A 113,604-nucleotide genomic window follows, 5' to 3' on the forward strand; every position below is an offset into this window, starting at 1 on the left:
CGGCTGGTACTGAGCCACCACACCCACCCCGCACCACGCATGACAACGGCGGCCCCGCACACCGGGCCCGCCGTTTCGGCGTTTCCGGACCACAGAGGCAGCGATCAGGCAAGGTGGACGGATGCCTGAGTCGTCCTTGCCTGGAGGTTTCGTCAATGCGGTCGTTCGTGTCGGAGACACGGTGCGCCGTCCGGCCTCGGCGAAGTTCGTCGGTGATCTACTGAGGTCGTTCGAAGCCAGTGGCTGGGGTGGTGCTCCGCGGTATCTCGGCGTGGACGACGAAGGCCGTGATGTCCTCGGCTACCTCGACGGCCACGTGGCATGGGAGCCGCGGCAACCCGCTGCTGTGTCGTCGGACGAGAGTTTGGTGGCGGTCGCCCGGCTCGTGCGTGAGTTCCATGACTTGACGGCCGACACTCGGCTGGCCGGAGATCAGGAGGTCGTATGTCACAACGACCTGTCGCCCAAGAACACCGTCTATCAGCTGTGCGGTGGCGAGCTTCGGCCAGTGGCATTCATCGACTGGGACCTCGCGGCACCGGGCGCGCGCATCCACGACATCGCTCATGTCTGCTGGCAGTACCTCGGCCTGGGCCCTTCGGTCACCGATGTCGAGAAGGTGGCCCGACGCATGAGGCTGATCGTCGACAGCTACGAGCTGTCCGACCGGGAACGTCTCGTGTCTACGATCTTGTGGTGGCAGGACCGGTGCTGGCGGGGGATCGAGACCCAGGCCGATGCGGGTGACGTCGCCATGGCCCGGCTCCGTGACGCAGGGGCGGTGAGGCAGGTCCAGTCGGCCTGTCGGTGGGTTTCCGATCACCAGGGTGCATTGGAAGACTCACTGCGGTAAGCGCGTGGGCGACAGCCGCAGTCGGTTCACCGGTTCCGGTTCCCACCCGTGGCGTCGGACGGAGCAGTGGTGCTGATTCCGCACCGTGCAGCGGACGTGGCTCATGCGGTCGCGCACCCCATGCGCCGCGCGTTGTCCCGTTGCGGGTCGTCAATCGGCCCGGGTGCGGAGGCTCCACGCCAGGGTGGGGATCATCACCGCCGCAGGGACGAGGTGCAGCCCGAGGAGAGCGGCGGTGGTAGTGGTATCTGCCCCGGAAAGGAGGGGCGGGACCAGCGAGATCGCGGTCAGCGACACCGCCGTCCACACGAACCGCTCGGCGGGGCGGGCGCTCCAACGAAGCAGAGCGACGGCGATGACGGTGCCCACGGCCGAGAAGAAGCCGGTCACCACGGCGAACCCGGACAACGGGATCGACTCGCCCCCATCGGGGACCTCGAAGTCGACGCCAACGGCCCGGGCGAGCGCCGCTGCGAGGGTGGTGGCCGCCATGGCCGCGAGCGTGGCGATGGAGCCGGTGCGGGCGAGCCCGCGATATCGGTGGGTGCGGCTGGTCCGGCCCGACGCCGGGCTTGCGGCGACCCCTGTGTCATTCGTGCCGTCCATGTCGTACCTCCGTCATTCGGTAGCTGGCGTGCCGGGAGTCGACCGGCATGCGACGGCGGCCTCGGCCTGGGAGTGACGATGCGCACCCTCGCCGTGCCACGGCCGGGGTTCCGCAGGGCGCGGACGCCGGTGCCGCGGAGCCAGAACCCGGCGTCACGTCCCAGGACCGGCCCGGGCTCACCGTCGCGCAGCTCCAGCTGCACCCGCCCGCGGGTGACGACGCCGAACGCGTCGCACCACTCCGCCGCGACCACCGCGACACGCGCGCCACCGCGCAGCGTGAGCGTGAGCGTCCGCACCGGGACTACGCCGTGCCGTCCGCCGGCAGGCGCTCCGGCAGCCCGAGCCGCGGGAACCGGTCGGCGTGGAACGTGACGATCTCGGCGATCGCCCCGCCGGTGACACGCAGGACGTCGACCGTCAGGGGCAGGTACGCGCCGTCCCGCTCCCGCCAGAGGTAGAAGGCGACGGCGGGCTGCCGGTTCACGGAGGTGAGGACGGCGCGCAAGCCCTTCATGCCCTCGAAGCCGCTCTCGACCCAGTCGTTCACCACGGCGTCGCGGCCCACGTACAGACCCGGGGTGGGCGGCATCGAGCAGCGGACGTCGTCGCGCAGCAGTGCGGCGAGCGTGCCGACATCCGTGGCCACGCTGGCTTCGGTGTAGCGGCGCACGAGCTCGCGCGTCCCGGCGTCCTGTTCGCCGCCGGTCCAGTCCTGCCGCTCGGCGGGCAGGTGCTCCCGCATGCCGGCGCGGGCCCGTTGCAGCGCGCTGTTCACGGAATTGACCGAGTCCCCGAGGAGCTCCGCGACGTCCTTCGCCGGCCAGCCGAGCACGTCCCGCAGGATCAGCACGGCCCGCGGGCGCGGCGCGAGGTGCTGGACCGCGACCAGGTACGCCAGCTCGATCGTCTCCCGCGCCACGGCGACGGTCTCCGGCTCGTCCGCGTCGCCCGCGGGCAGCTCGTCGAGCAGCCGGTCAGGGTAGGGCTGCAACCACAGCACCTCGCCGCCGGTCGCAGGCTCCGGGCGGCACTTGGCGAGCAGGTCCAGGCAGGCGTTGGTGGCGATCCGGTACAGCCAGGCCCGGAACGTCGACCGCCCCTCGAAGGTCTCCCGTCGCCGCCAGGCACGGAGGAACGTCTCCTGCACGGTGTCCTCGGCGTCCTCGAACGATCCGAGCATCCGGTAGCAGTGCACGTGCAGTTCCCGCCGGTGCCGCTCCGCCAACCCCGAGAACGCCGACTCGTCGACCTCGCCCAGACCGCTCACGCCCTGCTCCTCCAGCCGCGTGTCCGCACTCATCACGTCATCCTTCCGCCTCGTCGCGTCCCGTCGTAGGTGTGACGGGCGCGTGCGCGAAAACTCATCACTATGAGGCGTGCTTCCACCGACGGTGGCCGCGCTCAGGTCTGCACGCCCTGCTGCCCCCGCTCGCCCCGGTCGTCCTCCTCGACGCCGTCCGTGTCGTCGTCGCGGCCGCCCGGGGGTGCCGTCAGGACTGTCCGGCTGCGGCTCACGCGGCCTGTGCCTCATTCCGGGTCCGGGCCAGCTCGCGCAGTCGCATACGCGCGGCCGGCACCGAGTGGGCAGTGCTCCAGTACGGGTGCCACCACAGCCGTACCGACAGGCGAAGCAGCCGGCGGCGCAGGGCCGTGGTGTTCCGGGGGCCGGGCGCGGCGAGGGCCCGGTAGGTGGCGTTCCATGCCTGCTGTGTCCGCACCAGGTCGTCAGGGAAGTCGGAGGGGTCCATATCGATATTAGATCGCGTGTTCGAATTATTTGTCATGCCGTACCCGCACCGGCGCGCCGCTCAGCGACAGCCGGCCTCCGTCATGAGGGCGTGCGGGGGTCGTGGTCCGAGGACAGGAGGAGGCCGTGCTATCCGCGCTGCTCGTACCGTCGCCAGTCGCGTCCGCCGTCGCGGGAGATCCACAGCCCTTCGCCCTTGACCAGGTCGTACGTCGCCGTCGTCGCGTCGGCGATGCCGTAGAGCGTCGTGCCGTCGACGGTGAACGACGTGAAGGACGCCGGCGTGTTCAGCTCGTGGAAGGCGGTGTTGGTGCGGTCGTCGGCGAGCCAGTAGTGGCCGTCCTCCTCGCCGACGAGGAGCCGTCCGTCCGTGAGCAGTTCCAGGACCAGCGACTCCGGGCCCCGCGTGAGGTCCTTCCAGGGGATGCCGCCGTCGAGGACCGTCTGCCAGTGCCCGCCGTCGTCCGTCGTCACCAACAGTCCGCGCACGCCTTCGCCCCGGGTGAGGGACAGCGCCGCGCCGCCGCCCCGTGCGGTGAGGATGCCGCCCGTGTACGGCTTCGGGACGGCCGTGGAGCCAAGGGTGCGACCGTCGCGCTGCCGTACGACGCTGTAGGAGTCGTCGGTCAGGGGCTGGACCAGGCTCCAGGCCGTGCCCCGCTCGTCGACGGCGAGGCGGACGGCGTCGTCCGGCGCTCCGGCCGGGGGCGCCGCGGTATGCGTGGCGGGGCGGTAGATGAGGGTCGGCTCCAGATCGGCGAGCAGGACGTCGCCGGGGCGGGTGCGCAACGGGGTCTCCGCGAGGATGACCTCGTGGCGCTTGCCGCGTACGTCGAGGGCGTACGTTCCCTCGGCCCCCTCCCCCGGCGGCACCCGCACGAATCCACCGGGCACCCCCTTGAACGCGGCCGGCGTCGCCTCCGCGTCCGTGTGTTCCGCGTGCTCGGCGACCGTACGGCCGACGGGGCCGACGATGCGCCAGGCGGTGGCGGCCGGCCCCTCGTCGTCCTCGACGTTCTCGGCGTCGTACGTCAGGAGCAGCGAGCCGTCGTCCGCGCGGGCCACACCGGAGGGCGCGCCGGCCGCCTCGATGACGTCCGCGGGACGCGGGTGAGGGTCCTCGATGACGCGCTTGTACGTCGCCTCGCGGTCACCGGAGCCTCCGTCGTCGAAGCCGCCCGGGCCGCAGGCCGTCAGCGCCAGCGCGGCCGCACTCGCCGCGGTCGCGAGCCCGACGGTCCGCCTCCTGCATCTCCTCAGCCACGCCGCCATTGCCACATCCTCACACGAGGAGACGGCGGCCTCGGCCGGCGACCGGGGAGTCCGCCCGTTGTCAGTGGCCGCCGGTAGCTTGACAAGACTGGCCGTACGAAATCCTGAGGAGGGCTGTCGATTCCGCGCCGGCCGTTCGACAGAAGGATGTCAGGCAACGACGACCACTTGGGAGGACAACCATCATGGCCCAGTACGCGATTCTCATCTACGCGAAGTCCGACGTCGACGAGACCGAGGTCGTTCCCGGAGCCCGGGAGGCCCATGACCGCCACTTCGAGGACATGGTGAACTCCGGCGCCCTGGTCGCGGCGTTCGCGCTGCGGCCCGCCGCCGACACCGCGACCTCGATCCGAGGCGATGCGGTCACGGACGGGCCGTTCGTCGACGCCAAGGAGGTCATCGCCGGTTTCGCCATCGTCGAAGCACCCGACCTGGACGCCGCTTTGAAGCTCGCTCGGGACAATCCCGCCGTCCAGCAGGGCGGTGGTGTCGAGGTGCGGCCCGTCGAGGGCGGTTTCCTCAGGGATCGGCCCGCAGGGGCATGACGCGATCGGCGGAGGTCGAAAGGGCGGTCGAGGGTGCGTACCGTCGCGGCTGGGCCTTGGTGCTCGCCGCGACCGCGCGCGTCGCCCGCGACCTGGACCTGGCCGAGGAGTGTGTGCAGGAGGCGTACGCCGCGGCCCTGACCGGCTGGACGCGCGACGGGATCCCGGACAACCCGGCGGCCTGGCTCACCACCGCGGCCAAGCGCCGCGCGATGGACGCGGTGCGGCGCGAGCGGACGTTCCGCTCGAAACTCCCGCTGTTGGTGGAACCCGAGGGGACGACGGAGCACGAGGTGGCGATCGACGAACCGGCTGCCGTCGAACCGGAGGAGGTGGTGCCGGACGAGCGGTTGCGACTCGTCTTCATCTGCTGCCATCCGGCGTTGGCGCAGGAGGCACAGTTGGCGCTCACGCTACGGCTGGTGTGCGGGGTGACGACCGCCGACATCGCCCGGACGCTTCTGGTGTCGGAGACGACGATGGCCGCCCGGATGACCCGGGCGAAGAAGAAGATCTCGCTCGCGCGGATCCCCTACCGGCTGCCGGAAGCGGCTGAGCTGCCGGACCGGCTGCGCGCGGTGCTCGGCGTGATCCATCTGCTGTTCACCACCGGGCACACAGCGCCGTCCGGCGCCTCGCTGGTGCGTACGGACCTGGTGGACCAGTCTCTGCGGCTGGCCCGGATGCTGCGGGAACTGATGCCGGACGAGCCGGAGGTGCGCGGGCTGCTCGCCTTGCTGCTCGTCACCGACGCCCGGCGCGCGAGTCGGGTCGACGTCGAGGGACGCCTGCTGCGCTTGCGGGACCAGGACCGGTCGCTCTGGGACCGCTCGGCCATGGCCGAGGCGCACGACCTGATCGTGGACGGGCTGCGCGGCGGGCGACCCGGCCGCTATGTCCTACAGGCGGCGATCGCCTCGCTCTACGCCGAGGCGCCGTCCTACGACCGGACGGACTGGCCCCAGATCGTGACCCTGTACGACGAGTTGCTGTCGGTGTGGCCCTCGCCGGTGGTGGCGTTGAACCGCACGGTGGCGGTGTCGATGGTCTCCGGTCCTGCGCGGGCGCTTGCGGAGGTCGCGGAGTTGGAGAAGGACGGCCGCCTCGCGAGATACCAGTACCTACCGGCGGTCAAGGCGGATCTGCTGCGGCGGCTGGGGTGCTCGCAGGAGGCCTCGATCGCCTACCGCCAGGCGCTGGAGTTGACCAGGAACGACGCCGAGCGCGAGTTCCTCACCGAACGCCTCACCGGTCGGCATCGGGCGTGAGCGCCAGGGACTTCGGCGGCCTCGAAGTGGTCCTCGGCCGAGGCCAGGGCGGAGGTGGCGGCCGCGGCGACCAGGACTCCGGGGGCGAGCGAACGGCCGGCACCTATCCTCGGCGGATGGTTTCTGTGCGGCATACGAAGGTGATCACACGCCACCGCGACGGACGGATCCGTGCCTACGTGGTGGACTCCGGTGTTTTCGGGGTGCTGGAGCCGGCCGCGGTGTTCCGGCCGCGGCCCGGGGACGAGGTCGTGGACTCGGTGGTCCGGCCCGATCTGGAGCGAGTCGTGTACACGACGTTGAACAGCGTCGTCTGCCTCACGCGCGCCGGTGACCTGGTGTGGACATCGGACTTCGAGCCGCACTCCGACCGGCCTCACGGCCACCGGCCCGGCTGTGCGTTGTCCGCGGACGGCCGGACCGTATGGGTCTACCGGCCGGACGCGATGGCGGGACGCGGGGGCGCGGACCAGTGGGTCGTGCACGACGCCGACAGCGGGGCTGTCCTCGCCCGCCGGAAGCTGGAGACGGTCGGGCACGGTGCCGGCCACCACACGCACCCCGTGGACGGCAGCATCTACCTCGACATCGGTGAGGGCCAGGACGGCTCCGTCATTCTCAGGGGAACGGCCGGAGCCGACGGCGAGGTGGAGTTCATGACGTACCCGTGGTCGGACCGCTGCCTGATCGACCTGGCGCCGGACGGGCAGCAGTTCATGACCGTCGACCACGGGACGGCGGATGTCTCCTTCCACCGCCACCCCGGCGGGGAGGTGCTCTTCACGCTCCCCGTCGAGGCCTTCGGGTACGACCCGGAGGAGACGTTCATGGAATGGAACGGCGGCTATCTGACCTCGGACCTGGCCGTTGTCACTCTGGGCGGTGAGGGCGAGGAAGGGGAGGAGGAGTGGTTCCGTCACCACCTGATCGACCTGCGCACGGGCACGCCCAGCGGCGAGTTCGCCGTCGAGGTGACCCACCCGTACGAACTGGATCCCCTGGGCGACGGCTCCTGGCTCACCGACGGCCCCGACGGCGGACCCGTCCGCTGGTCGCGCGCTCCTCTGCCGTCCTCAGGCCCCCAGCCGGAGAGTTGACGGGCGGTCATCGGCCTGGATGGGGATGGGTGGCCCTCGCGAGTTCGGCGGGTTCGGTGATCCGCCCGGTCATTCTCCGGTTTCGGGTTCGGCCGAGCCGATGTCCGAGCGATCTGGACGGACCGAGGCGAAGGCTGTGGCGAGTTGGTCGAGGAGGGCTGCCGCGCAGGGGTGGGGGTGGTGACGTGGTGTGATCGTGTAGATGTCACGGGTCGGGGGATCGACGAGAGTCACGGTGGTGACGTCGGTCCGCAGCGCGTGCGACAGCACGCCGGGTATCAGCGCGATGGCATGACCGGTCGCGACCAGGGCCAGCTTGCCGGGCAGATCGGCCGCGTCGAGGTCGATACGGGCGTGCACCCCGGCGCGGGCGGCGTGTTGGCGCAGGAGTGCCGCCGAGCCGTCGTTGTCCTCGGCCCAGGTCTCGTCGGCCAGCGTCCGGATGTGCACCGGGCCGCGCCCCGCCTGCGGATGGCCGACGGGCAGGAGGACGACCATGTCGTCCACCCCGAGGAACCGCCGTTCGACCCGGGGGTCATGGGGCAGCCCTGGCGGTGCGTCGGTGACGACCGCGATGTCGAGATCGCCGGCGACCACGCGGTGGTGGAGTTGCGCGCTCAGGCCCGGCAGCAGGCTCCACCGGATGGATCCGGTTCGCTCCAGCAGGCCCCGGATCGCCTCGGGGACGATCCCTGCGGCAAGAGAGGGCGTGGCTCCGACGGCCAACGGCCGGTCGAACGCCCCGTCATGAGCGTCTCGTACGGCGCGAACGGCGCGGTCGGCCTCGTTGAGCGTGGCCAGGGCGTGGCGCCGGAACACCTCGCCGGCGGGCGTGGGACGCACACCGCGCGCATGGCGCTCCATCAGAGGCACGCCGAGCTGCCGCTCCAGGCCGGCGATCTGCCGGGAGACGGCTGACTGCGTGTGGTTCAGTTCGGCGGCCGCCGCCGACAGTGATCCGAGTCGGCACACCGTCACGAAGGTCCGCCACACCGTCAGTTCCATGGCGCCAGTATGGCGGCAGATATGCGCGTCACGCAGAGATGCTCTGCGATATCTGCGCTTGTCGCAGACTTCACGGTGCATCACGCTGGCGGACATGACCACACCGCACACGATCGCCGTCCTCGGCCTGGGGCGCATGGGCCGCGCGCTCGCGACGCGCCTCGCCGCCCAGAACCGGGACGTCGTCGGCTGGACACGCTCCGGGCGCGCATCAGGCGCCGTCAGGACGACCAGCGATCCCGGCGAGGCCGTCGCGAAGGCCGACCTCGTACTCCTGGCGTTGTTCGACGGCCCGGCCTGCCGGCAGGTCCTCGACGACATCCGCGGCGCGCTGCGAGCGGACGCGATCGTGGTGAACACCAGCACCGTCTCCCCCGCTGAAGCGTCGGCGCTGGCCCGGCGACTCGGCCCGTCCTACGTCCACGCGCCCCTGCTCGGCTCTGTCCCGGCTGCCGCCACCGGCGCCCTGCAGATTCTCGCCGCCGCCCGCCAGGACGCACTCGACCGAGTCCGGCCGGTGCTGGAAACCCTCGGCACCGTGCGACCCGTCGACGACGCCTCCACCGCCGCTGCGCTCAAGCTGGTCGCCAACAGCAGCCTCGCCGGCGCCGTCCTCAGCCTGCGCGACTCGCTGCGGCAGGCCGACGCCCTCGGCCTGCCGCGTGCCCAGGTGCTGGACGTCCTCGAACTCGGCCGGCTCGGCGGGCTCGTGGCCCACAAGCGAACCTTCCTCACCGGCCGACCGGTCGCGGCCACGGCCGAATTCACGATCGGTGCGCTGGCCAAGGACATGGCTCTGCTGGCCGCCGCATCCGACACTCCCCTGGGCAGCGCGGCCAGGCTGGCCGACACGCCTGCCGGCCCCGAGGCCGACATCGCCCTTGCCGCCACGGTCCCCGCGGTGGAGGACGCCGTACTCGAACCGCTCCGCGCCTACATCCGCGGACACGCCACCGGCGACCCCGGTCACTTCCGCGACGCGTTCCTGCCCACCGCCCACGTCGAAGGGATCCGGGACGGCGCGTTCGTCTCGTGGCCCCTGGACGAGTACTGTGCCCTCTTCTCCGGCAGGCCGGCCCCGGATGAACCGATCCGCTCCCGCCGTATCGACACCGTCGACGTCCACGGCACCGTCGCGACCGCCACCATGACGCTCGCGCACGGCGCGGACCATTTCACCGACACGTTCCTCCTGGTCCGGGTCGGCGACAGCTGGCGCATCGCCAACAAGGCCTATCACCGACACTCCTGAGACCGTGGGAGCCCATCCTTGTGATCCCTTTCGTGGTCACGCGTCTTGGGTGGCTGGCAGAACGGTGGTCTTCGCGCGAGGACGGGTATGTGCCGGCACGCCGAGGCCGCAGCGTGCCAGGCTCTGCCCATGAGTCCCCAGACCGATGGCGTGTCCAGCACCTCCTGGCTCGGCGCCCCGATCGATGCCCGCCCCCTGTTCGGGCCCGAACTGGCCTCGCTCCTGGACCTGTTGCGTGCGCTGCGGCCCGCTGACTGGCAGGCGACCGCGGTCCCGGGCTGGAGCGTGCAGGACCTCGCCACCCACATCCTCGGCGACTTCCATGGCCGCCTCGGCTGGAGCACCGACGGATTCCGGCCCGCCTTCGCACCTGGCGAGACCCTGGAGTCGTTCATCCACCGCGTCAACCAGGAGTGGATCGACCTCCACACCGGCCACAGCCCGGCCATGCTCATCGACGCCATCGAGACGGCGGGCGCCCAGGTCGGCCGACAGTTCGCGGTCACCGACCTGGGTACGGCGGGACTGGGAGTGTCCTGGGCTGGAGCGGACCCGGCACCCGCATGGCTGGACATCGCACGGGAGTTCACCGAGTACTGGACGCACCGCCAGCAGATCCGCCACGCCACCGGCCGCGCCACGGATCCGGGGCAACGGGCCCTGGCGACCGTCCTGGACGCCTTCATGCGGGCCCTGCCTCACACGCTGCGCGGCACGTCCGCGGCCATCGGGACGCAGGTCCGGATGGTCATCACCGGTCCGGCCGGCGGCACCTGGACCGTGACAGCGGTCGAAGGCCGATGGTCACTGGCCGCAGCGCCCGGCGGACAGCCCAGGGCATCGGTGACACTGGACTCGGAGACCGCTTGGCGCTTGTGCACACGTGGCATCGAGCCCAGCACGGCCCTCGCACACGCCCGCGTCCTTGGAGAACGTCGGCTCGCCGAAGCCGTCTGCCAGATCGTGTCCATCGTCCACTGAGGATGCCGAGTTGCCTGCCTGAGCTTGTCTTTCAACCTCAAGCTGGAGCGTTGTCACCGAAGAGTGACGGCCCGTGGTTCGTGCCCGAAGTTCGACCAGCCGTGATGTGGTGGTCAGAGCGACGACGGAATATCGCGCGGTACTCCCTCGGCCGCTGGCCCGTATGTCTGGCGAAGATGCCGCTGAACGCCCCAGGGTCGCCGTACCCGACGTCGGCGGCGATGCTCGCGACGGTCCTGTCGGTCGTCTCCAGCAGGTGTCTGGCTCGACGCACCCGGGCCGTCTGCAGGTACGCGAGTGGCGTCTGGCCGGCTTCGTCGCCGAAGCGGCGGAGCAAGGTTCTCGTGCTGACGTGGAACTCCTGGGCGAGAGTGGGCAGGTGATAGCGAGCACCGAGGTTCTGGTCGAGCCACCGCTTGACGCTGAGCGAGAACTCCCTGCCCACAGTGGGTATGAGCCCCGGGTCGACATAGGGAGCCTGCGTGGAACGCGCATCGTCGACAAGCGCGATACGCGCGGTGCTACGGGCCACGCGGGGGCCGTCGTGCTCGCGGATGAACTGCAGGGCGAAGTCGTACATGGCACTGAAGGCGGCTGTGGTCGTCACCCCCCGGTCGGTCACGACCAGGCTCTCCGGGCGGAGGCGCACGTCGGGGTACCGGCGGGCGAAGCGATCCGCGAACAACCAGGACGTGGTCGCTCGGCGCCTGTCGAGCAGCCCGGCTTCAGCGACCAGGAAGGCGCCCACGCAGATCGATACGACGGCGGTCCCCGAGGCCGCCTGCGATCGAATCGACGCTGTTTCCTGTCCCAGGTCTGCGAGTGTCGCGTCGAGATCGAGCGTGGGCGAAAGCTCGAATCCCGGCACGATCAGGACGTCCACCGGGCGAACCGCCGAGACATCGAGGACCGAGCCGCCGGCCGCGATCACACGGCGCCGGGGCGAGATGACCGACGCCTCGTAGGCCGGCTGAACCGACCCTTGCGCCGCGGCGACGTGAGTTGCCATCGCCAGGAGGTCGGGGACGCCGAACACCTCCGACGCGAAGCAGCCGGGGTAGGCCAGCACACCGACGCGCAGCGGACTCATACGGCCCCTCCGGCACCCTCGAACGGGTGGCGATATTACCGTGATACGTGGCGATGCCGCCGCTTCTCAGAAGGGCGGCCGCTCGTCATCATCTCGGTCATGACCATCATGCGAGGACAGAGCGACCCCTTGGACGACTTCTCACGGAGAGCCGTCGGCGTCGATGACGTCGTCAAGACCGTGTACGTCGCCGGGTCGGGACCGGCAGTCGTCCTCATGCCCGAGATGCCGGGTATCAGCCCCGACGTCGCGCGGTTCGCGCGGTGGGTGCGCGATGCCGGCTTCTCCGTGTACCTGCCCTCTCTTTTCGGCGTCGACGGTGCCCATCCGCTCGCAGAGGCACGCGAGACTGTCGTTCGACGCGCCTGCGTCAGCGCCGAGTTCCGAGCCTTCGCCGGTGGCGGCACCAGCCCCGTCGTCGCATGGCTGCGCGGCCTCGCCCGCCTGGCGCACGCCGAACGTGGCGGGCCCGGCGTCGGCGCCGTCGGTCTGTGCTTTACCGGCAACTTCGCCTTGACCATGGCGCTCGAACCGGCTGTCATCGCACCAGTGGTCAACCATCCGTCGCTTCCGCTCGACGATCCCGGCGGTCTGGAGATCAGCGACGAAGACGCTGCTGCCGTGGCTGAACGCGTAGCGCGAGAGGGATTGAAGGTTCTCGCGTACCGCTTCGACAACGACAGGTGGTGCACCGGTCAGCGGTTCGCGGCTTACCGAGCGCTGCTCGGGGACGCATTCGACGGCCGTGTACTCAAAGCCGAGACGGCGAACCCCAACCCCCCGCCCTTCTTCCGTGACGTCGTCGGTTGCGCCCACAGCGTCGTCACGGCACACCTCGTCGACCAGGACGGCCACCCCACCATGCAGGCCCGGGACGAGATCATCGCCTTCCTGGCCGAGCGGCTCGGGACGTGGGCCGAATGACGGTCGGCACGGTCTCGTTGCCGTCGTTGGCTGCTCTCACCGCTGCGGCTGCGCCGGGGCTCCTCTTGAAGATCAGCCCGGTCGCGACGGCTGAGCCGCTGAGCACCAGCAGCATCGGCAGGATCCATGCGCGCATCATGGTGACGCAGGCTATCGATGAGTCGAATTGCTTCTCGAACCGGGTTGTTCACCTCAGTACAACTGGGCTGATTCGCCCGGGATTTCACACGGCCTGCGATCACTCCAAGATCAGCGCAAGGCTATGGGGGCCGGGATACACTGCTCCGCTCCCCCCTGACTGGAGGTCACCTAAGTGTTCCCCGCACGGGTACTTGCCGGTGTCCCGTTGGCTCTGGTGATGCTCGCGCTGTCGGGCTGCTCTTCCCTCTGGTCCTGCACCGACACGACTGCGGAGCGCGGTGAGGCTGCTGTCAGGGTCCAGGTCGTCGACACGTCCGGGCGGCCTCAGGGCGTCACCGCCGAGGTCGTCGACTGGCGTCTCGAGCCCCACCCGCAGGTGCCCGCCGAAGGCGACCGGATCCACTTCCACTACCGCTTCGACGGCACCGACGAGGTGTCCGGCCCCGCAGTGGACGCCTGTGCGGTCGACAAGGAGCGCGTGGCGTTGGGGTGTCAGACGGTCTATTCGTCGCAGGCGTTCGGGCCGGACGGTGACCTGACGGGCGACGACTGGCTCGCCGTCGAGCACCCTGAGCAGGTTGCCGGAGTGCTGTTGATCCCCAATGACCAGTCCTACGACGGACGAACGTGCGAGCAGGACGTCAAGGACGGTGGCGGGCCGCATCCTCCGGAACCAGCCGCCGTAGGGGACCAGCTGTAAGCCGTCACTCGGTTGGTGAGCGGAATCCCGCGCCCATGAACGCCCGTTGGCTCACGACGACGATCCTGCCGTGAGCCAACCGCGTGCCCGCACAGTCCACGGCAACGGGTCGGCGCCTGTCAGCGCTCGGCCACGAAGAAGTGCGCGGCGGTCTGCGTCGGGAGTTCTGCGGCCTCCCCTCTGCTGCCGACCGTCACGCCTCCGGGGACCGACGTCACGCGCACGACCGCGCCGGGACGTACCCCGGCGTGCCGCAGGGTGAGCATCAGGTGGGGGTCGTTCTGGAGGGGCTCTCCGATGCGCCGTACGACCACGCTCGCGCCGTACGGTCCGGGCTTCAGGTCGTTGAGACTGACCGTGTTCTCGGCGGGGAACGGATCCATGGTGCTCCTCTCCCCGAGTTCCTCCAGGCCCGGGATCGGGTTGCCGTAGGGCGACATGGTCGGGTGGCGCAGCAGCTTGAGGAGGCGCCGTTCGACGGCCTCGCTCATCACGTGTTCCCAGCGGCACGCTTCGGCGTGGGCCTGCTCCCATTCCAGCCCGATCACGTCGACGAGCAGGCATTCCGCGAGCCGATGCCTGCGCATCACGCGCGTGGCGATCCGCAGGCCTGCCTCGGTCAGCTCCAGGTGCCGGTCGTCGGCGATGTGCAGCAGGCCGTCGCGCTCGATGCGGGCGGTGGTCTGGCTGACGGTGGGGCCGCTCTGGTTCAGGCGCTCGGCGATGCGGGCGCGCAGGGGGATCACTCCTTCCTCCTCGAGTTCCAGGATGGTGCGGAGATACACCTCGGTGGTGTCGATGAGTCGGGACATGGTGTTCGTCAGGCGGGGGTCTCGGCGGTGGCGGTCAGGACCGCGCGGCCGAGGATGTGGCCGGCCATGGTGAAGCCGAGGACGGCAGGGGTGGCGTCGGCCGCGACGCCCATGGACTCGACGCCGAGGGCGTGCACCACGACGAAGTAGCGGTGCGGGCCGTGTCCGGCCGGCGGGGTGGCGCCGACGAAGCGGGCTGCGCGGGCGTCGTTGGGCAGCTGGAAGGCGCCTTCGGGCAGGCCCGAGCCGGTGTCGTCGCCGGCCCCCGCCGGTAGTTCGGTGACGGCGGCGGGGATGTCGGCGACCGCCCAGTGCCAGAACCCGGACCCGGTGGGGGCGTCGGGGTCGTAGACGGTGACGGCGTAGCTCCTGGTGCCTTTCGGGGCGCCGCTCCATGACAGCTGCGGGGAGACGTCCTTCCCACCGGGGACGCCGAAGATGCCGGAGAACTGCTCGGGCGAGAAGGCGGCGCCGTCGGTGACGGTGGTGCTGGTGACGGTGAAGACGGCCGCCTCGGGGAGGCGGGCGAAGGGGTCGTTGGCGCTCACTGCGTCGTTCCTTTCAGGCATGGCTGCGGGGTGGTGGCGATGCGGCCGGCGAAGGACCGCACGGTCGCGGACAGGCGCCGCGAGCGCCCTTCCACCGCGATACATCGACGATAACAGAGATAATCGATTATTCGCTGGATCGTCTATGCTGGCGACATGACCCAGACGGCTCCCACCTCGGCCTCGCCGGGGAAGCAGATGCTTTCCGAGCAGATCTACGCGCACCTGCGGGACGCGATCATGCGCGGCACTTACGCCCCCGGTGACGCCCTCAAACCGCAGGACCTCGCCAGGGAACAGGGCGTGAGCCTGGCCGTCGTGCGCGAGGCGCTCGTGCGGGTGGTCGGCGAGGGCCTCGCCGACCGGCTGCCCAACCGCGGCTTCGCCGTCCCGGCCTTCTCCGACCGCCGCTGGCAGGAGATCGCGGAGGCCCGCCGGACGATCGAACCGGTCGTGCTGCGCATGTCCGTCGAGCGCGGCGACGTCGAATGGGAGGCCCGCGTACGAGCCGCCCACCACCGTCTGGCCCGCACCCCGGCGTACGTGCCGGAGGAGGGCGAGCACTACAGCGGCACTTGGTCCGAAGCGCACCGGGTGTTCCACCGCACCCTGTTGGAGGGATGCGGCAACCCCGTCCTGCTGGCGACGTTCGACCGGATGTGGACCGCGAGCGAGCTGGCCCGCCGCTGGTCGGCGCAACGCGTCCCCGACCGGGACCACGTCGGCGAGCACCGTCAGCTGGAGGAAGCGGCGCTGGCCCGCGACGCCGACACCGCGGCCGAGGTACTGACCCGGCACCTCACCATGACCGCGGCCGGACTGACCGACTGCACCCACCACGAAGCGACGAGAGAATCCTGATGCGCGTGCGCGGCATCCCGGTGAACGCCGCATGCCGCGCACGCGACGACACAGGCGTAGGGCAGGAGTTCGTCGAGAGTGCCATGGCCCAGCCCAGGTCGTCGAGACTGTTCGCTGCCACTGATGCTGACGATGCGCCGATGTCCGTCCGCTTCGTCCTCGTGTCTCTCCAAGGTGCGCTTGCGGCTCAGCTCGCCGACCATGGGGCTCACGGTCGTCGGTGCGACTTCCAGCCGGCCGGCCCGGAGGCGTTCATCAACGCGGTCAGCTGGACTTCTTGGCGAGTTCGGCGAGGAACTGCGGCACTCGGCCGGCACCGAAGTCGTAGAACCGTGCCCACTGCGGCTCGACCGCGATACGCGCCATCTGGTCGTACATGGCCCGGCAGTTCCGCTCGAACTCGGCCGCGTACTCGGCGTCGAAGTTCTTCCGCGCGGCCGCGAGGTACTCCGGAACCACCCCGTCGACGATGGTCAGGTGCACGACGCCGCGCACCGACAGTGTCTTGGCCGAGCCGGGGCTGTCGCCGGCGTCGATGGTCAGGGCGACCTCGGGGCGGACGGACAGCGCTCGTACCTTGGGCGCCGTGGCCGCGGTGGACATGACGATCTCGTCGCCGGTCCAGAAGATCCCGATCGGGATGACACGCGGCCGCCCGTCGAGCCCGTTGTAGGCCAGCCGCGCCATCGACGCCTGGCTCAACAGCTCGTGGGCGTCGGCCAGCTCCTGTGCGATCTGCTTGGCGTCCATGACTCGTCGTCCTCCGCTGTCGCGCGGCCGCCCGTGGCCGCTGTGTCCCTGGGACGGAGACGCCGCCACGTTCTCGACATTCGCGGCCGAATCACCGTCCACTCGCCCACGGTAACCGTGCCGCGCTCGCCGGCTTGTACACCTCCTCGGTCCCGTGGCCGGCAAGCACCGGACACTGAGACCCCGCTCACGCGCGGCCCGGACGCGGTATGAGGCAGACGGCCGACCGCCTGGAGGAGGCCGGCGCCCCCGGTCAGGGCCTGCACCCCTTCCGGGCCTGCTCCCCTTCCGGGCCCGGACCCCGTCGAGGACACCAAGGACGAGCACCGGCACGCACCGGCTCCCGGCACTGTTCGTGAGGCACGAAAGGACCCGCGCACGATGCCCGGAGGCAGCTCACCCGAGCTCATTCACGAGAAGCCAGAAAAAAATCGGGCGACGATGTCGAGAACCCGTGGCCGGCTCCGTCCCCGCACTGAAAGCGACCACAATGGGCCGCACCAGTACCGAGGAGAACCACCATGGCAAAGTACCTGCTGCTGAAGCACTACCGCGGCGCCCCGGCCGCGGTCAACGACGTGCCGATGGAGAAGTGGACGCCGGAGGAGATCTCGGCCCACGTGCAGTACATGCGAGACTTCGCCACTCGGCTCGAAGGGACCGGCGAGTTCGTCGACGGCCAGGCGCTCGCCCCCGGCGGCACGTTCGTCCGGTACGACGGCGAGGGTCGCCCGCCGGTCACCGACGGCCCGTTCGCCGAGACCAAGGACCTCATCGCCGGGTGGATGGTGATCGACGTCGACACCTACGAGCGCGCCGTCGAACTCGCCGGAGAGCTGTCGGCCGCCCCGGGGGCAGGCGGGGAACCGATCCACGAGTGGCTGGAGCTGCGCCCGTTCCTGACCGAGCCGCCCACCGTCACGGAGTGACCCTGCCCATGGACGAGGCGCTGCTGCGCAGCCTCACCCCCGGTGTGCTCGCGATCCTCGTCCGCCGCGGAGCCGACTTCGCGGCGGCCGAGGACGCCGTGCAGGACGCCCTGCTCCAGGCGGTCCGCGTCTGGCCGGCCGACCCTCCGCGGGATGCGAAGGGCTGGCTGGTCACCGTGGCCTGGCACCGGTTCCTCGACGCGACCCGGGCGGACACCGCCCGCCGCCGCCGTGAGGACCTCGTCGACGAGGAACGGGCACCCGGGCCCGCGCCGTCGGTGGACGACACGCTCCAGCTCTACTTCCTGTGCGCCCACCCCTCGCTGACCCCGGCGTCCGCCGTCGCGCTCACCCTGCGCGCCGTCGGCGGGCTCACCACCCGCCAGATCGCCCAGGCCTACCTGGTGCCCGAGGCGACCATGGCGCAGCGCATCAGCCGGGCCAAGCGCACCGTCTCCGACGTGCGCTTCGACCAGCCCGGCGATGTCGCCACCGTGCTGCGCGTCCTCTACCTGGTCTTCAACGAGGGCTACTCCGGCGACATCGACCTCGCCGCCGAGGCCATCCGGCTCACCCGGCAGCTCGCGGCCGCCGTCGACCACCCCGAGGCGGCGGGGCTGCTCGCCCTGATGCTGCTCCACCACGCCCGGCGCGCCGCCCGGACCGCGCCCGACGGCAGCCTGGTGCCGCTCGCCGAGCAGGACCGCGGCCGGTGGGACACCGTGACGATCGCCGAGGGCGTACGGATCCTCCAGGCGGCCCTCGCCCGCGACCGGCTGGGCGAGTTCCAGGCCCAGGCCGCCATCGCGGCACTCCACGCCGACGCGCCCACCGCCGAGGAGACCGACTGGGTGCAGATCCTGGAGTGGTACGACGAGCTCACGCGTCTGACCGACAGCCCGGTCGTCCGGCTCAACCGCGCGGTCGCCGTCGGGGAGGCGGACGGACCGCGCGCCGGCCTGGCGGCGCTCGCGGTGCTGGACCCCTCGCTGCCCCGCCACACCGCGGTGGCGGCGTACCTCCACGAGCGCGACGGCGACCTGGCCACGGCGGCACGGCTGTACGCCGAGGCGGCCCACAAGGCACCCAACCTCCCCGAGCGCGACCACCTGATGCGCCAGGCCGCCCGGCTCAACGCCCGCCGGCATCGCTGAAGGGTCGCGCCCGGTTTCTCCCCGCGATATCAGGCGCGCCCGCACGGTCACGTCACGGTGGGTTCGGGATCGTGGCGGGTACGAGTGTGCCGCGCCGGCCGTGCCGAGACCGCTGCCGCCTCCCGATGCCGGTGCCGGTGCCGGGAGGCGGTGCCGATACAGGTCGGGCGCGGTGCCGATGCCGGTACAGGTCGCGGGCTGTGCAAGTCGGCAGATCCGCATGCTCGACGGCGTGCCATGACCGTCGAGGAGACAACGCGGGCACAGCGGGCTCCAGAACACCGTGAGCTGGGGTCCGCATACCGACGGCGACGGCCGCCCGCTCACCGCCGCTCGCTGTCGAGTGCCGTCGACGCTACGGAAACGGTGTGCGCATGCGAGGCCGCCGCCGACCCGTACGCCCCGGGTCCGACCCGGCGGCGGCGGGCACGGACCGCCAGGGCGGACAGGAGCATGCCCGCCCCGGACGCCACCGCGAGCAGCAGGCATGCGGCGGACAGGCCCGCCGCCAGCGCGTCCGCCGTTCCGTCCCCTTCCGAGCGCCGCGACTCCCCCACCGTCGCGTTCACCGTCGCCACGGCCGCCGTGAACGCGGCCGCACCGATGTATCGCGCCATGTTCGAGATGCCCGACGCCGCTCCGACGTCGTCGGCGGAGACCGCCGAGGTGGACGCCGAACTCGCCGGACCGTTGACGAGTCCCAGGCCGGCGGCCAGGAGCACGAGCGGGAGGACGAACGCCGCGTACCGCCAGTCGCCCTGGACGAACACCAGCAGCACGCAACCGGCCGTCGCCGCCGCGAAGCCGGCGGCGATCACGGGTCCGATGCCCAGGCGCTGGACCATCCGGGGCACGAGCGGTGTGACCGCGATCAGGCCCACCGTCGCGGGCAGCGTGGCCAGGCCCGCCTCGAACGGGCTCAGGGCGAGCGTGGCGGGGTTCTGGAAGTAGAGGCTGACCAGATACATCAGACCGTTGATCACACCCGCGCTCAGCAGGATCCCGACCGTCGCTCCGATCAGCACGCGATCCTTCAGCAGCCGCAGGTCCACCAGGGGCGCCGCGACCCGCCGCTCCACCACGACGAACGCCACGCCCGCCACCAACGCCACCGCGAAGCAGCCCAGCACCCCGGCCGACACCCAACCCCACTGCGCCCCCTCGCTCAGCGCGAGCAGCGCCGGGGCGAGCACGGCGGCGATCAGCAGGGTCCCCGCGAAGTCGATCGAGCGACTGCGTTCGGGATCGCGGGATTCGGCGACGCCCCTCAAGGTGACCGGGACACAGGCCAGCGCGATCGCCGCGTCGATCCAGAACAGGCCCTGCCATCCCGTGCCGTCCACCAGCACACCGCCGACCAGCGGCCCGGCCGCGGCGCCGACGGCCGACGCACCGCCCCACAGCGTCACCGCCCGTACCTGCCCGGCCCCCGACGTGGAAACGGACAGGAGGCTCATTCCGCACGCCAGGATCGTCGCCCCCGCAGCCCCCTGGATCGCCCGGCCCGCGATCACACCCGCTCCGCTGCCGGACAGGGCGATCAGCACGCACGAGACGATGAACAGCGCCAGGCCGCCCAGGAAGACCAGCCGCCGTCCGAACACGTCGCCCAGGGCCCCGGAGGTGACGATCACCGCCGCGCCCACCAGCGAATACCCGGTGACGGCCCACTGAAGAGTGTCCAACGACGTGCCGGTGTCCTCGCTGATCGCCGGAAGCAGGATGCTCACCGCCGAGGTGTTCGCGTTGACCACCAGGGTCGAGACACAGGTCGCGATCAGCACAGCCATCGGCGCCGACCGGCCGGCGTCTGCGGGTACCGCGTCACCTGTCCGGACATCCACACAGGCAGGTTCACACGCACCGCACCACCCCGCAGCCCCACGACGGCAACCGGGTGGGCGACCACGGCGACCCCGGCGACCTCGTGCCGCACAGCCCCGTCATCGCCCTACGCCCGACTCCCGAACTCCCGACTCCCGACTCCCTGCTCCCTGCTCCCTGCTCCCTGCTCCCTGCTCCCTGCTCCCTGCTCCCTGCTCCCTGCGACCGATCGCCTCAACGCCCAGTGGCGCATCGCCCGGCCGAACACGACGGTGACGCCACCCCTCGGCGGACCATGTTCCACGAAGCCTTGACAACGATGTCGGACGAGTGATCTAGTCCGCCACGGCTCCCCCCGCCCCACCGTCAACCGAGCCTGCGCGACTGGGCTGTTGCAGGAGATTCGACGACATGCAGGTGCCACCCGAAGCGCATCGCAGGCACGGAACAAGGAGACCCATGAAACGCCTCGTCACAGGCGGTCTCACCCTCGCCATGGTCGGCACGCTGGTCGGCGCCCTTCCGGCCGCGGCAGAGACGACACCGGCCAAGGTGACCGACCCCGTCAGCTACGTCGACCCGCTGATCGGCTCGTCCGGGGGTGGCAACACCTACCCCGGAGCCGTCCGCCCCTTCGGCATGATCTCGTGGAGTCCGACGAACACCGCCGGCGACCAGACCAACGCCGCCAGCGCCAACGGCTACTCGTACAACACCACGCGCGTCCGCGGTTTCGGACTCACCCACGTCAACGGCGCGGGCTGTCACCCCGGCGCCGCCGGCGACATCCCGATCATGCCCTTCGTCGGCGCCGTGACGTCCTCCCCCACCGCCGACGTCAAGGACGAGATCTACGCCGCCGGCTTCAGCCACGACAACGAGAAGGCCGAGCCGGGCCGGTACGCCGTGAAGCTCGACTCGGGAGCCGCGGCGGACCTCTCGGTCACCACCCGGGCGGGCGTGGGCGACTTCACCTTCCCCAAGGGCTCCGACGCCAACCTGCTGTTCCGCGTATCCAACTCGCTCAACGGCAGCGAGGACGCGGAGATCCACATCGACCCCGCCCACCGCACGGTGACGGGTTCCGTGCTCACCGGCGCGTTCTGCGGTCGCCGCGCCAACGGCGGCACGAACAACCGCAAGAGCTACTACCGGCTGCACTTCGTGGCCGCCTTCGACCGGGCCTTCGACGGCAACGGCACCTGGGTCAACAGCGATCTGCGGCCCGGAAGCACCTCCGCCGAGGGCGGCGAGGGCTACGCCACCGGAGCCGACCGCGCCGGCCGGGGATCCGGCGGCTACGTCAGCTTCGACACCTCCTCGGACGCCGACGTGCGTATGAAGGTCGGCATCTCCTACACCAGCCTCGACGCCGCGCGGGAGAACCTCGCCCGCGAGGTGAGCAAGCGCGACGACGTCGACTCCGTCGCCGCGGACGCCCGTCGCGACTGGAACCGTGAGCTGCGCTCGATCGTGGTGTCCGGCGGCACCGACGACAACCGCACGGCCTTCTACACGGCGCTGTACCACGTGTTCCTCCAGCCCAACGTCACCAACGACGTGGGCGGCACCTACCCGGGCGCCGACCTGAAGGTCCACCGGCTCACACGCGGCCAGCGCGCCCAGTACGGGAACTTCTCCGGCTGGGACGAGTACCGTGCGCGCACCCAACTGCTCGCACTGCTCAAGCCGAAGGTCGCCGGCGACTTCGCCCAGTCGCTGTACAACCTCGCCGGGCAGAACGGCGGCGTGTGGGACCGCTGGGTGCACGTCAACGGTCCCACCCATGTGATGACGGGTGACCCGTCGGCCCCCGTCCTGGCGGGCTTCCACGCCCTCGGTGTCCGCAACTTCGACGTACGCGGCGCCTTCGACTCCCTCGTGCACCAGGCCACCGTCCCGCACCCCGACGGACTGTCGGACAAGGGCTGCCCCGGGCAGTGCGAGGGGCAGCGCCCGAACCTCGCCGAATACCTGCGGCTGGGGTATGCGCCCCAGGACGTCTGCCACTGCTGGGGCGGCGCGGCGGAGACCCTCGAGGACTCCACCGCCGACTTCGCCCTCGCGGACTGGGCGAAGCGGCTCGGCCGTACTTCGGAGTACAAGTCCCTCATCCCCCGGGCAAGTTGGTGGCGCAACACGTTCAACCCGTCGGCCGGCGCCGAGGGCGGGTACCAGCAGGCACGCAAGGCCGACGGTACCTGGCAGTGGCCGTTCTCACCGACCTCGGACACCGGGTTCGCCCAGGGGTCGAGCGCCACGTACACCTGGATGGTCCAGCACGACGTCTCCGGCCTGGCCGAGGCGATGGGCGGCAAGGAGCGGGCGGCCGAGCGGCTGGAGGCGTTCTTCCACCGCGCGGACGGCTCCTGGGCGACCGGCGGTGACGCGTTCCGCTACGACCCGACGAACGAGCCCGGCATCCACACCCCGTGGCTCTTCAACGCCCTCGGCAAACCGTGGAAGACGCAGGAGACGGTCCGGGCGATGGCCTCGCTGGTCTACGGAACGGGCCCGGGCGGCCTTCCGGGCAACGACGACCTCGGCACCATGTCGGCCTGGTACGTCTTCGCCTCGCTGGGCATGTACCCGCAGACCCCGAGCCGTGCCGAGATGCTGTTGTCGAGCCCGGTGTTCCCGAAGGCGAAGATCAAGCGGGACGGCGGCGCCACCATCACCGTCACCGCTCCGCAGGCCTCCGCCGAGAACGTCTACGTGCGGAGCGTCCGGGTCGACGGCCGGCCGCAGACCCGGTCCTGGCTGTCCGAGTCGGTGCTCAACCACGGCGGCCGCGTCGAGGTGAACGTGGGACCGGCCCCCGACACCGCGTGGGGCACCGGCGAGGGGGACCTCCCCGTGGATCGCGTGCCCGCCGCGGAGACCCCCGTGCCCAACCTGCCCGGCCCCTGCACCAGGTCCGGCTCGTACTGCGCTCAGGACCTGAGCGGCCAGTACGACATCGACGGTGTGTCCACAGCGGACGCCAAGCAGCAGGGCAACCTGGACGGAAAGGGGTGGAGCTTCCCGGCGGAACAGCTGCCGGCCCCCGGAGTCACCACGATCGCCGGGCGGGACTACCGCATCCCCGCGACCTCGGGCACGGCCGGGAACTTCCTGAGCCTGCGCGGCCGGCGGACGTATCTGACCCCCGGCCGCTACTTTGCGCTCGACCTGCTCGTCACCGCCGTGAACGGCGACCAGCGGGCGGACGTCACCATCCGCTACACCGACGGCACCACGTCCACGGTGCCGCTCCCGGTCACCGACTGGGCGAGCGCCGCTCCCCGCTTCGGTGAGGAGCCGGCACTGTCGGCGACCACCCGCCACAACGTGAACGGAACCGCGGACGGACGGACCGTACGGATCTGGCACGTGGCCCTGACCACCGATCCACAACGCACGGTCGACTCGCTCACCAGCAACACCGTCGCCAACCTGAAGCTGTTCGCCCTCAGCGGGCGCACCGCCTGACCTGAGACGACCGTCAGGGAACCAGGGGGCTCGCACCGCGGCCCCCGCTCATCCACCACGGCTCCGCCGCTTCCGGGCCCGGGAGCGGCGGAGCACCGTCGGCGACGGTAATTGTGTGGACCGACCTGTCGGCGATCAAGTACCGTCTGCTCTCGGACCACGCCGCGAGACGAACGGAAGGAGGCGAGTGCCATGCAGTCCATCACCATCCAGCGCTCCCTCCCCGTCATGCCGGTGTGGCAGGTCTGATCCGACCGGGAGCGCTCCACGCAGTACGCACCCACGCAGGACGCATCCCGGAGGATTCCATGACCGATCCGGTCATCCGCGCGCTCGACGAGAGCGACGCCCACCTGTTCGACGCACACCCCGACCCGCTCAACGCCGCTGCCGCGCACCGGCGGACCCTGCACCGCCCCGACTGGAAGCGGGTGGCCCTGCGCGACGGCACCGTCGTCGCCCGCGGCGCATGGTGGGGCGGCCCCGACGACAAAGAGCCCGTCAACATCAACTGGTTCGACGTCACCGAGGGCGAGGAGGAGGCGGGGGCCGAACTCCTGCGCTCCGCCCCGTGGCAGGTCGAACTCGAGATCAACCTGCCCGGCGACTGGCGCGACCACCCCGACCTGGCCGCCGCCGCCGAGACGCGCTTCGCCGCCGCCCGGGCGGCCGGCTACGAACTCCTGGTGGAACGCTTCCTGTACCGCTGGACCCCGGACCTCGGACTGCCCGAGCGGCCCGGACGCCTTGTCTACAGCGCCGAACCCGACGACGCGGTCTTCTTCGACGCGCTGCGCCGCATCCACTCGGCCACCTTGGACGCCCATTCGCTGAAGGCTGTCGAGGAGGACGGCCTCGACCGGGCCGCGCAGGAGGAACTCGACTTCTTCCACTGGTGCCCGTCCCCACGGGAGTGGTGGCAGCTCGCGCGCACGCCGGAGGGTGACCTGGCCGGCATCCACATACCGGCGCACAATCCGTCCGGGCCGACCATCGGTTTCATCGGCGTCCTGCCGGAACACCGCGGCCGCGGCTACGCCTACGACCTGCTCGCGGAGTGCACCAACTTCCTGGTGGAGCACGGCGCCGAGGCCGTCACCGGAGCCACGGACCGGGGCAACTTCCCCATGGCCGCGAACTTCGCCAAGGCCGGCTTCCCCGTGGTGCGCGAGCGCATCAACTTCCACCCCGCCGCCCAGGCGTAACGGGACCGGGCAACGACCAGGCGGTCCGGCCCGACGCCGGGACCGGGCCGCCTGGCACGACGCTGCGCGGCCGGCGCGATCCGCGCCCAGGTCGGACCGGAGCGAATCCGGGCCGTCGGGACCGGTTCGGCCGCTGCGCGCCCGCGTCCTCATGCCGTGACGAGTTCGGGGTCGAGGTAGGGAGTCACGTTGCGCATGGCCCGCGCGACGTACTCCTCCTTCTCTCCCACCGGAGCGACGTAGTGCACCGCGCTCTCGGCTGCTTCGAGGCCTTCCAGCCGGGCGATGATCCAGGCTGCGAGGTAGTGCGACGAGAGGCATCCACCGGCGGTCGCGAGGTTGCCGCTCGCGTAGAAGGGCTGGTTCAGCACCTCGATCCCGGCCGCCACCACCCACGGCTTCGTGGTGAGGTCGGTGCACGCGGGGACGCCCTGAAGGAGGCCCAGCTTGGCGAGGACCAGGGCCCCGGAGCACTGCGCGGCCACGAGCTGCCGCGACGGGTCCAGCTGTCGCAGCCGGGCCATGATGGCGGGGTCCTCCACCACCTCTCGTGTCTGCATCCCGCTCCCGACGATGACGGCGTCCGCACGGCAGGCGTCTTCGAGATCGGACGTGGCTTCGATCACGACGCCGTTCATCGACCGGACCGAGCGCGTGGGGCTGCAGATCGACACGCGCCAGTCGGGCTTCTTGACGCGGTGGAGAACTCCGAGGGCGATGAGCGAGTCGAGCTCGTTGTATCCCTCGAAGGTGAGGATCGCGATGTGCATCGTTGCCCCTTTCGGCGGTGAGTCCCGAATGCTAGGCACCTGATGCATGACGGTCCAAAAATTGTCATGCATACAATGGCGCGTATGAGAGTTCCGCGCTACAAGGTCGTCCTGGACCGGCTTGCGCGCGAGATCCGCTCCGGTGTGTGGCCCCCGGGTGCGCGACTGCCCACCCATCGCGAGCTCGCCGCGCAGGAGGGCATCGCGTTGGTGACCGCTTCGCGGGTGTACGCCGAGCTGGAGGCGATGGGGCTCGTGAGCGGCGAGCAGGGCAGAGGCACGTATGTGCGCGACACCGCGCTGTTCGCCGGTCACGGGGTCGAGCAGGCGGCGATCGCCGACGACGTGGCCGATCTGAACTTCAACTACCCATCGGTTCCCGGTCAGGCCGAGTTGCTCCGTCGAGCACTGCGTGAGCTCTCCACCTCGGGCGACATCGCGGCACTGCTTCGCTACCAGCCCCACGGCGGTCGGGCACAGGACCGAGCCTCGGTGGCCCGCCACCTACGCCGGCGGGGGCTCGACATCGACGGGGAGCGGATCATGCTCGTCAACGGTGCACAGCACGGGCTCGCCGTCACGGTCATGGCCGCCCTGCGGGCAGGTGACGTGGTCGCCGTCGATGCCCTGACCTATCCCGGGTTCAAGGTCCTGGCGCAGTCCCTCGGGCTCGAACTGGCGCCGGTTCCCGGGAGCGAGCACGGGCCGGACCTCGACCACTTCGAGCAGCTCTGCGCTCGGCGACGCGTGCGGGCGGCCTATCTGATGCCCACGATGCACAACCCCTTGGGCTGGGTGATGGATGCGCCCAGCCGTATGAGGCTCGTCGAGACAGCGCGTCGGCACGGAGTCCTGATCATCGAGGACGCTTCGTACGCCTTCCTCGCCAAGGACCCCCCGCCCCCTGTCGCCGCGCTGGCACCTGACGTGACGGTGTATGTCTCCGGGCTCTCGAAGAGTGTGGCGACCGGGCTGCGTTTCGGCTTTGTGGCAGCCCCCTCCGAGCCGGCCCCCTCCCGTCTCGCCCTCTCCGATCTCGCCTCCTCCGATCTCGCCCCCGCCATCGAGCGGGCGATCCGTGCCACCACGTGGAACACGCCGGCCGTCATCACGGCCATGGCCTCCCGGTGGCTCGATGACGGCACCGTCGATCGGCTGGAGGCCGAGAAGCGAGAAGACGCCGGCGCACGGCAGCGCATCGCCGCGGAAGTCCTGGAGGGCTGCCGCTACGTCAGCCATCCGTCGTCCTACTTCATATGGCTCCCGCTGCCCGAGGACGCTCGCGCCGACCGGATCGCGGCATCGCTCATCCGCAAGAGGATCTCGGTGGCCACGGCCGAGCCCTTCGCGACCACCACTCATGTGCCCCAGGCGCTACGACTGGCTCTCGGCTCGACAGGCATCGCCGAACTCGGCGAGACCTTGCAGCGAGTCCGGGAGGCCGTGATCGAGGATGCACGTATGTGAGGGGATCTCCCTTGCCGGCCCGTCACGGGAGAGGAGTGTGCGTACGGGTTCCGACAGCCGCCGCGTGTGGCCCGTTCACCAGCCGCTGACACGCTCCCAGACGCTCTGGATGGCCGGTGCGTGCTGCGGCCGTGCGGGCCGGGAGCTGTCGATGACGTGGTAGCCACGGTGCTGGGCCGCTGTCGCGCACGCGTGGTTGGGCAGGATGCGCAGGCGGGTTCCCACGGGCAGCTCGGGCAGTACGGCGCCGTCGCGGGCGGTCAGGGTCCCGTGTTCCTGGCTCGCGGCACTCATCACCAGGCCCTGGACCAGGTTGCCGTGGAGGTCGGTGACCAGGCCGTATCCCTGGTCGAGGGGCTGGCCGGCGGTGCCGCGGTCGCGGGACATGGCCATCCAGCCGCCGTCGGTGACGATCCAGCCGTACTCCGGCCGGTGTCCGATGACGGTGACGACGACCGACAGCGCGAGGTCGTCGATCTGGCAGACGCCCAGTCCGGCCATGACCAGGTCGAAGAAGACGTAGTTGCCGGCGCGCAGTTCGGTGATGCCGCTGAGGTCGTCGGCCGCGTGGGCGGTGGGGGTGGAGCCGACGCTGACGGTGTGCACCGGCAGGCCGGCCGCGCGCAGTCGCTCGGCGGCCGTGACGGCGGTGTCGCGTTCGTTCTTCGCCGCCAGGCGCTGTTCCTCGGCGGAGTGGGCGAAGTACGACTCGCCCGCGTGGACGAGTACGCCGTCGAGGCAGCCGGCCTCGTGCAGGGTCCTGCCGATGCCGACGAGTGCGGGGGCGTCGGTCCTCAGGCCGCCGCGATGGCCGTCGCAGTCGATCTCGATCTGGGTGGGGATGCGGATGCCCGCCTCGCGGGCGGCCCCGGTGACGAATTCGGCCTGCTCGGTGCTGTCCAGCAGGATGCGCAGGGTGACCCCGCGGTCGAGGAGGGCGATGACGCGGGGCAGTTTGTGGGGGTCGATGCCGACGGCGTAGGTGATGTCGGTGTAGCCGCCGTCGGCGAACGCCTCGGCTTCGGCGAGGGTGGAGACGGTGACGGGACAGGGGCCTGTGCCGCTGTGCATGAGGGCGGCGACGTCGAGGCTCTTGGCCGTCTTGACGTGCGGGCGCAGGGTGACGCCGAGGCGGTCGGCCCTGGTCGCGAGGCGCTCGATGTTGCGCAGGGACTTGTGCACGTCGACGACCGCGAACGGGGTGTCGGGATCGGCCAGGGTCGGGCTCGACGCGGGCTGGGGGGTGTTCACAGGCGGATGTCCGTTTTCGTGAGGAGGATCAGGCCGAGGAGCACCTCGCCGAGCGGGCCGTGCCCCGGGCGGGCGTCAGTCGAGGGCGGCAATGGCGTGCACCTCCACGGCCGATCCGTAGTGCAGTTCCTTCACGCCCGCCACCGCGCGCTGCGGGCGGTGGGAGCCCAGCCACTGGGCGTAGAGGCGGTCGAACTCGGGCCAGTCGCCGATGTCGGTCACGTACACGGTGACCGACAGGAGCCGGTCACGGCCGACGCCGACGGCGGTCAGGCAGGCGTCGACATTGCGCAGAACCTGCCCGGCCTGGACGCCGAACCGCTCGCCGGCCAGCGTGCCGCCCTCGGGTGTGACGGGCAGTTGGCCGGAGATGTAGGCGAGGCCGCGGTGCACGGCCACGTGGGAGTAGTGGCCCGCCGGCGTCATCAGCTCCGGGCTGTCGGTCAGCGACACCGGTGCGGGCCGGGCACCGGGGGACGATCCGGACGCGGACATGAGGCGCCTTTCACTTGGTGTAGTTGTAGACCGTGGCCCGGGACACGCCGAGCAGGTCCGCGATGGTCTGCGCGGCGTCGCGGGAGTCGAAGTAGCCGTCGCTGTGCAGCCGGCGCACGAGCGCCTTCTTGTCCGGCCGGCTCAGCGACCGCGGAGTGCCGGCGCGCTCCGCGGACAGCGCCTCGACCGCCTGGCGCAGTTCCCGCGCGTTGCGGTCGCGGAGCGTTTCCAGGGGCTGGTCACGGTGCTCGGTGTCGGTGGCGACCAGGTTGGTCAGGGCGAGCGTCACCGGGGAGAGCACGGACACGTCGAGGTTCAGGCACAGGGCCGCGATGTACTCGCCGGCCGCGTTCTTGATGCCGATGGACGTGCTCTTCGCGGGGCGGCCGTCAGGGAACCGGTTGGGGTAGTTCTGGATGACGCTCGGGTACTGCGGGTCGGCGATGCGTGCCAGACCCAACTCGGTCGCCGAGTCGCCGACCTGACGGCCGGAGATGTTGTTCTCGATCCGCCGGATGGCGTGCTGCGGATCGCGCAGGTCGTGCAGCACCACCTCGCACAGGCCCGGGAACATCCGGCCCAGGGCGACCGCGATCTTCTCGGCCTCCCGGATGAAGTGCTCATCCGGCCCGGCGGGCCCACCGGGCTCCGCGACCGTGGGCCGGTCCGCTTCCCCGGGGACTGCGACGTGATCCATGGATCCTCTCCTGACGGCTTCCGCTGCCGTGGGCGCTCCGGACGACAAGCGAACGACCGCGCCGACGGGGCCCGAGGACCCCGACCCCGCCCGCGAAGCGGTGACCGGCCCGTGAGGGCGTGCAGGCGTCCCGGGTGGCTTTACAGGCAGAGACGCTACTCGCCTCTGGCTTTATTGTCTAACTTTGAACTCCAAGTCTAGAAGGTGGCAAGTGGGCAAGTGGGCCACGACCGCCGAGGACCAGGCCGTGGGCCGCGGCCTGGTCCTCCCCCGACGTCCGGCCGTCCGCGTCCGCTGTTACGTCGTCTGCTCGCCGTCGAGTTCCCGCCGGGCGGCGAGAGCCCTCGCCAGCACCTTGTCCCGGTAGGGATTCGCGGTGTCGAGGGCCGCGGCCACCGCGATCGCCTCCTCCAGCAACGCCCGCCGCCGAACGGGCAGTTCACGCACCAACGGCGAGGCACTGGCCTCCACCAGAACGTACGCCAGCTTCGACCCGTACACCTCCGGCGCGACCTGCACCAGCAGGCGGTAGATCTGCAGCCCCTCCACACCACGCACCACCCGCCGGTTCGCGCTGAGCAGCTTCACCCTCGCCCGCAGCACCATGTCCTGATCCATCGCTCCCCCTTCGTCCCCACACCCCCCCGGCCCGCACCCGTCACACGACGACGCAGCACGACGAACGCGCCGGCAGCCCGCAACGGATGGCGACACGAACGCCGGAGAGTGGATGACGACGAGTCTGCGGGCCGACCACCACCACCATCAAGCCCGAACGCACGTGCGCTCCGTCCTACCGCAAACCACCCCCGAACAGGCATGATGGATCTGACACTCACCGAAGCCCGAAGCCACGCCCCCCGGAAGCGCGAGCAGCGGAATCCGCACACCGCGGTGCGACACCGAAGAGGCGGACGCCGACCGGTAGGGAGTGCACTCGCCGACCGAGCCGTGCACGGTGAGATGTCGATTCGCCGCGCGAGGCGGCCGAGGGGCACCCGGCGTTCGGCGCGGGCCGTCGGCGGCGCGGGCCGTCGGTCTGGGCCGTGTGGAGAAAGGCTGCGCAGCGGGCGGCACCCGCCCGCGGGCCGCGGCTTCAGCGGCCGGACGACTCGCCAGGGCTCCCGGCGCTCGGTCCCCCGCCGCGCTCCCCGGCAGCCCGGACCCGCCGTCCCGAACCGGAAGAGGGAACACCTGTACGGAGTATTCCAGCGCGCCGATGCCGACCCTGTCGCCGATAAATAGTAGAGACAGGCCGTGCGGCAGCATTTATGTCCGGCCCGACCGGAGGCCTTGGCGCCTTTTCCGGAGCGATATCCTGTGCCGGAACCCCGGCCCGATTACGGCGGGCCGGGGTTCTGATACGACAGGCGGAGAATTCTGCTCAGTGCTGCCAGCCCGAGTCGTTCGAGTCGACGACGCGGAAGCTGCCCACGATGAGTCCCGGGAGCCCGTTGACCGGGGTCGTCGTCAGCCCGGGCAGCGAGTTGGTGGAGCTGGCGGGGCCGACCGTCGCGGCGGGAGCTCCGTTGTCACAGGTGATCCCGTTGAAGAACTCGACGATCCGCCTGGAGTCGTTGCGGATGTTGAAGGTGACGGCGCCCAGCCCGCTGTTGAGCACGTTGACGACGGCGATGCAGGTGCCCGGGTCGGCCGAGTACGAGCGCTCGTTGACCTGGATCCGTCCGCCGTCCTGCTGCCGTGAGCCGTCCTGCCGGGAGTCGCCCTTCCTGTAACTGTCGCTGTCGTTCGAGCCACTCTCGCCGCCGAACAAAGCGCCGACGGGCGCGACGTCCTGGACGGCCGGGACGGACTGGGGCGCGGATTTAGAGGCAGAATTCGGGACGGAATTCGCGTAGGTGACACCCGTGGCGGCCGTGACCGCCGCACCCACGGAGGCGGCGACCACCGCGATGGTACGAGTACGCAATGCACTGCTCCTTCACTCCACGAAACCGGCAGGAAATGCCGATCGAGAATGAACGTAATGACGCCTCTTTCCGCTGTCATATCGGCAGCGTCCGGAACGCGAGGAAAATACGGCTGACTGGTCGTATGCGTATTCACCCCACCGAGGGACACCAGATTCTTTGACGCGCCGTCAGTACACGCCGGAGAGCAGGTACTTTGAATGAAACATCCGCCCACTCGGGGCAGACCTGATACTTCGTCACTCTGTCGGATGCGCCGCCACGCCTCCCACAGGGGGTAGATCTGACGCTCCATCACCCTCCCGGGGATCTGCCACCGGCGGGCCTCCACCCACGCCCACCCGGGACGAATCTGATCCTCCGTCACTCTCCCGGATGTGCCGCTGACGGGCTTGCGACGTGACCCAGGGCCCAGCGGGCGGCGAATCGGCGGCTGAACCGAGGCGCGGCCCAGTAGGTGACGACTGGTCAGGACTGGCGGGTGGCCCTGACGGATGCCGAATCGGCGGCCGACGTCGGCCGGCAGCACGGCGGTGCGCGCGATGACCCCGTTGCGCGAACTCGACGTCCGCACCGACACTCACCTGGTCCTCGTCCACGTTCGGCGCCACAACATGGACGGCTATGAGGACCGCTTCGCTCGGTGGCCGGCAGAGCAGATCGGACAGAAGGTCATCGGCCCTCCGCAACACCCGTGAAGTACCGGACCGAGACCGACAGACTGCGGGGGCAGAGGCTGCCGGTCCGGGGCTGCGGGGTCAGAGGCTGCGGGCGGTGATGTCGCCCTGGGACGTGGTCGCACGGATGTCGAGCTGGGCGGTGCCGTCGTTCTTCAGGGTGTTGCTGATCCGGCCGTAAGAGGTACCGGCGTCCAGGCTGGCCGAGACGCCGACGGCGGCACCCACCGAGATGTCACCCGACTCGGTGCGGAGCACGACCGTGCCGCGCACGGCCTCGGCGATCCGGATGTCACCCCTGGTGGTGCTGATCTGCGCGGGACCGCGCAGCCGGCCGACCTCGACATCGCCGTCGACCGCGGTGAGACGGAGACTCGCGGCCTCATCGATCTTGATCTGCCGGTACGCGCCGTCGAAGACCACGTCACCGACGCGGCCGACGGCCCGGAACTCGGCACTGGCGGTCCTGGCCTGGACGCTGGAGCCGACGGGCAGCCGGACGGTGACCTCGAGGGATCCGGAGGGGCCGAGGTAGGCGTTCTTCGCCGTCGGCGCCTCGATCCGCAGGACGCCGTCGGCGTACTCGATCCTGGTCTGCTCCGCCGCCTTCACATCGCGGCTCTTCGAGGCGTTCGCGGGCAGGACCTCCACCACGGTGTCGGCCCGCTCCGCGGCGATGATCTGGACGCGCCCGGCGGGGATGTCCAGGACGGCGGAGACCGGGGCGGTGGTGTCGAACTTCTGCATGGTGCTCTCCTCGTGAAATCGTCGTTTCGAACAAGGGAAAAGCTACGTTGCGTTCAAAAGTCTGACAACAGACTCGTTGCGCAAGATTGACATCAATGCAGTTCAGAGCCGATAAATCGTTGCATCAGACTTGAACGTAACGCAACAATCACCCCTACATGCATTGCAATGAATTGAAGGTGAACGCTACGCCGCACACCCTCGGGCCGCCGGGACGCCGGGCCGCCTCAGCCGGCGCGGGCGCCGCAGCGCGATGCGGTGTATCCAGAACATATGGTTCGTGGACGTCTCAGAGAGCTTCGTCTGTCGCGGGAGCCGCGTCATGCGCTGCTCGCGGTGCCGATCGCGCTCATCGTGATTGTCACGGTGATCGACGTTCTAGCTCCGCCCAATGTCCACCTCGGACCGTTTCTGGTCGCCGCACCCGCTGTCACAGCGTCGTTCGCCGGGCCCCGGACGACCGCGGGCGTCGGCGCGCTCGCCGTCCTGGCCCAGGCCGTCGTCGCGGCGGCGCGCACCAGCCTCGTCGATCTGAACCACTCCTTTCAGCTGATCACCCTGATCCTGATGTCGGCGTTCGCGACCTCGTTCGCCGCCCGGAGGGAACGCCATGAGAGGGAGCTGACGCAGCTGCGCTCGGTGGCGACGGCCGCGCAAGAGGTGGTGCTCAAGCCGCTTCCGCACCGGATCGGCCCGTTGCGTATCGCCTCGGTCTACCTGGCCGCCGAATCAGAGGCCCAGATCGGCGGCGACCTGTACGCCGCCGCCCGCACGGAGAAGGGAACCCGGATCGTCATCGGCGATGTCAGGGGCAAGGGCCTGGAGGCGGTCGGGGATGCCGCTCTCCTTCTCGGGGCGTTCCGGGGCGCGGCACACCGGCAGGCCGATCTGTCCGCGCTTGTCACCTTCCTGGAGGGGGCCGTCTCCTCGGACCTGGACGACCCTGCGGCTCCCGTCGGGGCCGAGGACCGCGGCGAGGCGTTCACCACGGCCGCCATGATGGACATCCCGGACGAAGAGCCGGTCCTGCACCTGATCAACTGCGGGCACCCGCCGCCCCTGCTGGTGCGCGGCGGCCGCGTCAGTGCGCTCGAAGTGCACCAGCCGGCGCCGCCGCTGGGCCTCACCGCGTTCGCGGAGACCGATCTCACCGCGGAGGCGTTCACCTTCGAGCACGGCGACATCGCGCTTCTCTACACGGACGGTGTGATCGAGGCCCGCAATGGCGACGGCATGTTCTATCCGCTCGCGGAACGGGTGGCCGCCAAAGCCGACAAGAGCCCCGACGCCCTCGTCGCACGCCTGCGCAAGGACTTGATGCGCCATGTCGGCGGTCATCTTGGCGACGACGCCGCCATGGTGGCGATCGAGCGCATGCCGCGGCCGTCCTGAAGAGCGAACGGCCAGGACGCCCCGGACCCGCACCTGAGGTGACCTGCGCCGAGCGCGTGCTCGGAAGCAGCGGCCGGGGGAGCGTCGCCGCACAGGCGCCGGCGGCGCTCCCCTCGTACACATGGGGAGATGATCTGTAACTGAAGTGACCGATGTGACAACAGAGGCGACGGATTGTCGGCCTGCAGGGACGGTTCGCGGGCAGGACCCGTGACGGCGCGGAGGGACCGTGCTAGAAAGACCGGATGGAAGACCGTATTGCCCGACTTCGACGCATATCGCTGTGGTCACTGGCGCGAAGGAACGCGCGGAGCGTCGCGGGGCAGATACTCCTTCTCCAGGTGGCGCTGGTGGTGCTGCTCGTGGCATTCGCCGTCTTCGCCCTAGTCCTCCAGTCGCAGCGGCACACCAACGCCGAGGCCAAACGGCGCTCCATAGCCGTCGCCCAGACTTTCGCGCACTCCCCCGGCGTGCTGACCGCACTGCAGGCCCCGGATCCCTCGAAGGTCCTGCAGCCGCTGACCGAGGCGGGGCGCAAGTCCGCGGGCGTCGACTTCGTCGTGGTGATGGACACGAAAGGGATCCGCTACACCCATCCGCTGCCGGACCGGATCGGGAAGCAGTTCGTGGGAAAGATCCAGCCGTCGCTGGCGGGGAAGGTCTATACCGAAAGCGTGCACGGCCCCCTGGGCCGGGAAGTCCAGGCGACCGTGCCCATACGGAACGACCAGCAGCAGGTCGTGGCCCTCGTCTCCGCCGGGCTGAAGGTCAAGAACGTGACCAGTCTGGTGGACCGGCAGATTCCGATCATCCTGACCGCCGGGGCCGGCGCACTGGGCGCGGCCACCGCCGCCACCGTCCTGGTGGGACGGCGGTTGCGGCGCCAGACTCACAGTCTGGCTCCCAACGAGATGGCGCGCATGTACGAGCACCACGACGCGGTGCTGCACTCCGTGCGCGAAGGGGTGCTCATCGTCAACGTCGAGGGGCGCCTGCTGCTGGCGAACGACGAGGCCAGGCGACTGCTGGAACTGCCCTCGGACGCCGAGGGGAAGCCCGTGTCCCAGCTGTCGAGCCTGGAGCCTGAGATGGTGTCGTTGCTCAGCTCCGGCCGCGAGGCCACCGACGAGGTGCACCTGGCCGGGTCGCGGCTGCTGGCGGTCAACCAGAGGCCCACGGGGCGCGGCGGAGGCCCCAAGGGCACCGTGGTGACACTGCGCGACTCCACGGAGCTGCGGGCCGTGGCCGGCAGGGCCGAAATCACAGGTGAGCGGCTGAAGCTGCTCTACGACGCCGGGCTGGGCGTCGGCACCACCCTGGACGTGATCGAAACCGCCGACGAACTCGCCCGCATCGCCGTCCCCCGTTTCGCCGACTTCGTCACCGTGGACCTGGCCGACACCGTTCTGCACGGCGAGGAACCGTCGGCCACGGCGAAAGGTATGCGACGCGTCGCCGTATGCGGTATCCGCGACGACCAACCGCTCTACGAGAAGGGCCGGTTGATCGACTTTCTGCCGTCCACGCCCCAGGCACGCGGCTACGGCAGCGGCAGCTCGGAACTGGTGACCGACCTGTCCACCGCGACGGGCTGGCATCTGCAGGATCCGGAACGCACCGAGCAGATCGTGGACTACGGCATCCATTCGCTCATCGTGGCTCCGATCCAGGCCCGCGGTGTCGTGCTGGGCATGGTCAACTTCTGGCGCTCCAAGGAGCACGACCCCTTCGACGAGGAGGAGCTCGCGCTCGCGGAGGAGCTGGTGGCTCGTGCCGCGATCAGTATCGACAATGCCCGCCGGTACACGCGCGAGCACGCCCTGGCGGTCACCCTCCAGCGCAGCCTGCTGCCGCGAGCCCTGCCCGAGCAGAACGCCCTCGACATCGGCTACCGGTACCTCCCGGCCCAGTCGGGGGTGAGCGGGGACTGGTTCGATGTGATTCCGCTGCCGGGCGGCCGCGTGGCGCTGGTCGTCGGTGACGTGGTCGGACACGGCCTGCACGCCGCCGCGACCATGGGCCGGCTGCGGACCGCCGTGCACAACTTCTCCGCGCTCGATCTGCCGCCCGATGAGCTGCTGAGCCATCTGGACGACCTGGTCGGGCGTATCGACCAGGACGAGGCGTGCACGGACAGCCCCGCCGCCGTGGTGGGCGCCACCTGCCTGTACGCGGTGTACGACCCTGTGACGTGCCGCTGCACGGTGGCACGCGCGGGGCACCTGGCTCCCGCGCTGGTCGATCCTGACGGAGACGTCACGTTTCCCGACCTGCCGACGGGTCCGCCGCTGGGTCTGGGCGGCATGCCCTTCCAGGCCGCCGAGCTGGACATCGTCGAAGGCTCCCGGCTCGTCCTGTACACCGACGGTCTCATCGAGGACCGGACCCGTGACCTCGACGAAGGAATGGAACTCCTGCGCAAGGCCCTGGCGGGTCACCCCGAGCGCGCACCGGAGGAGAGCTGCCAGGCCGTGCTGGAATCGCTGCTGCCCGAGCGCCCCGCGGACGACGTGGCTCTGCTCATCGCCCGGACCCATGCGCTGCCGCCGGATCGGATCGCCGAGTGGAACGTGCCACCCGATCCGGCCGCCGTCGCCGGGGTGCGGGCCGCGGCGAGCGACAAGCTCGAAGAGTGGGGCCTGTCCGAACTCAGCTTCAGCACCGAACTGGTGCTGAGCGAGCTCGTCACCAACGCCGTCCGCTACGGTTGCGAGCCGATCCACTTGAGGCTGATCCACGACCGCGTGCTGATCTGCGAGGTGGCCGACGGCAGCAGCACCTCGCCCCATCTGCGGTACGCCGCGACGACCGACGAAGGTGGCCGGGGCCTGTTCCTGGTGTCGCAGTTGACCGAGCGCTGGGGAACCCGGTACACCCCCCAGGGCAAGGTGATCTGGGCCGAGCAGGCGCTGCCGGATCAGTGAAGGGCGGGGTGGTCGGGCAGTTCCACGGTGCTGCTGACCCTCTCGCCCAGCTTGAGCATGCCGTTCAGGAACATGGGGCGGGACAGCAGGGCATTGCGCAGGCGTATGCCGGTGGTGGTGGCGGGGGCGAGGAACTTCCCGGTACGGTCGCCGCCCGCCTGGCAGCCCGTGGCGTACTTCCGGAGCCGGCTCTCGTACCGGGTGAAGGCCGTCCCGTACTCGCCTTGGGCACGGGCGAGTTCGCCGGCCAGCACATAGGCGGCAACCACCGCGGTTCCCGTGCCCATACCGCCGATGGTGGCCCCGCAGGCGGCATCGCCGACAAGGCACACTCGTCCCGTGGACCAGGTGTCCACGTCGGCCCGGCTGATCGAGTCGAAGTACAGGTCGGGCGCGTCGTCAAGGGAGGCGAGCAGGCGGGGCACCTGCCAGCCGAGACCGGCGAAGGCGTCGGCGATCAACTTCTTCTGCTGTGCGAGGTCGTGCCGGTCGTAGGACAGCTCGGGCGCGGCGAAGAGGAAGAACGCCCCGGCCCGCGCCGAGTCCCGGTGGTCGACACCGACGGAGGCGAGCCGTCCCGGCACGTTGTAGCCGACCGAGCCCTGGTCGACACCCGGGTGGTTGTCGTTGGACAGTTGCCAGGTGGCGGCGTAGTAGCCGAGGTGGCTGACGTAGTTCTCCTCCGGCCCGAAGGCGAGCCGGCGGACGTTGGAGTGCAGGCCGTCCGCTCCGATCACCAGGTCGAAGTCGCGTGAGGCACCGCTTCGGAAGTCGACCCGCACGCCGGACGAGGTCTCCTCGAGTCCGGTGATCGAGTCGCCGAAGATGTACTCGGCGTAGGGGGCACTGTGCTCGTACAGCGTTCGGGCCAGGTCTCCGCGGAGGACCTCTATCGCGCCGCCTGCGAACTCGGCGGGCAGCCGCAGCAGCGTTCGGCCGCCTTCGTCGACGAAGCGCATCGGGCTGCCGCCGGTCTGGATGCGGCGCAGCTCAGGAAGCAGACCCATGCGCTCCAGCACGGTCAGGTGTGTCTCGCCGCGAAAATCGACGGCCTGACCGCCTCCGCGCAGCGCCGGGGCCAGCTCGACGACGGTGGGGCGGAAGCCGCGGCGTCCCAGCCAGTAGGCGAGCGCCGGGCCGGCGATGCTCGCGCCGGAGATGAGGACGGTCCTGTTCACGGGCTCCTCTTTCCAGAAACTGTGTCCACTGGACACTGACGATTACTGTGTACCATAGACACAGTTGGATGGGTTCGACAAGGCAGAACGGGAGGGGAGGGGAACGTGGGCGACGAGCACGCCGAGACGGTGCGACTCCTGTGGGGACCGCACCCCAAGCCCGCGCGGGGCCCCAGGCCGACACTCGACCTGGACCGCATCGCGCGGGCCGGCATCGAGATCGCGGACTCGGACGGATTGTCCGACGTCTCCATGCAGCGGGTCGCCGCGCAACTCGGCGTCACCAAGATGGCGCTGTACCGATACGTGCCGGGCAAGGCCGAGCTGGTCGCGCTCATGGTCGACGTCGCAATCGGCCCCTACCCGTCAGCGGAGCACGCGGGTGGCGGCTGGCGGGATCAGCTGGAGGACTGGGCCCGCCGGCTGATCACCGTCCTTCGCGAACACTCCTGGGCGCTGGAGGCCACCGTCGGGCCGCGGGTCATGGGGCCCGGGGAACTGTCCTGGCTGGAGCGGGCCGTCCGCGCACTGGACGGGACGGGGCTGACCGGTGCGGAGCGGATGGACGCGGCCGTCCTGCTGGTCGGTCACGCACGCGGCATCACCCAACAGGCCCGCGCGACCGGCTCCGCGGGCAACCCCGAGGCCCAACTCGGCGCCATCCTCGGCGACCTGATGCAGGCGCACGGCGAGCGATTCCCCGCGCTCGCTTCAGCCCTCACCTCGGCGGCCCGGTCCAACGGGCAGGATCAGGCATGGGAGTTCGGCCTGGAGCGCATCCTGGACGGCTTGGCCGTGCTCATCGACCGACGCGCTCGATGACGCCGTACGTCGACGCACGGGGAACCGCACCCGTCGACGGTGGTGTGGGCCGTGAGGAGCTGCGACTGGTCCCCGCCGGCCGACCGGCGCGGGGACCGGTCTCGCGCCGTGGCCCCGCACAACGGCGTGCGGAGCCGTGCCGACCGCGCTCGCCCACTCGGATGGATTCGTGCGTCCGGTGAGTGCAACGCCACTCGTGGTGGCCGTGGACGTGGTGCGGGCGGCGGAAGGCTGTGGCACATGTTCACCCCACATGTACGACCGGCGCGGCAGCGACACGGCAATCGCCGCCGCCGGTTCTTCCCGGCCCGGGCCGGGGCCGTCGCGGCGAGTGTCCTGGCGCTCGTCCTGACCCTCCCCGGCACCGCGGCCGCGGCCCCGGGCGGCCTGGACGCCACCTTCAGCGGTGACGGCAAGGTGCTCACCTCCATCGCCGCCGACGATCGCGCCAACGACCTGGCGGTCCAGCCGGACGGAAAGATCGTCTCTGTCGGCGCATCCGTCGACGAGTCGGTGGCGGAGAGCCGCTTCGCGCTGACCCGCCACCATCCCGACGGCACCCCGGACACCGACTTCGGCGGTGACGGCACGGTGACGACCGCCATCAACAACATGGGCCCGAGCCTCCAGTGGAGCGAGGCACACGCCGTGGCCCTCCAGGCCGACGGGAAAATCGTCGTCGTGGGCAGCAGTTGGCGGGAGTTCGAGGACTGCTGCTGGTTCGTGGTGGCCCGCTACAACCCCGACGGGACGCTGGACAACACCTTCAGCGGCGACGGCCGGGTCTTCGCCGACTTCGACGGGCCCACCGAGGCCCTCGATGTGGCCGTCGACCCAGTGGGCAGGATCGTCGCGGCAGGCTACAGCGGGGGTCGGATGGCGGTGCTCCGCCTCACGGGCAACGGCACCCCGGACACCACGTTCGGCGGCGACGGCACGGTGACCGCGAATCCGGCGGGGCCGGTCCTTCAGGAGGGCGGTGACGGACGTGCCCTGGCGTTGCAGCCCGACGGGAAGATCGTCGTCGGGGGCCAGGTCGGCTCGACCCGCTTCGACTTCGCGCTGATGCGCTTCAACGCCGACGGCGGCGTGGACACGAGCTTCGACGGCGACGGCATCGTCCGCACCGACTTCGGCGACTACGAGTCCGTGGAAGGGATCACGCTCCAGCCCGACGGCAAGATCGTCGCTGTCGGCGGCAGCGGAGGCAGGTTCGCCCTGGCCCGCTACCTGTCCAACGGCGCCCCGGACCCGACCTTCGACGGCAACGGCAGGGTGATCACCACCGGCGGCGCAGCGACGGACGTGGTGCTCCAGCCCAGTGACGGTCGTATCGTCGTCGCCGGAAGCAACGGACCCGGCGGCAATTTCGCCGTTCTGCGCTACAACCCCGACGGCGGCCAGGACACCGGCTTCGGCATCGGCGGTCTGGCGACCGCGGACTTCGGCGGCGGCGACACGGCCAATGGCGTGGCCCTCCAGAGGGACGGAAAGATCGTCGCCGCCGGCGGGGGCGGAGCGAACAACGACTTCGCCCTGGCCCGCTTCGAGGGCGGCGGCTCCCCTCCGGCACCCGCCGGCGTGGACCTGTCGGTGACGAAGTCCGGTCCCACCACGGTCAGCATCGGTGACCGGCCCACCTACACCGTGCGGGTCACCAACAACAGCACCACGACCTCCGCCACCAATGTCTCCCTGACCGACACACTCACCGGTGTCGCCGTCTCGGTCGTCTCGGCGACCACCGGTTCGGGCACCTGCACCACCACCGCCACCACCGCGAGCTGTTCCCTCGGCACCCTCGCCCCCGGGACCACCGCCACGGTGACGGTCGCCGCCGAACCACGCGCCACCGGCACCCTCACCGACCGGGCCACGGTCACGGCCGCACAGGCCGACCCCGGCTCCGGCAACAACACCGCGACCGCGACCACCACCGTCGACAACGCACGCGGCTGCACCCGCATCGGCACCAGCGGGAACGACACCATCACCGGTACCAGCGGCAACGACGTCATCTGTGCCCTCGGCGGCGACGACACCGTCAACGCGGGCAACGGCAACGACACCGTCCACGGCGGGTACGGCAACGACCGCATCGACGGCGGCTCCGGCAACGACACCCTCACCGCGGGCCCCGGCAACGACAATCTGATCGGCAACTCCGGCAGCGACAACCTCAACACCGTCGACAACGTATCCGGCAACGACACCGCCAACGGCGGCCTCAACACGGACACCTGCACCACGGACGCGGGCGACACCCGCCTCAGCTGCCCCTGACCGCACGACACCGGGCCCCGCACGACACCGTGCGGGGCCCGCGCGCATCCCAGCGTCTCCCCTACGTCCTGCCCCAGGGCCCGGCCGGGCGATAGGGTCCCGATGTGCGTTGATCTTCCAGGCGGCAGCCACGTGCGGCCGCGGACGGTGCGGGGCGCCCCATAGCGGGGACGCCCCCGCAGGCATACCCGTCATCACGCCACCGGAGCCCACACCATGACCGCTCAGCAGCCCCTCACCTACGACGCCTTCGTCGAACTCGCCACCGCCGACTCAGCCGTCGTCGGCCTCGTCCTCAAAGGGTCCCAAGCCCACGACGGCATGATCACCCCATACTCCGACCACGACCTGTACGTGGTCCTCGCCGATGACGCCAGGACCGGTCTCACCCGGTTCACCGGCCACCGCAGCGCCGAGCTCGACCTGGTCGTCGTCACGCTCACCGAGTTCCGTGGGGCCGGGATCCCCGACGGGGAACGCTGCGCCCTCGCCCGCGCCCGTATCGTGCTCGACCGGCTCGACGGAGGCATCGCCCGCATCCTCGCCGACCGGGGCCGCCTGGACCCCGACGAGGCGTTCCGGGACTCCGGCGAACGGCTCGACGCCTACGCCAACTCCCTCTACCGCTCCGTCAAGAACCACCGGGACGGCCATGCGCTTGCCGCTCGCCTCGACGCGGCCGACAGCATGCGGTTCCTGCTCGACCTGCTCTTCGCTCTCGACCGTCGTCCCCGCCCCTACAACAAGTATCTGGAGTGGGAACTCGCCCGGCACCCGCTGCCGGGCTGGGACTCCGACGTTCTGCTCCGTGCCGTGGACCGCATCTCGGCCACGGGTGACGTGACCCTGCAACGACACCTCTTCTCTCTCGTCGAGGCCTCGGCCCGAGAAGCCGGACACGGCGAAGTGCTGGACGCATGGGGCGACGACCTCGACCTCATGCGACCGCAGGAGCCAGACGCCGCCGACTCCCCGCTCTCCGACCTGGTGGTGCCGCCGAGCCCCAGGCCGCCGTCCCGGCCTTGAACCAACGGCCGAACGGACGAACGGACGGAGAATCGGACGGACGAGCGGACGGCCCACGGACTCACCAGGTCATGAGGCCGTGTGCGGGGACGGGAGCCCTCCTCGCCCTGTGACTCGGCTCGGTGCTCACTCTCCCGCACCCTCTCGGCAGGCGGGTCTCCCAGCCGGCGCCTATATGTGGACTGACGAACGCATCCCGTGACGCCGGCGCGGTCCGCACGGATGTGCCGGAGAGCAAGGAGTACCGAGATGGCAACCGAGGCCGTACGAACCGAGAGTCCCTGTGCCATGATGCGCCGCGCGGCACAGAGTGCCCGCAAGGAGATCAAACGCCGCAGAGACGAAAGCCTCCGCCTTCAAGGCGAAATCAGTCACCTCCAGGGCCGGCCCGACCCGGACCAGACCGCGATCGCAGCCCTCAAGCAGCGGCTGGAGGTCCTGAAGGCGCAGCTCACGGAGGACGAGTTGTCTCTCGATACCCTCGAACAGGTGATCACCGAGAACTGCTGACGGACCTACTGTCGTGGCTAGAGCGTCGAGGTGATGCGCGTCACCGTATGGGTGCTTCGGGTCGGGCATGCGTGATCATGATTGGATGGACGCTCGTTTCCTTGGCATCGCCGAGTTGGTCGAAGTCCCGTCCGTGGCGGTCGTGGTCGACGTCATGCGTGCTTTCACGGTGGCTGCCTGGGCCTTTGCCCAGGGGGCGGAAGAGATCGTTCTTGCAGGGTCGCTGGACGAAGCGCTGACGCTCAAGGCTCGCCACCCGGATTGGTTGGCGCTCAAGGACGGTCCGCCCGCACCCGGGTTCGACATCGTCAACTCCCCAGGCCTGCTGCGGTCCATTGACCTGAGCGGACGGACTGTTGTGCAGAAGACCACGGCGGGGACCGTCGGCGCTCTTGCGGTGAAGGAAGCGTCGCTGGTGCTGTGTGCCGGCTTCGTGGTGGCGGAGGCGACGGCTCGGCTCTTGCGGACACGTGAGTGCGACGGCGTCACGTTCGTGGTCACCGGCGAAGACGGCCACGCCGAGGAAGATCTGGCGTGCGCCCAGTACATCGCCGGGAGAGCCGACGGGGCCGGGACGGATGCGGCCGAGTTCCTCCGCCGCGCCGAAGAGTCGCGCGCCGCAGCCGAGCTGACAGAAGGTGTGCGTCAAGGAGTCCACCCTGATGACGTCGCGCTCTGTCTTGAGCTCGACCGGTTCCCCTTTGCCATGGTGGCGACCTTGGAGGACTCGCTCATGGTCCTCCGTCCGTGCGCCGTGCCGTCGTTGACGGTCGAGGCTTCGATCTGATCGCCCGCTGGCTCCGGCTGAGCGCGTCGATCGCTCGCTCGGACCGGGCCGACCGCTCCGTCACGGCTTGTGGATGGGAGCCGCACCGACCCATCGGTGATAGGCGTCTACGTCGACGTTGCTGCCGCACACGATGGTGACCACATGTCGGCCGGCGAAGCGGTCGCGGTCTTCGAGGATCGCCGCGATGCCGAGTGCGGCCGACGGTTCGACGACGAGGCCGGAATGGTCGAGGAGCATCCGCATACCGGCGGTGATCGACGCCTCCTGGACCAGGACGGCGTCGTCGGCGACCAGGAGGAGGTCGTCCAGGACGGCCGGGATGGGAAACCGGCCGGCGACGCCGTCGGCGATGGTGTCGGTCGAGTCGGTGGTGACGACGCGCCGCTCGCGCCACGAGTGTGTCATCGCCGGTGCGCCCAGCGGCTGTACGCAGATCACCTCCACCTCGGGCGCCAAGGCCTTCACCACGTGACCCACACCGGTGGCCAGCGCACCGCCGCCGAGTGCGATCAGGACGGCGTCGAACGACGGCGTGGTGTCGACCAGTTCCAGGCCGATGGTGGCCGCGCCCTCGCAGGTCTCGATGTCCAGGCTGTCTTCGAGCAGCCGGATGCCGTCGTGCCGCGCGATGGCGGCCGCCCGCTCGCGAGCCGTCTCGTGGTCGCCGTCCACCAGCTCCAGCCTGGCGCCCAGAGCGCGGATGCGGTCGAGCTTGGCCACGGTCGCGAAGCGGGATGCCACGACGGTGACGTCGAGCCCCCGGCCGCCGGCGGACCAGGCGAGGGCTTGACCGAGGTTGCCCGCGCTGGCGCACACCACGTCCCGCGAGCCGCTCTCGGCGAGTCGGCTCGCGACCAACTCGGTGCCTCGGGCTTTGAAGCTGCGCACCGGGTTCGCCGTTTCGAGCTTGATGCTCACCGTGCACCCGAGGCCGGGCTCCAGCGCCTCGCAGCGGTACAGCGGAGTGTCGAGGAAAACCGGGTCGATCACCCGGCGGGCCGCCCGGATCCGAGCGGTGTCGAGGCGTGTCTTCTGCACGACAAAGGAGCGTAGCGCGGGCAATGGCTCACATCCCATGGATCAACTGGGCAGTTCAGGCTGCCCGAGCCTCGGGGCCTTCGGCTTCGACCTGGAGAAGTCGAGGCCGCCGGCTGCCTCCCGCCGCCCGGAGGCTCATGCCGGTCGGTGTCTACGTCACCGCGTACAGGACGCCGTTCAAGCTGCTGATGTACACCACACCGTCGGCGAAGGCCGGTTTCGCGTACACGGGGCTGCCGGTGCGGAATTTCCACTGCTCTTTGCCGGTGCCTGCGTCCACGGCGTACAGGCTGCCGTCCCCGCTGCCCACGTAGGCCGTCCCGTCGACGACAGTCGGCGCGCCGACGAATGGGTCCGTGCCGATGCGGGATTTCCATTGCTGTTCGCCGGTGCCGGCGTCCACGGCGGACAAGTCGCCGTCCCCGCCGCCCACGTAGACCGTCCCCTCGACGACAGTCGGCGCGCTCACGTACTTTCCGGTGGCGAATTTCCACCGCCGCTTTCCGGTCGCGGCATCCAGCGCGTAGAGGTTGCTGTCCTCGCTGCTGACGTAGACCACGCCGTCGACGACCGCCGCGGCCGAGCTCAGCAAGCCGCGGGTGACGAACTTCCACCGCTGCCTGCCCGTGCCGGCATCCACCGCGTACACAGTGCCGCTCAGAGCGCAGGCAAAGACCAACCCGTCGGCAACGGTCGGCGATTCCTCGACCCGGCTGTTGGTGGTGAACTTCCACCGCTGCTCGCCGGTGACGGCGTCGACCGCGTACACGTAGCCGTCCTCGTAGTCGTTGCCGCCTCCGCCGAGGCGGATCGTGACGTCGCCCCCGCCGCCGACGTACACCACGCCGTCGACGACGGTCGCCGACGAGCTTCTGCTCTTGCCGGTGAGGAATTTCCACCGCTGCTTGCCGGTGCCCGCGTCCACCGCGTACAGGTTGCCGTCTTCACTGCCCACGTAGACCGTCCCGTCGGCGACGCTCGGCTCCGAACTCACGTCGGCACCGGTGGTGAACCTCCATCGCTGTACGCCGGTTTCGGTCTCCAGCGCGTACAGGTCGTCGGTGTCGCTGCCGATGTAGACGACGCCGTCGGCGACGATCGGCGAGGCGTACACGAGGCCGCCCGTGGCGAATCGCCACCGCTCCACGCCTGTTGGAGCGGCGGGAGTGGGCTTGGGGGATGCGCTCGGTCTTCGGCCGGCACCGGGCGGGGCCTCGGAGTCCTTGTCGGCGGAGCCGTCGTCGCTGAGCTTCCAGCCGGCGAACCCGAGTCCCGCGGCGGCGGCCCCGGCGAGGCCGAACAGGGCCCGACGACGGGTCGGGCCGGTCGGGAAGGCGGCGGGGCCTCCACCGGTTACGGCGTCCTGCGGGCTCTTGGGTGAGGGCTCGACCGCGGGTACCTCGGACTCGGGCGTCTCGGTCGGTGCCGGGGCCGGTACGGGAGCGGGGTCGGGGTCGGGGTCGGGGTCGGGTTGCTGAGCCGGTGCCGGTGCCGGTGCCGGTGCCGGTGCCGGTGCCGGTGGGATCGTGGGCCCGTGCGTGGTGGTGCGGGAGTGCAGGGTCGCGGCGACCGGTGCGGGGAGCCAGCCGGGCTGGGTGGGTGTGTGGGTGACGGCCTCCCCTGCGGCGGCCGCCCCGCCGGCCTCGGCCTCCTCCGCCACCTCGGCGGCCGCCTCCGCCAGTTGTTCCAGCAACGTCGCCACCGTCGGGCGCCGGTCGGGTTGCTTGGCCAGGCAGTGGGCCACGACGGACCGTAGGACGGGCGGGAGTTGGTGCAGGTCGGGTTCCTCGTAGACGACGCGGAAGCTCAGGGCATGTCCCGAGCCGGTCCCGAACGGCCCGGATCCCGTTGCGGTGAATGCCAGCACCGCCCCGAGGGAGAAGACATCGCTCGCGGGCCCGATCGGCTTGCCGGTCAGCTGCTCGGGGGACATGAACCCCGGCGTGCCCACCACCATGCCGGTCCGGGTCAAGGCGCTGGCCTCGTGAGCCACCGAGATGCCGAAATCGATCACCCTCGGTCCGTCGGCCGCGAGGAGGATGTTCGACGGTTTGAGGTCCCGGTGGACCACGTCGGCCGCGTGGATCGCCTCCAGCGCCTCGGCGAGGCCGGCGCCGAGCGCCAGTACCGGGCCCTGTGACCAGGGTCCGTGAACGGTCACCGCGTCGCCCAACGCGATACCCGGCACGTACGCCGTCGCGAGCCATGCCGGAGATCCGTCCGGGTCGGCGTCCACCACACCGGCGGTGAACACCCCGTTGACCCGTCGGGCGGCGGCCACCTCCCGGGCGAACCGGCGACGGAACTCGCCGTCCTCGGCCAGTTCGGAGCGCACCACCTTCACCGCCACCGCCCGGCCGCCGGGCGAGCGCCCCAGATACACGCGGCCCATGCCGCCCGCACCCAGCCGCGCCACGATCCGGTACCGCCCGACCAGCTCCGGATCCCCCGCTCCCAGCGCCTCGAACGGCTCCACCTACAACCCCCTGCCCCACCCCGTGCCCCGGATCCTGCCGAAGATCTCCCACATCATCCCGTACTCACCCCTCCCCCGCACTGCCCAGGTCGCCGTGCACCACCTCAGCCCCGCCCACCCCGACGCGATCCTCTGGCCATCTCGCCATCGGACGGGCCCGGTTCGGCGTGCCGTCACTTCCACACCGTGAAGTACTCGTGGGCAGGGAAGCTGAGTTCGAACACCATCCCGTGATCGCGGCGCAGATCGGCCACGCCGGTGGAGGCGGGCTCACGCAGACAGCGCCGAACCGGCCGGTCCTCAGGGGCGCAGGAACGCGGCTCTTCGATCGCCGCACGCGGACTCGCGGTGCGCACCTGGTCCCAGTCCAGCGTGACCGTACCCGCGCTGAACAGCTCTGTCGGTTCGCCGGTCCCCGGCCCTTGCGGGTCGCCCGACTTGCCCCGGTAGTAGTCGACGACCTTGCGCGCGTAGTGGAAGTCATGCGCGAAGGGGATGGGGGATCCGGTGCGGTCCCCCGCGGTGAGGACACCGTCGATGGTGTCGGCCACGCGGCGGGGTTCGGCACCGAAGTAGGCGGTGACGTACATCGTGCAGCGAATCTTGTACCGGTCGTCGCCGCTGGAGAAGAACCACTCCTTCGCCTGTCCGCCGACGCACACGTCTTCCACGGCGACCAGGCCGAGGGTGAGCGGGGTATCGGTGTCCCAGGTGGCGATGACGTCCCGGATGCCGGTCTCGGCCTCCTGCCGAGCCTTGACCGCTTCGGCGCCGGCGGCGAGTTCCCGGACCGTCTTCTCACTGGTCGCGCGCCCACAGGCGGCGAGGGAGAGGATGAGCACGACGCTCAGGGGTAGGAGCAGAACGCGGCGGATGCGGGATCCCCGCCGTCGGCGCAGCGTCGGCGAGCTCGGCCGGGTCCACGAGGTAATGGTCACGTGGGCCATGATTCGCAGTCTCCTGGACCGCGGACATCCGTACGGATACTCAGCTTGCTGTGTCACCTGCTGTTCACGATGGCCGGACGAGCGTGGCTCGCGTCCAGGAGTGGCGTCCCGATCCTCAGCGGCCCGCTCGGCTCGCTGGGCCGTCTCGACGAACTCGCGCAGCAACTGCAGTTGCTCGGCCCGGCGGGCCTCGGCCAGTTCCCTGGCCTGCCGCTTGTCCTCGTTGCGAAGGGTCTGCCGTTGGGTGGTGAGCTGGGCAAGGCAGGACAGACCTCCGCCCAGCCCGACACCTATCAACGACGCGATCGACGCCCACACTTGTGCCTGCATGCGTGCCCTGCCGTGCCCTGCCGGGCGCACCGCATACGCCGGCCACGCCGATCCGCCGGGCGACCCTCCCCGGCCATGGGCCGAAGTGCCCCTCCAGGGAGTCCGAACGGCCCTTGGTGCCGGGCGGTGTCCGTGCACACGATGAGAGCGGAAGCACTCTGCTCCACCCGCTTCCCCGTCCTCGCCCGATCGCCTCGAGGAGGAGACCATGCACAGCAGCCCGCACGTCGTGAGCGACGTGATGACACGCGCGGTCGTCGCTGTCGGCCGCGACACACCGTTCAAGGACATCGTCCAGCTCATGGACCAGTGGCAGGTCAGCGCCGTGCCCGTACTCGAGGGCGAGGGTCGGGTGATCGGGGTCGTCTCGGAGGCGGACCTGCTGCCCAAGGAGGAGTACCGGGGCAGTGACCCGGACCTCCCGCCGTCCCGGCTTCGCTCGGCCGGGGCCACCATCGCCCGACGGCAGAGCCTGGCCGACCTGGCCAAGGCCGATGCGCTCACCGCCGAGGAACTGATGAGCAGCCCTGCGATCACCGTGCACGGCGGCACCACCCTGGCCGAGGCGGCACGCATCATGGCCCGGCGTGCCGTCAAGCGGCTGCCCGTCATCGACGCCGAGGGCAGACTCGAAGGCGTCGTCAGCCGCTCGGACCTGCTCAAGGTGTTCCTCCGGGACGACGTGGATCTGGCCGAGGAGGTACGCCACGAGGTCGTCGAGCGTCTCTTCCCGCTGTCCGCCGACCACATCCAGGTGGAGGTCGACGAGGGCGTGGTCACCCTCACGGGATGGGTGGACGGGACGCGGCTGGCCCCGGTCGCGGAACGCCTGGCCCGGGCTGTCGAAGGAGTCGTGGACGTCCGCTGCCACCTCAGCGGAGCGTCGGCTCTCAGTGACCCATTGTGAGGTCTGTCGAGAAGCGTCTCAGATGTCCGGCGGCCGCCGTCCGTCGGCCGTCGGGCGCTCCCTCGCGGTTGCATCGTCGTGTGCCGCCACGTCGCCGCACCACCGCACCACCGTGCCACCGTGCCGCCGCTCTGCCGCTCTGCCGCTCTGCCGCTCTGCCGCTCTGCCGCTCTGCCGCTGGTCAGTCGTGCGGCACCACCGCGACCGGCGCGGAAGCGTGCTGGAGCACAGCGTGGGTCACAGGGCCGATGCGGCCGCCGAGCGAGGCATGGCGCTTCGTGCGTCCTACGACGACCAGCGCCGCGTCCCGCGAGGCGTGCACGAGATGGCGGCCGGCGCCCCCGATCACGGCCTGCGCCCTGACCTCCACCCCGGGAAACTTGTCCTTCCAGGGCCGCAGGACGTCGCTCAGGGCGTGCCGTGTCTCTTCCGCCAGTTCGGCGTTGAGGCCTGCATCCAGAACGGCGCCGTAGCCGTACGTGGCCGCCGGGTTCCAGCCATGGACCACCCGCAGCCCCGTCGCGCGGCGCCGGGCAGCCGCGAACGCGAACTCGATGACGGTGTCGGTGTCGGCCGGGTCCTCGACGTCCAGTCCCAGGACGACGTCGCGGTACGGGGTGGTGATCGACCCGGTACCCGCGGCATCGGGCAGGTGCTCGTCCTCGGCGTGCCCACCGCCCCGTACGAGGACGACGGGCCGCTCGGCGCGCGCCACCACGGCGAGCGCGACGGAGCCGACCAGGAACCCGGCCACGGTGCCGAGGCCCCGGGACCCCAGGACGAGCATTTCGCTGTCCGCGGCGGCTGTCAGCAGGGTCGGGACGGCCTGCTCCTCGGCCTGCTCGGTGGTGATCCGCAGGCCGGGGTGGCGCTGCGTGAGCCGGGATTCCGCCTCGTGCAGCAGGTACGCCGCCCACTCGCGCCGCGCGTCGATCGCCGCCGGCGCCGGAACTCCGGCGAACGGCGCGTACAGAGGGCGCAGCGGGTCGCCGGCGTGGACCAGACGCAGGGGCACCTCACGTTGTGCCGCTTCGCCGGCGGCCCAGTCTGCGGCGGCGAGGCTTGCGGGTGAGCCGTCGAGACCGACGATGATGGCGGGCATGTGCGGACCTCCTCCTGGGCGGACCGCCAGTCTCCGGGCCGCACGCGGTCGGGCAGGAGGGGTCCGAGGTCCCGTTCCGGGGGGCCGATCGGCCCTGTGGGGCGGCGTGGTGACGCTGTGTCGGTGACGGCCGGAAGCGCTGCGGGAGTTCGGCTCGGGCCGGTGCGGCGACTGGCCGCGAGTGGGTGTGCGGGCCGGTGCCCGGCAGCGGAAGCCGCCCGTCGGATCGCGGTCGGGACCGCCCGGCCCTGCGGCGGCCGCGTGATGGGCGGACAGTGGAAGAAGGACCGCACCCGACATCGGAAGGGGGAGTTCTGTGCTGCCCGTGCTGGAGGGGCCCGAGAGGCTCGTCGGCCGGATCAGGCCTGTTCAGGCCGGGGCGACCTGCTCCGTGTCTTCCTCCGCGGGCGCAGCGCCGTCCGACAGGAGATCTCCGGGCGCCTGCCCCTGCCCTCGGGATCACGTCCCGCGCCGGACCGGCCACGTGAGTGGAGTTGGAGTTGATCGCCATGACCTCGATGGCAGGCCCGTCGGAACGTCCGGTCCGGGTCACCGCGCGGCTCGACGCACCACTGTCCCGGTGGCTGTGGCTGGTGAAGTGGATCCTGATCATCCCGCACTGTGTGGTGCTGTTCTTCCTGTGGATCGCCTTCAGCGTGGTGAGCGTCATCGCGTTCTTCGCGATCCTGTTCACCGAGCGCTACCCGCGCGCCCTGTTCGACTTCAACGTGGGCGTACTGCGCTGGAGCTGGCGGGTCACGTACTACTCGTACGGCGCCCTGGCCACCGACCGGTACCCGCCGTTCAGCCTCGGTGAGGAGCCCGACTACCCCGCGCGGCTGGACATCGCCTACCCCGAGCGGCTCTCCCGCGGCCTGGTCCTGGTGAAGTGGTGGCTGCTGGTCATCCCGCAGTACATCGTCCTGGGCTTCTTCGTCGGCGGCCGGCACTTCGGCTGGTGGAGCGGCGGACTGATCTCCGTGCTGGTGCTGTTCGCCGCCGTGGTCCTGGCCTTCACCGGGAAGTACCCCCGTGATCTGTTCGACCTGGTCACGGGCCTGAACCGATGGGTACTGCGGGTCGCCGCCTACGCCGCCCTGATGACGGACGCCTATCCGCCGTTCCGGCTCGACATGGGCGGCACCGAACCGGACGACGCACTGCGGATGCGGTGACCGCCGTATCAGACCTGTACCGGGCATTGGTCGACCGGTGTGGACCGGGCCTGCGGAGCAAAGCGCTCTGGAAGGGACCAACGACCCGGCGCTTTGTCCCTTTCGGCCCATGACGGGCGGCGAGCACGGGGCGACAGTGAGGGGGAAGGGCCGGTATCACGGGCCCGAGGCGAGCGCCCCGGCCCGCTCCGGCGCAGCTGCTCGCCGAACGGACGGAAGTCATGCAAGAGACAGGAGTCAAGCTCTCTCGGGAGATCGTCACGGCCCTGGTCGAAGACGCGACGGCCGCCCCCTCCATGCACAACGCCCAGCCGTGGAAGTTCCTCTTCCGCCCCAGTGACAGCGTCTTCCAGGTGTACGCGGACCTCGACCGTGCCATGCCGCACGCCGACCCCACCACCCGCGCGCTTCATCTGGGCTGTGCCGCCGCCCTGTTCAACCTGCGCGTCGCCGCCGCTCACGCGGGCTGGGAGCCCGTCACCCGGCTGCTGCCCGATCCCGCGGACCCGCGGCTGCTCGCCGAGGTAGCGCTGGCCGGCGCCACGGCTCCGGAGAACGACCTCGCCCCGCTGTACCCGGCGATCCACCGCCGACACACCAGCCGTCAGCCCTTCACCGACGAGGAAATACCCCGGGCCGTCAAGGACGCCCTGAGCGGTGCCGCCCTCATCGAGGGAGCGCGGCTGGTCTTTCCCGACGCATGGCATGTGCAGACCGTTCTGGACCTGGTCGGCGACGCCGAGGGACGCGATGCCACGGAGCCCGCCGCCGCCGAGGAACTGAGGAACTGGACCCGCGTGGGCGCGGGAGCGGCGGATGCGGCGAGGGACGGGGTACCGGACTACGCGTTCGGCCCGCGCGGGCGCCACGGCAGCGCACCCGTGCGTGACTTCGCCGGCCAGCAATCCGTGCCCGGCCGCGGGACCGCCGTGTTCGAGGGCACGCCCCAGCTCGCCGTACTGGGCACTCCCGGCGACCGGCCGAAGGACTGGCTGCGGGCGGGCCAGGCGATGGAACGCGTGCTGCTCCAGGCCACGCTCGACGGCCTCGCCACCTCGCTCACCTCCCAGGCCCTCGAACGGCCCGAACTCCGCTGGACCGTGCGCGACCCGCAGTCGGCGATGGGATTCGCCCAGATGGTCCTCCGGCTCGGGTACGGTCCCTCGGGTCCCGGAACGCCACGGCGCCCGGTGGACGAGGTGCTCGACATCGAGTGAGCCGCCTGATCGGCCCGGCGCGGTGGCGCTCCGCGGCCCGTACGGCCTCCTGCGGCGCCGGGCCGGGGTGCCAGGTCCCACCCTCCTGAAGTGCCCTCGTGGTCACACCACGGTCCCCGGGCCCCCGGCCCGTTCCCGTGGCGCGTCGTCGGGCGCGTCGTCGGGAAGGTCCGGGTCGAGATCCGGGTGACGGGGTGGCCCGGACAACACGCAGTCCACGTCCACCACGCCTTCCACCGCGCGCACCAGACGGGTGAGGACGGGGACGAGCGACGTGTCCCGTATCCGGCCGGTGAGCGTCACGACTCCGTCGCGCACCTCCACCCCGATGGGCTCGACCCCGATGGGCTCGACGGGAGCGGCGAAGACGTGCGCGACGACGTCCCTGCGTACCTCCTCGGCGATGTCGGCGTCGTCCCGCAGGAACACCTTGAGCAGGTCGGTGCGGCTGACGATGCCCTGCAGCCCGCCCGCTTCGTCGACGACCGGCAGCCCCTTGAGGTTGCGCCGCGCCATGATGCGTGCGGCCCGGGCGACGGTGTCGTCGGCGCGCACGGTGACCGCCGGAGCGGTCATCAGCTCCTCGGCGGTCACCGCCTCGGCCTTGGTGGGGCCGGAAGGGCCGCCCGGTCGCACGTCCGGGTCCGGCTGGCCGTCCCGGAGCATCTCCTTGGGCAGCAGGTCGGCCTCGGACACCACGCCGATGACATGGTGGCCGCCGTCCAGCACGGGGAGGGCGCTGACCTTCCAGCGCCGCATGGTCTTCGCGATGTCCTTGAAGGCCGCTCCCGCGCGAAGGGCGACCACGGTGCGGGTCATCACATCACTCACGAGGTAGGGCGTGCCCGGCATGGCGTCCTCCAGGTGCTCGGATGCCGTTCTGCTTGCTCCTCCTCCAGCCTCCGCCGCCGCGCCCGCCCGGACATGGGCCGGGCGGCCCTGATCCCGGCCCGAAGGGCTCTGCGCGCGGCGACGATCCGGCGCCCGTGCACCGGCCGGGGACCGCCTGCACATGCCACTTCGGTCCATACGGTCCGATGCTGGAGCTGTAGGCAGCCCGCAAACCGACGGAGGGGACCGGTCATGGTCCGTTACGTGTACGACTTCGCGGAGGGCGGCCGTGACCTGGCCGGCCTGCTCGGCGGCAAGGGCGCGAACCTGGCCGAGATGACCCGGCTGGGCCTGCCGGTCCCGCCGGGTTTCACCGTCACCACCGAGGCCTGCCGGGCCTTCCTCGCCACCGGCGCGGAGCCGGACGGCCTGGCCCGCGAGATCGCTGAGCACCTGACCGTCCTGGAGCAGGCCGCGGGACGGCGGCTGGGGCGGCCCGACGACCCGCTGCTGCTGTCCGTCCGCTCCGGCGCCAGGTTCTCCATGCCCGGCATGATGGAGACGATCCTCGACGTCGGCCTCGACGACGACTCCGTCCTCGGCCTGGCGAAGGTCTCGGGGAACGAGCGCTTCGCCTGGGACTCCTACCGTCGACTCGTACAGATGTTCGGCAGTACGGTCATGGGTGTCGACGGTGCCCTCTTCGAGCACGCCTTGGCCCACCTCAAGCGGGAGCGGGGCGCGGCGAACGACCTGGGCCTGACCGCGGCGGACCTGGCCGGGCTCGTCGGGACGTACAAGGAGCTGATCCGCCGGGAGACGGGTGAGGACTTCCCGCAGTCCCCGGACGAGCAGTTGCGCCGGGCCGTCCTCGCCGTGTTCGAGTCCTGGAACGGCGAGCGCGCCCGGGTCTACCGACGGCGCGAGCACATCCCGGACGACCTGGGCACCGCCGTCAACGTGCAGACCATGGTCTTCGGCAACCTCGGCCCCGACTCCGGCAGCGGCGTCGCCTTCACCCGCGACCCGGCCACGGGCCGGCCCGGCCTGTACGGCGACTACCTCGCGAACGCCCAGGGCGAGGACGTCGTCGCCGGCATCCGCAACACCGTCCCGCTGACCGACCTGGAGGAGCTGGACCCGACCTCGTACACGCAACTCCTCGAGCACATGCGGACGTTGGAGACCCACTACCGCGATCTGTGCGACATCGAGTTCACCATCGAGCGCGGCCGGCTGTGGATGCTCCAGACCCGGGTGGGCAAGCGCACCGCCGAGGCCGCGTTCGCCATCGCCGCCGAACTGGCCGACGAGGATCTGATCACCCCCGACGAGGGCCTGGCCCGCGTCGACGGGAACGGCCTCGCCCGGCTGATGTTCCCCCGCTTCGACACCTCGGCCGTCGGCGAGGCGCTCGCGCACGGTCTCCCGGCCTCGCCGGGTGCGGCCGTGGGCGCGGCGGTGTTCGACTCGGCCGAAGCCGTCCGCCGGGCCGCCGCGGGCGAGAAGGTCGTCCTCGTGCGCCAGGAGACCACCCCCGACGACCTGCCGGGCATGATCGCCGCGCAGGCGGTACTGACCAGCCGCGGCGGCAAGACCAGCCACGCGGCCGTGGTCGCCCGTGGCATGGGCAGGGTGTGCGTGTGCGGTGCCGAGGAACTCGCCGTGGACACCGGGGCGCGGCGCTTCACCGTGGGCGACACCGTCGTCGAGGAGGGCACGATCGTCTCCGTCGACGGTTCGCAGGGCGCCGTGTACCTGGGCGCCGCTCCGCTCGTCGACTCCGCGGTCATGCGCTACTTCGAGCAGGGCGAACGGTCGGCCGGGCTGGTCGAGGCCGTCGCCCGGGCCATGGACCGGGCCGACGGCGTGCGACGGCTTCAGGTGCGGGCGAATGCCGACACGCCCGAGGACGCCGCCCGCGCACGGCGGTTCGGCGCACAGGGTGTCGGGCTGTGCCGCACCGAGCACATGTTTCTCGGCGAGCGCCGCAAGCTGGTCGAGGCGATGATCCTGGCCGGCGACGACGGCGAGCGCGAGGAGGCGCTCGACGCGCTGCTGCCGCTCCAGCGGCAGGACTTCATCGGCATCCTGGAGGCGATGGACGGTCTGCCGGTGACGATCCGGCTCATCGACCCTCCCCTGCACGAGTTCCTGCCGGACCGCACCGACCTCGCCGTGCGCATCGCCACCGCCGAGGCCCGGGACACCGTGCCCGACCCGCACGACACCGAGCTGCTCGCCGCCGTCAACCGCATGCACGAGGAGAACCCGATGCTCGGGTTGCGGGGCGTCCGGCTGGGGCTGGTCGTTCCCGGGCTGGTGGCCATGCAGGTGCGGGCGATCGCCGAGGCGGTCGTGGAACGCACGAGGGCCGGGGGCTCCCCCGAGGCGGAGATCATGGTGCCGCTGGTCGGCGCCGTCGAGGAACTGCGCATCGAACGCCAGGAGGTGGAACGCGTCCTCGCCGCCGTCTCGAAGGAGTCCGGAGTGCCGGTGCACTGCCCGGTCGGCACCATGATCGAGCTGCCCCGGGCCGCGCTCACGGCCGGCCGGATCGCGGAGGAGGCCGAGTTCTTCTCCTTCGGCACCAACGACCTCACCCAGACCACCTGGGGCTTCTCCCGCGACGACGTCGAGGCGGCCTTCTTCTCCGCCTACCTCGACAAGGGCATCTTCGCCACCTCGCCCTTCGAGACCCTGGACCGTGACGGAGTGGGCCGGCTGGTCCGCCTCGCGGTCGACGAGGGCCGCACCGCACGACCCGACCTGAAGATCGGCGTCTGCGGCGAGCACGGCGGAGACCCCGAATCCGTCCACTTCTTCCACACGGCCGGACTGGACTACGTCTCCTGCTCGCCGTTCCGCGTCCCGGTCGCACGCCTGGAGGCCGGACGAGCCGCGCTCCTCGAAGCGGGGACGAGTGAACGCTCGGCGCCTGCTCCCTCCGAGGTGCCGAAGGGAGCCTGAAGCCTCGCATCGAGGCCGGGCCCGCGGACGATCCGGGGCCGAGGGGGCACCGTCCCGGTGCCGTCCGGCTCCGGCCGAGGGGACCCGGTGGGGCCGACACGCCCCATGTGAGGGGGCCCTTCGGCCCCACTTCGGCCCACCGGCGTCGAACCGGTCCGACATCAGGTCCGGTGGCTGCTAGACAGAGGACAGCCGCCCCGCAGCGATGCGGCTCCCTTCCTCTTTCGCCTTCGTCCGCCCTGCCCGGGAGGTTCTCCATGCTGTCCGCAGAGTCCGCCGCCCTCGTACGAGCCACCCTGCCCGCCGTGGCCGGAGCGCTCGACGAGATCACCGCCCGCTTCTACGCCACGATGTTCCAGGACCGCCCGGAGCTGCTCGACGGGATGTTCAACCGCGGCAACCAGGCCAGCGGCGCCCAACGCCGCGCGCTGGCGGGCTCGATCGCCGGATTCGCCGGCGCGCTGCTGGAGAACCCCGACGCGCGGCCGGACGCGCTGCTGTCCCGGATCGCCCACAAGCACGCCGCCGTAGGCGTCACCGACGACCAGTACACGATCGTCCACAAGTACCTGTTCGGCGCGATGGCCGAGGTCCTCGGCGACGCCGTCACCCCGGAGGTGGCCGCCGCCTGGGACGAGGTCTACTGGCTGATGGCGGGCGCCCTGATCAGCCGGGAGGCCCTCCTCTACCAGGACGCGGGCGTCCGGCCCGGCGGGAGCCGGCGGCCCTGGACGGTCGTCGAACGCCGCACCGAGACCCCCGACGTCGTGTCCTTCCTGCTCCGCCCGGCGGACGGCGAACCAGCCCCACGGGCGCGGGCCGGCCAGTACGTGAGCGTCCGCGTGCGCATGGCCGACGGGGTCCACCAGCTGCGCCAGTACAGCCTGTCCTCGGACCCGGGCGGCCGGCTGCGCCGGATCACCGTGAAGCGGGTCGCCGGTGACGCGGCCGGACCGGACGGCGAGGTCTCCACACTGCTGCACGACCAGGTCCGGGAGGGGGACGAACTGATGCTGTCCGCGCCGTTCGGTGACGTCTTCCTCGACGACCCGATCGACGCCACGTCCCCGCTCGTGCTGGTCTCGGCGGGCATCGGCTGCACCCCCATGACCGGCATCCTGGCCCATCTCGCCGCCCTCGGTTCGATCCGCCCGGTACTGGTCCTGCACGCCGACCGATCCCCCGCCGAGCACGCCTTGCGTGCCGAGACACACGACCTCGTCGGGCAACTGCCGGGCGCCCGCGCCGTCTTGTGGTACGAGCACCCCGGAGCGGAGGAACCCGAGGCCCACACCGGCCTGATGAACCTGAGCGACACCGAACTCCCGGACCACGCCACGGTGTTCCTGTGCGGCCCGCTCCCCTTCATGCGCGAGGCGCGCCGACAGCTGCTGGGCGCCGGGGTTTCCGCCCGGCACATCCGCTACGAGGTCTTCGGACCCGACCTGTGGCTCCCCGACACGGTGGCCTGAGCCGCGCCGGCCGGGGCCGGGGCCGCCACAGCCCCGGCCCCGGAAGACCGCCTCATCCTAAGTACGCGTCAGGACATCGGCGACACCTTCCGCCCACGTCTCGATCGCGCCGAAGTCCCTGAAGTCGCCGCCCTTCCCGGAGCGGAGGATCATCCCGGCGACTCGTCCCTTGGCACCCTCTTGCAGGCATCCTCCGAAGGTGACGTGCTCCCGGACCTCCAGGCGGGTCATGGCTCGTCGCACGCCGCGCACGGGCGGGATGTCGCGCTCGGAGACAGTGGCGTCGAGCGGGCCGCTGCTGAAGAACCAGACCGGCCGCTTGGCGAGTTCGGGGCGGTGACGGCGGACGAAGCGCCGCGCGTCCTTGTGCCAGCGTCCCGCGTAGAGCCCGCCGCCGACCACCACGGCGTCGTACGGCGTCACGCTCGTCACGGACCGGGCCGGGAGCGATTCCACGGTCAGGCCGTCCTTGCGCAGGACGTCGGCGACGGCTTCGGCGATCCGTGCCGTCGATCCGTTCGTCGTTCCGTAGGTGACCAACACAGTGCCGGTCATCGCGGTTCGCCTCCTTTCACTCGGCGCGGCCGGTCGGCGGCCACGCCGTGCAGGGCTTGTTCCTCGGCACGGACGACCTCCACGATCGTCACGGAGCCCGCCTTTTGTCGTGCCGCATGGCCGTTCCCTCCTCAGCGCAGCCGGCGCAGATACGGGTCCTGGGGACGGCGTGGCAGCAGACGCACCCGCGCGTCGAGCACGGTGACGCCGCCCGGTGTCGCCAGGACGGGGTTGAAGTCGGCCTCGGCGAGTTGCGGCAGGTCCGCCGCCATCCGGGACAGCCGCAGGAGCAGCTGTTCCAGGTCTTCGACGTCGACGGGGGCGCTTGCGTTCGCGCCCAGCAGCAGCGGGGCGCACCTCGGCGAGGTGATCAGTTCGTGCACGTCACCGTCGGTGAGGGGGGCGAGGCGGGCGGCGTGGTCGGCCAGTACCTCGGTCGCCGTGCCGCCGAGGCCGAACAGCACGAGCGGGCCGAAGACCTCGTCCTGGACGACGCCCGCGAACAGTTCGGTGCCTCGGGCGGCGAGCGGTTGCAGGACCACGCCGGTCATCAGTTCCGCGAAACGGGTCGCCAGATCGCGGAACGCGGCCCGCACCTGGGCGTCGCCGCGCAGGTCGAGGTGGACGGCGCGCTGCCGGGTCTTGTGCAGGAGCCCGGGCCAGTGGGCCTTCATCACCACGCGCCCGTCGTGGCCGCGCAACCGCTCGGCGGCGAGGACGGCGTCGTCCTCGGTCTCGGCCCAGGTCCACGGGATCTGCGGGATGCCGTAGCAGGCCAGCAGATCGGCGCAGCTCCGCGGGTCGGGCCAGCCGCCGTCGGGGTTCTCGGCCAGGTACTCCGCCACGACCGTACGGGCCCGCCGGGTCTCGATGCCGTCGAGGTCGGGGACGACGCCGGCGGGCCGGAAGAGCCAGGCGGCACGCCGCGCGGCGTGCGCGAGTGCGCGGGCCGCCGCCTGGGGTTCGGCGTAGGAGGGGATCATGCCGCCGCCCCCGGCGGGCAGCAGCCGGACGGACGCGTCCTGCTCCAGACGTACGGCGAGCACGGGCCGTGCCCGCCGTGCGGACGCCGCGGTGAGGGCACGCACCAGGTCGTCACCGGTGGCGGCCGCGACCGCCGTGGGTACGAGGGCGACGATGACGGCGTCGATGCCGGGGCAGCGGATGAGGCGGTCGACGCACTCCGTCAGCTGCCTCTCGGACACCGCGGCGGTCGCGTCGACCGGGTTGCCGATGGCGGCGCCGTCCGGCAGTACGGCGAGGAGGTCGTCGACCGTGGCGGGGCTGAACGGGGGCAGGGCGAGTCCCGCCTCCGCGCAGGCGTCGGCGGTGAGGACTCCGGCGCCGCCCGCGTTGGTGACGATCGCGACGCGGCTGCCTTCCGGCAGCGGCTGGGAATGCAGCAGGGCCGCGGTTTCGAGGAGTTCGCCGACCGAGCGGGTCGCGGTGATGCCGGCCTGGGTGAACAGCGCGCCACGGGTCATGGTGCGGGTGGCGGCGGCCGCGGTGTGCGAGGCGGCGGCCTTGCGGCCCGCCTCGGTGCGGCCCGCGTCGACGGTCAGCACCGGGATGCGGCGGGTGACGCGCCGGGCGGTGCGGGAGAAGGCGCGCGGGTTGCCGAAGGACTCCAGGTGCAGCAGGGCGAGTTCGGTGCGCCCGTCGCTCTCCCACCACTGGAGCATGTCGTTGCCGCTGACGTCGTACTTGTCGCCGAGGGAGGCGAAGGACGACACGCCGATGCCCAGCCGGGACAGTCCGTCGAGCAGCGCGATACCGATCCCGCCGGACTGTACGGCGACTCCGGCCGTCCCGGGGCGCGGGTGTTCGGCGGCGAAGGTCCCGTCGAGGTTAAGTTCCGGGTCGGTGTTCGAGATGCCGAGGCAGTTGGGGCCCACGAGCCGAATGCCGTGGACGCGGCAGGTCGTCAGCAGCGCCCGTGCCTGGGTGTGGTCGAGCCCGGCGGTGGCCACGACGAGGGCGCGCACCCCGGCCCTGCCGCACTCGTCGGCGACGGCCGCGACCGCGGCGGCCGGTACGGCGACGATCACGAGGTCGGGCGTCTTGGGCAGGGCGGCGACGGACGGGTAGGACGGCACTCCGAGAATCGACGTGACGCCGGGGTTCACGGCGAAGAGGCGCCGGGTGAAGCCGCCCGAGCGCAGATGGCGCAGGATCGCCCGGCCGACCGAACCGGGCGTGCGTCCGGCGCCGACCACGGCGACGGCGTCCGGACGCAGCAGGGGCAGCAGGCTGGCCACGTCGGCTGAGCTGCCCCGGGCCTCGACGGCCGACAGGTAGGTGTCGTCCTGGTCGAGGTGGACCGTGCAGCGGACCTCCGGGCCCTCGAAGCGACGGGAGGTGCGCAGGCCCAGGTCGGCGAAGAGGCGGAGCACCTCGTGGTTCTCGCTGAGCGCGTCGGCCGTGAAAGTGGTGATGCCCTCCGTCCGCGCCGACGAGATCAGATGCTCGACGAGCAGGGTGCCCACACCGCGGTGGTGCAGGCCGTCGGCGACGGCGACGGAGATCTCCGCGCCGTCCTTCTCCCCGCCGGTGTCGTACTCGGCGAGTCCGATCACCCGGCCGTCCGTCTCCGCCAGCAGGGCCCGGTAGCCCGGGCGGGCCGGCGCACAGGCCCGGTCGGCTGCCATGACGGCCGAGCGCCGGCCGGCGGCGAAGAATCGCAGGCGGAGGTTCTCGGGCGACATCTCCTCGTAGAGCCGCCGCAACGGGGCGTGATCGCTCGGCAGCACCGGCCGTATGGACACGGTGGTGCCGTCCGCGAGCAGGGCGTGGACCGAGGGGCCGTCGATCAGGTCGTCCGTCATCGCAGGTCTCTCCTCCGTCGCCGGCTTCCCTTCGATCGTCCGTCGGAACGAGGGCGGATCCCATGGGCTGCACGGGGGCGGATCGGGGCCGGTCGGCCCCCGTACGACGGCCGACCGGCCCGGTCTCCCCCGCGCGGCGCCCTGTCCGCCCGGGTCGGTCAAGGTTGCTGCGAGGAAGGGTCGTGGACGTTGGTCATGATCCCGTCCGTTCCCAGCCGCGTCGTGGCTCCCGCGCGGCGAGCCGGGGGTCGCGGCTGCGGTAGACGATGTACGGCCGGGTCAGATAGCCCAGCGGTGCGGTGAGCATGTGGACGAGCCGGGTGAACGGCCAGAAGGCGAACAGCAGCAGGGCGCTGATCGCGTGCAGCTGGAACAGGATCGGGGCACCGGTCATCGGTTCCGGGTCGGGCTGGAGGTAGAAGAGGGAGCGGAACCACGGGGAGATGGTCTCGCGGTAGTCGTATCCCCCGCCGACGGCGTTCGCGGCCACGGTGGCGGACAGGCCCAACACGATGGTCAGTGCCAGGAAGACGTACATGGCCTTGTCGTTGCGTGTGGTGGCGGAGAAGACCGGGCCGACGGTACGGCGCCGGTAGATCAGGACGGCCAGGCCGCCGAGCGTGGCGACGCCCGCGACCGTGCCGAGGACGACAGCGCCGACGTGGTACGTGTGCTCACCGACGCCGACCGCCTCCGTCCAGCTCTTGGGGATCACCAGGCCGCCGATGTGGCCGAGCAGCACGACGAGGATGCCGAAGTGGAACAGGGGGCTGCCGATGCGCAGGAGTCGCCGTTCGTACAGCTGCGAGGAGCGGGTGGTCCAGCCGAACTTGTCGTAGCGGTAGCGCCAGACGTGGCCGAGGACGAACACCGCGAGACAGACGTAGGGCAGGACGACCCACAGCAGGATGCCGCCGGTGCCCGTGTCCACCGCCAGGGTGACGGGCCGCGCGGGTGCGGTCATCGTAGGCCTCCTACGACGGGGTCGGGCAGGAACACCGGGGACGCGTACGGGTCGAGGCCGACCTGTTCTCCGGGTGGTCCCTGGGCGGCGAGGCGCATGACGGCCTCGCGGTCGCCGCCCGCGAGCCGGGGCAGGGTGGCGGAGACGGAGTCCAGCACCGGCGCCCAGGGCGAGTCGTCGTCGTTCAGTGCCAGGCGCAGCAGTTCCAGGCCGGCGCGGTGCTCGGTGAGCAGACGCGCTCCGGGGGCCGGTTCCGTGGCGGCGAATTCGAGGACGACGGCCAGGTGGTCGGGCAGTTCGTCGTCGCTCAGCCGCCGGCCGGCCTCGGCATAGGTCTGCTTCAGCCGCAGCAGGGCCATACCGCGCTTCCGGGTGTCGCCGTGGGCGTAGTAGGTCAGATAGAGGCAGCAGCGTTTGCGGTGGTCGAAGGTGGCGACGTAGTCGGCGGCCAGTTCCGGCAGCGGAGTGCGGCCGGCCCGCTCGGCGAAGCGGAGGAGGGGATCTCCCACCGGCCCGGGCTGGGTGTCGGCGACCCTGCGGGCCAGGGTGAGGTGTTCGGGGAACCGCTCGTCGGGATAGGCCAGCAGCAGCGACTGGATCTGCCAGGCCAGGCTGGTGCGGCTGTCGGCGGGGCGCTTCACGACGCCGGTCCTTCGTCGTCGGTCTCGCCGGGCGGGAAGAGGCCTGGGGGTCTGCCCCTGCCGTCCCAGTCGAGGAGGTTGACGCGGGTGGCCTTGTCGGTGGGGGCGGCCGACGTGTCGGAGGTCTGGCGGTCCCGCAGTGCCCGGTAGTTCTCCACCGCGATCGGGACGGCCCCGCCGGAGGTCTCGCCGAAGGGCCCGGACCCGCCCATGCCGGGGCCGCCCTCGTAGTCGAGACTGCATTCGGTGGCCAGTTCTTCGAGCTGGTGGGCCTGTTCGGCGTGCGCGGGCGGGATGACGTACCGCTCGTCGTACTTGGCCAGGGCCAGCAGCCGGTACATGTCGTACATCTGCTCCTCACTCATGCCGACCTCGCGGGGGATCGACGCATCGGGTTCACGGCCGAGGTTGATGTCGCGCATGTAGGCCCGCATGGCGGCCAGGCGGCGCAGCACGGCGTCGACGGGAGCCGGGTCGCCGGCGGTGAACAGCTGGGCGAGGTAGTCGACGGGGATGCGCAGGGCGTCCACGGCGGCGAACAGGTTGCGGTGGTCCTCGGCGTCACGACCGGTGTCACGGACGGCGTCGACCACCGGGGACAGCGGCGGGATGTACCAGACCATGGGCAGCGTGCGGTACTCCGGATGCAGCGGCAGGGCCATCTTGTACGTGCTGATCAGGGCGTGGACCGGGGAGCGCCGGGCAGCCTCGATCCAGTCCCGGGGGATGCCTTCCCGTTCGGCCGCGGCGATGACGTCCGGGCTGTTCGGGTCGAGGAACACCTGCCGCTGGGCCTCGTAGAGATCCTTCTCGTCGGTGGTGGAGGCGGCTTCGAGGACGCGGTCGGCGTCGTACAGGACGAGCCCGATGTAGCGCAGCCGGCCGACGCAGGTCTCCGAGCAGACGGTGGGCAGGCCGACCTCGACGCGCGGGAAGCAGAAGGTGCACTTCTCGGCCTTGCCGGTGCGATGGTTGAAGTACACCTTCTTGTACGGGCATCCGGTCACGCACATCCGCCAGCCCCGGCAGCGGTCCTGGTCGACCAGCACGATGCCGTCCTCGGTGCGCTTGTAGATGGCGCCGGAGGGGCAGGAGGCCGCGCAGGACGGGTTGAGGCAGTGCTCGCAGATGCGCGGCAGGTAGAACATGAAGGTCTGCTCGAACTCGAGCTTGATCTTCTCCGAGACCTGGTTCAGCAGGACGTCCTTCTCGCCGGTCGCGGCGGAGCCGGCGAGGTCGTCGTCCCAGTTCGCGGACCAGGAGATCTTCATGTCCTTGCCGGAGATCAGGGACTTGGGGCGGGCGACCGGGGTGTGTTCCTGGAGCGGGGCGTTGGTGAGGGTCTCGTAGTCGTACGTCCAGGGCTCGTAGTAGTCGTCGAGGGAGGGCAGCACCGGGTTGGAGAAGATCTGGACAAGCTTCTTGAACCGGCCGCCCGCCTTCAGCGTGAGCCGGCCCTTCCTGTTCAGCTCCCAGCCGCCCTTCCAGGTGTCCTGGTCCTCGTAGCGGCGCGGGTAGCCCTGGCCGGGGCGGGTCTCGACGTTGTTGAACCACACGTACTCCACGCCGGTGCGGTTGGTCCACGCCTGCTTGCAGGTGACGGAGCACGTGTGGCAGCCGATGCACTTGTCGAGGTTCATCACCATCGCCATCTGGGCCATCACGCGTCCGATGCCGGCTTCGCCACGGGGCATGTCAGTACTCCACGTCCTGGTCGGTGCGGCGGCGGACGACGGTGACCTCGTCGCGCTGGTTCCCGGTCGGGCCCAGGTAGTTGAAGGCGTACGACAACTGCGCGTATCCCCCGATGAGATGGCTGGGTTTGACCAGCAGACGGGTCAGCGAGTTGTGGATGCCGCCGCGCCGGCCCGTGGTCTCGGTGCGGGGCACGTCGATCAGCCGGTCCTGGGCGTGGTGCATGTACACCGTGCCCTGCGGCATGCGGTGGGAGACGACCGCGCGGGCGGCGACCACTCCGTTGCGGTTGACCGCCTCGACCCAGTCGTTGTCGTCCACGTCGATCTTCGCCGCGTCCTGGGTGCTCATCCAGATCGTGGGGCCGCCCCGGGACAGGGAGAGCATGAGCAGGTTGTCCTGGTACTCGGAATGGATGGACCACTTGTTGTGCGGGGTGAGGTAGCGCACCGTGACGCCGAGTTCGCCGGTCTCACCGATCCGCGGCTCGTCGAAGAGCGCGTGCATGTTCAGCGGGGGCCGGTAGACCGGGAGCTGTTCGCCGAGTGCGGTCATCCAGTCGTGGTCGAGGTAGAAGTGCTGACGGCCGGTGAGGGTGTGCCAGGGCTTGAGGCGCTCGACGTTGACCGTGAAAGGTGAGTAGCGGCGGCCGCCCGTCTCCGACCCCGACCACTCCGGGGAGGTGATCACGGGCACGGGTGCGGCCTGGGTGTCGGCGAAGGTGATCCGCTTGCCCTCGTGCTCGGCCGCCAGGTCCGCGAGCTGTCTGCCGGTGCGCGCTTCGAGGGTGCGGAAACCCTGGGTGGCGAGGTGTCCGTTGGTGGTGCCGGACAGCGCCAGGATCGCCTCGCAGGCATCGGTGTCCCGGGCGATCGAGGGGCGCCCGTCGGCTGCTCCCCCGCGTACGACGCCGTTCTTGTGCCGGAGGTGGTCCAGCTCCTGGTCGACGTGGAAGGTGACGCCCTTGGTGGTGGCGCCCAGAGTGTCGAGCAGGGGACCGAGGGCGCCCATCTTGTCGGCGACGGCGGTGTAGTCACGCTCGACGGTGACGAGTTTCGGCATGGTGCGTCCCGGCACCGGCTCGCACTCCCCCGCCTTCCAGTCCCGTACCCGGCCGTGCGGGTTGGCGAGTTCGTCGGGGGTGTCGTGCAGCAGGGGCGCGGCGACCACGTCCGTACGGACGCCGAGCCGGCCGACGGCCTGTCTGCTGAACTCCGCGGCGAGGGTGTGGAAGGCGTCCCAGTCGGTGCGGGTCTGCCACGGCGGGGCGATCGCCGGGTTGAAGGCGTGCACGAACGGGTGCATGTCCGTACTGGACAGATCGTGTTTCTCGTACCAGGTCGCGGCCGGGAGCACCACGTCCGAGTAGATGGTGGTGCTGGTCATCCGGAAGTCCAGCGTCAGCAGCAGGTCGAGCTTGCCCTCGGGAGCCTCCTCCCGCCACACCACGTCCTTCGGCCGGGCCTCCGGCGGCGCCTCGGCGGCCCGCACGGAGGAGTCGGCGCCGAGCAGGTGCCTGAGGAAGTACTCGTTGCCCTTGGCGGAAGAGCCCAGCAGGTTGGCCCGCCACACCGTCAGCACCCGCGGGAAGTTCTCCGGGGCGTCGGGGTCCTCCCCCGCGAACCGCAGCCGCCCCGCCTTGAGTTCGTCCACGACGTGTTCGGCGACGGGGCGGTCCGCGGCGGCGGCCTCGTCGGCGAGGTCGAGGGGGTTGCGGTCGAAGGTCGGGTAGGCCGGCATCCATCCCATGCGCGCGGACTGCGCGATGACGTCGGCCGTGGTCTTCCCGGTGAACGGGCCCGTACCGCGGCCGTCCGCCGCGAGGGTGTCGGCGGAGAAGGGGTCGTAGCGGAACTGGTCGCTGTGCAGGTACCAGTACGCGGTCTGGATCATCAGCCGGGCCGGCCGGTTCCAGTCCGCCGCCGTCGCGATCGCCGAGTAGCCGGTGATGGGGCGGACCTTCTCCTGGCCGACGTAGTGGGCCCAGCCGCCGCCGTTGACGCCCTGACAGCCGGTCAGCGTCGTCAGGGTCAGGAACGCCCGGTAGATGGTGTCGGAGTGGAACCAGTGGTTGGTCCCCGCCCCCATGATGATCATCGAACGGCCGCCGGACTCCTCGGCGTTGGCCGCGAACTCGCGCGCGATCCGCGTCGCCTTCCCCGCGTCCACTCCGGTGACGGCCGCCTGCCAGGCCGGGGTGTACGGCTCGGTCGCGTCGTCGTAGCCCGTGGGCCACCGGCCGGGCAGCCCGTCGCGGGCCACCCCGTACTGGGCGAGCAGCAGGTCGTACACCGTGGTCACCAGGCGCCCGGCGATCCGGTGGACGGGGACGCCGCGCCGCAGCCGGTCCGCGCTGCCGTCGGGGGCGTCGAAGCGGGGCAGCTCGACGGCGACCGGGGCCTCGCCGCCCCCCTCGACCGACAGGAGGGGGCGCGTGTCACCGAGGTCCAGGTTCCACTTGCCGGCGCCTGCCTCGCCGTAGCGGTCGCCGAGGGTGCCGTTCGGTACCACCGGCCGTCGGTCGGCCGCGTCCAGCAGTACGGTCCGGAACTGCGCGTGCTCGCTCTCGGCGTGTTCGCCCCCGAGATCGGCGGCGGTCAGGAACTTGCCCGGCCGGTAGGTGCCCGGCTCGCCCTCGGCCTCGTCGTCGCCCTCGGCCTCGTCGAGAGTGACCAGGAACGGGAGGTCCGTGTACTTCTTCACGTAGTCGGTGAAGTACGGGGTGGGCCGGTCGACGAAGAACTCCTTCAGGATCACGTGCCCCATGGCCATCGCCAGCGCTCCGTCGGTGCCCGGCTGGACCGCGAGCCACTCGTCGGCGAACTTCACGTTGTCCGCGTAGTCCGGCGACACGGCGACGACCTTCTGGCCGCGGTAGCGGGCTTCCGCCATCCAGTGCGCGTCCGGGGTACGGGTCACCGGCAGATTCGAACCCCACATGATCAGATAGCCGGCGTCCCACCAGTCCCCGGACTCCGGTACGTCGGTCTGGTCGCCGAAGACCTGCGGGGAGGCGACCGGCAGATCGGCGTACCAGTCGTAGAAGGACAGCATCACGCCGCCCAGCAGCGAGTAGAAGCGGGCGCCCGCGGCGTGGGACACCATCGACATCGCGGGGATCGGCGAGAACCCGGCCAGCCGGTCCGGGCCGTACTCCTTGATCGTGTGCACATGCGCGGCGGCGACCATCTCCACCGCCTCGTCCCAGCTCGCGCGCACCAGGCCGCCCTTGCCGCGTGCGTTCTTGTAGCGGCGTGCGCGCTCCGGGTCGGAGACGATGTCCGCCCACGCCGCCACCGGGTCCCCCAGGCGGGCCTTCGCCTCCCGGTACATCTGCAACAGCACGCCGCGTACGTACGGGTAGCGCACCCGGGTGGGCGAGTAGGTGTACCAGGAGAAGGCCGCCCCGCGCGGGCAGCCGCGCGGCTCGTACTCGGGACGGTCCGGGCCGACCGACGGGTAATCGGTCTGCTGCGCCTCCCAGGTGATGATCCCGTCCCTGACGTACACCTTCCAGGAACACGAACCGGTGCAGTTCACGCCGTGCGTGGAACGCACCACCTTGTCGTGCGACCAGCGGTCCCGGTAGAACGCGTCCGCCTGCCGGCCGCCCTTGCGGTGCAGGGTGCGCAGGTCCTCGGAGACCTCCGCACGGGTGAAGTAGCGCCGGCTGCGTACCAGCGCCTCGGCCAGTTCACCGTCCATGCCTGCTCGTGCCCGGTCCGGGCTGTCCGTGGTCACCGCAACGCTCCGCTCCCGGGCGTGCGGGCCCGTTCGAGGTCGTGAACGAATTCGGCCACGGCCGACTCTACGGCCGCGGGCTCCTCAGGGGTCGACAGCCGCGCCATGGGCGACACCTGCTCGTGGCGCGTCGTCGGTCAGGTCCGTGTGCCGTCAGGCCGTGGTACCCGCGGTGGTGTGGCGCCCACGCTGACGGCCGCGCCGACGGCCGGTGCGCGGCTCGCGCTCGCGGCTTTCGACCGCGGTACGGACCCGGGTGAGGGTGAAGACCAGTGCCGCGGCGGCCACCACCGCGAGCAGGGCGAGACCGGCTGCGTAGGTTCCGTACGCGCCGTACAGCGAGCCCATGACGAGCGGCGGCAGGAAGCCGCCCAGTCCACCCGCGGCGCCCACGACGCCGGTGACGGAGCCGACCTGGCCGGCCGGGGTCATCAGCGCCACCAGGGCGAAGGTCGCCCCGCTGGCCGCGCCGAGCGCGGCGGCCATGGCGAGGAAGGCGATGGTGCCCATCGGTGCCAGCGCCGGGGTGAACGACTGGGTCACCGCCCCGGCCACGACCACGGCCAGCGCGCCGGCGAGCACCCGGACCGGTCCCAGGCGGTCGGACAGCCAGCCACCGATCGGGCGCATCGCCACCGCCAGCAGCACGAACCCCGCCATCCGGTTCGCGGCGTCGGTCTGGGTGAGGCCGTATCCGGTCTTGAGGTAGGTGGGCAGGTAGACGGAGAAGGCGACGTAGCCGCCGAAGGCCACGGCGTACAGGGCTGCTGCCTGCCAGGTGATGCCCAGGCGGGCGGTGGCGTCCAGCCGACGGGCCAGCGGTTCGGTCGGCACGATGCGTCCGGGCGCGTCCCGCAGCAGCAGCACGGCGGCCAAGGCGTACACGGCCAGGACCGCGGCGGTGATCAGGAACGGGGTCGACATGCTGTTCGCGTCGACCAGCTTCACCGTGGTCAGGGCGCTGATCGCGGTGCCGCCCATTCCCGCGCCGAAGACGCCGATCGCGAGGCCGCGCCGTTCGGGCGGGAACCAGGCGTTCACGAAGGGGACGCCGACCGCGAAGGCGGTGCCGGCGATACCGAGGAAGAACCCCCCGACCAGCAGGGCCGTCAGTGAGGTGTGACCGGCCAGGCCGAGGTAGAGGACCGGCACGACGGTGACCGCCGACACGATCGGGAACATGACCCGTCCGCCGAGCCTGTCGGTCAGGGCGCCGACCGGGACACGGCCCAGTGAGCCGACCACGACGGGCACCGCCACCAGCAACGACTGCTGGAACGACGACAGGTCGAGGCTGTCCTTGAACCGGGGACCGAGCGGGCTGAGCAGCGCCCACGCCCAGAAGTTCACGGCGAACCCGACGGTGGCCAGGGCCAGCATCAGCCAGGCCTGGCGGGGCACCGGCGCACGTGACGGTGAACCGCCGCTCTCCGACTCCCTCGGCTGGACCATGTCGTCCGCCCCTTCCCTGTTCATAGTGGTACGGCGCCACCGGGATCGCCGGCGCACCACAGGCCCCTCCCGCTGTCGGCGGAACGGCACCCGTCACCACTGTGTGCAGCGGGGCTCGAAGGCGGTATGGGCCATCAGTCCCTACCGGGGGACGGACAGGCCCTGCCTGGGGTCGCCACCGAGGGACAGGTGGCCCCCGGTTCGGACTCGGCGACCGCCGAGGAGCGGAGCTCAGCGCACCGGGAAGCCGCAGGAGTAGCCCTGTTCCTTGAGCCAGGGGAGGATCCGGCGCAGGGCTTCGACGGTCTGGGAGCGGTCGCCGCCGGCGTCGTGGAAGAGGAGCGTCGGCCCGTTGGGCAGCTCCCGCTCGACGGTGGCGACGATGGCATCCGTGCCCGGCCGCTCGAAGTCCTTGGAGTCCACGTTCCAGCCCAGCGGGCGCATGCCCCGGGAGGCGGCCAGCTTGCGGCTGTAGGGGGTGAAGGCCCCGCCCGGCGCGCGGTAGTACATCGGCCGTACGCCCCCGGAGGCCTCGGTGATCATACGTTCGGCGTCGAGTATCTGCTGCGACTGGTAGGCCTGGGACTGCTTGTCCATGGTGGTGTCGTGCGACACCGAGTGGTCGCACAGCCTGTGCCCGGCCGCGACCACCTTCTTCACGAGGTCCGGGTGGGCCTGCGCCTGCGTTCCCACCATGCAGAACGTGGCCTTCACCCCGTACTCCCGCAGCACGTCGAGCACCTGAGGGGTCCAGACGGGGTCGGGGCCGTCGTCGATGGTGATGTTGACGCCGCGCGCCCCCTTGTCCGAGGCGTGCGCGATGGTCACCGCCACCGCCTTGACGTCATCGCTCGGCTTGGCCGACGCGCCGGCCTGAGGCGACGAGCCGCCCACGGCACCGGCCTGCGCGGTCCACACGGAGGCGCCGGCGGCCAGCACCGTCACCCCGAGTGCCGCCCCGACCATCTTGCCGTACCAGCCGCGCCCGCCGCCGTGTCGTGCCATGTCCGCCCCGCTTTCCCGCAGTTCCTCACCGACCTCGGTCGCCTTCCGACCACCTGGCAGGACGAGGGGCGGCTGCCACGGGATGCGCCTGTTACCGATCACGGACAATTCCGGGGGCGTTCGGCGACAACTCGGCGAGCAGCGGCCGTACCTGGCCGGTCGGCGCCCGATCCGGCATCCCCCGCTGCGGCGTGTCGACTTGCCGCGGCCGGCCCGGCCGCCGCTGCCCGGACCACATGGATCAATCCCGGCCGGTATCTATCGCTGTGGCTGGTTTCTGATGCATGGTGTGCGGACGGGCACCGATCCGATCCCCCCGGGAACGGTTTCCCTTCACGGGGCCCTGCCGTCCCGTGGGCGGCAGGGCCCGCCGCGCCTCCCGGCTCCCCACGGGAGGCCACGCGGCTGCCCGGATCCGGCCAACGGGGCAGCCGCCACTGCCGGTCCGCCTCGCCTCTCCCTTCTGGCATCGCCTCGCCTCCGTGCCGCGCGCGAGTTACTTCTCCGCCTGCTGACCTTCCTGGCCACCTTGGCCGGATCAGCCGGCGCGACGGTCTTCCTCGGCCGCTGACCCACCCCGCGCGCACCCCCGTCCGAGTCCGGCCGCCATGGCCGGCACAGCCCCCGGACAGCCGGGCGGCCGGACTCGGCAGCACTTCCGCACACCCACGCGAGCCCCCGCCTCCGGCGGCAGCCCTTGACGGCACTGAAACTTCTCCTCAATATTGATGAAATCATCGACCACGCGGCAGTGGCCCTCCGGGCGGCCCGAGCAGCGCCGCGCATCCGCAGTTCCGTCCTTCCGGCTCGATGCCGGGACAAACGAGAGAACGGTCCATGCTGAGGAAAGATCACACCGAGTCGCATGCCGGACCCCTGAGCGACGGCGACTCCGAGAGCACCGATGTCGTGATCGTGGGTTACGGGCCGGTCGGCGCGATGGTCGCGAACCTGCTCGGTCAGGCCGGGATCAGGACGATCGTGTTCGAGCGCGACGTCAAACCCCATTCCATGCCGCGCGCGGGCGCCACCGACGACGAGGTGCTCCGCGTCTTCCAGGCGGCCGGCCTGGCCGATCAGCTGCTCCCGCTTCTCGACCTGGGCCAGAGCACGCAGTTCCGCTCCGCACGCAGCGTCCCGCTGGTGACGATGCGTCCCCGAGGAGGCCGCAACGGGTTCCCGAAGCTCGCGTTCTTCTACCAGCCCGACCTCGAGCGAGTGCTCCACGAAGGGATCGCCCGGTACCCCCATGTCGCCGTCCGGACGGGCGTCCGCGTCGAGGGGCTCCACGAGGACGACGACGGCGTGACGGTGTGGACCCGCGGCGGCGCCCACGGCCGGCAGAAGGCGACCCGGGCGCGCTACGTCGTGGCCTGTGACGGCGGTCGAAGCACCGTCCGCAACCTCCGCTGCATCGCGTTCACCGGCTCCACCTACGCACAGCCGTGGCTCGTCGTCGACGCCAAACTGGAGGCCCCGCTGACAGACGTCACGTCCTTCCAGTTCATCGGCGACCCGGACCGTCCGGCCGTGACGCTGCCCCTGCCCGGAACGCACCACCGCTGGGAGTTCATGGTTCTCCCGGGAGAGGACCGGACCGAGTTCGCGACGCTGGAGAACGCACGGCGGCTCGTCTCCCCGTGGGTCGACCCCGACCGCATCACCATCCTCCGGCACATCGTCTACACCTTCCACGCCCGCACCGCGGCCCGGTGGCGCTCGGGCCGTGTGCTTCTCGCCGGCGACGCGGCACACCTGATGCCGCCCTTCGCCGGGCAGGGACTCGGCTCAGGCCTGCGTGACGCGCACAACCTGGCCTGGAAGCTCGCGGCCGTCGTCGCGGACGACGCCGACCCGTCGTTGCTCGACAGCTACGAGACCGAGCGACGCCCCCACGTCACGCGCATGACCTGGCTGACACGCTTCTCCGGCGCCCTGGTCCAGACCCGCCACCGCCGCGTCGCCACGGTCCGGGACGTGATGCTGACGAAGATGGCACGCCTGCCCTACTTCACCGAAGGACGGTTCAAGCCCGACCTTCGGTACTCGTCCGGAGCGTTCGAGACTTCTCCACGCCGCGCCGGCGCGGGACACGCGTTCCCGCAGCCCACGGTCCGCACACCGGAGGGACGGATGGTGCCCCTCGACGACCTGATCGGCGGCGGCTGGGCCCTGATCGGTCGCGATCTCGATCCACAGGTCCACCTGAGCTCGGAGAGTCGGGCGCTCTGGGACACTCTCGGCACCCCCTACCTCTCCCTCGGCCGACCCGGCCGGCGCCGGGCACGCCACGAGGCCGGCACCATCGCGGTCGAGGACCTCGACGGCCACGCGCTCGACTTCTTCCGCCGACACGGCGGCGACTTCGCGATCGTACGACCGGACCGCATCGTGTTCGCGATGCCGGACATCCGCGAGCTCGACCACGCGGCAGACCTGTACAGGGCACTGATCCGTGGGAAGTCCCGCCGCCACCCCCTGCCGCGGTCGTCGGTCTGACGTATCGCCTCACCGACGGCAACGCCCGCCCGGTCACCTCCCGCGGCCTCCACCTGGACGCGGACCCGGAACCCGTCTCCGACACGGCCACGACGAACCGATGAGCGCCGCTGCGCCACAGGCCGGGCCCGACCTGACCGTCGACGGCACCGGCCTGCTCTGCGTCACCCTTCTGCTCCGTCTGGTCAAGCGGATCGACGGGGCACGGCCGGGCACGCTGGTCCACGTGATCGCCACCGACCCCGCCGCGCCCCTCGACCTGCCTGCCTGGTGCCACATGACCGGCCACACCTACGTCGGTCCCGTCCCCGGCCGACAGCAGATGTACGCCGTCCGGCTCGCCGCCGGCGCCCGCGCCACCCGCACGGACGCGCCGTGGCACCCGGTCCGGGCCGGTTCGCAGGAGCCTCAGGGCCGGTGAGACCGGCCGGCGTCGGCCCGGGCGGGCCGGTCCGGGCTCCCTTGCCACGTTCGGCTCACCGCCGCGGGAAGCCCCGGCAGGGCGACACGCGTCTCTCGGGGTGCGGACTCACGGGGTGCGGAAGCCCTGGAAGGTCACCTGTCTGCGGGTCTCGAAGCCGAGCCGCTCGTAGAGCGCGATCGCGGCGGTGTTCGCCTCGGCCACGTGCAGGAAGGGCTGTTCGCCGCGCTCCAGGATCCGGGCGACGAGCGCCCTGATCAGACGGGCGGCGAGGCCGCGCCCGCGGGCCTCCGGGGCGGTGCAGACGGCGCTGATCTCGGCCCAGCCCGGGGGACGCAGCCGCTCCCCCGCCATGGCCACCAGCGTGCCGTTCTCGCGGATGCCGAGGTAGGTGCCGAGTTCGTGGGTGCGCGGCCAGAACGGGCCCGGCCGGGTGCGCGCGACGAGGTCGATCATCTCGGGCACGCTGTCCGCGTCGAGCTCGACCACGGCCGGTCCGGTCTCGGCGTCAGCGTGATCCGGCACGCCGTCGGCGGACAGGATCAGCTGGCGTCCCTCCAGGTGGAAGACCGGCTTCCAGTCGGACGGCGGGGCGGCCGGGTTGCTGAACATGTCGGCGAGTTCGCCCGGTCCCAACAGCGCCGCGAGGTCGGCCCATTCCGCCGCGTCCGGTTCGGCGGACACCGTCGAGAACGACGCCACCTCGGGCAGGTAGGTGGCGGCCCGGCCGAGCCGGCGGGCGAACCGTGCGTGGCTGCTGCCGAGCGATTCGCCCACCGGGTCGTCGAGTACCAGGTCGTCGCGGTTCACCGTCTTGGTGTCCCCTCGTGTCGTACGCGGTTCGTCATCGCCGGCGCTCGACCGTCCCGGCGCTCGACCGGCCCGCCCCTCTACCGGCCCAGGGGAACGGTGATCATAGCCAACGGGCCATCAGGTGCCGTCCGCCGAGCCGTCCCCTGCGCGAGCGGAGGCGTGGGCCCGCCTCCTTCGTGCTCGGCGGCCGCCGCCGACATCGCCGACACCTTCTACACCCATCTCACCGACGACGAGGGGAGCATCGACACCGGCCGGGCCGCACACGCCCTGCACACCACCCTGCGCGACCGACGGCCCCTCGCCCCCGCCCTGTGGGCCGCCCACCTGCACACCAGCGCCTGACTCCACCTCTGTGAGACAGCTGGGCGGCGCCTTCCCGGGCCGTCGGCTCACCGACACGGCACCGGGCATTCTCGCCATGACACGCCGTCAAAATCGTAGATGGCGGGGGAAATCCGCCTATGGTGACGTGGTCCGTCGGCCGTCGAGAGGGCACGAAGCAGTGCCGCGCGCCCGCGTGACCGCCCTCGCTCAGGTAACGGCGGAACGGTTCCCGCACGGTGCTCAGCAACCCCTGGGGGATGGAAGCATGTCGAGATCCCAGCCTCAGGTCAGGTCCGACCGCCCGTGGTACGCCGTCGCGGCGGTGGTGTTCGCGGTGGGCATGGCCGGCACGACGCTGCCCACCCCGCTGTACGTGCTCTATCGCGAGGAGATCGGCTTCTCGCCCTTCATGGTCACGGTGATCTTCGCCGTCTACGCCGTCGGTGTGATCGCCGCGCTGCTGGTGGCGGGCAACTTCTCGGACGTCCTGGGCCGCCGCCCGGTGATCTTCGCCGCGCTGGTGCTGTCCGTGCTCTCCGCGGTCTGTTTCCTCTTCGAGGACGGACTGGTGCTGCTGTTCCTGGGACGGCTGCTGTCGGGTTTCGCGGCCGGGCTGCTCAGCGGGGCCGCAACCGCCGCCGTCACCGAACTGGCCGCACCGGCCGAGCGATCGAAGGCCGCGTTCGCCGCCACCGCGGCGAACATGGGCGGGCTGGGCTGCGGAGCGCTCCTGTCCGGGATCCTCGCCGAGTACGCCCCCTACCCGCTCAAGCTGCCCTACCTGGTCCATCTCGGCCTGCTGGCCGTCGGCATGCTCCTGGTCGCCGTGCTGCCGGAGTCCGTGGAACGCCCGGAGCCTCGGCCGGCCCTGCGCCCGCAGGGCATGGTCGTACCGTCACAGACCCGCCCGGTGTTCGTGCCGGCCGCGCTGGCCTCCTTCGCCGGCTTCTCGGTACTGGGACTGTTCACCGCGGTCGCTCCGTCGTTCGCCGCGCAGTACCTGGGCGTGGACAACCTGGCCGTGGCCGGTGCGATCGTGCTCGTGGTGTTCATGGCGTCGACGGCCGGCCAACTGCTCATGGACCGTGTCGGCCCGGTCCGAGCCCTCCCGCTGGGCTGTACGGTCCTGGTCGGCGGCCTGGTCCTGATCGGCTCCTCCCTGCTGGTGGAGTCGCTCGGGGTGCTGGTCGCGGGCGCCGTCGTCGCCGGTATCGGGCAGGGGATGTCGTTCCGGGCCTCGGTCGCCGAGGTCTCCCGGGTCGCCCCCGCCCAGCAGCGCGGTGCGACGATCTCCGCGCTCTTCGTCGCCGCCTATGTCGGCATCTCCCTGCCCGTGGTCGGGATCGGCGCGCTCGCGGTGGCCCTGGGACTGCGCGGTGCCGGACTGATCTTCGTCGGGTGCGTGATCGTCGTCGCCGCGGCCGTCGCGCTCTACCTCGCCCGTCGGACCGAGCCCGCGACGGCGCGCTGATGCCGTCGGCCGGTCGGCCGGCGTGATGCGCGGGACCGCGTGCCCACCGGACGCGGGCAGAACGACGGTCAGGACCGATCCGCCTCTTCACGTGAGCCGCTGCCGTAGGAGCTGTTCCAGGCGATCGCCAGGACGAGGACCGTACCGATCGCCGTGCCGGCGAGCTCGCAGGCCGCACGGACAAGCAGGTCAGAGCGGTCGGTGACGGCCCAGTCCCGGCCCGCGTACAGCGATATGTCCGTCACTTGCTCCTCATCGGCGGCGAACGACAGGCCGCCGATCTCGCCGCTGCCCCGCTGCCCATCGGGCAGACGCCACGTGCCGCGGCATGGGCGTACCCACTCGCAGTGCACGTACCCTTCCGTCTTCGCCGGATGCCCGTCGAAGAACCGGTAGGTGTTCCTCGCTGCGAACCACAACGGCAGCGCGAGACCGCACAGGGCCAGGAACAGGACCACCCGGGACAACGGCTTGAGCCCACGCACCAGTTCGCCACTCCATGACGACGGGCCCACGCCCCACCACCTCACCGTGTCTGATCGCCGAACATGCTCCGGGTCTCGGATACGGCAGGCTACTCACGCGGTACCGCCCCCACGGCCGCGGGTGGCCCTTGTCCGCCCGTACATGCCGCCGCGAGGGCGGGCAGACGCCGCCCTCCGGCCTCGCGCACCGCAGCCCGCGGGCCCGGGCGCGGCCTCGGGAATGCCCGGACCGGATCCGGCGTTGCACCGCGTGGCTGGCATGCACGGGTCAGCCCTGATCAAGGAAGGACGTCATGGCTCGCACCGATTCACGCCCTGTCGTCAAGCTGCGGTCCACGGCCGGGACCGGTGTCACCTATGTGACGCGCAAGAGCCGCTTCAACGACCCCGACCGGCTCGTACTGCGCAAGTACGACCACGTCGTCGGCCGTCACGTGCTGTTCCGCGAGGAACGCTGAACGAACAGGAGGACAACGCCATGAAGGTCCGCAGTTCGCTGCGCTCACTGAAGGCCAAGCCCGGATCCCAGGTCGTCCGCCGCAAGGGCGTCACCTTCGTCATCAATCGCAAGGACCCCCGCTTCAAGGCCCGCCAGGGCTGACACGAGCGGAGAGGTCCGACGGCCCCGGTCCGCACGCCGGCGGGCCGGGGCCGCCGCCGGTCGACCACGGCCGGTCGCCGGGCCGTCACGCGCGGTCCGGGGACGGCCGACGCCGACAGCGGGTGGCGCGCGGTGGGGCCACCTGGCGCGCCGAGGACGGCGAACCGCTGGATCACCGTGGCGTTCCTGTCCTGGCGCGGGCGAGGTTCACGCCACTGGCGATGATCCCGATGTGGCTGAACGCCTGAGGGAAATTGCCCATGAACTCTCCGGTGGACGGATCGATCTGCTCCGACAGCAGCCCCAGCGGACTCGCCCGGGCACAGAGCGAGGCGTAGAGCCGTTCGGCCTCCTCGATCCGGCCCTGGCCGATCAGGTTGTCGACCAGCCAGAAACTGCACAGCACGAAGGCTCCCTCGTCGCCGGACAGCCCGTCGGGTGATTCCTCGTGCAGGTAGCGGTAGAGGAGTCCGTCGCCCGCGGACAGGCGTTCCGCGACGGCCTTGGCGGTCGCCACCATCCGCGGGTGATCCACCGGCACCACCCGGCGCAGCGGGAGCGCGAGCAGGCTGGCGTCCAGGACGCCGCCGCCGTCCAGGTGTGCGCTCAGGGTCTGCGCGTCCTCGTCCCACGACCGCTCCAGGATGAGCCGCCGCAGCTGGTCGGCCGAGGCCCGCCACGAAGCGATCCGTCCCGGCAGCCCGAGCCGCTCGCCCATCCGCGCGGCCCGGTCCAGAGCCACATGGCACAGTCCGGCCGAGTAGGTGAAGGTCCGGCCTTCGCTGCGCACCTCCCAGATGCCTTGGTCCGGCTGCCGCCAGGCCTTCTCCGCCGTGTCGGCCAGCTCGCTCAGGCCGGCCCACAGCTCGGGCCGGATCTCACCGCCGGAGAGCAGCCACTGGTCGGCGCAGTCCAGGATCTCGCCGTAGACGTCATGCTGGAGCTGGTCGGCCGCGCCGTTGCCCCAGCGCACCGGGCTGGAGCGCCGGTAGCCCTCCAGCTCGCCGTCCTCGACCTCGTCGGGCACCGGTTCGCCCCGGAGGTCGTACATGATCAGGGGCCGTCGGCTGTATTCGAAGGCGTCGAGAACCCAGCCGAGGAAGGCGTCGGCCTCGCCCCGGAAGCCGATGCGGCGCAGGGCGAACACGGCGAAGGCCGCGTCGCGGATCCAGGCATAGCGGTAGTCCCAGTTGCGGATCCCGCCGATGGGCGCGGGCAGGGAGGAGGTGGGGGCCGCGACCAGCGATCCATTGGTCCAGTCGTCGCACAGTTTCAATGTCAGCGCGGCGCGCCTCACCAGGAGTTCTTCGGGGCCGGCGTAGGCGAAGTGTGCCATCCAGCGGTGCCATGCGCCGATGGTTCTCTCCAGCATCGCGTCGGTGTCGAGCCGGTGGTGACGATGGAAGCGGCCCCAGGACAGCACGAGATCAAGGCGGTCGCCCTGGCGCAGGTCGTGCGTGCTGTGCAGGCCCGTCAGGGAACGGTTGGACCGCAGGTGGAGCCGTAGATCCGGCCGCCGGGAGGGTCGCACCTCCAGCCCGCTGAACAATGCGCTCGCCTGCGCGCCACCGCGCGGCTCCATGTCCACTCGCAGGCGTACGGTGCCGTCCAGCACGACCGCCGACCGCACGAGTTCGGACCGGTCGGCCGGTGTGTCATCGGTGAGATCGGCACCCGAGCGCAGGGCCAGCGCGTCGGTGACGCGCACCAGTCCGGTGGTACTGCGCATCTCGGTCGTCAGTACGCCGGTGTCCGGGACGTAGCGCTGGCGCGCCTCCACCAGATCCTCCGGCGCCAGGGTGAAATGCCCGCCCCGCGCCTGATCCAGCAGTCCGCAGAACAGCGGTTCGGCATCGAACCGGGGCAGGCACATCCAGGGGATGGAGCCGTCCAGACCGACCAGCGCGGCGGTTGTGCCGTCCCCGATGAGGCCGAGGTCCTCCAGCGGCAGGTAGCCGTTCCGTCGGCGGACCGGCCGGAACGGTGGATCGGGATCGTGCATGCCGCCTCGTTTCCACAGCGTCGTGAGCAGCCGTGCGCCCGCCCTGCTGCGCAGTGAGTGATCACGACGTTCGCGACGCCTTCGAGCTTCTTCTCCGCGATCCTGCCCACCGGGCGGTCGTCCGGCAGGCTGCTTGTCTGTCACCCTTCCGGGGGCCGTGACGGTGTGCGATCCGGCCGCCCCGGCGGTCATGCGTTCCGGTGAAAAGGGAGGGCCGCTCGGCGCAGACGGTGTTTCCTCCGGCTCCCTCGCGTCTCACCCCCTGTGGGCGCGAAGCAGGGTCTCGGGCCAGCGCGTGCCGAAGATGCGTTCGCCGGCCGCAGTCACCCGGTCGGACGACGACACGTCTCGACTCCGACCGAAGGGACGGCACGATCACCGCTGTGATCACGCCTGGTGAGACGGCTGCGGGCAGCGGCGTGCGGGCCCCGGACCTGACCGCTCACGCGGTGCCGCGGGCGTACGGCGCGGCTAGTGTCGAGACGGCGTTCCACGCCGGACGGTGTGGTCATGGGCGCCGGTCCCAGTTGCCCGAAGGAGCGTGGTCGGTGTGGCCCGGAATCGCCAATTGATCCTGAGCTCGCCGGCAGAGGTCTGGGCCCTGCTGTCCGACGGCCGACGCTACGGGGAATGGGTGTCGGGGACGCAGGAGGTCACCGCCGCGGACGCGCACTGGCCGGACGTGGGTGCCCGACTGCGCGTCCGGGTCGGCGTCGGTCCTCTGGTCCTCGACGACACCTGTGTCGTACGCATCTGTGAGCCGCAACGCCGTCTGGAACTGGAAGCGAAGGCCGATCCCTTCGGAGCCGCCCGCATCGCCATGCGTTTGATCCCCTGGGGCGAGAACACCCTCTTCGTTCTCGACTGGCATCCCCTGCGGGGTCCGGGTATCCGGATGCATGGACTCCCGGTGGACTACGTCGTCAGGATCCGCAACGGCATGATGCTGACGAAGCTGGCCCGGATCGCGGTACGCGAGCACAGCCGCAGCGCCGAGGCCACCGCGCGGAACACCCGGAGCGGATGAGAGGGGCTTCTCCCACCAGAGCCTGAAGCCGCTCCAGTACGAATCCCGTCCGTGCAACTGCCGGCAGTACATCGGCCCGGAACCACTCGGTCTCGTAAGCGCCCCGGAGATCACCGACCCACGCTGAGAGGGACGCCCGGGGGCGGGCCGAGCGGCGCCATGGAACATATCAAGCCATAGCCAGTCATGATGGTCGCAGCCATGAAGGGCACCCCTTCAACTCCGTCCATTTAATTGATTGTTGGACTCCAGACACTAGGCAAGGGGGGTCGCGACGCCGACCATTCTTGTCATGAACCTGCGGCCCGACGGGCGCGCCGCAGCGTCCTGGAGGTGTGGGATGCACCGAAGACTCGCCACCTGCCTTGCCGCCTCGGCGGTGGCTCTGGCCACCGTCACCGCAACCGCCACAGCCGCAAGCGCCGCCCCTGCCGACAAACCCCAAGTCCTCTCCAACTGGACCCAGACCACCGCCTCCAGCTACAACACCTGGGTGGCCGCACGCGCGAACCAGGGCGCCTGGTCGGCGTACGCGTTCGACTGGTCCACCGACTACTGCTCCTCGTCACCGGACAACCCCTTCGGCTTCCCGTTCGCCACCTCATGCGCCCGCCACGACTTCGGCTACCGCAACTACAAGGCCGCCGGCGCCTTCGACGCCAACAAGTCCCGCCTGGACAGCGCCTTCTACGAAGACCTCAAGCGCGTCTGCGCCGCCTACAGCGGCGCGACCAAATCCAGCTGCAACAGCACGGCCTGGACCTACTACCAGGCGGTCAACGCGCTCGGCTGAACCGTTGGTGATGAGCCGTCGGCCACATCCGACAGTCACTCTCAACTCCTTGCGGGATCCGCCGCTTCCAGCGCGGCCGCCGCCTTCGCCGTCCACTGCCGAGGTGCCCTAGAGTCGCCGCATGCGACGAAGGACAGGCGTGGCACTGGCCGGGGCGGCGGCCCTCGCCTGGGGCGAGTGGGTGAACTGGCGCTGGTCCCGGGCCCTCGTGGGGAACGCGGAGGGCCCGGCCGAGGCCGTGGTCGTCCTGGGATTCCGGAACCCCCAGGCGTCGGCGAACCTCGTCAACCGCTGGCGAGTCCGTGCCGGAGTCCGCTCCATCGGCGCCGACGATCCGCGGGGCACTCGCGTGATCTTCAGCGGCGGTGCGACCGACAACGCCATCGCGGAAGCACAGTTGATGGCCGACTACGCGAAATCGGTGCTCGCCTTCAAGGGCCCCCTGGTCCTCGAAGACCGAAGCGGGACGACCTGGGAGAACATCACGAACGTGATCCCGGTGCTCGAGGACATCGACCGCATCAAGATCGTCTCCCAGCCGGCTCACGCGCTCAAGGCCCGCGCGTACTTGCGGCGGCAGCGCCCTGATCTCGCCGACAGACTCGTTCGTGCGGACGACTACCGCCCCGGCGAGTGGACGATCGTCAAACCACTGCTGGCCCTGTACGGCCTCTGGACACTCCGCGGTCTCACAGCCGGCGAACGGAGGGGCACGGGGTAGACAGCCGCTGCCGCGCCGGCATCACCAGATGGTGGCCAGCCATGCAGTCACGGCCGCGGTGGCGATGAGCCCGACATTGAGGGTGATCCGGCGGTCCTCGCCGGTCAGGTGGACGGCGATCGCGCCGATCTGCAGGAGCACGAGCCCCAGGGCCGCGGCCGGTGCCAGCCAGGCTGCGGTTCCGGTCAGTGGCGGCAGGATCAGCCCCGTCGCACCGAGTATTTCGAGCGCCCCCAGCGCCCGGACGGCGGGCAGGGGGATGCGGTCGACCCAGGCCATCATCGGGCGAAGTCGATCGCGACTGCGGATCACCTTCATCGCGCCCGAATAGATGTAGAAGAGGGCAAGGAGTCCGGCGACGATCCAGTATGCGATGTTCATGATTCCTCTCCGCGTCAGCGACTGCACGTGACCCGTCGGGCGATGTCGTTCCGCCGGCTTCAGGTGAGGTCGGTGGCGGGTTCGGTCGCGTAGCGGCTCATCACCTCGATGCCGGCCTGCGGCGTCAGGGGCCGGCCACCGGCGATGACGTTCTGCAGGTCTCGGAAGTACTGCACGTACAGGTCGGGGGTGAACGTGCTGAGCATGACGGCGGGTTGGTCGGTCAGGTTGGCGAAGGTGTGGGGGACGCCCGGCGGGACCATCACGAGCGTGCCCGTGGTGGCGTCGTACTCCTTGTCCCCGACGGTGAACCGCACCGTGCCGGAGACGATGTAGAAGCCCTCGTCTTGCTGGGCGTGGCGGTGCTGCGGCGGTCCGGGGGTGTGCGGGGCGAGGACGGACTCGGCGATTCCGAGGCGGTGTCCGGTATGGCTGCCGTCTTCGAGGACGCGCATGCGCGTGGTGCCCAGGACGATCGTTTCGCCCTCGTCGGGGCCTACCACCGATACGGCGGGGTGGCCCTGCGGTCCACCGGTCGTGGATTCGTCGTTCATGCCCCGAGTGCACAGCCCGGGCCCTGCGGCTGTCCAAGACCTGTTCCGCGATGCCCATACCGTGTGGGTATCGTCGCAGCATGGAGCTACGCACCCTGCGCTACTTCGTGGCGGTCGCCGAGGAACTCCACTTCGGCCGGGCCGCCGCCCGACTGCACATGAGCCAGCCGCCGCTGAGCCGGGCGATCAAGCAGTTGGAGACCGAGGTCGGTGCCCTGTTGTTCACCCGCTCGCCTTCCGGCGTCGCGCTCACACCGGTGGGCGCAGTGCTGCTGGCCGAGGCGCGGGCCCTGCTCGACCAGGCCGACCGCCTCCGCGCACGCGTGACCGCGGCGGCCGGCGTCGCGACCATCACCGTGGGCATCCTGGGCGACAGCACCGACCCCGGGGCGACGAGGCTGGCCGCCGCCTACCGTCGAAGTCACCCCGGAATCGACGTCCGCATCCGTGACACCGACCTGACCGACCCGACCTGCGGACTGCGCGCCGGGCTGGTCGATGTCGCCCTGACTCGGGCGCCGTTCAACGAGACCGCCCTGACCGTGCGCGAACTGCGTAGCGATCCGGTGGGCGTCGTGCTGCGCGCCGACGATCCGCTGGCCCGCCGCGGACACCTGCTGTTGGCAGACCTGGGCGACCGCCGCTGGTTCCAGTTCCCGCAGGGAACCGACCCGATCTGGCAGTCGTACTGGAACGGCGGCGAGCCGCGCGAGGGCCCCGTGGTGCGCGCCGTCCAGGAATGCCTGCAAGCCGTGCTGTGGAACGGCACCGTCGGCCTGGCCCCGCTCGGCCACGACCTGCCCGCGGAGCTGACCGCGGTACCGCTGATCGACATGGCGCCGAGCCGAGTGGTGGCGGTGTGGAACGAGGGTGACACCAACCCGTTGATCCGGCCGTTCGTCGAGATGGCGACGGCCGCGTACGGTCACTGATCACCTGGCCCTCCGCCGCATCCGGAAGGACGCCGTCGATGCCGGAGAAGGCCTGGGCGCACCCGGTTCGGGCGAGAGCTGATCGATCTCCAGCCGTGCACCGGTCATCGCACGGTGTACTCGATGCCCCGTATGTGATCGTTTGAAAGTTACCTCAGGGTATGGCGTGACTTCTCACGAGGGTGCCAGTAGAACCCGTTTCACTCTATGAAGAGTGAGGAGCCGCTTGTGAACGATGACCCTGCACGTGGGGCCCGCCCGAGGGGCGTGTCTCGTCGAAGATTCATCACTGGAACTGGTTCTCTTCTGGGGTCGGCCGCGCTCGCCGCGCATGTGATCCCTGCCCACGCCGCGACCGCGGCCGCGGTGATCGAACCGGGGGCGCACGTCCCCGTCCTCGTGATCGGCACCGGATACGGCGGCTCCGTGGCCGCTCTGCGCCTGGCCCAGGCGGGTGTCGACGTCCACATGGTCGAGATGGGCATGGCCTGGGACACGCCCGGGTCGGACGGCAAGATCTTCGCCAACACGACGAGCCCCGACTACCGGTCCTACTGGCTGCGCACCCGGACGAAGCAGCCTCTCAGCAACTTCCTCGGCTTCCCCATCGACAAGGACGTCCCGCGTTACACCGGAATCCTGGACGCCGAGGAGATGGGCGGCATCATCGTCTACCAGGGCCGCGGCGTCGGCGGTGGCTCGCTGGTCAACGGAGGTATGGCGGTCACTCCGAAGCGGGAGAACTTCGGCGCCGTCCTGCCGTCGGTCGACGCCGACGAGATGTACTCCGTCTACTACCCGCGCGCCAACGCGGGCCTCGGGGTCGCCACGGTCGACCCGACGTGGTTCGAGACCGCCGACTGCTACCAGTACGCCCGGGTCGGCCGTAAGCACGCCCAGCGTTCAGGCTTCCCGTTCGTCTTCGTGCCCGACGTGTACGACTGGGACTACATGGAACAGGAGGCCGCCGGGACCGTACCCAAGTCCGCGCTCGCGGGCGAGATCCTCTATGGCAACAACTATGGCAAGAAGTCCCTGCAGAAAACCTACCTCGCCCAGGCGAGGGCCACCGGACGGGTCACCATCTCACCCCTGCACAAGGTCACTTCGGTCGCCCCGGCAACAGGAGGCGGCTACACGGTCGTCATCGAGCAGCTCGACACCGTGGGCAGCGCCACCGCCACCAAGACCGTCACCGCGGACCGGGTGTTCTTCGCGGCCGGCAGCGTCGGCACGAGCAAGCTCCTGGTCAAGCTCAAGGCCACGGGCGCGCTGCCGGGCCTCAACAGCGAGGTCGGCAAGGGCTGGGGCGACAACGGCAATGTGATGTGCGGCCGCGCCAACCATCTGTGGGACCCCACCGGCGCCGTGCAGTCGTCCATCCCGTGCTCCGGCATCGACAACTGGGCCGCGGGCGGCGCGTTCGCCGAGGTCGCACCGCTGCCCACCGGAATCGAGACCTTCGCCTCGTTCTATCTGTCGATCACCAAGAACCCCAACCGCGCCCAGTTCTCCTGGAACGCGGCCACGGGCAAGGTCGACCTCAACTGGCAGACCGCCTGGAAGCAGCCGTCCATCGACATGGCCAAGACGATCTTCGACAAGATCAATGCCAAGGAGGGGACGATCTACCGCACCGACCTCTTCGGCGTCTACAAGATCTGGGGCGACCACCTCACGTACCACCCCCTCGGGGGCGCGGTGCTCAACAAGGCGACGGACAACTACGGCCGTCTGCACGGACATCCGGGCCTGTACGTCATCGACGGCGCGCTCATCCCGGGCAACACCAGCGTCAATCCGTTCGTCACCATCACAGCGCTCGCCGAACGCAACATCGAAGCGATCATCGCGGCGGACCTGTAGCGGCGACCCGAGCGCGTGCACCGCCCGAAGCGAACCGACCCCGCCCCGGGGCGAAACCGCGAGGGGAACGAAAACGGGGCCGCCCGGACTCGCCGGACGGCCCCGGACCCGCTCAGTGCCCCGGCAGCACGCACATCGCGTCGAGCCCCAGCACCCGGTTGAGCCGTCCGAACGCCAGCCACGAGCCGAGGCTCATGGTCAGCTCCACGATCTCGGGCTGGCTGTAGTGCGCGGTCATCCGGTCCCAGAACTCCTCATCGAGGTTGTGGTGGTCGAGGACGTACCGCTCCGCGTACTCGGCGGCCAGGCGGGTGCGCTCGTCGAAGGCGTCCGTGGTCCGCCACTCGGCCACCGCGTCGGCGAACTCCTCCTCGACCTTGAGCCCGTCCCGCTCGGTCCGCCAGTCGAGGCAGAACAGACAGCCGTTGATCTGCGCGATCCGCAGCCGCGCGGCCTCGAACTCACGCAAGCCCAGGGTGGTATGGGCGTAGACGGCCAGCGAGAAGTTCGCGGCGGCGGGTCCGATGCCGGGGACCATGTCGCCCCACACGTGCTCGATCGGGTGCTTGCCTTCGGGGATGTCGACGTTCATCGGGGACTCCTTCGGGTACGCGCCTGGCCTCGGCCGGCGAAGGGACACGCGTCCTGGGGTGTCGGCGTCACTTCCCGCCGAGCCTTCCGACCGCGGGCCGCAGCGGGACGTCGAGGGCGTCGTACAGTCCGGGCTCCGCGTCCACGAGCCACTCGATGGCGCCGACCAGTCGCCCGACCGCCGTGGCGTTCCCGCCCGCCGACCGGTTGTCGCCCTCGTCGGTCGCCTCGACGGTGACCTCGATACGCGGACGGCCCTCGATGATCACGCGATGGGCCCCGTCGCCGTTCGGCGGTTGCGGCCAGTCCGGTGCGCAGGACGGGTGGATGCGGGTGACGTGCTCGATGACGATGCGGGGTTCACCCTCGACGACACCCTGCACCTCGAAGCGGACCGCACCCTGGGTGCCCGCCTCGAACTCGCCCATCGTCCGGGTGCTCACGGTCGCGTCCAGCGCCCGGCGCTGCAAGGTCTCGCGGATCTCGTCGAGTTCGACGCCGAGGGCCCTGGCCATCAGCCGTATCTGCCCGCCCCACACCATCGTCGGGATCGACGGGGCGAGCATCAGCGGCTCGTAGTCCATCGGCTGCCCCATCCCGACCAGATACCGCACCGACTCCTCCTGCTCGTACGTGGAGTAGTCGAAGATCTCCTGGCAGCGGATGGCGTCGACGACCGTGCCCAGGCCGCTGATCAGCAGGGGCAGCACGTCGTTGCCCCAGCCGGGGTCGACACCGGAGACGAACAGCGACCCGCCGCCGTCCGCGATCGCGGCGAGCACGGGTTCACGGAACTCGGGTGGGGCGTTGCGCTGGTCGTAGAGCGGATAGAGCGCCGGAGTGACGACCACGGCACCGCTGCGGATCGCCCTGCCGATGTCGGCCAGCGCCTCGTCGGGCCGGATGTCGCCCGTCGCCGCGTACACCACCGCTCGGGGACGCGCGGCCAGCACGGCGTCGATGTCGTCGGTCGCCGCGACGTCCAGGCCCCGGCCGAGATCGCCGAGTCGGCCCGCGTCGCGCCCGACCTTGTCGGGGTCGTGGACGAGCACGGCCGCGAGATCGAGCGCCGGATGCGCCTCGACCGCACGGATCGCCGCGCGGCCGACGTTGCCGGTACCCCAGACCACCGTGGAAATCATGCGCGCAGCGTAACCTGACGAGTCGTCAGTTTCTATACTCCTGCACCCACCTCGCACGGTGTGTTCCGGTATGCCGCCACGCTGCTCAAGTGCGCTGGCACGAAGGAAACTTGAGGGGGTGTGAGCACACACCACGGATCCCGGTCCCCCCTCTCCATCACCGATTCACGTTCAGTCGTGACCGTCCGCCGATCAGGGAAGTGAGGAATGCGCATGTCCGCACAGGAGCAGGCCGACATGGCACGCAGTCAGGTGTTCGGGGAGGTGGCCGAACTCTACGATGCCACCCGCCCGGGGTATGCGGACGCCCTGGTCGCGGACGTGCTCGCGTACGCGGCTCTGGGCGAGCGGGCGGCGGTGGAGGTCGGCGCGGGGACCGGCAAGGCCACGGTGCCGTTCGCCGCGGCGGGTACGACGCTGCTGTGCATCGAACCCGATCCGCGCATGGCGGAGGTACTGCGCCGCAACACCGCGGACTGTCCGGGGGTCAGCGTTCATGCCCGCAGCTTCGAGGAGTGGGAGCCGGGCGGCCGCCGCTTCGGCCTGCTGTTCGCCGCGACGTCCTGGCACTGGGTGGACCCGGAGCGGCGTTGGGACCTGGCCCACGATGTCCTCGCGCCGGGCGGCGCGGTGGCACTGTTCTGGAACCCGCAGGGGGTCCGGGATGCGGAGCTGCACGCAGCCCTGGCCGAGGTCGACGGCCGCCACGGGATCACCGGTACGCCGCACGGCGCAATGGCGTCGTCCTACGGCGATACACCCGGGAACTGGGCCGGACTGCCCGGCTGGCCCGAGGAGGAATGCCGCCGCGACGGGCGGTTCACCGACCTGCGCGCCGTCCGGTACAGGCAGGTCCGGCACTACGACACCGACCGCTATCTGGGATACCTGGCCTCGCTCTCGCGCTGTCGCGTCCTGCCCTCGGATCGGCGCGAGCACCTTCTCGCCGAGACTGCCCGCGTCCTGGAGACCCACGGCGGCGAAATCCACATGGAGCATTTCAGCGATCTCTTCCTCGCCCGGGTGCGGTGAACCGGACCGCGTCCGTCGCGGCGGAGCCCTGGCCGCATGAGGGAGCGGCCACCGCGTGATCTTCGGTCGTTGCGGGGACTCCTCGTCGGCCGGACGAAGAGGGCGGCCGCATGGAGTCCGGCGACATCTCGGCCACGCCCTGCCGGGCGCCACGGTCATGCTTCGAGATCGTCCCGCATGGCGGCTCGCAGCGCATCAAGTGCGACGTCGTATCGGGCGCGATGTTCCGCGTAGTCGCCGCCTTCGAGGAGGAGCCCCTCGGCAACGGCGTTCCGGAGGTCACGCAGTGTGCGGTACAGATCCTCGGACGGCTCGACGACGGCCCTGGCCGCGGAGATCGTCATCTGGTGGCGGAACCCGGAGCAGGGGTCAAAGGCGTCCCAAGCGGCCTTTCTGCGCTCCGCGTTGGACGCGTCCATGTCTCTCGACAGGCGGCTGAAGGTGAGTCTGGCCTGGGACAGCGCCGCGAGATAGTTGCCGTAGAGGACGCGCCGCGCCTCGGTCCGCTGGTCGATCCGGTCGCGCCTCCAACGCCGACGGTCGAGGAAGCCTGCCGAAACCGTGGCTATCGCACCGCCGACCAGGGTGCTCGCGAGGGCCATCAACTCCATCGTCACAACATAAGGGACTGTCGCCCGACGAGTAGGTCGTTGTGGGCGGGCCGGCGACAGGTGAGAACGGTCCTTCGAGACGGTCACGTCACCCGAGAGGGTGCTCGTTGTCGAACCGTGGGTCACCGAGCGGATCTGTAGGGCAAACTGACGCGCCGGGCTCAGCGAGACGCAGAGGCACCACCGCTGTCGACCCGGGGACGCGGAGCCGATCCGACGGGCTCGAAGACTTGGGGGACGGCCGTGGGAAGGGTCACGGGGGCGCGGCGACCCGGAAGAAGCGGAATACGCCGCGGTCTGGTCTCGTTGCTGGCCGGCACCGCGGTATTCCTTTCCCTACCGGCTCCGGCCAGTCAGGATCCGGTTCCGGCGGCCGACGCGGAACCAGCGGTACCGGCGATCAACTACGCCGTGGCGGTGGACGAGTCGGGCAGCGTCACGCCTGAGGACACGGCGGCCGAGATGGCCGCCGCCCAGCGCATCGCACTGGGTGACCTCTCCACATCGTCGGAGATCACGATCTTCGGCTTCGCCTCCGCCGACCGCCCCGGTGGGAGTGCGGTCGACGCCGCCTGTCCGCGCATCACCCTGGACGCGGCGGGACGCGAGCGCATCGGCGACTGCCTGGACGCGCTGGGGGGCCGCGAGAGGACCGATGGCACCGGTACCGATCTGGCGAGCGCCATTCGGCAAGGCGTGAGCGATCTGACCGCCGGCACCGACACCTCCCGGCCTCGTGTGCTGTTTCTGCTGACCGACGGCAGGATGGACGTCAGCGAAAGCCCCGCGTACGGCGACCCCGCGCACCGCGAGACCGAAGGCGCACGGCAGTTGGCGCTGGCGGTGAAGGAGGCCGAAGCGCAGAAGGTCCAGATCTGGCCGTTGGGCTTCGGCCCCGACACGGACAGGAGCCAGCTCGACCAGATCGCCGCCGGCAGCCACCGGAAGGGCTGCGCCGAACTGCCCTCCGCCGTCCCGAAGGCCTACACGGTCTCCTCGGCGAAGGACATCGGCACCACGCTGGAGCGGATGTTCGCCGGCGCGCGCTGCCTGCGCCACGAGGTGGGCCCCGGCCGGCGGCCGCCCGTCACCTCGAGCATCGACGTCTCGCCGCTCGCGACCATCGGCAGCATCGTCGTCGACAAGGGCGACCCCGACGTGCGGATCACCTACATCGACCCCGTCGGCCGCAAGGTCCCCGCCTCCGGAACGTACAAGGACTCCAGCGTCGACCTGGCGGGCGGCTCCGGCACCGTGGAGACCCTGAGGATCGTCGACCCGCTGCCCGGCACCTGGAGAGTGCGGGCCGAGGCTCCGGAAGGCCACCGCTCGCTGCCCGTCACCGTCAGCGCACTGTGGCAGGGCGAGCTGCGCGACGCCATCGCCATGGAACCGGCCGCGCCTCAGGCCGGCGAGAAGGCCACGGTGACCGTACGGCTCCAGACCCGCGAGGGCTACGCGATCAGCGACCCACGCGATTACGCGGGACTGCGGGTGATCGGTGAGCTGACCGGGAACGGCTTCTCCCCGCGGGCCATCGGCCTCGGCGACAACGGTGAGGGACCCGACACCAAGGCCGGCGACGGCTTCTTCACCGGCACCGTCGTGATCCCGAAGAGCGCGGCAGGGGCACTGAAGGTGAGCACCACCCTGACGGCCCCGGGCCTGACGGCCGAGACCGGCAGTCTGAGCACTCAGGTCGCGACTGTCGCACCGCCCGTCGACATCGGACTCGATCTGCCGACGCGCCCCAAAAGCCGTCCTGGCGGCAGGATCGCCGCCACGCTGACGCTCAGCAACTCCGCCGACACCCCACGCCGCTTACGTCTGTCCCTCTCCGACCTCCTTCCGGAACTGCTCTCGGTCACCCCGGACGAGATCGTGGTCCAGCCCGGCGAACGAAGCAGACGAAGAGTCACGATCCAGGTCGCACCCGCAGACGCCTTCGGCGACCGCCTCCGTGACGGGCTGGAGCTTGCCAGCACCCTCGTCGTCGCGGACATCACCGACGGCGCCCAACTGCTCGTACAGTCCCAGTTCTCCGTGCCGATCACACCTCAGGGCTCGGGCCCAACGGCGTTCGAGCCGGCGTACTTCGCTCTCTATGTCCTGATGGCACTGGGCGTTGCGGGCGTCCTCGCCCAGATGCGGGAGCGGTACCGGCTCAAGGGCCCTTCCAAGCTGGACCAGCGGGTGGCCGTGGAGTCGGGCGCCGTGCTCAGCGGGCACATGGAGCGGCACGGCAGCGGAGAGCGGCACCGGGCATGGGCGTGGGTGGACGAGCCACCCGCCCCCTCGGTCGGCGGGAGTACCCCCTCCCCCTCCACGCATCACGATCTCCGGCCGCAGGGGCAGGTCAGGCCCGAGCCCGAGGCCCGAGGCACCGACGGTGATGCGACCGAGCCGCGGTGGCTGGTCGCGGAGCTGGCCGAGCAGACCTCGCCAGGGCGGGAGGTACCCCTGCATGTGCAGATCGTCCGCGCCGGTCCCCGGGGAACGGGCGTGGAACTGCGCTCCTTCTTCGTCCCCCGTGAGGGTGCCCAGGTGCTGGTCACCCTCCATGCTCCGGGTCTGGTGGTCCTCGACGAGCTGCAACAGGAACTGCATGTCGCGCCCGGCCGGGATTCGGATGTGCTGCTGTTCCGGCTGAAGGCTCCGAGGCCGGGGCTGCACAAGGTGACCGTGCGGGCCTACCGCGGCGGCACGTTCCTCGGAGAGGTGACCTGTCAGATCTCGGTGGGGCACGGCAGCGTCACGCGGGACGGTCCGCAGCGCCACGCTCCGCTGCCGTCCATGGCCTTCGACCCCGGGGAGGTCACGCTCCAGGTCCTCAGGGACGAGACGGCCGGCACGTTCAGCTTCCAACTGATCGGCGAGGCATTCCACCCGCCGGAGATCATTCATTTCGCCGGCAACTCGCGCAAGGCCACCGAGCAGATCTACTCCGAGTTGAGGAAGGCCGCAAGGGACGCCACGGCCGACGGCGGCGAACGGGAGGCGCGGCGGCTGCGCGACCGGCTGCGCAATCATGGCGTACAGCTGTGGACTTCAGCGGTTCCTCAGGCTGTCCAGAGCCAGTTCTGGGACGAAGTCGATCGTGTCACGGCCTTCACCGTCCTCGGCGAGCACGACATCATCCCCTGGGAGCTGCTCTATCCGTTGAACGAAGGGCGTGAGGACAGAGGATTCCTGGCCGAGTGGCTTCCGGTCGTACGCCGGGTGTTCGGCCAGGACAGGGTCCGCAGCCTCAGTCTGCCGGGCGTGGCGTTCGTCGTCCCGCCGGGTTCCCCCGTCGACGCGAGCATGGAAGTGGCCTCCCTGCGCGTCCGGTTGGGGTCCGGGGTGGCCGACGCCGGTGTGCTGACCGAACGGGCGAAGCTGACCGCGCTGATCGAGGACGGGCATGCCGGCCTGCTCCATTTCGCCTGCCACAACGCGTTCACGGGCAGCGGCTCCTGCGTGACCATGGCCGACGGCCCCTTCGACCCCATCGACCTGGCCTCGGCGGCCCAGTTGCGCACCCTGCGGCCCCATCGGCCTCTCGTGTTCTTCAACGCCTGCCGCAGCGCGGGCGAGATCGACTGGTTCGGCGAAAGCCTGGGGTGGGCGCCGCAGTTCCTCAACGCGGGGGCAGGTGCCTTCGTCGGCACACTCTGGCCCGTTCGGTCCCAGTCCGCTCTGCAGTTCGCCGAGGCCTTCTACGACGAGTTGATCGCCAACGGGCAGCCACTGGGCCATGCCTCGCTGGCCGCCCGGCGGACGATCCGTGATCTGCACGGCGGTGATCCCACATGGCTGGCCTACGCCGTGTACGGCAGCCCTGCCGCCACAGCGCACACCACCGTATGAACAGGAGTCAGCCACGTGAAGGATCCGGTCTTCGTCATCCATGGCGTCGCCCAGCGCAACCGCGAGGAGTTCACCTCGGTCGTCTCGTCGCTCTCCGCGGCGGCCGGTGTGGACATGGTGCCCGTCCACTGGGGTGACCTGGGCGCGCGGGAGCAGTTCATCGACGCCGCGCTGCCCACCCAACGCTCCGACGGGGAAACCCTGCGCGACGCCCCGGGATCGGAGCCGCCGGCACTCGCGCCCGTGTTCACTCAAGTTCGCGACGAGGCACACCAGTTGGCGCACGTCGAGGCCGCCGTACGGGATGGTCTCGACGCGCAGGACGACGACGGGGACGAGGACGGAGACGGGGGCCTGCGGGACCTTGGTGGTGGCGGCCACCACCTCGATCCCGACCGGATCATCGAGTACGTACGCACTGCCTGGGCCGACACCGAGTGGCTCTGCCGTACCGACGATGCGCGGTTGCTGACCGAGACCGGGCGCGCTCTGGCGCACGCGCTCCTGGACGAGGCCGCAGGGGACTGGGACGACGCGTACGCCGGACTGCGAGGCGCGGGAGCCGACAACGAAAGCCGCCTGCGTTCTCTGGTGCGACGCCGGCTCACCGACCTGGACCGCGTCGCGGGCGCGGCCGTTCAGGCCGTGGGCGCGCGCCTGAATCACGCGGTGCGGAGCCGGTTCGGGCCGGGCACCACACGCTTCCTCGGCGACGTGCTCGTCTACCAGCGCCACCAGGCTGCCGTCCACGCCCGCGTACGTCAGGTCATCGACGAGGTGGACCCCGACCTGGGACGCGGCCCCGACCGTCCGGTGCGTATCGCCGCCCACAGCCTGGGCGGTGTGATCGCCGTCGACATGGCCACCGCCGACACGCCCTTGTGGACGGATTCGCTGGTCACGTTCGGCTCCCAGGCGGCGTTCTTCCACGTGTGCGATCCCAGGGGCGGGCAACTGGCCCCGTACGGGGGCGGCGCGCCCGTGCATCTGCCGGCTTCCCTCCGGAACTGGACCAATCTCTGGGAGCCCCTGGACGTGCTCGCCTTCGCCGCTTCCAAGGTCTTCCGGCTGCACGACGGCACCGCTCCGGTGGACGTTCCCGTCAACCACCGGGCCAGCAACGGCATGTGGACCCATTCGGCCTACTGGGACCTCCCCCATGTCGCTTCGGTCATCGGCGACGTCATGCGCCAGGACCGGTCGGCGCCGCTCTGCTGAACACGAACGGGCTGGGCGTTCAGGGAATGACCCTCCGTCACCTCGACGGTGTCCGCGGAACGGTGAAGTGCCTCCGGGCGGAAAAACGCGGCGTGGTCAGACCTGTTGGATCATAATGATCACATGATGGCCGTGCCGCTCTCCGTGCTCGAAGTCGCGATGGTCCAGACCGACACCGACCCCGTCGACACCCTGCGGGACACGACCGCGGTCGCCCGGAAGATCGAAGCGCTCGGCTTCCGGCGGCTCTGGTACGCCGAGCATCACCATTCACCGGCGATCGGCGCGTTCCCGCCCGTCGTACTGATCGCTCACGCCGCCGCGGCCACGTCGTCCGTCCGGCTGGGTTCCGGGGGCGTCCTCGCACCCAACCACGCTCCCATCATGCTGGCCGAACAGTTCGGCACACTCGCCGCGTTGCACCCGGATCGCATCGACCTCGGAATCGGTCGCGGGCCGGGCACGCTGCACGAGCCGACCGCTCGTGCGCTCAGGCGCGGGGCGGGGCCCGTCACGGACGACGAGTACCGGGCCGATCTGACGGCCACGCTGGAGTACCTGGTCGATGAAGTGGTCCTCGGCGCCCTGCCCGAACCGTGGCTGCTGGTCTCCAGTCCGGCAGGTGCCGCGCTCGCCGCCGCACTCGGCCTGCCGGCGGCGTTCGCGCACCACATCCGGCCCGACAACACCACAGCGGCGATCGACCGATACCGCACCGACTTCAAGCCTTCGCGCTGGTGCCCCGGCCCGCGAGTCCTGCTGTGCGTGGAGACGGTCTGCGCTGCCACGCGGGAGGAGGCGGACCGGCTCGCCGGGCCCATGAACGTCGTCAAGGCGGCGCTCCTCCAAGGCCGCGGCGACCTCGCCTTCCCCACACCCGCGCAGGCGGCCGAGCACCCGTTCACCGACGAAGAGCGGAAGGCCCTGGCCGGCTTCCGTGCACAACAGGCCTACGGCACTCCGGAAACCGTGCGGCAGCGCCTCACCCGGCTCGTCGAGGCCACGGGGGCGGACGAGCTCATGCTCGTCACGCCCGTCTACGGAGTCGAGGACCGCCTCCGGTCCTACGAGCTCGTCGCCCCGTAGTCGTCAGCGGATCGGCACAGTGCCACCGGGCGCGGCTGACGTCGTCGAGTTCGAGAGAAGGCGCTGGGGCCGCGGCGAGGAGAGCCGAGCCACCGGCAGGCGGGCCGTCGTCTGGCAGGCAGGGCCGCCGCCCTCTGCCCGAGTCGAGCACGTCACCCCCTGACACTGCGGCGAAGGCCCTCCCCGGTGACAGAAGCTCAACGAGCCTCCGGCTGGGAATCACAGACGCCGCCGCGCTCCGACGCCTACGGTTCACAGGCTCGTACACCTCCCACGGCAAGGAACTGACGGGCGCCTCGCAAGGTGGTGTGCAGCTTGCGCTGGGTGGCGCGGCTGTCGAGGCGGATGTCCAGGCCTCCGGGAAGCGCGCTGTGGGCCGCCGTTCCGGGCGCCGGACGCGACGTCGTGAACCATGCGTACATGCTCGGACCGCAGGCCGCCGATGATCAGGACCGTCATGACGCGACACAGTAGAGGGCCGCCCCGGTCCACCCCGGTCCGCCCCGGTCCGCTCCATCCTCGACCGGACCACTCACACTTCGCTGCGGGCTCGACGTCCCCTGTCGGTTTCCCGCCTCGCCTCCGGGCAGGACACACGTCCCGCACAAGCCTGCGGGCGCGAGGGCGGCTCGTAATCTGGTCGGGTCTCATCACCGTAGGAGGGGAGTGCGCTCGTGCCGCCGTGCGAGGGAGGAGCTTCCGGCTGGATGGCGCGATGCCGGCGGCCATGAACGTCCTCGGCCGCCGCGGTCGTCCGGTGCTCGGCGGACTGCACCACATCACCGTGCTGGAGGTGCGAGGCGGCGCCCGCATGGTGGTGTGCGCCACGCTGTCCTGGTACCTGGCGGTCGTGCTGGGCATCAACCGTGCCCCCATCGCCGCCGTGCTGCCTGCGGTGTTCACACTGTCCGGGATCCCGCTGTGGGCGCCCAGGCTCGGGCTCTACCGCCTGGGCAGCGTCCTGCTCGGTGTGGGCATCGCGGCGCTCGCCCTGCGCCTCCTTCCCGTCTCCACCCTCTCCCTCGCTCTCGTGATGAGCGCCGGATACCTCGGCAGCATCCTGCTGCGCATCGACGGTGCCCCCAGCCAGCAGGTGCTCGTCAGCGCCGTCCTCGTCTTCGGTGTGCCCGTCTCCGGTTACCCGGAACAGCGCATCCTGGAGAACCTGGTCGGTATCGCGGTGGTCGTCCTCCTCGCCCCCGTCCTGTGGCCCCCCGACCCGCGCGACGTCCTCGCGGGCCGGCTCGACACGTACCGCGACCGCCTCGACCACCTGCTGAAGGACCTCGGAGGCCACCCCGACCTACCGCCGCTCCCACAGGAAGCAGCGGTAGGGGAGGCCGAGGGTCTGTGGCACCAGCCCCACGACCTCGGACGGGACCTGCGCCGGGCCCGGCAGGCGCTCCGCTGGAACGTGGTACTCCGCCGCTCCCCCACGACGCTCGACGAGGTCGGACACCGCATCCACCTCGCCGAACGCACCGCGGCTCCCCTGCACTGCCTGAGCGCACAGCTGCAAGCCGCGGGCAGACCCCCGGCAGCCCGACCGGCCCGACCAGCCCAATCCCCTGCCGGTCACCCCTCGGAGAGCCCTGACCCCTTGCTGGACGCCGTGCGACACGCAATGACCTGCGCGCTGGGCGGCACCGACCCCACAGAGCTGATCGCCAAGGCCCGGGAGATCGACCGGCGGCACGGGCCGCCTGCCCCCACCGACCCTTACGACAGCCTGTTTCACGGCATCCTGCTGCTCGTTCTCGACACACTCGACGACTATCGCCGAGCACAGTTCACCGGCCGATGACCCCAGTCCGCGTCGCCGCAGCGCCGGCTACGACCTCGCCGCACGCGAAGTACCCATCGAACCGACACGCATACAACCCCGAACCGCGGGCAGCCGGTCATTACAGCTCGGGTCAGTGCCCTCCCCCCGGCCGCCCGAGCACACGTCGGCCCCACGCCCCATCCCCCCGGGGCAGTGGGGCCGACGGACGTCATCCGACGGCCTTGAGGACGCCCCACTCGTACGGCGCATGCCTCTGCCCGGACGACCGCTGGAACATGCCTCGACCTGGTGGGCGTCGCGCAGTCGCCCCGCGTGGACGCCGCGCATGCCGGGGATGCCGTCGACCAGAGGCGGACACCTACCGCGAGCCGAGGGAGCGGACGAGGTCGATGCCCCGCCCGAGGTTGTCCAGTCGCGCTTCGAGGGTGTCGCCGGCCGGGTAGAGACGGACGGTGTCCACGCCGGCGGCGTCCCAGTCCTTGAGCCGGTCGCGGACCATGTCCTCGGTGCCGATCAGGGTGGTGGCCAGGACCATCTCGTCGGTGACCAGGGCGGTGGCGCCGTCGCGGTCTCCGGCCTGCCAGCGTTCATGGATCCGGGCGGCGACGTCGGCCCAGCCCTGGCGACTGTAGGCGTTGTTGTAGAAGTTGGTGGACCCCGAGCCCATACCGCCCAGGGAGAACGCCAGTTCCTTCTTGCGGCTGCCGACGACCTCGGCCAGCCGGCCCTCGTCGGAGACGATGTTGATCTCGGCGCCCTGGCAGACGTCGAGGTCGGCGCGGGTACGGCCGGCCCGGGCGAGCCCGGCGTCCAGGTGGGTGAAGTAGGCGTCGGCGCCCTCGGGCACGAAGCTGGTGCCCAGCCAGCCGTCGGCGATCTCACCGGTGAGTTCGAGCATCTTCGGCGACAGGGTGGCCAGGTAGACCGGCACCCGCACCGGCTCCACACTGAGCCGCATCGGGCGGCCCTCGCCGTCGGGCAGCGGGATGGCGTACTGCCGGCCCCGGAAGTCGATCTTCTCGCCGGCGAAGGCGCCGCGGATGATCTCGACGGTCTCCCGCATCCGGGTCAGCGGCCGCGCGAACGGTATCCCGTGCAGACCCTCGATGACCTGCGGCCCCGAGGCTCCCAGCCCGAGGCGGAAGCGGCCGCCCGAGAGGTGGGCGAGGGTCATCGCGGTCTGCGCGACGGTGACCGGGGAACGGGTGCCGAGCTGGATGACCCCGGAGCCGAGCAGGATCCGCTCGGTGCGGCCGGCCAGATAGCCCAGCGGCGAGGGTGCGTCACTGCCCCAGGCCTCGGCCACCCAGCAGATGTCCAGGCCCAGCTTCTCGGCCTCCAGGACGAAGTCGACGATCTCGCCCCAGGCGCCGCCGGAGGCTTCGATGGTGGTGGCGGTGCGCATCACTTCTCCCGTTCGGCCAGTTCCTTGACGGCGGCGAGGTTGGACCTGATGCCGGTCTCGAACTCACGCATCCGCACGAACACGATCTTCTGTTCCTTGTCCGGCATCGCCTCGATCGCCACACTCAGCCCGGACCGGTCCGGTCCCAGCTGTGCCCACTGCTCCAGCAGCGTGCCCGCCCCCCGCGGGCGCAGCGTGAACCGCCACAGGCTCATCGGGTGGGCGGGGTCGCCCACGGCCCAGGCGAAGGACCGCGGCTCCTCGCAGTCCACGACCGTGCTGACCGTCTCCCAGTTGCCCAGCGCGGGGTGGGTACTGCGCCCGAGGAACCGGTTCCCGGGCCGCGGGCCGGTCGCGCCGTCCAGCCATTCGACGTGCTTCAGCTCGGCGCTGAGCCTGGGCATCAGATGGATGTCGCTGACATAGCCCCACAGGCACTCCGGGGGCGCGTCGACGTACGCCTCGGCGGAGACGGTGGGCGTGTCCGCGTAGACCTGTCCCGTCCACTCCATGACCTCGAACTCCTCTCCCTCTGCGACCTGCATAGTTGCTTATTAAGACTCACTGGCGCAAGACCTGGACACCCTGCTGTCTGCTGAGTTTCGTCGAAAGACTCGTACCATCGGGGCATGAGGCGTACGTCGTTCGCGAACTGGCCCTGCTCGGTGGCCAGGACCATGGACCTGCTCGGCGACTGGTGGACCCCCCTGGTGCTCAGGGAGGCGTTCTACGGGATCCGCCGGTTCGACGAGTTCCAGCAGGAGCTGGGCATCGCCCGCAACACCCTGTCGGAGCGGCTCCGCAGGCTCGTGGATGCGGGGCTGCTCGAAAAGCATGTGTACGAGACCCAGCCGGTCCGCCACGAGTACCTGCTGACCGAGTCCGGCCGTGACTTCTTCGGCGTGATCCTCGCCATGACGGACTGGGGCGACCGCTGGCTGGCGGACGAGGCGGGGCCGCCGGTGATCACCCGGCACGAGACCTGCGGCCACGACGCCCACGGCGAAGTGGTGTGCTCCCACTGCAAGGAACCGCTCGCCTGGGAGGACGTCACCCCGCGCCCCGGCCCCGGCTACCCGGCGAAACTCCTCGACCGCCCGGACATCAGACGCCGATTCAAGCTGGACGAGCCGGCGACGGCAGCGAAGCCGGACGAGCCGACGACGACAGCCAAGCCGAAGGAGCCGGCCGAGCCGGCGACGGCAGCGGACTGACCCCGCACCGGGCCGGGACCCGGCTCCGGGCCAGAAGGTCCGTCAGTCCGTCCGGCTCGCGAGGAGGCGGTCCGCGATGGCGTCCAGCTGCCGGGCGGACGTGCCGAGCAGCGCACGGCGGGCTCATGCCCGCTTGAGCAGGACGTGCGCGCTCGCCTCCCAGGTGAAACCCATACCGCCGTGTGTTTGCAGGTTGTCGGCGCTCGCCGCGTCGGCGACATCTCCGGCCGCCTGTACGGCGAGGCCGGCGGCGTGCGGATCACCGGTCGCCGCCGCCCAGTGCAGCAGCAGTCGCGCGGCGTCGACCTGGGCGTGCCGGTCGGCCAGGGTGTGCTTGACCGCCTGGAACGAGCCGATCGGGCGCCCGAACTGACGCCGTTCCTTGGCGTGGCTCACCGCCGAGTCCACGCACTGTCCCGCCAGGCCCACCAGTTCCGCCGCGAACAGCGTGCGGACCGCCGCGAGCGTCCGGCCGCCGAACTCACCCGGTCCGAGTACGTGGGCGTCGACGGAGGTCAGTTCGATCGCGGCGACCCGTTCCACGACGTTCAGTCCGTCTCGGGCCGTCCGCTCCATGCCGGGCCGGTCCAGTCGTAGCGACACCAGTGCCCCGCCCGCCACGGCCACCAGAACGTCGGCGTCCCGGCCGTACGGCACGGCCGTCAGCGACCCGCTCACCCTGCCGCCCTCCAGACGCAGCGCGTCGGGCCGGTGACGGCCGACGACCGTCTCCCGTGGGCTGGAGGACGACCCCGACATCCGACAGCGTCTCGCCTGGTGCCACGTCCAGGTCGAGCAACTGCGCTGCCAGAGCCTGCGGTTGGCCACCCGGCTCGTCGACGGACACGAGCCCGGCCCCCAGGCCACGGTCGTGAAGTTGCTGACCAGCGAGTACCTGCGCCGTGAACCCGAGGCCTTGCGCCGGGTGTTCCTCGACCGCGAGACCCGTTGGCGGAGGATGACGCCCGGCTGGCAGACGACTCGGCGATCGTCTCGATCCGCCCCGCCCCTGACTCACCGCCGGTCGGCCGCCTCGCACGCGAGGGCGACCTCCTCGAAACCGCGTTGGAGGCCGGGCGCGCGGCGGTCCACCAGGCCTACGACCACCTTCCCGACACCTGTACCCGCACAGCGGCCGCTGACCGACGACGAGTACGGGCAGCAGCACGCGGGCTCCGGCAGGACCGTGGAGCGGACCATCGAGGACCACCTGGCGGAGCGGCCATGGATGCACGACCCCTCAGCTCCGCACCCCGGCCCCCGCCAAGGCGAGGAGGACGCGCCGGGTCTTGCTCTCGGGGTCCTCGGAGAGCGTCACCCCGCGCTCCGTCACCGCGTCCCGCAGCTTTCGCTGCTTGCGCTCGGCCCGCGCGGCGAACTCCTCGGCGTCGTCCTCGTCCTTGGGCTTCACCCGGATCGAGGCCTCCAGGAACTCCAGACCTGCGACCGACCACGCTTCCAGGTCCACCTCCAGGTCGCCGAGCGGAACGTCGTCGACCTTCGTCGAGAGGATCGGCCCCAGCGCGACCAGTCCGTCGAGCCGGGCAGGGGGCGCGCAGGCGTGCACGAACTGGTGCTGCACCGCGTCGATCGGCGCGGCAGCGTCAGCTCCTTGTTGGACCGCGCCCAACAGGGTCCCCGGCTTGTGATCGCGCACCAAGGAGGCGGCCAGCACATGGCCGTTCGCCGACCAGTCGTCCTCGATCTTGTAGGTGATCGGTTCCACCTCGAAGGGCGCGGAGAACCGGCCGACCAGCGACTTCCGCTCACAGGGGCGCAACTTGACGGTCAGGTCGTCCGACTTCCCACCGATCCGGAAGCGCACGATCACGCCGTCTTCCAGGAGTGGCACGTGCCCCTCCTCGACACCGTCCCGGTCTTCGGCGAACCAGATGCGACGCCTCGTCATCGGTCCATGCGACCCGCCGAGGGCCGCCAGTGCCGCAGCCACGTCACCCTCGACATTGACCTTGATCTCGACCGGCAACAGGTCCATGGCGTCGCTCCCGCACATGAGGGGAATTCGAAGGCGAGCAAGGCAGGCAGGTGGCGTCGAGCGGTGCGTCAGTAGTCCGTCAGCGGTCCGTCGACAGTCCGACGAGGATGTGACGGGTCCCGTTCGACACCGTGTGAAGACCGACGGTGCATCGGTGCTCCTGAATACGCCTCGGTACCAGGCTATCCCCACCACGCGCCGCCCGCAGTCCGGAAGCGATCACGCCGTCCCGGGCAACGCACGTCGCGATGCCGCAAGTTGCCCCCATACCGTCCTTGGTTCAGCCTTCAAGTGAACCGACGTGACGCGCCGGCACGGGAGTTGACGGACCTTCGCCCACCGCATCGCTCCGCGCCAGGTCCCTCGGCCCGCACCGATCGACGCGCTTCTCCCGAGTGGCAGTCGGCTGCCGCCCGGCACAGACTGGAAGGTACGGGCGGCGGAGGATGCCGAGTGCATCGGCCGAGCGGTGGGCGCCCCACAAGTCCGGCACAACGCCGCCCACCGATACGGAGATTCTCGTGTACGGGCACGTGCGAAGCGTCACCGACCGGCAACCGGTCCCCCTGATCGAAGTCAGCGTCCATCGCGACGGGATCGTCGTCGACCACACCCACACGGACTCCGAAGGACGGTACGACCTGGCGGTCCCCGCGGAAGACCTGGTCACCGTCCGGTTCGACACCCGTCCCACGCTGACCAACGCCGAGGACTGGCATCCGTCGGTGGTGGCGAACGTGGCGGCGAGCGACAAGGTCGCCCTGGACCGGTATCTCCTCGCCACCGGCCACGGCGCCGACGAGGCATCGGCGGTGGACGCCCTGAGTGGATACCTCTTCGCCGCCGGTGCATGGGCGGAAACCGGGCGGAACGCCGAGTACGCCCGAGCGGCGGCCTCCCGGCTGGCCGGTCTCAAGCTGACGAGCAGGGTTCTTCAGGAATTGCAGCTACGGCTCATCGAACACTTCCGGGCCCCCGAGTAAGGGGCCCGGACGGGCTTGCGGAGGCGCCGGGAGTGCCGGTCAGTCGCGGGTCTTGTCGAGCAGTTCCAGGATGTCGGCCGCGGTGCCCGATTCGCCGAGGCGCGGGAAGACGCGTTCGACGCTGCCCCGGTGGGCCTCGGCGTCGCCGTCGGCCATGGCGTCGGTGGCCAGGGTGACGTGGTAGCCGTGCTCGTAGGCGGCGCGGGCGGTGGACTCGACGCCGATGCTGGTGGCGATGCCCGTCAGCACGATCTGGGTGACGCCGCGTCGGCGGAGCTGCACGTCGAGGTCGGTGCCGTGGAAGGCGTTCCAGTTGTGCTTGGTGACGTGGATGTCGCCGGGGTGGCCGGACAGTTCGTCGACGATGACGTCCCAGCCGTCCGGAAAGGTCAGGCCACGGGCCTGGCGCTCGGTGCGGCCGGGGACGGCGTCGGCCCAGTCGGCGGCGAAGGAGACCCTGACCAGAACGACGGGCAGGCCGTGGGAGCGGAAGGCGTCGGCGAGTTCGGCGGTGCGGGCAACGACGTCCGCAGCGGGGTGCGGCTCGACGGGCATACCGACGATGCCGTTCTGGAGGTCGATGGCGACGAGGGCGGTGCGCGGGTCGAGGGTGGTGAGGGACATGGGGTGGATCAGGCCTTTCGTGGGTGAGCCGACCGCCGGGTGAACGGTACGGCAGGGTGGTCGCCGGCAGCGGCGCGGAGTCGACCGCGCTCGCGACCGGGCCGACGGGATGAGCAGGGCCGAGCAGGGCCGTGCCGTGCCGCGGTCCGGATCTGTCGGTGCGGCGGGACCAGCCGCACGGGCCGCCGGCCACGCCGCGGAGGTGTCGCACGGGCGCAGCGCCCTGGGCCGCGATCAGTACGACCGGTGCGGGTGCGAGCGCGTCCGTCCGCCAGGTCGGCGTCGGTCGCGCCGCGGCCCTGGCGTATCGGTGTCAGGGCTGCGACAGCCGTTCCAGCAGTTCCAGCGCGGTGAGAACCGTCCGCCGTTCATCCTCGGTGAAGCGGTCCTGGAAGGCGCGGGCCAGCCACTCCTCGCGCGCCTGGCGGTTGCCTTCGATCCGGGCACGGCCCGTGTCGGTCAGTGTGACGAGTTGGCGGCGGCCGTCGGCGGGGTCGGGGGCACGGCGGATCAGCCCGTGCTGGTCGAGTGCGGCCAGCGTGGCCGCCATGGACTGGGGGCGCACGCCCTCGGCCGAGGCGAGGGCACTGGCCGTGGCGGCGCCGTGCTTGCCCACCAGGGTGAGCGCCGACTCCTGCGAGGGGGTGAGAACGCCTTCGTCCTCCTCCCGTGCGACTTCGCGGATACGGCGTCGCAGTCTGCTGAACACCACCCGCAGGTCGCGGGCCGCGCGGGTCGCGGAGTCGGAGATGTGTGGCATACCGCCACGCTAGAACCAGCAGGCGCAACTGTCCAGGTAAAACTGTTCAGTTTTACCTGTCTATTAATCCGGGGTGTACGGGCGGCCCGCTCAGACCTCCCGCCGACGCCGGAACACCACCGCCGCCGCGACCCCGCCGATGACGCCGAACAGATGCCCCTGCCAGCTGACCCCGGTCGTCGTGGGCAGAACGCCCCAGAGGATGCCCCCGTAGACGACACCGACGAGGAGGCCGAGGAGCACGTCACCTATCCGGCGGTCGACGAAGCCCCGGGTCACGAGATGGCCGAACAGGCCGAAGACGACCCCGGACGCGCCCGCGGTCACGGAGTGCGCCGGAGCCGTGAGCCAGACACCGAGGCCGCTCACCAGGATGATCACGGCGACGACGGCGAGGAAGCGACGGATCCCGGACAGCGCGGCCAGGAACCCCATGACCAGCAGCGGCCAGCTGTTCGCCGCGACATGATCGAACCCGAAGTGCAGGAACGCGGCGGGCACGATGTCGCCCAGCTCACCGACCTCGCGAGGCGTGATGCCGAAGGTGTCCAGGGCATGCCCGCTGACCGCGTCGATGCCCTCCAGCAACCACAGCAGGGCGACCCAGCCGACGACCAGCACGGCCGCGTCCCGGACCCGCGCCCGCCGCTCCTGCGGCACGGGGCGCTCCACGCCGTACGGTCCGTTCCGCGATCCGGCACCGAAGTGCGATCCAAACGCCACAGCAACCCCCTTCGATACCCTTGCCTCCTACCAAACGCAGGGACGACTCGCCCGGTTCCAGCCGCACGGCCTCGGCAGACACGGCTGTGTCCGCCCCGCCCGGCGGCCATCAATCGCCTTTCGCACCGGGCGACCGAGAGCTAGTGTTCGGGTGCGGCGAGTGACCCACGAGGAGCCGTACGAGGAGCTGGGACATGATCGGTCGTCCGAGCGCGCGTTGACGTCGTAGGCCGTGACCGGCCGGTCATCGCGTGCTGCGCTTGATGATGCGGCACAGCGAGCCTTCTCCCGCCTGAATCGCCGGTGCACCTTTCGCGTGTTCGGCGCCGGGCCTCGTTGTCGGCAATCCAAGGGATCACCGTGCCGTCCGCTTCCTCCGCTGTACCCGACTCCGGTCGGCCTGTTCCGTCGAGCCTGTGGCGGGACGCCGACTTCCGCAGACTCTGGACGGGGCAGACGGCCTCCCAGTTCGGCGAACACGCAAGTCTGGTGGTTCTGCCGCTCTTCGCCGTCCTGACGCTCGACGCCGGTGCCGGCCAGTTGGGTGTCCTCCGTGCGGTGGGGCAGGCACCGATCCTGTTGCTCTCGCTCTTCGCCGGCGCGTGGGTGGACGGGTGGCGGACCCGTACGACGATGGTGCTCACGGATGCCGGCCGGGCCCTGGCCCTGGGCGCCGCCGCCGTGGCCGGCCTCTTCGGCCGGCTCGGCCTGCCCGCCCTGCTCGCGCTCGCCTTCGCCGTCGGGACCCTGTCCGTGTTCTTCGACGTGGCATACCAGGCGTCTCTCGTACGGCTGGTGAAACGTGATCAGCTCGTGTGGGGCAACAGCGCGCTCGAGGGCAGCCGGTCCGCGGCGCAGATCGGCGGTCCAGCCCTCGGCGGTGCGTTGGTGTCCCTGCTGTCGGCGCCGATCGCCGCGGCCTCCAGCGCCTTGTTCTTCGCGCTGTCGTTCCTGTCGATCCGGCGGATCCGGCGAACCGAATCGATCCCGGGGCGCCCGGAACGTCCCCCTCGGGTATGGCGGCGGATTCTTGAGGGCCTGCGCTTCGTCGCCGGCGACACCGCGCTGCGCGCCGTGGGCCTGGCCTCGGCCGCCTTCCAGTTCTCCTTCGCGGCCATGATGACCGTCTATCTGCTCTTCCTGCCGCGGCAACTGCACCTGTCGGGCACCGTCGTCGGACTGGCTCTCGCGGCGGCGGGGCCGGGTGCGCTGTTGGGCTCGCTGCTGGCCGCCCGCCTGCCGGACCGGGTCGGGTACGGCGCCGTGCTCGTGTATGCGGCGGCACTCGGTGACGGCGCGTTCCTGTGCGTACCCGCGCTGCACGGCCCCTCCGCGACGACGGTCGCCACGCTTCTCGCGGTCAGCTTCGTGTTCGGGGCCGGGGGCCAGTTGGTGAACGTCACGGTCATGGCCGTCCGCCAAGCCGTCACTCCTGCCGGGATGCAGGGTCGTGCGGCCGCGACGATCACGTTCGTCGGCATGGGGCTGACACCGCTCGGTTCTCTGCTCGGCGGATTTCTCGCGCAGGCGTGGGGTCTGCGCACCAGCCTCCTGGTGACGGCCACAGGCATGCTGCTGTCACCGGTGGTGATGGCGTCATCCCCGCTCGCACGCCTGGGACGAGCGCTTCCGGCCCGGCGAGACACGGCCGACGGCAGCGCGGGGATCACCGACCGTCGGCCTCCGACGGCCCGACACACTCCACGTCGGTAGGCAATTCTGCGAATCGCGGGCGGCACCGCCACCGTCTAACGTTCGTATGGCAACCGCGGGCAAGGACATGGGCAAGGGCACGGGTTCTCCGGCCTGTTGCCGGTACGGGCCTCCGTCCGTTTCGCCCATGGGCCCTGGCGGCCGGCGGCCCTACCGCCCGTTGTCCGTACTGCGCGTTGTCCGCACTGCCCGTGTCGAGGAGGCCTCATGAGTACGGCCGTCGTGGTGGGCAGCGGACCGAACGGGCTGGCCGCCGCCGTCGCGCTGGCCCGGGAGGGTGTGGAGGTCACCGTGCTGGAGGCCGCCGACACGATCGGTGGTGGTACCCGGACCAGCGAGCTGACCCCGGGTCTCCTCCACGACCACTGCTCGGCCATCCACCCGATGGCGGTGGGCTCACCGTTTCTGCGGACGCTCGGTCTGGAAGCCCACGGTCTGCGCTGGTGCCTTCCGGAGATCGACTGTGTGCACCCCCTGGACTCGGGCGACGCCGGTGTCCTGCACCGTTCGCTGCGGCAGACGGCCGACGCGCTCGGCACGGAGGACGGGCCGCGGTGGCAGCGGGTGTTCGGCCCGCTGGCCGACGGGTTCGACGCGCTGGCCGAGGATCTGATGGGCCCGCTCCTCCATGTGCCGAGGCATCCGCTGCGGGTGGCGGCGTTCGGGTCGGCGGCGCTGCTGCCGGCCGGCGCCGTGGCGGGGCTGTGGCGGTCCGAACGCGCCCGCGCCCTGTTCGCGGGGGCGGCGGCCCACGCCTTCCGGCCGTTCCACCGTCCGGCCACCGCCTCGGTGGGGATGATGATCATCGCCGCCGGTCACCGATACGGCTGGCCCGTGGCCGCGGGCGGTTCCCGGGCGATCACCGATGCGCTCGCGGCACTGCTGGCGGAACTGGGCGGCGGCGTCGAGACCGGCGTCCCGGTCCGCTCCCTCGCCCAACTGCCCCCGGCCGACACCCTCCTGTTCGACCTCGCCCCGCGCGCGGTCGCCGACATCATGGGCGACCGGCTGCCGCCGCGCGTGGCGCGCGCCTACCGCCGCTACCGTCACGGCCCCGGCGCCTTCAAGGTCGACTTCGCGGTCGAGGGCGGAGTCCCGTGGACCAGCGAGGCGGCACACCGGGCCGGTACCGTCCACCTGGGCGGGCCGTACGCGGAGGTCGCGCACACCGAACGGCTGATCCACGCCGGACGGATGCCGGAGCGGCCCTTCGTGCTCGTGGGCCAGCAGTATCTGGCCGATCCGCAGAGGTCCGACGGCGATGTGCATCCCGTATGGACCTACGCCCATGTGCCCCACGGCTACGACGGGGACGCCACGGAGGCGATCGTCGGGCAGATCGAGCGTTTCGCCCCAGGATTCCGTGAGCGGATCGTCGGCATGGCGGTCCGCTCCCCGGCCGCCTTCGAGGAGTACAACCCCAACTACCTCGGCGGGGACATCATCACGGGGGCGAACACCACGCTCCAGCTCGTCATGCGTCCCCGCTTCGCCCTGGACCCTTACAGCACGGGCGTTCCGGGAGTGTTCATCTGCTCGGCCGCGTCACCGCCCGGGGCGGGGGCCCACGGCATGTGCGGGGCCAACGCGGCCGCGTCGGCACTGCGGCAGCTGCGACGCCGAGGGAGTACCCGCGGACGCTGGTGACGTGTCCAGCGCGTAGGGCACGGAGAGTCCGGCCTCAGCGCCGCTTCCGCCGGCCGACCGGCGGGAGCGGTGTTTACGCCTGCGCCCACGATCGATTCCCCGCGAAACCCGCCACGCGGAGTCTAGGTACAGGGCCCCGCGGCTACGAGACCCGCCAACGATGCGCTACATTGAGAGAACGTTGGTTCTCTCCGAAGGGTTCCGGCCATGCACCATGGAGCGTATCTCGGCATGCTCCGCACATTTCTGTGCGTGTACCGATGCGGTGGCGTCGCCAAGGCGGCAGGCCAGCTCGGCCTGTCCCAGCCCGCCGTTTCCCGCCATCTGAAGACACTCGAAGACATCATGGAGCGGACCCTCTTCGACCGCCTGGGACGAGGGGTCGCCCCCACCCAGGCGGGAGTCCTCCTCGCCGCCCAGATCGCCGCCCACCTGGACGCCCTGGAAAGCGCGATCGACTCGCTGCCCCCGCTCAGCGCCACCGCACCCGTACTGCTGGGGGCGCCGAGCGATCTGCTCTCGATCCATGTCCTGCCCAAATTGACCCCGCTGCTGGCCCGTGGCGTCGGCGTGCACTGCAGCAACGGCCCGACTCCCGAGCTCACGCGGACACTCCTGCACGACGAGCTGGACCTCGTCGTCGTGACGAAGATCGAGCAGGCTCCCACCAAGCAGCTCTACCTCAGGCTCCTGTGCGAGGAGGAATTCGTCCTGGTGGGCCGGGCAGGAGAAGCCCCCTTCGCCCCGGAGAACGACACTCGCCGCTTCATCGGCTACTCCCCGGCCATGTCGATGGCCCGGCACTACTTCCGCGCCTGCTGGGGCATACAGCCCCCGGCACCCGCTCTGACGGTCGCCGATCTCCGGACGGTGGTGGCAGCCGCCGCGGCGGGAACCGGCCTGAGCGTCGTCCCCCGCTATCTCGCACAGGAGGCGCTGGACGCCGGCAGGCTGAGCCTCCTGCATACGCCGCTTACACCGGTCAGCAACTCGATATACCTGGCCACGCGCCGGGGACGGGAACACCTGCCGCAGATCCGGGCGGCGTTCGAGTTGCTCTGCGAGACGGCCTGAGGGGATCAGGCCGGCGAACATCATCGGCCCACTGAACCGGCAGGCCCCTTGTCGCGAGAACCATCGTTCTATACGCTGGGATCACTAGCTGGAGAATATACGTTCTCCCGGAAGGCGCAGGAACGCGGAGCCGGATGCTTCCCGGCCGAGCGCGACGGTGAGAGTACGGGGCCGCCCGCACGTCACCTCGCAGCACGTGAGCCGGGCCCAGGTCCGGGACCCTGAAAGTTCAACGGGACATTCCCATGATCCTCTCGCGCATCACACCCCCGCCCTCACCGGCAGCACGCGGCGCGTTCGACCACCGGCCTCGTGCCACCGGCCCGGACCCCCCGTCCGCGCCCTTCGTCTCCGGCATGCCCCGGCACGGCGTCATCACCCTCCCGGCCGAAGCCCGCCAGGTCTGCACGGTTCGCCGCTTCGCGGCGGCCCTGCTGGCCCGCTGGGGCGTCGCCGGGGACGACCTGGACTCCGTCCTGTTGATCATCGGCGAACTCGCCGGCAACGCCGCCCAGCACGGGCGGGCCGACATGACCGTCAGCCTGACGCTCGAGGAGGGGAGCGTGTGCGTCGAAGTCGTCGACTCGGGCACCCGCCCCGCCGTGACCCACCCCCGGTGCGGCAGCCCCTGCGACGAACGCGGCCGGGGACTGGACATCGTCGGCCAGCTGGCGGACTGGACCGAGACACGCGAGGGACGCGAGGGGCGACAGGTCCGCGCCGTCCGACGTCTCACGCCGACCGGGGCCGGGGCCGGGGCGCCGGATGATCCGAGGCGGGAGCGTGTCCTGCCCTGATCCGCGCGCGGTACCGTGAGAGAACGACGATTCCCGAGATGAGGTGGCTGAAGTGGAACGCGAAGAGGTCGAGCAGCGGGTCCTCGACGCAGCGGAGGAGCTGTTCTACAGCCAGGGCATCCACGCTGTGGGGATGGATGCGATCCGCTCCGCCTCCGCCGTCTCCCTCAAGCGCCTCTACCAGACCTTCCCGTCCAAGGACGGCCTGGTCGAGGCCTACCTGCGGCGGCGGGACGCCCGGTGGCTGCGGGAACTGGCCCTGTACGCGGATGCCCACGACTCGCCCGCGCAGCGGATTCTGGCGGTCTTCGACTGGCTGTTCCGCTGGTTCAACGAGCCGGACTTCCGCGGCTGCGGCTTCATCAACTCCTTCGGGGAGCTGGGGGCGACCTCCCAGACGGTGGCCGACATCGCCAAGGCCCACAAGCAGTCGTTCCGGCAGTACATCGCCGACCTGGTGGCCGCCGCGGAGGCGCCCACCTGGCTCGCCGACCAGCTCTTCCTCCTCGCCGAGGGCGCGATGACCACGGCCGCCATCTCCGGGTCGGCGGAGCCCGCCCGCCAGGCGAAGGACGCCGCCCGTACGCTGCTGCGGGCCGCGCACGCGGACACCGGTTCCCCGGCTTGACGGGAGCCGCGTGGGTCCCCGGCGGATGTTGCGGGGCCGAGGCCGGTGACGAGGCAAGGGCGAGACCCTCTCCGGGTGCCGCGAGATCGGATAGCGTGCACAGCCATGGGTGAGCTGATAGTGATCAGGCACGGCCAGACCGAGTGGAGCCTGTCGGGCCGGCATGCCGGACGGACCGACGTCCCGCTGACCGCCGCAGGCGAGGCCGCGGCCGGTGCTCTTGCTCCGAGGCTGGCCCACCGCCCTCTGGTCGCCGTGCTCAGCAGCCCCCTGAGCCGCGCCATGCGGACGGCCGAGCTGGCCGGCCTGACCGGCGTCAAGCCCGATCCAGACCTTCTGGAGTGGGACTACGGCGGCTACGAAGGGTTGACCGCCGAGCAGATCCGCGAGGCGCGGCCGGGCTGGGACCTGTGGCGCGACGGTGTCGTTCCCGGTGACGCCGACCATCCCGGCGAGCAGCTCGCGCAGGTGGCCGCGCGCACGGACAGGGTGCTGGACCGTGTCCGTCCGCTGCTGAGCGACGGCGACGTCGCCGTGGTCGCGCACGGCCACCTGGCGCGCGTGCTCACCGTGCGCTGGCTCGGCCTCGACGCGTCCGCGAGCCGGCTGCTCGGCCATCCGCATCCGGGCACGCTCGGCTTCCTGGCCGTCGAAGACGGGCAGCCGGTCATCTCCGCCTGGAACGTCCCGTAGGGCAGGGCCGCCGCGTCACAGGTGCCGGCCCGGTCCGGCGTCAGAACGGCTTCGTCGGCAGGTACTTGCCGTCCAGGGTGATCACCGCGCGGTGGCCGCCCTCGGGGTCGTCGATCTTCTTGACGTCGAGCCTGAAGTTGATCGCGCTGATGATGCCGTCACCGAACTGCTCGTGGATCAATGCCTTCAGGGTGGTGCCGTAGACCTGGACCATCTCGTAGAACCGGTAGACGGTCGGGTCGGTGGGTGTCCCGCCGGGGATGCTGCCACGCAGTGGCACCGTCTGGAGCAGCATCGCGGCGTCCGAATCCAGGTCCAGGCGCTCGGCCACGGCTTCCGCCGCGTCCGCCGGCAGTGCGTGCTGGCCGAGCAGGGCGGCGGTGACGTATGCCGGGGAGAGGCCGGCGATGTCGGCCAACTCCTGCCAGGTGAGGTCCTTGCGGGTCTTGGCCTCGACGACGTCGATGGCGAGCTGCTGACGAGCCTGGGGGTCGACCTGTGCGTGCATCGGTGGGGAACCTTTCGTGGGGTGGGGATCCGGACCGGTCGTGAGGCCCGGACGGGATGTGTCTCTCTGCGTCATCCGGCCGGTGTGAGGAGGCGCCCGCCGCCCGTTTCGAACTCCTCGACGGAGCCGGACGCGATGTCGTAGACCCATCCGTGCAGCGTCACCTCGTTCCGCGCGAGGGCTCGAACCACCGCAGGGTGTGTCCTGAGGTTCGCCAGCTGGCACAGGACGTTGTCGCGGACCAGTGCCGCGACCTCGTCCTCGGCTGCGGGGAAGTCCCCGGCGTCGCTTCGCGCCCTCGCCGCCGCACCGTGACGCAGCCAGGCCGCGACCGCGGGCAGCGCGGCGAGATCACCGTCGGAGGAGAGCGCGGTCATCGCGCCGCAGCCGGAGTGCCCGCAAACGATCACGCTGGTGACGCCCAGTACGGTGACGGCGTACTCGATGCTGGCCGCGACCCCGTCCGCGCCGGCGCCCGGCGCACAGGGCGGCACCAGATTGCCCGCGGTGCGGATGACGAACAGCTCTCCTGGGTCGCTCTGGGTGACGAGCTCGGGGACGACCCTGCTGTCCGAGCAGCCGATGAACAGGGTGGACGGCTGATGGGTCGTGGCCAGCCGCTCGAAGAGCGCTGCCTGTGCGGGAAACACCTCCGTCGTGAAACGGCGGAACCCCTCGGCGATGTCTTTCACGGGTCACTCCTTCTCGGACTGCCGATGCCTGACGGCCCTACGGAATCCACCATGGATGACCTGGCCCTATAGCGTCCAAGACGCACAGAGCATCACTGTTATAGGTCGTGCCTATACTCGGCTTCATGGCAGCCCTGGAACTGCGCCACCTTCGCTATCTGCTCGCCGTGGCCGAGCATGCCAACTTCACCCGTGCCGCGGAGGCCCTGCACGTCTCCCAGCCCACGTTGTCGCAGCAGATCAGGCAGCTGGAGCGGTCACTGCACGTCCAACTCCTCGACCGTTCGGGTCGCACGGTACGCCTGACCGACGCCGGCGCCACCTATGTCCAGTACGCGCGCCGCGCCCTGCGGGAACTGGCAGCCGGCGAACGCGCGATGCTGGACGTCCAGGATCTCTCACGCGGCACCCTGCGGCTGGCCGCGACCCCGACCTTCACCCTCTACCTGATCGGCCCCCTGGTCACCGACTTCCACACGCGGCATCCGGGCATCACCCTGGAGATCGCCGAGTTGGCGCAGGACCGCATCGAATCGGACCTGCTCGACGACAGGCTGGACGTCGGCATCGCGTTCGAGGGCGACCACTTGCCGGC

101 protein-coding genes and 1 pseudogene (1 of these 102 only partly in view) are annotated in these 113,604 nt (G+C 70.8%); 53 read left to right on the forward strand and 49 right to left on the reverse strand.

What is annotated here, in order from left to right; genetic code table 11:
- Positions 1 to 121 precede the first annotated feature (121 nt).
- On the forward strand, positions 122 to 853 hold the full coding sequence (locus IE275_RS35455; protein ID WP_189716759.1) for a phosphotransferase: 732 nt from the start codon (positions 122 to 124) through the stop codon (positions 851 to 853).
- 150 nt (positions 854 to 1,003) lie between these two features.
- Here the strand turns inward: IE275_RS35455 and IE275_RS35460 are convergent, their stop codons facing one another.
- The 4 genes from IE275_RS35460 to IE275_RS35475 all read right to left on the reverse strand — a co-directional run bounded on the left by IE275_RS35460 (position 1,004) and on the right by IE275_RS35475 (position 4,481).
- Positions 1,004 to 1,459 carry a DUF6069 family protein gene (locus IE275_RS35460; RefSeq protein WP_189716760.1) on the reverse strand — a complete coding sequence of 152 codons (456 nt, stop codon included), beginning with the start codon at positions 1,457 to 1,459 and terminating at the stop codon, positions 1,004 to 1,006.
- 304 nt (positions 1,460 to 1,763) lie between these two features.
- The gene (locus IE275_RS35465) at positions 1,764 to 2,762 is read right to left on the reverse strand and encodes an RNA polymerase subunit sigma-70 (protein WP_189716761.1); all 999 of its coding nucleotides are present in this window, start codon (positions 2,760 to 2,762) and stop codon (positions 1,764 to 1,766) included.
- A 211-nt stretch (positions 2,763 to 2,973) separates the two neighbouring features.
- Positions 2,974 to 3,210: a DUF8825 domain-containing protein gene (locus tag IE275_RS35470; protein ID WP_189716762.1), complete on the reverse strand. Its 237-nt coding sequence runs from the start codon at positions 3,208 to 3,210 to the stop codon at positions 2,974 to 2,976.
- 128 nt (positions 3,211 to 3,338) lie between these two features.
- Entirely contained in the window at positions 3,339 to 4,481 is a 1,143-nt protein-coding gene (locus IE275_RS35475) for a hypothetical protein (RefSeq protein WP_189716763.1), read from the reverse strand.
- Between the two features lie 185 nt (positions 4,482 to 4,666).
- On the opposite strand from IE275_RS35475, the gene IE275_RS35480 reads away from it, so the two are divergent.
- From IE275_RS35480 to IE275_RS35490, 3 genes are all read left to right on the forward strand, one after another.
- Positions 4,667 to 5,029, forward strand: coding sequence for a YciI family protein (locus tag IE275_RS35480; RefSeq protein ID WP_189716764.1), 363 nt, complete (start codon positions 4,667 to 4,669; stop codon positions 5,027 to 5,029).
- A complete protein-coding gene (locus tag IE275_RS35485; RefSeq protein ID WP_189716765.1) occupies positions 5,026 to 6,297 on the forward strand; it encodes an RNA polymerase sigma factor in 1,272 nt (423 codons plus the stop codon). Before IE275_RS35480 ends, IE275_RS35485 begins: the two co-directional genes overlap by 4 nt.
- 116 nt (positions 6,298 to 6,413) lie before the next feature.
- Complete coding sequence (locus IE275_RS35490; RefSeq protein ID WP_189716766.1) at positions 6,414 to 7,394, forward strand: hypothetical protein; 981 nt, start codon at positions 6,414 to 6,416, stop codon at positions 7,392 to 7,394.
- Positions 7,395 to 7,463: 69 nt separating this feature from the next.
- Here IE275_RS35490 and IE275_RS35495 read toward each other — a convergent pair whose 3' ends face one another.
- Positions 7,464 to 8,399 carry a LysR family transcriptional regulator gene (locus IE275_RS35495; protein ID WP_189716870.1) on the reverse strand — a complete coding sequence of 312 codons (936 nt, stop codon included), beginning with the start codon at positions 8,397 to 8,399 and terminating at the stop codon, positions 7,464 to 7,466.
- Between the two features lie 94 nt (positions 8,400 to 8,493).
- On the opposite strand from IE275_RS35495, the gene IE275_RS35500 reads away from it, so the two are divergent.
- Positions 8,494 to 9,651, forward strand: coding sequence for a nuclear transport factor 2 family protein (locus tag IE275_RS35500; protein WP_189716767.1), 1,158 nt, complete (start codon positions 8,494 to 8,496; stop codon positions 9,649 to 9,651).
- Between the two features lie 129 nt (positions 9,652 to 9,780).
- Entirely contained in the window at positions 9,781 to 10,632 is an 852-nt protein-coding gene (locus IE275_RS35505; protein WP_189716768.1) for a maleylpyruvate isomerase family mycothiol-dependent enzyme, read from the forward strand.
- 37 nt (positions 10,633 to 10,669) lie between these two features.
- Here IE275_RS35505 and IE275_RS35510 read toward each other — a convergent pair whose 3' ends face one another.
- On the reverse strand, positions 10,670 to 11,722 hold the full coding sequence (locus IE275_RS35510; RefSeq protein ID WP_229870921.1) for a GlxA family transcriptional regulator: 1,053 nt from the start codon (positions 11,720 to 11,722) through the stop codon (positions 10,670 to 10,672).
- A gap of 99 nt (positions 11,723 to 11,821) precedes the next feature.
- On the opposite strand from IE275_RS35510, the gene IE275_RS35515 reads away from it, so the two are divergent.
- Both IE275_RS35515 and IE275_RS35520 read left to right on the forward strand, forming a co-directional pair.
- The gene (locus tag IE275_RS35515) at positions 11,822 to 12,646 is read left to right on the forward strand and encodes a dienelactone hydrolase family protein (RefSeq protein ID WP_229870926.1); all 825 of its coding nucleotides are present in this window, start codon (positions 11,822 to 11,824) and stop codon (positions 12,644 to 12,646) included.
- A gap of 358 nt (positions 12,647 to 13,004) precedes the next feature.
- Positions 13,005 to 13,487, forward strand: a complete 483-nt coding sequence (locus IE275_RS35520; RefSeq protein ID WP_373299353.1) for a hypothetical protein — start codon at positions 13,005 to 13,007, stop codon at positions 13,485 to 13,487.
- A gap of 119 nt (positions 13,488 to 13,606) precedes the next feature.
- On the opposite strand, the gene IE275_RS35525 is transcribed toward IE275_RS35520, so the two are convergent.
- Both IE275_RS35525 and IE275_RS35530 read right to left on the reverse strand, forming a co-directional pair.
- The gene (locus IE275_RS35525) at positions 13,607 to 14,299 is read right to left on the reverse strand and encodes an iron-dependent transcriptional repressor DtxR (RefSeq protein WP_189716770.1); all 693 of its coding nucleotides are present in this window, start codon (positions 14,297 to 14,299) and stop codon (positions 13,607 to 13,609) included.
- Positions 14,300 to 14,307: 8 nt separating this feature from the next.
- A complete protein-coding gene (locus IE275_RS35530; protein WP_189716771.1) occupies positions 14,308 to 14,847 on the reverse strand; it encodes a YbhB/YbcL family Raf kinase inhibitor-like protein in 540 nt (179 codons plus the stop codon).
- A 156-nt stretch (positions 14,848 to 15,003) separates the two neighbouring features.
- Here IE275_RS35530 and IE275_RS35535 point away from each other — a divergent pair, with 156 nt between their 5' ends.
- On the forward strand, positions 15,004 to 15,708 hold the full coding sequence (locus IE275_RS35535; RefSeq protein ID WP_189716772.1) for a GntR family transcriptional regulator: 705 nt from the start codon (positions 15,004 to 15,006) through the stop codon (positions 15,706 to 15,708).
- 264 nt (positions 15,709 to 15,972) lie between these two features.
- Here the strand turns inward: IE275_RS35535 and IE275_RS35540 are convergent, their stop codons facing one another.
- Positions 15,973 to 16,458: a pyridoxamine 5'-phosphate oxidase family protein gene (locus IE275_RS35540; RefSeq protein WP_189716773.1), complete on the reverse strand. Its 486-nt coding sequence runs from the start codon at positions 16,456 to 16,458 to the stop codon at positions 15,973 to 15,975.
- 521 nt (positions 16,459 to 16,979) lie between these two features.
- Here IE275_RS35540 and IE275_RS35545 point away from each other — a divergent pair.
- Both IE275_RS35545 and IE275_RS35550 read left to right on the forward strand, forming a co-directional pair.
- Positions 16,980 to 17,387 carry a YciI family protein gene (locus IE275_RS35545; RefSeq protein ID WP_189716774.1) on the forward strand — a complete coding sequence of 136 codons (408 nt, stop codon included), beginning with the start codon at positions 16,980 to 16,982 and terminating at the stop codon, positions 17,385 to 17,387.
- Between the two features lie 8 nt (positions 17,388 to 17,395).
- On the forward strand, positions 17,396 to 18,541 hold the full coding sequence (locus IE275_RS35550) for an RNA polymerase sigma factor (protein ID WP_189716872.1): 1,146 nt from the start codon (positions 17,396 to 17,398) through the stop codon (positions 18,539 to 18,541).
- A gap of 323 nt (positions 18,542 to 18,864) precedes the next feature.
- Here IE275_RS35550 and IE275_RS35555 read toward each other — a convergent pair whose 3' ends face one another.
- Positions 18,865 to 20,331 (reverse strand): MFS transporter, encoded by a 1,467-nt coding sequence (locus IE275_RS35555; protein WP_189716775.1) that lies wholly within the window; start codon positions 20,329 to 20,331, stop codon positions 18,865 to 18,867.
- Positions 20,332 to 20,824: 493 nt separating this feature from the next.
- Here IE275_RS35555 and IE275_RS35560 point away from each other — a divergent pair, with 493 nt between their 5' ends.
- Together IE275_RS35560 and IE275_RS35565 are read left to right on the forward strand one after the other, a co-directional pair.
- Positions 20,825 to 23,836, forward strand: coding sequence for a GH92 family glycosyl hydrolase (locus IE275_RS35560; protein ID WP_189716776.1), 3,012 nt, complete (start codon positions 20,825 to 20,827; stop codon positions 23,834 to 23,836).
- Between the two features lie 308 nt (positions 23,837 to 24,144).
- Positions 24,145 to 25,041, forward strand: a complete 897-nt coding sequence (locus IE275_RS35565) for a GNAT family N-acetyltransferase (protein WP_189716777.1) — start codon at positions 24,145 to 24,147, stop codon at positions 25,039 to 25,041.
- A gap of 149 nt (positions 25,042 to 25,190) precedes the next feature.
- Here IE275_RS35565 and IE275_RS35570 read toward each other — a convergent pair whose 3' ends face one another.
- Entirely contained in the window at positions 25,191 to 25,811 is a 621-nt protein-coding gene (locus IE275_RS35570; RefSeq protein ID WP_189716778.1) for a DJ-1/PfpI family protein, read from the reverse strand.
- A 42-nt stretch (positions 25,812 to 25,853) separates the two neighbouring features.
- Here IE275_RS35570 and IE275_RS35575 point away from each other — a divergent pair, with 42 nt between their 5' ends.
- A complete protein-coding gene (locus IE275_RS35575; protein ID WP_229870929.1) occupies positions 25,854 to 27,278 on the forward strand; it encodes an aminotransferase-like domain-containing protein in 1,425 nt (474 codons plus the stop codon).
- Positions 27,279 to 27,353: 75 nt separating this feature from the next.
- On the opposite strand, the gene IE275_RS35580 is transcribed toward IE275_RS35575, so the two are convergent.
- From IE275_RS35580 to IE275_RS35600, 5 genes are all read right to left on the reverse strand, one after another.
- A complete protein-coding gene (locus IE275_RS35580) occupies positions 27,354 to 28,529 on the reverse strand; it encodes a DSD1 family PLP-dependent enzyme (protein ID WP_189716780.1) in 1,176 nt (391 codons plus the stop codon).
- Between the two features lie 75 nt (positions 28,530 to 28,604).
- On the reverse strand, positions 28,605 to 29,024 hold the full coding sequence (locus tag IE275_RS35585) for a RidA family protein (protein ID WP_189716781.1): 420 nt from the start codon (positions 29,022 to 29,024) through the stop codon (positions 28,605 to 28,607).
- Between the two features lie 10 nt (positions 29,025 to 29,034).
- A complete protein-coding gene (locus IE275_RS35590; RefSeq protein ID WP_229870932.1) occupies positions 29,035 to 29,721 on the reverse strand; it encodes a helix-turn-helix transcriptional regulator in 687 nt (228 codons plus the stop codon).
- A 297-nt stretch (positions 29,722 to 30,018) separates the two neighbouring features.
- Complete coding sequence (locus IE275_RS35595; protein ID WP_189716782.1) at positions 30,019 to 30,339, reverse strand: hypothetical protein; 321 nt, start codon at positions 30,337 to 30,339, stop codon at positions 30,019 to 30,021.
- Positions 30,340 to 31,105: 766 nt separating this feature from the next.
- Complete coding sequence (locus IE275_RS35600; RefSeq protein WP_229870935.1) at positions 31,106 to 31,651, reverse strand: hypothetical protein; 546 nt, start codon at positions 31,649 to 31,651, stop codon at positions 31,106 to 31,108.
- A gap of 543 nt (positions 31,652 to 32,194) precedes the next feature.
- Between IE275_RS35600 and IE275_RS35605 the strand changes: the two genes are divergently transcribed.
- Positions 32,195 to 32,350, forward strand: coding sequence for a hypothetical protein (locus IE275_RS35605; protein WP_189716783.1), 156 nt, complete (start codon positions 32,195 to 32,197; stop codon positions 32,348 to 32,350).
- Between the two features lie 60 nt (positions 32,351 to 32,410).
- Here IE275_RS35605 and IE275_RS35610 read toward each other — a convergent pair whose 3' ends face one another.
- On the reverse strand, positions 32,411 to 33,076 hold the full coding sequence (locus IE275_RS35610; RefSeq protein WP_189716784.1) for a DUF4097 family beta strand repeat-containing protein: 666 nt from the start codon (positions 33,074 to 33,076) through the stop codon (positions 32,411 to 32,413).
- A 273-nt stretch (positions 33,077 to 33,349) separates the two neighbouring features.
- On the opposite strand from IE275_RS35610, the gene IE275_RS35615 reads away from it, so the two are divergent.
- Together IE275_RS35615 and IE275_RS35620 are read left to right on the forward strand one after the other, a co-directional pair.
- Positions 33,350 to 34,468, forward strand: a complete 1,119-nt coding sequence (locus IE275_RS35615; protein WP_189716785.1) for a PP2C family protein-serine/threonine phosphatase — start codon at positions 33,350 to 33,352, stop codon at positions 34,466 to 34,468.
- Between the two features lie 245 nt (positions 34,469 to 34,713).
- The gene (locus tag IE275_RS35620; protein WP_229870938.1) at positions 34,714 to 37,392 is read left to right on the forward strand and encodes a SpoIIE family protein phosphatase; all 2,679 of its coding nucleotides are present in this window, start codon (positions 34,714 to 34,716) and stop codon (positions 37,390 to 37,392) included.
- On the opposite strand, the gene IE275_RS35625 is transcribed toward IE275_RS35620, so the two are convergent.
- Positions 37,386 to 38,570 (reverse strand): FAD-dependent monooxygenase, encoded by a 1,185-nt coding sequence (locus IE275_RS35625; protein ID WP_189716786.1) that lies wholly within the window; start codon positions 38,568 to 38,570, stop codon positions 37,386 to 37,388. The two genes, IE275_RS35620 and IE275_RS35625, sit on opposite strands and share 7 nt — an antisense overlap.
- A 105-nt stretch (positions 38,571 to 38,675) precedes the next feature.
- Here IE275_RS35625 and IE275_RS35630 point away from each other — a divergent pair, with 105 nt between their 5' ends.
- The 5 genes from IE275_RS35630 (at position 38,676) to IE275_RS35650 (ending at position 43,998) form a co-directional block, all read left to right on the forward strand.
- The gene (locus IE275_RS35630) at positions 38,676 to 39,392 is read left to right on the forward strand and encodes a TetR/AcrR family transcriptional regulator (protein WP_189716787.1); all 717 of its coding nucleotides are present in this window, start codon (positions 38,676 to 38,678) and stop codon (positions 39,390 to 39,392) included.
- 240 nt (positions 39,393 to 39,632) lie between these two features.
- Positions 39,633 to 41,675 carry a DUF11 domain-containing protein gene (locus IE275_RS35635; RefSeq protein ID WP_189716788.1) on the forward strand — a complete coding sequence of 681 codons (2,043 nt, stop codon included), beginning with the start codon at positions 39,633 to 39,635 and terminating at the stop codon, positions 41,673 to 41,675.
- Positions 41,676 to 41,891: 216 nt separating this feature from the next.
- Complete coding sequence (locus tag IE275_RS35640) at positions 41,892 to 42,701, forward strand: hypothetical protein (RefSeq protein ID WP_229870941.1); 810 nt, start codon at positions 41,892 to 41,894, stop codon at positions 42,699 to 42,701.
- 249 nt (positions 42,702 to 42,950) lie between these two features.
- Entirely contained in the window at positions 42,951 to 43,211 is a 261-nt protein-coding gene (locus IE275_RS35645) for a hypothetical protein (protein ID WP_189716789.1), read from the forward strand.
- Positions 43,212 to 43,296: 85 nt separating this feature from the next.
- Entirely contained in the window at positions 43,297 to 43,998 is a 702-nt protein-coding gene (locus IE275_RS35650) for a 2-phosphosulfolactate phosphatase (protein WP_189716790.1), read from the forward strand.
- A gap of 60 nt (positions 43,999 to 44,058) precedes the next feature.
- Here IE275_RS35650 and IE275_RS35655 read toward each other — a convergent pair whose 3' ends face one another.
- From IE275_RS35655 to IE275_RS35665, 3 genes are all read right to left on the reverse strand, one after another.
- Positions 44,059 to 45,039: a threonine ammonia-lyase gene (locus IE275_RS35655; protein WP_189716791.1), complete on the reverse strand. Its 981-nt coding sequence runs from the start codon at positions 45,037 to 45,039 to the stop codon at positions 44,059 to 44,061.
- 151 nt (positions 45,040 to 45,190) lie between these two features.
- Positions 45,191 to 47,515 carry a serine/threonine-protein kinase gene (locus tag IE275_RS35660; RefSeq protein WP_189716792.1) on the reverse strand — a complete coding sequence of 775 codons (2,325 nt, stop codon included), beginning with the start codon at positions 47,513 to 47,515 and terminating at the stop codon, positions 45,191 to 45,193.
- A 173-nt stretch (positions 47,516 to 47,688) separates the two neighbouring features.
- On the reverse strand, positions 47,689 to 48,453 hold the full coding sequence (locus IE275_RS35665) for a hypothetical protein (RefSeq protein WP_189716793.1): 765 nt from the start codon (positions 48,451 to 48,453) through the stop codon (positions 47,689 to 47,691).
- Positions 48,454 to 49,000: 547 nt separating this feature from the next.
- On the opposite strand from IE275_RS35665, the gene IE275_RS35670 reads away from it, so the two are divergent.
- The gene (locus IE275_RS35670) at positions 49,001 to 49,699 is read left to right on the forward strand and encodes a CBS domain-containing protein (RefSeq protein WP_189716794.1); all 699 of its coding nucleotides are present in this window, start codon (positions 49,001 to 49,003) and stop codon (positions 49,697 to 49,699) included.
- Between the two features lie 181 nt (positions 49,700 to 49,880).
- Here the strand turns inward: IE275_RS35670 and IE275_RS35675 are convergent, their stop codons facing one another.
- Entirely contained in the window at positions 49,881 to 50,801 is a 921-nt protein-coding gene (locus tag IE275_RS35675) for a universal stress protein (RefSeq protein WP_189716795.1), read from the reverse strand.
- Between the two features lie 509 nt (positions 50,802 to 51,310).
- Between IE275_RS35675 and IE275_RS35680 the strand changes: the two genes are divergently transcribed.
- The gene (locus tag IE275_RS35680; RefSeq protein WP_189716796.1) at positions 51,311 to 51,976 is read left to right on the forward strand and encodes a DUF4389 domain-containing protein; all 666 of its coding nucleotides are present in this window, start codon (positions 51,311 to 51,313) and stop codon (positions 51,974 to 51,976) included.
- Positions 51,977 to 52,197: 221 nt separating this feature from the next.
- Positions 52,198 to 53,193, forward strand: coding sequence for an Acg family FMN-binding oxidoreductase (locus tag IE275_RS35685; protein ID WP_189716797.1), 996 nt, complete (start codon positions 52,198 to 52,200; stop codon positions 53,191 to 53,193).
- Between the two features lie 102 nt (positions 53,194 to 53,295).
- On the opposite strand, the gene IE275_RS35690 is transcribed toward IE275_RS35685, so the two are convergent.
- Positions 53,296 to 54,045 (reverse strand): CBS domain-containing protein, encoded by a 750-nt coding sequence (locus IE275_RS35690; RefSeq protein WP_189716798.1) that lies wholly within the window; start codon positions 54,043 to 54,045, stop codon positions 53,296 to 53,298.
- Between the two features lie 231 nt (positions 54,046 to 54,276).
- On the opposite strand from IE275_RS35690, the gene ppdK reads away from it, so the two are divergent.
- Entirely contained in the window at positions 54,277 to 56,994 is a 2,718-nt protein-coding gene (ppdK, locus tag IE275_RS35695) for a pyruvate, phosphate dikinase (protein WP_189716799.1), read from the forward strand.
- 257 nt (positions 56,995 to 57,251) lie between these two features.
- Positions 57,252 to 58,466, forward strand: coding sequence for a globin domain-containing protein (locus IE275_RS35700; RefSeq protein WP_189716800.1), 1,215 nt, complete (start codon positions 57,252 to 57,254; stop codon positions 58,464 to 58,466).
- 57 nt (positions 58,467 to 58,523) lie between these two features.
- Here the strand turns inward: IE275_RS35700 and IE275_RS35705 are convergent, their stop codons facing one another.
- From IE275_RS35705 to IE275_RS35740, 8 genes are all read right to left on the reverse strand, one after another.
- Positions 58,524 to 59,021 (reverse strand): flavodoxin domain-containing protein, encoded by a 498-nt coding sequence (locus IE275_RS35705; protein ID WP_189716801.1) that lies wholly within the window; start codon positions 59,019 to 59,021, stop codon positions 58,524 to 58,526.
- Positions 59,022 to 59,152: 131 nt separating this feature from the next.
- Positions 59,153 to 61,846 carry a bifunctional acetate--CoA ligase family protein/GNAT family N-acetyltransferase gene (locus IE275_RS35710; protein WP_189716802.1) on the reverse strand — a complete coding sequence of 898 codons (2,694 nt, stop codon included), beginning with the start codon at positions 61,844 to 61,846 and terminating at the stop codon, positions 59,153 to 59,155.
- A gap of 193 nt (positions 61,847 to 62,039) precedes the next feature.
- On the reverse strand, positions 62,040 to 62,810 hold the full coding sequence (gene narI / locus IE275_RS35715; RefSeq protein ID WP_189716803.1) for a respiratory nitrate reductase subunit gamma: 771 nt from the start codon (positions 62,808 to 62,810) through the stop codon (positions 62,040 to 62,042).
- Positions 62,807 to 63,451 (reverse strand): nitrate reductase molybdenum cofactor assembly chaperone, encoded by a 645-nt coding sequence (gene narJ, locus IE275_RS35720; RefSeq protein WP_189716804.1) that lies wholly within the window; start codon positions 63,449 to 63,451, stop codon positions 62,807 to 62,809. Before narJ ends, narI begins: the two co-directional genes overlap by 4 nt.
- Positions 63,448 to 65,145 carry a nitrate reductase subunit beta gene (gene narH / locus IE275_RS35725; protein WP_189716805.1) on the reverse strand — a complete coding sequence of 566 codons (1,698 nt, stop codon included), beginning with the start codon at positions 65,143 to 65,145 and terminating at the stop codon, positions 63,448 to 63,450. The genes narJ and narH overlap by 4 nt, the downstream gene beginning before the upstream one ends.
- Before the next feature lies 1 nt (position 65,146).
- Positions 65,147 to 68,851 carry a nitrate reductase subunit alpha gene (locus IE275_RS35730; RefSeq protein WP_189716876.1) on the reverse strand — a complete coding sequence of 1,235 codons (3,705 nt, stop codon included), beginning with the start codon at positions 68,849 to 68,851 and terminating at the stop codon, positions 65,147 to 65,149.
- Between the two features lie 189 nt (positions 68,852 to 69,040).
- Positions 69,041 to 70,339, reverse strand: coding sequence for an MFS transporter (locus IE275_RS35735; protein WP_189716806.1), 1,299 nt, complete (start codon positions 70,337 to 70,339; stop codon positions 69,041 to 69,043).
- A 231-nt stretch (positions 70,340 to 70,570) separates the two neighbouring features.
- Complete coding sequence (locus IE275_RS35740) at positions 70,571 to 71,344, reverse strand: polysaccharide deacetylase family protein (protein ID WP_189716807.1); 774 nt, start codon at positions 71,342 to 71,344, stop codon at positions 70,571 to 70,573.
- Positions 71,345 to 72,181: 837 nt separating this feature from the next.
- On the opposite strand from IE275_RS35740, the gene mhpA reads away from it, so the two are divergent.
- On the forward strand, positions 72,182 to 73,843 hold the full coding sequence (mhpA, locus tag IE275_RS35745) for a bifunctional 3-(3-hydroxy-phenyl)propionate/3-hydroxycinnamic acid hydroxylase MhpA (protein WP_189716808.1): 1,662 nt from the start codon (positions 72,182 to 72,184) through the stop codon (positions 73,841 to 73,843).
- 100 nt (positions 73,844 to 73,943) lie between these two features.
- A complete protein-coding gene (locus IE275_RS35750; protein ID WP_189716809.1) occupies positions 73,944 to 74,264 on the forward strand; it encodes a sulfurtransferase TusA family protein in 321 nt (106 codons plus the stop codon).
- 108 nt (positions 74,265 to 74,372) lie between these two features.
- Here IE275_RS35750 and IE275_RS35755 read toward each other — a convergent pair whose 3' ends face one another.
- Positions 74,373 to 75,074, reverse strand: a complete 702-nt coding sequence (locus IE275_RS35755; RefSeq protein WP_189716810.1) for a GNAT family N-acetyltransferase — start codon at positions 75,072 to 75,074, stop codon at positions 74,373 to 74,375.
- A gap of 162 nt (positions 75,075 to 75,236) precedes the next feature.
- On the opposite strand from IE275_RS35755, the gene IE275_RS35760 reads away from it, so the two are divergent.
- Positions 75,237 to 75,422 carry a hypothetical protein gene (locus tag IE275_RS35760; protein WP_189716811.1) on the forward strand — a complete coding sequence of 62 codons (186 nt, stop codon included), beginning with the start codon at positions 75,237 to 75,239 and terminating at the stop codon, positions 75,420 to 75,422.
- Between the two features lie 247 nt (positions 75,423 to 75,669).
- Positions 75,670 to 76,875 carry an MFS transporter gene (locus IE275_RS35765; RefSeq protein WP_189716812.1) on the forward strand — a complete coding sequence of 402 codons (1,206 nt, stop codon included), beginning with the start codon at positions 75,670 to 75,672 and terminating at the stop codon, positions 76,873 to 76,875.
- Positions 76,876 to 76,943: 68 nt separating this feature from the next.
- Here IE275_RS35765 and IE275_RS35770 read toward each other — a convergent pair whose 3' ends face one another.
- A complete protein-coding gene (locus IE275_RS35770; RefSeq protein WP_189716813.1) occupies positions 76,944 to 77,360 on the reverse strand; it encodes a hypothetical protein in 417 nt (138 codons plus the stop codon).
- A gap of 293 nt (positions 77,361 to 77,653) precedes the next feature.
- On the opposite strand from IE275_RS35770, the gene rpmG reads away from it, so the two are divergent.
- Positions 77,654 to 77,818, forward strand: coding sequence for a 50S ribosomal protein L33 (gene rpmG / locus IE275_RS35775; protein ID WP_189716814.1), 165 nt, complete (start codon positions 77,654 to 77,656; stop codon positions 77,816 to 77,818).
- Between the two features lie 20 nt (positions 77,819 to 77,838).
- Positions 77,839 to 77,961 (forward strand): type B 50S ribosomal protein L36, encoded by a 123-nt coding sequence (ykgO, locus tag IE275_RS35780; protein WP_189716815.1) that lies wholly within the window; start codon positions 77,839 to 77,841, stop codon positions 77,959 to 77,961.
- Positions 77,962 to 78,133: 172 nt separating this feature from the next.
- Here the strand turns inward: ykgO and IE275_RS35785 are convergent, their stop codons facing one another.
- On the reverse strand, positions 78,134 to 79,963 hold the full coding sequence (locus IE275_RS35785) for a glycoside hydrolase family 15 protein (protein WP_189716816.1): 1,830 nt from the start codon (positions 79,961 to 79,963) through the stop codon (positions 78,134 to 78,136).
- A gap of 550 nt (positions 79,964 to 80,513) precedes the next feature.
- Between IE275_RS35785 and IE275_RS35790 the strand changes: the two genes are divergently transcribed.
- From IE275_RS35790 to IE275_RS35800, 3 genes are all read left to right on the forward strand, one after another.
- Positions 80,514 to 80,990 (forward strand): SRPBCC family protein, encoded by a 477-nt coding sequence (locus tag IE275_RS35790; protein ID WP_189716817.1) that lies wholly within the window; start codon positions 80,514 to 80,516, stop codon positions 80,988 to 80,990.
- A 340-nt stretch (positions 80,991 to 81,330) separates the two neighbouring features.
- Positions 81,331 to 81,783: a phospholipase gene (locus IE275_RS35795; protein ID WP_189716818.1), complete on the forward strand. Its 453-nt coding sequence runs from the start codon at positions 81,331 to 81,333 to the stop codon at positions 81,781 to 81,783.
- A gap of 121 nt (positions 81,784 to 81,904) precedes the next feature.
- Entirely contained in the window at positions 81,905 to 82,504 is a 600-nt protein-coding gene (locus IE275_RS35800) for a YdcF family protein (protein ID WP_189716819.1), read from the forward strand.
- Positions 82,505 to 82,525: 21 nt separating this feature from the next.
- Here IE275_RS35800 and IE275_RS35805 read toward each other — a convergent pair whose 3' ends face one another.
- The gene (locus tag IE275_RS35805) at positions 82,526 to 82,885 is read right to left on the reverse strand and encodes a DoxX family protein (protein WP_189716820.1); all 360 of its coding nucleotides are present in this window, start codon (positions 82,883 to 82,885) and stop codon (positions 82,526 to 82,528) included.
- 59 nt (positions 82,886 to 82,944) lie between these two features.
- The gene (locus IE275_RS35810) at positions 82,945 to 83,439 is read right to left on the reverse strand and encodes a cupin domain-containing protein (RefSeq protein WP_189716821.1); all 495 of its coding nucleotides are present in this window, start codon (positions 83,437 to 83,439) and stop codon (positions 82,945 to 82,947) included.
- An 80-nt stretch (positions 83,440 to 83,519) separates the two neighbouring features.
- On the opposite strand from IE275_RS35810, the gene IE275_RS35815 reads away from it, so the two are divergent.
- Together IE275_RS35815 and IE275_RS35820 are read left to right on the forward strand one after the other, a co-directional pair.
- On the forward strand, positions 83,520 to 84,371 hold the full coding sequence (locus IE275_RS35815; RefSeq protein WP_189716822.1) for a LysR family transcriptional regulator: 852 nt from the start codon (positions 83,520 to 83,522) through the stop codon (positions 84,369 to 84,371).
- Between the two features lie 207 nt (positions 84,372 to 84,578).
- Positions 84,579 to 86,237: a GMC oxidoreductase gene (locus IE275_RS35820; RefSeq protein WP_189716823.1), complete on the forward strand. Its 1,659-nt coding sequence runs from the start codon at positions 84,579 to 84,581 to the stop codon at positions 86,235 to 86,237.
- A 112-nt stretch (positions 86,238 to 86,349) separates the two neighbouring features.
- Here IE275_RS35820 and IE275_RS35825 read toward each other — a convergent pair whose 3' ends face one another.
- Both IE275_RS35825 and IE275_RS35830 read right to left on the reverse strand, forming a co-directional pair.
- The gene (locus tag IE275_RS35825; protein ID WP_189716824.1) at positions 86,350 to 86,829 is read right to left on the reverse strand and encodes a carboxymuconolactone decarboxylase family protein; all 480 of its coding nucleotides are present in this window, start codon (positions 86,827 to 86,829) and stop codon (positions 86,350 to 86,352) included.
- A gap of 67 nt (positions 86,830 to 86,896) precedes the next feature.
- On the reverse strand, positions 86,897 to 87,970 hold the full coding sequence (locus tag IE275_RS35830) for an NAD(P)H-dependent amine dehydrogenase family protein (RefSeq protein WP_189716825.1): 1,074 nt from the start codon (positions 87,968 to 87,970) through the stop codon (positions 86,897 to 86,899).
- A gap of 213 nt (positions 87,971 to 88,183) precedes the next feature.
- Here IE275_RS35830 and IE275_RS35835 point away from each other — a divergent pair, with 213 nt between their 5' ends.
- Positions 88,184 to 89,002 carry a class I SAM-dependent methyltransferase gene (locus IE275_RS35835; RefSeq protein ID WP_189716826.1) on the forward strand — a complete coding sequence of 273 codons (819 nt, stop codon included), beginning with the start codon at positions 88,184 to 88,186 and terminating at the stop codon, positions 89,000 to 89,002.
- A gap of 155 nt (positions 89,003 to 89,157) precedes the next feature.
- On the opposite strand, the gene IE275_RS35840 is transcribed toward IE275_RS35835, so the two are convergent.
- The gene (locus IE275_RS35840; protein WP_189716827.1) at positions 89,158 to 89,613 is read right to left on the reverse strand and encodes a hypothetical protein; all 456 of its coding nucleotides are present in this window, start codon (positions 89,611 to 89,613) and stop codon (positions 89,158 to 89,160) included.
- A 411-nt stretch (positions 89,614 to 90,024) separates the two neighbouring features.
- Between IE275_RS35840 and IE275_RS35845 the strand changes: the two genes are divergently transcribed.
- The 4 genes from IE275_RS35845 to IE275_RS35860 all read left to right on the forward strand — a co-directional run bounded on the left by IE275_RS35845 (position 90,025) and on the right by IE275_RS35860 (position 97,570).
- Positions 90,025 to 93,462, forward strand: a complete 3,438-nt coding sequence (locus IE275_RS35845; protein ID WP_189716828.1) for a CHAT domain-containing protein — start codon at positions 90,025 to 90,027, stop codon at positions 93,460 to 93,462.
- Positions 93,463 to 93,477: 15 nt separating this feature from the next.
- On the forward strand, positions 93,478 to 94,680 hold the full coding sequence (locus tag IE275_RS35850; RefSeq protein ID WP_189716829.1) for a hypothetical protein: 1,203 nt from the start codon (positions 93,478 to 93,480) through the stop codon (positions 94,678 to 94,680).
- Positions 94,681 to 94,803: 123 nt separating this feature from the next.
- Positions 94,804 to 95,766, forward strand: coding sequence for an LLM class flavin-dependent oxidoreductase (locus IE275_RS35855; protein ID WP_189716830.1), 963 nt, complete (start codon positions 94,804 to 94,806; stop codon positions 95,764 to 95,766).
- A 715-nt stretch (positions 95,767 to 96,481) separates the two neighbouring features.
- The gene (locus tag IE275_RS35860; RefSeq protein ID WP_189716831.1) at positions 96,482 to 97,570 is read left to right on the forward strand and encodes an FUSC family protein; all 1,089 of its coding nucleotides are present in this window, start codon (positions 96,482 to 96,484) and stop codon (positions 97,568 to 97,570) included.
- 340 nt (positions 97,571 to 97,910) lie between these two features.
- On the opposite strand, the gene IE275_RS35865 is transcribed toward IE275_RS35860, so the two are convergent.
- Both IE275_RS35865 and IE275_RS35870 read right to left on the reverse strand, forming a co-directional pair.
- Positions 97,911 to 98,957 (reverse strand): LLM class flavin-dependent oxidoreductase, encoded by a 1,047-nt coding sequence (locus tag IE275_RS35865; RefSeq protein WP_189716832.1) that lies wholly within the window; start codon positions 98,955 to 98,957, stop codon positions 97,911 to 97,913.
- On the reverse strand, positions 98,957 to 99,502 hold the full coding sequence (locus IE275_RS35870) for an SRPBCC family protein (protein ID WP_229870943.1): 546 nt from the start codon (positions 99,500 to 99,502) through the stop codon (positions 98,957 to 98,959). The genes IE275_RS35865 and IE275_RS35870 overlap by 1 nt, the downstream gene beginning before the upstream one ends.
- 84 nt (positions 99,503 to 99,586) lie before the next feature.
- On the opposite strand from IE275_RS35870, the gene IE275_RS35875 reads away from it, so the two are divergent.
- Complete coding sequence (locus IE275_RS35875; RefSeq protein WP_189716833.1) at positions 99,587 to 100,171, forward strand: winged helix-turn-helix transcriptional regulator; 585 nt, start codon at positions 99,587 to 99,589, stop codon at positions 100,169 to 100,171.
- Between the two features lie 123 nt (positions 100,172 to 100,294).
- Here IE275_RS35875 and IE275_RS35880 read toward each other — a convergent pair whose 3' ends face one another.
- A complete protein-coding gene (locus IE275_RS35880; protein WP_189716834.1) occupies positions 100,295 to 100,930 on the reverse strand; it encodes an acyl-CoA dehydrogenase family protein in 636 nt (211 codons plus the stop codon).
- Between IE275_RS35880 and IE275_RS47300 the strand changes: the two are divergent.
- Positions 100,929 to 101,009 (forward strand): annotated as a pseudogene (locus IE275_RS47300) (hypothetical protein); the annotation flags it as partial. The gene IE275_RS35880 and the pseudogene IE275_RS47300 sit on opposite strands and share 2 nt — an antisense overlap.
- A gap of 176 nt (positions 101,010 to 101,185) precedes the next feature.
- On the opposite strand, the gene IE275_RS35890 reads toward IE275_RS47300, so the two are convergent.
- Positions 101,186 to 101,371, reverse strand: a complete 186-nt coding sequence (locus IE275_RS35890) for a hypothetical protein (RefSeq protein ID WP_189716835.1) — start codon at positions 101,369 to 101,371, stop codon at positions 101,186 to 101,188.
- Positions 101,372 to 101,411: 40 nt separating this feature from the next.
- Positions 101,412 to 102,167 carry a hypothetical protein gene (locus IE275_RS35895; RefSeq protein WP_189716836.1) on the reverse strand — a complete coding sequence of 252 codons (756 nt, stop codon included), beginning with the start codon at positions 102,165 to 102,167 and terminating at the stop codon, positions 101,412 to 101,414.
- A 521-nt stretch (positions 102,168 to 102,688) separates the two neighbouring features.
- Between IE275_RS35895 and IE275_RS35900 the strand changes: the two genes are divergently transcribed.
- Positions 102,689 to 103,150 (forward strand): carboxypeptidase regulatory-like domain-containing protein, encoded by a 462-nt coding sequence (locus tag IE275_RS35900; protein ID WP_189716837.1) that lies wholly within the window; start codon positions 102,689 to 102,691, stop codon positions 103,148 to 103,150.
- A gap of 39 nt (positions 103,151 to 103,189) precedes the next feature.
- Here IE275_RS35900 and IE275_RS35905 read toward each other — a convergent pair whose 3' ends face one another.
- From IE275_RS35905 to IE275_RS35915, 3 genes are all read right to left on the reverse strand, one after another.
- Entirely contained in the window at positions 103,190 to 103,774 is a 585-nt protein-coding gene (locus tag IE275_RS35905; RefSeq protein ID WP_189716838.1) for a hydrolase, read from the reverse strand.
- Between the two features lie 313 nt (positions 103,775 to 104,087).
- Positions 104,088 to 104,534 carry a MarR family winged helix-turn-helix transcriptional regulator gene (locus IE275_RS35910; protein WP_189716839.1) on the reverse strand — a complete coding sequence of 149 codons (447 nt, stop codon included), beginning with the start codon at positions 104,532 to 104,534 and terminating at the stop codon, positions 104,088 to 104,090.
- A gap of 90 nt (positions 104,535 to 104,624) precedes the next feature.
- A complete protein-coding gene (locus IE275_RS35915; RefSeq protein WP_229870945.1) occupies positions 104,625 to 105,206 on the reverse strand; it encodes a rhomboid family intramembrane serine protease in 582 nt (193 codons plus the stop codon).
- 411 nt (positions 105,207 to 105,617) lie between these two features.
- Between IE275_RS35915 and IE275_RS35920 the strand changes: the two genes are divergently transcribed.
- The 6 genes from IE275_RS35920 (at position 105,618) to IE275_RS35945 (ending at position 111,809) form a co-directional block, all read left to right on the forward strand.
- Complete coding sequence (locus IE275_RS35920) at positions 105,618 to 106,970, forward strand: MFS transporter (protein WP_189716840.1); 1,353 nt, start codon at positions 105,618 to 105,620, stop codon at positions 106,968 to 106,970.
- Positions 106,971 to 107,177: 207 nt separating this feature from the next.
- The gene (locus IE275_RS35925; RefSeq protein WP_189716841.1) at positions 107,178 to 108,617 is read left to right on the forward strand and encodes a phytoene desaturase family protein; all 1,440 of its coding nucleotides are present in this window, start codon (positions 107,178 to 107,180) and stop codon (positions 108,615 to 108,617) included.
- Positions 108,618 to 108,848: 231 nt separating this feature from the next.
- Positions 108,849 to 109,691 carry a LysR family transcriptional regulator gene (locus IE275_RS35930; protein WP_189716842.1) on the forward strand — a complete coding sequence of 281 codons (843 nt, stop codon included), beginning with the start codon at positions 108,849 to 108,851 and terminating at the stop codon, positions 109,689 to 109,691.
- A gap of 245 nt (positions 109,692 to 109,936) precedes the next feature.
- Positions 109,937 to 110,488 carry an ATP-binding protein gene (locus IE275_RS35935; protein ID WP_229870947.1) on the forward strand — a complete coding sequence of 184 codons (552 nt, stop codon included), beginning with the start codon at positions 109,937 to 109,939 and terminating at the stop codon, positions 110,486 to 110,488.
- 52 nt (positions 110,489 to 110,540) lie between these two features.
- Positions 110,541 to 111,116 carry a TetR/AcrR family transcriptional regulator gene (locus tag IE275_RS35940; protein WP_189716843.1) on the forward strand — a complete coding sequence of 192 codons (576 nt, stop codon included), beginning with the start codon at positions 110,541 to 110,543 and terminating at the stop codon, positions 111,114 to 111,116.
- A gap of 105 nt (positions 111,117 to 111,221) precedes the next feature.
- Positions 111,222 to 111,809, forward strand: coding sequence for a histidine phosphatase family protein (locus tag IE275_RS35945; protein WP_189716844.1), 588 nt, complete (start codon positions 111,222 to 111,224; stop codon positions 111,807 to 111,809).
- Positions 111,810 to 111,849: 40 nt separating this feature from the next.
- Here IE275_RS35945 and cynS read toward each other — a convergent pair whose 3' ends face one another.
- A complete protein-coding gene (cynS, locus tag IE275_RS35950; protein ID WP_189716845.1) occupies positions 111,850 to 112,317 on the reverse strand; it encodes a cyanase in 468 nt (155 codons plus the stop codon).
- Between the two features lie 71 nt (positions 112,318 to 112,388).
- Complete coding sequence (locus tag IE275_RS35955; RefSeq protein ID WP_189716846.1) at positions 112,389 to 113,009, reverse strand: carbonic anhydrase; 621 nt, start codon at positions 113,007 to 113,009, stop codon at positions 112,389 to 112,391.
- 125 nt (positions 113,010 to 113,134) lie between these two features.
- Here IE275_RS35955 and cynR point away from each other — a divergent pair, with 125 nt between their 5' ends.
- Positions 113,135 to 113,604, forward strand: the 5' portion of a protein-coding gene (cynR, locus tag IE275_RS35960) for a transcriptional regulator CynR (protein ID WP_189716847.1). It continues 439 nt past the right edge of the window; only the first 470 of its 909 coding nucleotides appear in the window; its start codon is at positions 113,135 to 113,137; the stop codon falls past the right edge of the window.

The sequence above is a fragment of the Streptomyces phaeofaciens genome, from assembly GCF_014648915.1.
GTDB classification, from domain to species: Bacteria; Actinomycetota; Actinomycetes; order Streptomycetales; family Streptomycetaceae; genus Streptomyces; species Streptomyces phaeofaciens.

Coding starts and splice junctions, on each gene's coding strand:
- narH (WP_189716805.1), bottom strand. CDS start 65,145: ATGCCCCGTGGCGAAGCCGGCATCGGACGCGTGATGGCCCAGATGGCG.
- IE275_RS35475 (WP_189716763.1), bottom strand. CDS start 4,481: ATGGCGGCGTGGCTGAGGAGATGCAGGAGGCGGACCGTCGGGCTCGCG.
- IE275_RS35560 (WP_189716776.1), top strand. CDS start 20,825: ATGAAACGCCTCGTCACAGGCGGTCTCACCCTCGCCATGGTCGGCACG.
- IE275_RS35765 (WP_189716812.1), top strand. CDS start 75,670: ATGTCGAGATCCCAGCCTCAGGTCAGGTCCGACCGCCCGTGGTACGCC.
- IE275_RS35825 (WP_189716824.1), bottom strand. CDS start 86,829: ATGAACGTCGACATCCCCGAAGGCAAGCACCCGATCGAGCACGTGTGG.
- IE275_RS35515 (WP_229870926.1), top strand. CDS start 11,822: ATGACCATCATGCGAGGACAGAGCGACCCCTTGGACGACTTCTCACGG.
- IE275_RS35540 (WP_189716773.1), bottom strand. CDS start 16,458: ATGGACGCCAAGCAGATCGCACAGGAGCTGGCCGACGCCCACGAGCTG.
- IE275_RS35610 (WP_189716784.1), bottom strand. CDS start 33,076: ATGCAGAAGTTCGACACCACCGCCCCGGTCTCCGCCGTCCTGGACATC.
- IE275_RS35550 (WP_189716872.1), top strand. CDS start 17,396: ATGGACGAGGCGCTGCTGCGCAGCCTCACCCCCGGTGTGCTCGCGATC.
- IE275_RS35795 (WP_189716818.1), top strand. CDS start 81,331: ATGCACCGAAGACTCGCCACCTGCCTTGCCGCCTCGGCGGTGGCTCTG.
- IE275_RS35880 (WP_189716834.1), bottom strand. CDS start 100,930: ATGTCGGGGTCGTCCTCCAGCCCACGGGAGACGGTCGTCGGCCGTCAC.
- IE275_RS35570 (WP_189716778.1), bottom strand. CDS start 25,811: ATGCACATCGCGATCCTCACCTTCGAGGGATACAACGAGCTCGACTCG.
- IE275_RS35830 (WP_189716825.1), bottom strand. CDS start 87,970: ATGATTTCCACGGTGGTCTGGGGTACCGGCAACGTCGGCCGCGCGGCG.
- IE275_RS35595 (WP_189716782.1), bottom strand. CDS start 30,339: ATGGATCAGGACATGGTGCTGCGGGCGAGGGTGAAGCTGCTCAGCGCG.
- IE275_RS35930 (WP_189716842.1), top strand. CDS start 108,849: ATGCTCCGCACATTTCTGTGCGTGTACCGATGCGGTGGCGTCGCCAAG.
- IE275_RS35525 (WP_189716770.1), bottom strand. CDS start 14,299: ATGTCCCGACTCATCGACACCACCGAGGTGTATCTCCGCACCATCCTG.
- IE275_RS35650 (WP_189716790.1), top strand. CDS start 43,297: ATGGACGCTCGTTTCCTTGGCATCGCCGAGTTGGTCGAAGTCCCGTCC.
- IE275_RS35870 (WP_229870943.1), bottom strand. CDS start 99,502: ATGCAGGTCGCAGAGGGAGAGGAGTTCGAGGTCATGGAGTGGACGGGA.
- IE275_RS35465 (WP_189716761.1), bottom strand. CDS start 2,762: ATGAGTGCGGACACGCGGCTGGAGGAGCAGGGCGTGAGCGGTCTGGGC.
- IE275_RS35460 (WP_189716760.1), bottom strand. CDS start 1,459: ATGGACGGCACGAATGACACAGGGGTCGCCGCAAGCCCGGCGTCGGGC.
- IE275_RS35835 (WP_189716826.1), top strand. CDS start 88,184: ATGTCCGCACAGGAGCAGGCCGACATGGCACGCAGTCAGGTGTTCGGG.
- IE275_RS35890 (WP_189716835.1), bottom strand. CDS start 101,371: ATGGTCCGCTCCACGGTCCTGCCGGAGCCCGCGTGCTGCTGCCCGTAC.
- ykgO (WP_189716815.1), top strand. CDS start 77,839: ATGAAGGTCCGCAGTTCGCTGCGCTCACTGAAGGCCAAGCCCGGATCC.
- IE275_RS35700 (WP_189716800.1), top strand. CDS start 57,252: ATGCTGTCCGCAGAGTCCGCCGCCCTCGTACGAGCCACCCTGCCCGCC.
- IE275_RS35705 (WP_189716801.1), bottom strand. CDS start 59,021: ATGACCGGCACTGTGTTGGTCACCTACGGAACGACGAACGGATCGACG.
- IE275_RS35645 (WP_189716789.1), top strand. CDS start 42,951: ATGGCAACCGAGGCCGTACGAACCGAGAGTCCCTGTGCCATGATGCGC.
- IE275_RS35680 (WP_189716796.1), top strand. CDS start 51,311: ATGACCTCGATGGCAGGCCCGTCGGAACGTCCGGTCCGGGTCACCGCG.
- IE275_RS35585 (WP_189716781.1), bottom strand. CDS start 29,024: ATGTCCGCGTCCGGATCGTCCCCCGGTGCCCGGCCCGCACCGGTGTCG.
- IE275_RS35480 (WP_189716764.1), top strand. CDS start 4,667: ATGGCCCAGTACGCGATTCTCATCTACGCGAAGTCCGACGTCGACGAG.
- IE275_RS35820 (WP_189716823.1), top strand. CDS start 84,579: ATGAAGAGTGAGGAGCCGCTTGTGAACGATGACCCTGCACGTGGGGCC.
- IE275_RS35500 (WP_189716767.1), top strand. CDS start 8,494: ATGACCACACCGCACACGATCGCCGTCCTCGGCCTGGGGCGCATGGGC.
- IE275_RS35855 (WP_189716830.1), top strand. CDS start 94,804: ATGATGGCCGTGCCGCTCTCCGTGCTCGAAGTCGCGATGGTCCAGACC.
- IE275_RS35615 (WP_189716785.1), top strand. CDS start 33,350: ATGGTTCGTGGACGTCTCAGAGAGCTTCGTCTGTCGCGGGAGCCGCGT.
- IE275_RS35945 (WP_189716844.1), top strand. CDS start 111,222: ATGGGTGAGCTGATAGTGATCAGGCACGGCCAGACCGAGTGGAGCCTG.
- cynS (WP_189716845.1), bottom strand. CDS start 112,317: ATGCACGCACAGGTCGACCCCCAGGCTCGTCAGCAGCTCGCCATCGAC.
- IE275_RS35710 (WP_189716802.1), bottom strand. CDS start 61,846: ATGACGGACGACCTGATCGACGGCCCCTCGGTCCACGCCCTGCTCGCG.
- IE275_RS35730 (WP_189716876.1), bottom strand. CDS start 68,851: ATGGACGGTGAACTGGCCGAGGCGCTGGTACGCAGCCGGCGCTACTTC.
- IE275_RS35590 (WP_229870932.1), bottom strand. CDS start 29,721: ATGGATCACGTCGCAGTCCCCGGGGAAGCGGACCGGCCCACGGTCGCG.
- IE275_RS35670 (WP_189716794.1), top strand. CDS start 49,001: ATGCACAGCAGCCCGCACGTCGTGAGCGACGTGATGACACGCGCGGTC.
- IE275_RS35455 (WP_189716759.1), top strand. CDS start 122: ATGCCTGAGTCGTCCTTGCCTGGAGGTTTCGTCAATGCGGTCGTTCGT.
- IE275_RS35575 (WP_229870929.1), top strand. CDS start 25,854: ATGCATGACGGTCCAAAAATTGTCATGCATACAATGGCGCGTATGAGA.
- IE275_RS35640 (WP_229870941.1), top strand. CDS start 41,892: ATGACCGCTCAGCAGCCCCTCACCTACGACGCCTTCGTCGAACTCGCC.
- IE275_RS35545 (WP_189716774.1), top strand. CDS start 16,980: ATGGCAAAGTACCTGCTGCTGAAGCACTACCGCGGCGCCCCGGCCGCG.
- IE275_RS35740 (WP_189716807.1), bottom strand. CDS start 71,344: ATGGCACGACACGGCGGCGGGCGCGGCTGGTACGGCAAGATGGTCGGG.
- IE275_RS35935 (WP_229870947.1), top strand. CDS start 109,937: ATGATCCTCTCGCGCATCACACCCCCGCCCTCACCGGCAGCACGCGGC.
- IE275_RS35875 (WP_189716833.1), top strand. CDS start 99,587: ATGAGGCGTACGTCGTTCGCGAACTGGCCCTGCTCGGTGGCCAGGACC.
- IE275_RS35925 (WP_189716841.1), top strand. CDS start 107,178: ATGAGTACGGCCGTCGTGGTGGGCAGCGGACCGAACGGGCTGGCCGCC.
- IE275_RS35535 (WP_189716772.1), top strand. CDS start 15,004: ATGACCCAGACGGCTCCCACCTCGGCCTCGCCGGGGAAGCAGATGCTT.
- IE275_RS35860 (WP_189716831.1), top strand. CDS start 96,482: ATGCCGGCGGCCATGAACGTCCTCGGCCGCCGCGGTCGTCCGGTGCTC.
- IE275_RS35905 (WP_189716838.1), bottom strand. CDS start 103,774: ATGTCCCTCACCACCCTCGACCCGCGCACCGCCCTCGTCGCCATCGAC.
- rpmG (WP_189716814.1), top strand. CDS start 77,654: ATGGCTCGCACCGATTCACGCCCTGTCGTCAAGCTGCGGTCCACGGCC.
- IE275_RS35785 (WP_189716816.1), bottom strand. CDS start 79,963: ATGCACGATCCCGATCCACCGTTCCGGCCGGTCCGCCGACGGAACGGC.
- IE275_RS35895 (WP_189716836.1), bottom strand. CDS start 102,167: ATGGACCTGTTGCCGGTCGAGATCAAGGTCAATGTCGAGGGTGACGTG.
- IE275_RS35750 (WP_189716809.1), top strand. CDS start 73,944: ATGAGCGCCGCTGCGCCACAGGCCGGGCCCGACCTGACCGTCGACGGC.
- IE275_RS35865 (WP_189716832.1), bottom strand. CDS start 98,957: ATGCGCACCGCCACCACCATCGAAGCCTCCGGCGGCGCCTGGGGCGAG.
- IE275_RS35910 (WP_189716839.1), bottom strand. CDS start 104,534: ATGCCACACATCTCCGACTCCGCGACCCGCGCGGCCCGCGACCTGCGG.
- IE275_RS35495 (WP_189716870.1), bottom strand. CDS start 8,399: ATGGAACTGACGGTGTGGCGGACCTTCGTGACGGTGTGCCGACTCGGA.
- IE275_RS35470 (WP_189716762.1), bottom strand. CDS start 3,210: ATGGACCCCTCCGACTTCCCTGACGACCTGGTGCGGACACAGCAGGCA.
- IE275_RS35490 (WP_189716766.1), top strand. CDS start 6,414: ATGGTTTCTGTGCGGCATACGAAGGTGATCACACGCCACCGCGACGGA.
- IE275_RS35735 (WP_189716806.1), bottom strand. CDS start 70,339: ATGGTCCAGCCGAGGGAGTCGGAGAGCGGCGGTTCACCGTCACGTGCG.
- ppdK (WP_189716799.1), top strand. CDS start 54,277: ATGGTCCGTTACGTGTACGACTTCGCGGAGGGCGGCCGTGACCTGGCC.
- IE275_RS35675 (WP_189716795.1), bottom strand. CDS start 50,801: ATGCCCGCCATCATCGTCGGTCTCGACGGCTCACCCGCAAGCCTCGCC.
- IE275_RS35840 (WP_189716827.1), bottom strand. CDS start 89,613: ATGGAGTTGATGGCCCTCGCGAGCACCCTGGTCGGCGGTGCGATAGCC.
- IE275_RS35505 (WP_189716768.1), top strand. CDS start 9,781: ATGAGTCCCCAGACCGATGGCGTGTCCAGCACCTCCTGGCTCGGCGCC.
- mhpA (WP_189716808.1), top strand. CDS start 72,182: ATGCTGAGGAAAGATCACACCGAGTCGCATGCCGGACCCCTGAGCGAC.
- IE275_RS35800 (WP_189716819.1), top strand. CDS start 81,905: ATGCGACGAAGGACAGGCGTGGCACTGGCCGGGGCGGCGGCCCTCGCC.
- IE275_RS35620 (WP_229870938.1), top strand. CDS start 34,714: ATGGAAGACCGTATTGCCCGACTTCGACGCATATCGCTGTGGTCACTG.
- IE275_RS35815 (WP_189716822.1), top strand. CDS start 83,520: ATGGAGCTACGCACCCTGCGCTACTTCGTGGCGGTCGCCGAGGAACTC.
- IE275_RS35685 (WP_189716797.1), top strand. CDS start 52,198: ATGCAAGAGACAGGAGTCAAGCTCTCTCGGGAGATCGTCACGGCCCTG.
- IE275_RS35810 (WP_189716821.1), bottom strand. CDS start 83,439: ATGAACGACGAATCCACGACCGGTGGACCGCAGGGCCACCCCGCCGTA.
- IE275_RS35635 (WP_189716788.1), top strand. CDS start 39,633: ATGTTCACCCCACATGTACGACCGGCGCGGCAGCGACACGGCAATCGC.
- IE275_RS35565 (WP_189716777.1), top strand. CDS start 24,145: ATGACCGATCCGGTCATCCGCGCGCTCGACGAGAGCGACGCCCACCTG.
- IE275_RS35690 (WP_189716798.1), bottom strand. CDS start 54,045: ATGCCGGGCACGCCCTACCTCGTGAGTGATGTGATGACCCGCACCGTG.
- IE275_RS35485 (WP_189716765.1), top strand. CDS start 5,026: ATGACGCGATCGGCGGAGGTCGAAAGGGCGGTCGAGGGTGCGTACCGT.
- IE275_RS35520 (WP_373299353.1), top strand. CDS start 13,005: ATGCTCGCGCTGTCGGGCTGCTCTTCCCTCTGGTCCTGCACCGACACG.
- IE275_RS35555 (WP_189716775.1), bottom strand. CDS start 20,331: ATGGCTGTGCTGATCGCGACCTGTGTCTCGACCCTGGTGGTCAACGCG.
- IE275_RS35805 (WP_189716820.1), bottom strand. CDS start 82,885: ATGAACATCGCATACTGGATCGTCGCCGGACTCCTTGCCCTCTTCTAC.
- IE275_RS35510 (WP_229870921.1), bottom strand. CDS start 11,722: ATGAGTCCGCTGCGCGTCGGTGTGCTGGCCTACCCCGGCTGCTTCGCG.
- narI (WP_189716803.1), bottom strand. CDS start 62,810: ATGACCGCACCCGCGCGGCCCGTCACCCTGGCGGTGGACACGGGCACC.
- IE275_RS35605 (WP_189716783.1), top strand. CDS start 32,195: ATGACCCCGTTGCGCGAACTCGACGTCCGCACCGACACTCACCTGGTC.